Source organism: Actinomadura syzygii, assembly GCF_008085905.1.
Taxonomy (GTDB): Bacteria; Actinomycetota; Actinomycetes; order Streptosporangiales; family Streptosporangiaceae; genus Spirillospora; species Spirillospora syzygii.
The window spans coordinates 55,903-171,245 of sequence record NZ_VSFF01000008.1 but is presented as its reverse complement, the minus strand read 5'-3'; the positions used below and the strand labels follow the sequence as shown (position 1 = coordinate 171,245).

Annotated in this window: 98 protein-coding genes and 1 pseudogene (1 of these 99 running past the window's edge); 52 read left to right on the top strand and 47 right to left on the bottom strand. The window is 72.7% G+C overall.

All coding sequences use genetic code 11. From position 1 onward, the window contains the following. Positions 1-117, bottom strand: the start of a protein-coding gene (locus tag FXF65_RS21265; RefSeq protein ID WP_148351740.1) for a helix-turn-helix domain-containing protein. The gene continues 1,092 nt to the left of window position 1, outside the view; 117 of the gene's 1,209 nt are visible here — the first part of the coding sequence; it begins with the start codon at positions 115-117; the stop codon falls past the left edge of the window. A gap of 184 nt (positions 118-301) precedes the next feature. Here FXF65_RS21265 and cobF point away from each other — a divergent pair, with 184 nt between their 5' ends. After that, on the top strand, positions 302-1,042 hold the full coding sequence (cobF, locus tag FXF65_RS21260; protein ID WP_246198991.1) for a precorrin-6A synthase (deacetylating): 741 nt from the start codon (positions 302-304) through the stop codon (positions 1,040-1,042). Here cobF and FXF65_RS21255 read toward each other — a convergent pair. Together FXF65_RS21255 and FXF65_RS21250 are read right to left on the bottom strand one after the other, a co-directional pair. Next, complete coding sequence (locus tag FXF65_RS21255; RefSeq protein WP_148351739.1) at positions 1,015-3,645, bottom strand: ATP-binding protein; 2,631 nt, start codon at positions 3,643-3,645, stop codon at positions 1,015-1,017. The genes cobF and FXF65_RS21255 overlap by 28 nt on opposite strands. A 221-nt stretch (positions 3,646-3,866) precedes the next feature. Continuing rightward, positions 3,867-5,105, bottom strand: a complete 1,239-nt coding sequence (locus tag FXF65_RS21250) for an MFS transporter (RefSeq protein ID WP_222868656.1) — start codon at positions 5,103-5,105, stop codon at positions 3,867-3,869. 57 nt (positions 5,106-5,162) lie between these two features. Between FXF65_RS21250 and FXF65_RS21245 the strand changes: the two genes are divergently transcribed. After that, complete coding sequence (locus FXF65_RS21245; RefSeq protein ID WP_148351738.1) at positions 5,163-5,714, top strand: CGNR zinc finger domain-containing protein; 552 nt, start codon at positions 5,163-5,165, stop codon at positions 5,712-5,714. A gap of 9 nt (positions 5,715-5,723) precedes the next feature. Here the strand turns inward: FXF65_RS21245 and FXF65_RS21240 are convergent, their stop codons facing one another. After that, positions 5,724-6,596 carry an SAM-dependent methyltransferase gene (locus FXF65_RS21240; protein WP_148351737.1) on the bottom strand — a complete coding sequence of 291 codons (873 nt, stop codon included), beginning with the start codon at positions 6,594-6,596 and terminating at the stop codon, positions 5,724-5,726. Between the two features lie 38 nt (positions 6,597-6,634). Beyond that, a complete protein-coding gene (locus FXF65_RS21235) occupies positions 6,635-7,438 on the bottom strand; it encodes an SAM-dependent methyltransferase (RefSeq protein ID WP_246198990.1) in 804 nt (267 codons plus the stop codon). 72 nt (positions 7,439-7,510) lie between these two features. Here FXF65_RS21235 and FXF65_RS21230 point away from each other — a divergent pair, with 72 nt between their 5' ends. From FXF65_RS21230 to FXF65_RS21220, 3 genes are read left to right on the top strand one after another with little or no spacing between them, the layout of a single operon-like run. Then, positions 7,511-7,891, top strand: a complete 381-nt coding sequence (locus FXF65_RS21230; RefSeq protein WP_148351735.1) for a YchJ family protein — start codon at positions 7,511-7,513, stop codon at positions 7,889-7,891. Further along, positions 7,861-8,742, top strand: a complete 882-nt coding sequence (gene sigJ / locus FXF65_RS21225) for an RNA polymerase sigma factor SigJ (protein WP_246198989.1) — start codon at positions 7,861-7,863, stop codon at positions 8,740-8,742. The genes FXF65_RS21230 and sigJ overlap by 31 nt, the downstream gene beginning before the upstream one ends. A gap of 50 nt (positions 8,743-8,792) precedes the next feature. Further along, positions 8,793-9,908: an NAD(P)/FAD-dependent oxidoreductase gene (locus FXF65_RS21220; protein WP_148351734.1), complete on the top strand. Its 1,116-nt coding sequence runs from the start codon at positions 8,793-8,795 to the stop codon at positions 9,906-9,908. On the opposite strand, the gene FXF65_RS21215 is transcribed toward FXF65_RS21220, so the two are convergent. Then, positions 9,886-10,599 (bottom strand): MFS transporter, encoded by a 714-nt coding sequence (locus FXF65_RS21215; protein ID WP_148351733.1) that lies wholly within the window; start codon positions 10,597-10,599, stop codon positions 9,886-9,888. The genes FXF65_RS21220 and FXF65_RS21215 overlap by 23 nt on opposite strands. A gap of 7 nt (positions 10,600-10,606) precedes the next feature. On the opposite strand from FXF65_RS21215, the gene FXF65_RS21210 reads away from it, so the two are divergent. Together FXF65_RS21210 and FXF65_RS21205 are read left to right on the top strand one after the other, a co-directional pair. Beyond that, positions 10,607-11,071: a hypothetical protein gene (locus tag FXF65_RS21210; RefSeq protein WP_148351732.1), complete on the top strand. Its 465-nt coding sequence runs from the start codon at positions 10,607-10,609 to the stop codon at positions 11,069-11,071. Positions 11,072-11,094: 23 nt separating this feature from the next. Beyond that, entirely contained in the window at positions 11,095-12,291 is a 1,197-nt protein-coding gene (locus FXF65_RS21205; RefSeq protein WP_148351731.1) for an ROK family protein, read from the top strand. A gap of 4 nt (positions 12,292-12,295) precedes the next feature. Here the strand turns inward: FXF65_RS21205 and FXF65_RS21200 are convergent, their stop codons facing one another. From FXF65_RS21200 to FXF65_RS21165, 8 genes are all read right to left on the bottom strand, one after another. Further along, positions 12,296-12,703, bottom strand: a complete 408-nt coding sequence (locus tag FXF65_RS21200; RefSeq protein ID WP_148351730.1) for a cupin domain-containing protein — start codon at positions 12,701-12,703, stop codon at positions 12,296-12,298. Beyond that, positions 12,703-13,524: a phosphoenolpyruvate hydrolase family protein gene (locus FXF65_RS21195; RefSeq protein ID WP_148351729.1), complete on the bottom strand. Its 822-nt coding sequence runs from the start codon at positions 13,522-13,524 to the stop codon at positions 12,703-12,705. The genes FXF65_RS21200 and FXF65_RS21195 overlap by 1 nt, the downstream gene beginning before the upstream one ends. Before the next feature lie 22 nt (positions 13,525-13,546). Beyond that, positions 13,547-14,743: a Tm-1-like ATP-binding domain-containing protein gene (locus FXF65_RS21190; protein ID WP_148351728.1), complete on the bottom strand. Its 1,197-nt coding sequence runs from the start codon at positions 14,741-14,743 to the stop codon at positions 13,547-13,549. 92 nt (positions 14,744-14,835) lie between these two features. Further along, entirely contained in the window at positions 14,836-15,528 is a 693-nt protein-coding gene (locus FXF65_RS21185; protein WP_148351727.1) for an ABC transporter ATP-binding protein, read from the bottom strand. Continuing rightward, on the bottom strand, positions 15,525-16,463 hold the full coding sequence (locus tag FXF65_RS21180) for an ABC transporter ATP-binding protein (RefSeq protein WP_148351726.1): 939 nt from the start codon (positions 16,461-16,463) through the stop codon (positions 15,525-15,527). Before FXF65_RS21180 ends, FXF65_RS21185 begins: the two co-directional genes overlap by 4 nt. Further along, on the bottom strand, positions 16,460-19,018 hold the full coding sequence (gene cas5, locus FXF65_RS21175) for a CRISPR-associated protein Cas5 (RefSeq protein WP_148351725.1): 2,559 nt from the start codon (positions 19,016-19,018) through the stop codon (positions 16,460-16,462). The genes FXF65_RS21180 and cas5 overlap by 4 nt, the downstream gene beginning before the upstream one ends. After that, entirely contained in the window at positions 19,015-22,287 is a 3,273-nt protein-coding gene (locus FXF65_RS21170) for an FtsX-like permease family protein (protein WP_148351724.1), read from the bottom strand. Before FXF65_RS21170 ends, cas5 begins: the two co-directional genes overlap by 4 nt. Positions 22,288-22,414: 127 nt before the next feature. Continuing rightward, positions 22,415-24,991: an FtsX-like permease family protein gene (locus FXF65_RS21165; RefSeq protein WP_148351723.1), complete on the bottom strand. Its 2,577-nt coding sequence runs from the start codon at positions 24,989-24,991 to the stop codon at positions 22,415-22,417. Positions 24,992-25,222: 231 nt separating this feature from the next. Between FXF65_RS21165 and FXF65_RS21160 the strand changes: the two genes are divergently transcribed. Then, complete coding sequence (locus tag FXF65_RS21160) at positions 25,223-25,789, top strand: dihydrofolate reductase family protein (protein ID WP_148351722.1); 567 nt, start codon at positions 25,223-25,225, stop codon at positions 25,787-25,789. On the opposite strand, the gene FXF65_RS21155 is transcribed toward FXF65_RS21160, so the two are convergent. Together FXF65_RS21155 and FXF65_RS21150 are read right to left on the bottom strand one after the other, a co-directional pair. After that, the gene (locus FXF65_RS21155) at positions 25,786-26,697 is read right to left on the bottom strand and encodes a helix-turn-helix domain-containing protein (protein WP_148352070.1); all 912 of its coding nucleotides are present in this window, start codon (positions 26,695-26,697) and stop codon (positions 25,786-25,788) included. The two genes, FXF65_RS21160 and FXF65_RS21155, sit on opposite strands and share 4 nt — an antisense overlap. 5 nt (positions 26,698-26,702) lie before the next feature. Next, complete coding sequence (locus FXF65_RS21150) at positions 26,703-27,536, bottom strand: SAM-dependent methyltransferase (RefSeq protein WP_148351721.1); 834 nt, start codon at positions 27,534-27,536, stop codon at positions 26,703-26,705. Between the two features lie 266 nt (positions 27,537-27,802). Between FXF65_RS21150 and FXF65_RS21145 the strand changes: the two genes are divergently transcribed. From FXF65_RS21145 to FXF65_RS21135, 3 genes are all read left to right on the top strand, one after another. After that, the gene (locus FXF65_RS21145) at positions 27,803-28,156 is read left to right on the top strand and encodes a YciI family protein (protein ID WP_148351720.1); all 354 of its coding nucleotides are present in this window, start codon (positions 27,803-27,805) and stop codon (positions 28,154-28,156) included. A gap of 299 nt (positions 28,157-28,455) precedes the next feature. Next, a complete protein-coding gene (locus FXF65_RS21140) occupies positions 28,456-29,628 on the top strand; it encodes an RNA polymerase sigma factor (RefSeq protein WP_246199013.1) in 1,173 nt (390 codons plus the stop codon). 97 nt (positions 29,629-29,725) lie between these two features. Beyond that, the gene (locus tag FXF65_RS21135) at positions 29,726-30,667 is read left to right on the top strand and encodes a threonine/serine dehydratase (protein ID WP_148351718.1); all 942 of its coding nucleotides are present in this window, start codon (positions 29,726-29,728) and stop codon (positions 30,665-30,667) included. A gap of 203 nt (positions 30,668-30,870) precedes the next feature. Here the strand turns inward: FXF65_RS21135 and FXF65_RS21130 are convergent, their stop codons facing one another. The 3 genes and pseudogenes from FXF65_RS21130 to FXF65_RS21120 all read right to left on the bottom strand — a co-directional run. Continuing rightward, positions 30,871-33,408, bottom strand: coding sequence for a DUF7824 domain-containing protein (locus tag FXF65_RS21130; RefSeq protein ID WP_148351717.1), 2,538 nt, complete (start codon positions 33,406-33,408; stop codon positions 30,871-30,873). Positions 33,409-33,487: 79 nt separating this feature from the next. Further along, the gene (locus FXF65_RS21125) at positions 33,488-34,765 is read right to left on the bottom strand and encodes a serine hydrolase domain-containing protein (RefSeq protein WP_246198988.1); all 1,278 of its coding nucleotides are present in this window, start codon (positions 34,763-34,765) and stop codon (positions 33,488-33,490) included. Positions 34,766-34,945: 180 nt separating this feature from the next. Continuing rightward, a pseudogene (locus FXF65_RS21120) lies at positions 34,946-35,848 on the bottom strand (RNA polymerase sigma factor); the annotation flags it as partial. Positions 35,849-36,046: 198 nt separating this feature from the next. Here FXF65_RS21120 and FXF65_RS21115 point away from each other — a divergent pair. Beyond that, positions 36,047-36,679, top strand: a complete 633-nt coding sequence (locus tag FXF65_RS21115; RefSeq protein ID WP_148351716.1) for a TetR/AcrR family transcriptional regulator — start codon at positions 36,047-36,049, stop codon at positions 36,677-36,679. A 44-nt stretch (positions 36,680-36,723) separates the two neighbouring features. Here FXF65_RS21115 and FXF65_RS21110 read toward each other — a convergent pair whose 3' ends face one another. The 3 genes from FXF65_RS21110 to FXF65_RS21100 all read right to left on the bottom strand — a co-directional run bounded on the left by FXF65_RS21110 (position 36,724) and on the right by FXF65_RS21100 (position 41,415). Further along, positions 36,724-40,095 carry a pyruvate carboxylase gene (locus FXF65_RS21110; protein ID WP_148351715.1) on the bottom strand — a complete coding sequence of 1,124 codons (3,372 nt, stop codon included), beginning with the start codon at positions 40,093-40,095 and terminating at the stop codon, positions 36,724-36,726. A gap of 244 nt (positions 40,096-40,339) precedes the next feature. Then, on the bottom strand, positions 40,340-41,080 hold the full coding sequence (locus tag FXF65_RS21105) for a hypothetical protein (protein ID WP_148351714.1): 741 nt from the start codon (positions 41,078-41,080) through the stop codon (positions 40,340-40,342). Then, positions 41,077-41,415, bottom strand: coding sequence for a PadR family transcriptional regulator (locus FXF65_RS21100; protein ID WP_148351713.1), 339 nt, complete (start codon positions 41,413-41,415; stop codon positions 41,077-41,079). Before FXF65_RS21100 ends, FXF65_RS21105 begins: the two co-directional genes overlap by 4 nt. Positions 41,416-41,637: 222 nt before the next feature. Between FXF65_RS21100 and FXF65_RS21095 the strand changes: the two genes are divergently transcribed. After that, on the top strand, positions 41,638-41,820 hold the full coding sequence (locus tag FXF65_RS21095) for a hypothetical protein (RefSeq protein WP_148351712.1): 183 nt from the start codon (positions 41,638-41,640) through the stop codon (positions 41,818-41,820). Between the two features lie 12 nt (positions 41,821-41,832). Here FXF65_RS21095 and FXF65_RS21090 read toward each other — a convergent pair whose 3' ends face one another. Then, positions 41,833-42,477: a TetR/AcrR family transcriptional regulator gene (locus tag FXF65_RS21090; RefSeq protein WP_246198987.1), complete on the bottom strand. Its 645-nt coding sequence runs from the start codon at positions 42,475-42,477 to the stop codon at positions 41,833-41,835. A gap of 170 nt (positions 42,478-42,647) precedes the next feature. Between FXF65_RS21090 and FXF65_RS21085 the strand changes: the two genes are divergently transcribed. Continuing rightward, positions 42,648-44,426, top strand: a complete 1,779-nt coding sequence (locus FXF65_RS21085) for a serine/threonine protein kinase (protein ID WP_148351711.1) — start codon at positions 42,648-42,650, stop codon at positions 44,424-44,426. Positions 44,427-44,604: 178 nt separating this feature from the next. On the opposite strand, the gene FXF65_RS21080 is transcribed toward FXF65_RS21085, so the two are convergent. After that, positions 44,605-44,859, bottom strand: a complete 255-nt coding sequence (locus FXF65_RS21080; RefSeq protein WP_378234580.1) for a DUF397 domain-containing protein — start codon at positions 44,857-44,859, stop codon at positions 44,605-44,607. Beyond that, complete coding sequence (locus FXF65_RS21075) at positions 44,856-45,677, bottom strand: helix-turn-helix domain-containing protein (protein ID WP_083981040.1); 822 nt, start codon at positions 45,675-45,677, stop codon at positions 44,856-44,858. Before FXF65_RS21075 ends, FXF65_RS21080 begins: the two co-directional genes overlap by 4 nt. Before the next feature lie 271 nt (positions 45,678-45,948). On the opposite strand from FXF65_RS21075, the gene FXF65_RS21070 reads away from it, so the two are divergent. From FXF65_RS21070 to FXF65_RS21045, 6 genes are all read left to right on the top strand, one after another. After that, on the top strand, positions 45,949-46,566 hold the full coding sequence (locus FXF65_RS21070; RefSeq protein WP_246198986.1) for an ATP-binding protein: 618 nt from the start codon (positions 45,949-45,951) through the stop codon (positions 46,564-46,566). A 177-nt stretch (positions 46,567-46,743) separates the two neighbouring features. Beyond that, positions 46,744-47,097, top strand: a complete 354-nt coding sequence (locus tag FXF65_RS21065) for an STAS domain-containing protein (protein WP_148351710.1) — start codon at positions 46,744-46,746, stop codon at positions 47,095-47,097. 213 nt (positions 47,098-47,310) lie between these two features. Next, the gene (locus FXF65_RS21060; RefSeq protein WP_148351709.1) at positions 47,311-48,567 is read left to right on the top strand and encodes a M16 family metallopeptidase; all 1,257 of its coding nucleotides are present in this window, start codon (positions 47,311-47,313) and stop codon (positions 48,565-48,567) included. Further along, positions 48,564-49,925, top strand: coding sequence for a M16 family metallopeptidase (locus tag FXF65_RS21055; protein ID WP_148351708.1), 1,362 nt, complete (start codon positions 48,564-48,566; stop codon positions 49,923-49,925). The genes FXF65_RS21060 and FXF65_RS21055 overlap by 4 nt, the downstream gene beginning before the upstream one ends. 210 nt (positions 49,926-50,135) lie before the next feature. Continuing rightward, a complete protein-coding gene (locus FXF65_RS21050; RefSeq protein WP_148351707.1) occupies positions 50,136-52,247 on the top strand; it encodes a sporulation protein in 2,112 nt (703 codons plus the stop codon). A 703-nt stretch (positions 52,248-52,950) separates the two neighbouring features. Next, positions 52,951-53,838 carry a hypothetical protein gene (locus FXF65_RS21045; protein WP_148351706.1) on the top strand — a complete coding sequence of 296 codons (888 nt, stop codon included), beginning with the start codon at positions 52,951-52,953 and terminating at the stop codon, positions 53,836-53,838. Here the strand turns inward: FXF65_RS21045 and FXF65_RS21040 are convergent, their stop codons facing one another. From FXF65_RS21040 to FXF65_RS21030, 3 genes are all read right to left on the bottom strand, one after another. Further along, complete coding sequence (locus tag FXF65_RS21040; protein WP_148351705.1) at positions 53,839-54,924, bottom strand: hypothetical protein; 1,086 nt, start codon at positions 54,922-54,924, stop codon at positions 53,839-53,841. An 850-nt stretch (positions 54,925-55,774) separates the two neighbouring features. After that, positions 55,775-56,722 (bottom strand): hypothetical protein, encoded by a 948-nt coding sequence (locus FXF65_RS21035; RefSeq protein ID WP_187412431.1) that lies wholly within the window; start codon positions 56,720-56,722, stop codon positions 55,775-55,777. A 143-nt stretch (positions 56,723-56,865) separates the two neighbouring features. Beyond that, positions 56,866-59,436 (bottom strand): ATP-binding SpoIIE family protein phosphatase, encoded by a 2,571-nt coding sequence (locus FXF65_RS21030; protein WP_148351704.1) that lies wholly within the window; start codon positions 59,434-59,436, stop codon positions 56,866-56,868. A gap of 205 nt (positions 59,437-59,641) precedes the next feature. Here FXF65_RS21030 and FXF65_RS21025 point away from each other — a divergent pair, with 205 nt between their 5' ends. The 7 genes from FXF65_RS21025 (at position 59,642) to FXF65_RS20995 (ending at position 69,254) form a co-directional block, all read left to right on the top strand. Beyond that, on the top strand, positions 59,642-60,430 hold the full coding sequence (locus tag FXF65_RS21025; protein WP_148351703.1) for a TetR/AcrR family transcriptional regulator: 789 nt from the start codon (positions 59,642-59,644) through the stop codon (positions 60,428-60,430). 165 nt (positions 60,431-60,595) lie between these two features. Further along, a complete protein-coding gene (locus FXF65_RS21020; protein ID WP_148351702.1) occupies positions 60,596-63,742 on the top strand; it encodes a M14 family metallopeptidase in 3,147 nt (1,048 codons plus the stop codon). Positions 63,743-64,147: 405 nt separating this feature from the next. Continuing rightward, positions 64,148-64,747, top strand: coding sequence for a sigma-70 family RNA polymerase sigma factor (locus FXF65_RS21015; protein WP_148351701.1), 600 nt, complete (start codon positions 64,148-64,150; stop codon positions 64,745-64,747). Between the two features lie 354 nt (positions 64,748-65,101). After that, positions 65,102-65,524 (top strand): CBS domain-containing protein, encoded by a 423-nt coding sequence (locus tag FXF65_RS21010; RefSeq protein WP_148351700.1) that lies wholly within the window; start codon positions 65,102-65,104, stop codon positions 65,522-65,524. A gap of 140 nt (positions 65,525-65,664) precedes the next feature. Beyond that, positions 65,665-66,483, top strand: a complete 819-nt coding sequence (locus FXF65_RS21005; RefSeq protein ID WP_246198985.1) for an ANTAR domain-containing response regulator — start codon at positions 65,665-65,667, stop codon at positions 66,481-66,483. A 163-nt stretch (positions 66,484-66,646) separates the two neighbouring features. Then, positions 66,647-68,668 carry a SpoIIE family protein phosphatase gene (locus tag FXF65_RS21000; RefSeq protein WP_148351698.1) on the top strand — a complete coding sequence of 674 codons (2,022 nt, stop codon included), beginning with the start codon at positions 66,647-66,649 and terminating at the stop codon, positions 68,666-68,668. Positions 68,669-68,741: 73 nt separating this feature from the next. Then, entirely contained in the window at positions 68,742-69,254 is a 513-nt protein-coding gene (locus FXF65_RS20995) for a DUF6328 family protein (RefSeq protein ID WP_148351697.1), read from the top strand. Between the two features lie 40 nt (positions 69,255-69,294). On the opposite strand, the gene proS is transcribed toward FXF65_RS20995, so the two are convergent. Then, positions 69,295-70,743 (bottom strand): proline--tRNA ligase, encoded by a 1,449-nt coding sequence (gene proS, locus FXF65_RS20990; protein WP_246198984.1) that lies wholly within the window; start codon positions 70,741-70,743, stop codon positions 69,295-69,297. Between the two features lie 102 nt (positions 70,744-70,845). On the opposite strand from proS, the gene FXF65_RS20985 reads away from it, so the two are divergent. From FXF65_RS20985 to FXF65_RS20945, 9 genes are all read left to right on the top strand, one after another. Then, positions 70,846-72,540, top strand: a complete 1,695-nt coding sequence (locus FXF65_RS20985; protein ID WP_148351696.1) for a proline--tRNA ligase — start codon at positions 70,846-70,848, stop codon at positions 72,538-72,540. Positions 72,541-72,583: 43 nt separating this feature from the next. After that, a complete protein-coding gene (locus FXF65_RS20980) occupies positions 72,584-74,227 on the top strand; it encodes an ABC-F family ATP-binding cassette domain-containing protein (protein WP_148351695.1) in 1,644 nt (547 codons plus the stop codon). 76 nt (positions 74,228-74,303) lie between these two features. After that, a complete protein-coding gene (locus tag FXF65_RS20975; RefSeq protein ID WP_148351694.1) occupies positions 74,304-74,768 on the top strand; it encodes a MarR family winged helix-turn-helix transcriptional regulator in 465 nt (154 codons plus the stop codon). A 53-nt stretch (positions 74,769-74,821) separates the two neighbouring features. After that, positions 74,822-75,817: an NAD-dependent epimerase/dehydratase family protein gene (locus FXF65_RS20970; protein WP_246198983.1), complete on the top strand. Its 996-nt coding sequence runs from the start codon at positions 74,822-74,824 to the stop codon at positions 75,815-75,817. After that, positions 75,814-77,007, top strand: a complete 1,194-nt coding sequence (locus FXF65_RS20965; RefSeq protein WP_246198982.1) for a glycosyltransferase family 4 protein — start codon at positions 75,814-75,816, stop codon at positions 77,005-77,007. The genes FXF65_RS20970 and FXF65_RS20965 overlap by 4 nt, the downstream gene beginning before the upstream one ends. Before the next feature lie 10 nt (positions 77,008-77,017). Then, complete coding sequence (locus FXF65_RS20960; protein WP_148351693.1) at positions 77,018-77,743, top strand: hypothetical protein; 726 nt, start codon at positions 77,018-77,020, stop codon at positions 77,741-77,743. Further along, complete coding sequence (locus tag FXF65_RS20955) at positions 77,740-78,093, top strand: hypothetical protein (RefSeq protein WP_148351692.1); 354 nt, start codon at positions 77,740-77,742, stop codon at positions 78,091-78,093. The genes FXF65_RS20960 and FXF65_RS20955 overlap by 4 nt, the downstream gene beginning before the upstream one ends. Continuing rightward, positions 78,093-79,223: a glycosyltransferase family 4 protein gene (locus tag FXF65_RS20950; RefSeq protein ID WP_148351691.1), complete on the top strand. Its 1,131-nt coding sequence runs from the start codon at positions 78,093-78,095 to the stop codon at positions 79,221-79,223. Before FXF65_RS20955 ends, FXF65_RS20950 begins: the two co-directional genes overlap by 1 nt. Before the next feature lie 11 nt (positions 79,224-79,234). After that, the gene (locus FXF65_RS20945; protein ID WP_246198981.1) at positions 79,235-79,990 is read left to right on the top strand and encodes a hypothetical protein; all 756 of its coding nucleotides are present in this window, start codon (positions 79,235-79,237) and stop codon (positions 79,988-79,990) included. On the opposite strand, the gene FXF65_RS20940 is transcribed toward FXF65_RS20945, so the two are convergent. The 4 genes from FXF65_RS20940 to FXF65_RS20925 form a co-directional block, all read right to left on the bottom strand. Beyond that, positions 79,987-80,526 (bottom strand): YceI family protein, encoded by a 540-nt coding sequence (locus FXF65_RS20940; RefSeq protein WP_148351689.1) that lies wholly within the window; start codon positions 80,524-80,526, stop codon positions 79,987-79,989. The two genes, FXF65_RS20945 and FXF65_RS20940, sit on opposite strands and share 4 nt — an antisense overlap. A gap of 35 nt (positions 80,527-80,561) precedes the next feature. Then, positions 80,562-81,470 (bottom strand): VanW family protein, encoded by a 909-nt coding sequence (locus FXF65_RS20935; RefSeq protein ID WP_148351688.1) that lies wholly within the window; start codon positions 81,468-81,470, stop codon positions 80,562-80,564. A gap of 116 nt (positions 81,471-81,586) precedes the next feature. After that, entirely contained in the window at positions 81,587-81,823 is a 237-nt protein-coding gene (locus FXF65_RS20930; protein WP_148351687.1) for a DUF6158 family protein, read from the bottom strand. Positions 81,824-81,855: 32 nt separating this feature from the next. Next, positions 81,856-83,478, bottom strand: coding sequence for a bifunctional phosphatase PAP2/diacylglycerol kinase family protein (locus tag FXF65_RS20925; RefSeq protein ID WP_246198980.1), 1,623 nt, complete (start codon positions 83,476-83,478; stop codon positions 81,856-81,858). Between the two features lie 110 nt (positions 83,479-83,588). Between FXF65_RS20925 and FXF65_RS20920 the strand changes: the two genes are divergently transcribed. The 7 genes from FXF65_RS20920 (at position 83,589) to FXF65_RS20890 (ending at position 90,529) form a co-directional block, all read left to right on the top strand. Continuing rightward, the gene (locus FXF65_RS20920; RefSeq protein ID WP_148351686.1) at positions 83,589-84,575 is read left to right on the top strand and encodes an ABC transporter permease; all 987 of its coding nucleotides are present in this window, start codon (positions 83,589-83,591) and stop codon (positions 84,573-84,575) included. After that, the gene (locus FXF65_RS20915) at positions 84,568-85,368 is read left to right on the top strand and encodes an ABC transporter ATP-binding protein (RefSeq protein WP_246198979.1); all 801 of its coding nucleotides are present in this window, start codon (positions 84,568-84,570) and stop codon (positions 85,366-85,368) included. The genes FXF65_RS20920 and FXF65_RS20915 overlap by 8 nt, the downstream gene beginning before the upstream one ends. A gap of 152 nt (positions 85,369-85,520) precedes the next feature. Beyond that, on the top strand, positions 85,521-87,035 hold the full coding sequence (locus tag FXF65_RS20910) for an ABC transporter substrate-binding protein (RefSeq protein WP_148351684.1): 1,515 nt from the start codon (positions 85,521-85,523) through the stop codon (positions 87,033-87,035). Between the two features lie 28 nt (positions 87,036-87,063). After that, positions 87,064-88,122, top strand: coding sequence for an ABC transporter ATP-binding protein (locus tag FXF65_RS20905; protein ID WP_222868655.1), 1,059 nt, complete (start codon positions 87,064-87,066; stop codon positions 88,120-88,122). Beyond that, positions 88,119-89,063, top strand: coding sequence for a carbohydrate ABC transporter permease (locus FXF65_RS20900; protein WP_222868654.1), 945 nt, complete (start codon positions 88,119-88,121; stop codon positions 89,061-89,063). Before FXF65_RS20905 ends, FXF65_RS20900 begins: the two co-directional genes overlap by 4 nt. Then, the gene (locus tag FXF65_RS20895) at positions 89,060-89,932 is read left to right on the top strand and encodes a carbohydrate ABC transporter permease (RefSeq protein ID WP_148351682.1); all 873 of its coding nucleotides are present in this window, start codon (positions 89,060-89,062) and stop codon (positions 89,930-89,932) included. Before FXF65_RS20900 ends, FXF65_RS20895 begins: the two co-directional genes overlap by 4 nt. A gap of 75 nt (positions 89,933-90,007) precedes the next feature. Beyond that, positions 90,008-90,529, top strand: coding sequence for a YbhB/YbcL family Raf kinase inhibitor-like protein (locus FXF65_RS20890; protein ID WP_148351681.1), 522 nt, complete (start codon positions 90,008-90,010; stop codon positions 90,527-90,529). 43 nt (positions 90,530-90,572) lie between these two features. Here FXF65_RS20890 and FXF65_RS20885 read toward each other — a convergent pair whose 3' ends face one another. Then, on the bottom strand, positions 90,573-91,553 hold the full coding sequence (locus tag FXF65_RS20885; protein WP_148351680.1) for an ArsR/SmtB family transcription factor: 981 nt from the start codon (positions 91,551-91,553) through the stop codon (positions 90,573-90,575). 59 nt (positions 91,554-91,612) lie between these two features. On the opposite strand from FXF65_RS20885, the gene FXF65_RS20880 reads away from it, so the two are divergent. Further along, complete coding sequence (locus tag FXF65_RS20880; RefSeq protein ID WP_148351679.1) at positions 91,613-92,818, top strand: MFS transporter; 1,206 nt, start codon at positions 91,613-91,615, stop codon at positions 92,816-92,818. Positions 92,819-92,887: 69 nt separating this feature from the next. Here FXF65_RS20880 and FXF65_RS20875 read toward each other — a convergent pair whose 3' ends face one another. After that, positions 92,888-94,204 carry a KamA family radical SAM protein gene (locus FXF65_RS20875; RefSeq protein WP_148351678.1) on the bottom strand — a complete coding sequence of 439 codons (1,317 nt, stop codon included), beginning with the start codon at positions 94,202-94,204 and terminating at the stop codon, positions 92,888-92,890. 407 nt (positions 94,205-94,611) lie between these two features. Here FXF65_RS20875 and FXF65_RS20870 point away from each other — a divergent pair, with 407 nt between their 5' ends. The 6 genes from FXF65_RS20870 to argS all read left to right on the top strand — a co-directional run bounded on the left by FXF65_RS20870 (position 94,612) and on the right by argS (position 100,227). Beyond that, positions 94,612-95,337, top strand: a complete 726-nt coding sequence (locus tag FXF65_RS20870; protein WP_148351677.1) for a DUF998 domain-containing protein — start codon at positions 94,612-94,614, stop codon at positions 95,335-95,337. Further along, positions 95,334-96,191, top strand: a complete 858-nt coding sequence (locus FXF65_RS20865; RefSeq protein ID WP_148351676.1) for an alpha/beta fold hydrolase — start codon at positions 95,334-95,336, stop codon at positions 96,189-96,191. Before FXF65_RS20870 ends, FXF65_RS20865 begins: the two co-directional genes overlap by 4 nt. A gap of 62 nt (positions 96,192-96,253) precedes the next feature. Beyond that, positions 96,254-96,547 (top strand): hypothetical protein, encoded by a 294-nt coding sequence (locus tag FXF65_RS20860; protein ID WP_246198978.1) that lies wholly within the window; start codon positions 96,254-96,256, stop codon positions 96,545-96,547. 117 nt (positions 96,548-96,664) lie between these two features. Further along, a complete protein-coding gene (locus FXF65_RS20855; protein WP_246198977.1) occupies positions 96,665-97,111 on the top strand; it encodes a hypothetical protein in 447 nt (148 codons plus the stop codon). 120 nt (positions 97,112-97,231) lie between these two features. Beyond that, on the top strand, positions 97,232-98,428 hold the full coding sequence (gene plsX, locus FXF65_RS20850) for a phosphate acyltransferase PlsX (RefSeq protein WP_187412429.1): 1,197 nt from the start codon (positions 97,232-97,234) through the stop codon (positions 98,426-98,428). Between the two features lie 53 nt (positions 98,429-98,481). Further along, a complete protein-coding gene (argS, locus tag FXF65_RS20845; RefSeq protein ID WP_148351674.1) occupies positions 98,482-100,227 on the top strand; it encodes an arginine--tRNA ligase in 1,746 nt (581 codons plus the stop codon). A gap of 3 nt (positions 100,228-100,230) precedes the next feature. Here argS and FXF65_RS20840 read toward each other — a convergent pair whose 3' ends face one another. The 7 genes from FXF65_RS20840 to FXF65_RS20810 all read right to left on the bottom strand — a co-directional run bounded on the left by FXF65_RS20840 (position 100,231) and on the right by FXF65_RS20810 (position 106,401). Beyond that, positions 100,231-101,154 (bottom strand): LLM class flavin-dependent oxidoreductase, encoded by a 924-nt coding sequence (locus FXF65_RS20840; RefSeq protein ID WP_246198976.1) that lies wholly within the window; start codon positions 101,152-101,154, stop codon positions 100,231-100,233. Next, entirely contained in the window at positions 101,151-101,396 is a 246-nt protein-coding gene (locus tag FXF65_RS20835) for a DUF2630 family protein (RefSeq protein ID WP_148351673.1), read from the bottom strand. Before FXF65_RS20835 ends, FXF65_RS20840 begins: the two co-directional genes overlap by 4 nt. 12 nt (positions 101,397-101,408) lie before the next feature. Next, complete coding sequence (locus tag FXF65_RS20830) at positions 101,409-102,302, bottom strand: hypothetical protein (RefSeq protein ID WP_148351672.1); 894 nt, start codon at positions 102,300-102,302, stop codon at positions 101,409-101,411. A gap of 82 nt (positions 102,303-102,384) precedes the next feature. Further along, entirely contained in the window at positions 102,385-103,239 is an 855-nt protein-coding gene (locus FXF65_RS20825) for an aldehyde dehydrogenase family protein (RefSeq protein ID WP_148351671.1), read from the bottom strand. Continuing rightward, the gene (locus FXF65_RS20820) at positions 103,232-104,662 is read right to left on the bottom strand and encodes an aldehyde dehydrogenase family protein (protein WP_148351670.1); all 1,431 of its coding nucleotides are present in this window, start codon (positions 104,660-104,662) and stop codon (positions 103,232-103,234) included. Before FXF65_RS20820 ends, FXF65_RS20825 begins: the two co-directional genes overlap by 8 nt. Positions 104,663-104,664: 2 nt before the next feature. Next, positions 104,665-105,588 (bottom strand): deoxyribose-phosphate aldolase, encoded by a 924-nt coding sequence (deoC, locus tag FXF65_RS20815; RefSeq protein WP_148351669.1) that lies wholly within the window; start codon positions 105,586-105,588, stop codon positions 104,665-104,667. A gap of 60 nt (positions 105,589-105,648) precedes the next feature. Then, positions 105,649-106,401 (bottom strand): IclR family transcriptional regulator, encoded by a 753-nt coding sequence (locus tag FXF65_RS20810; protein WP_148351668.1) that lies wholly within the window; start codon positions 106,399-106,401, stop codon positions 105,649-105,651. A 126-nt stretch (positions 106,402-106,527) separates the two neighbouring features. On the opposite strand from FXF65_RS20810, the gene FXF65_RS20805 reads away from it, so the two are divergent. Continuing rightward, positions 106,528-108,504 carry an acyl-CoA dehydrogenase family protein gene (locus FXF65_RS20805; protein WP_148351667.1) on the top strand — a complete coding sequence of 659 codons (1,977 nt, stop codon included), beginning with the start codon at positions 106,528-106,530 and terminating at the stop codon, positions 108,502-108,504. Between the two features lie 159 nt (positions 108,505-108,663). Then, complete coding sequence (locus tag FXF65_RS20800; RefSeq protein ID WP_148351666.1) at positions 108,664-109,479, top strand: class I SAM-dependent methyltransferase; 816 nt, start codon at positions 108,664-108,666, stop codon at positions 109,477-109,479. A 354-nt stretch (positions 109,480-109,833) separates the two neighbouring features. Here the strand turns inward: FXF65_RS20800 and FXF65_RS45910 are convergent, their stop codons facing one another. The 5 genes from FXF65_RS45910 to FXF65_RS20775 all read right to left on the bottom strand — a co-directional run bounded on the left by FXF65_RS45910 (position 109,834) and on the right by FXF65_RS20775 (position 115,335). Beyond that, positions 109,834-112,845: a helix-turn-helix transcriptional regulator gene (locus FXF65_RS45910; RefSeq protein WP_281288925.1), complete on the bottom strand. Its 3,012-nt coding sequence runs from the start codon at positions 112,843-112,845 to the stop codon at positions 109,834-109,836. A 156-nt stretch (positions 112,846-113,001) separates the two neighbouring features. Further along, the gene (locus tag FXF65_RS20790; RefSeq protein ID WP_148351665.1) at positions 113,002-113,490 is read right to left on the bottom strand and encodes a hypothetical protein; all 489 of its coding nucleotides are present in this window, start codon (positions 113,488-113,490) and stop codon (positions 113,002-113,004) included. A 233-nt stretch (positions 113,491-113,723) separates the two neighbouring features. Further along, positions 113,724-113,930 (bottom strand): hypothetical protein, encoded by a 207-nt coding sequence (locus tag FXF65_RS20785; protein WP_148351664.1) that lies wholly within the window; start codon positions 113,928-113,930, stop codon positions 113,724-113,726. A gap of 242 nt (positions 113,931-114,172) precedes the next feature. Further along, a complete protein-coding gene (locus tag FXF65_RS20780; RefSeq protein WP_148351663.1) occupies positions 114,173-114,586 on the bottom strand; it encodes a hypothetical protein in 414 nt (137 codons plus the stop codon). 11 nt (positions 114,587-114,597) lie between these two features. Beyond that, a complete protein-coding gene (locus tag FXF65_RS20775) occupies positions 114,598-115,335 on the bottom strand; it encodes a hypothetical protein (RefSeq protein WP_148351662.1) in 738 nt (245 codons plus the stop codon). Between the last annotated feature and the right edge of the window lie 8 nt (positions 115,336-115,343).

Here is a 115,343-nt window from a genome sequence, read left to right as displayed (position 1 = left end):
GGCCATGGACAGGAAGCTCTTGGACAGCCCGGCCAGTCCGGCGAGCTCCTCAAGGGTCAGTCCCCTCCAGCGGCGCACGGCCCGTAGGCGGGCCCCGATGGTGATCTCGTCGCGCATCGGCCTCGCACCTCCTGGGCGTCTCGACAAACTCAGGCTACGGCGCGAGGACGAATCGCGTCAGCGGTCTCGCGCGCGCCTTTCGCTACGACGGGCCCGCCCGCGCCACCCGGCGATTCGTCACCGCGCCGCTGGGCCGACCGGGCCACGCTGCGGAATGGGTGGTTCTGGCAGACTTGTCCGGGTGAAGCGGCTCCTGATCATTGGCATCGGTGCGGGGGATCCCGACCATCTGACGTTGCAGGGGGCCAAGGCCATCGGTGCGGCGGACGCCTTTCTTCTCGTTGGGAAGGGTGAGGCCAAGGACGATCTCACCGGGCTGCGCCGCGACCTCATCTCCGCTCATGGCCGCGAGCCGTATCGGGTCGTTGAGGCTCGCGACCCCGAACGCGATCGCACCGCGTCCGCTTACACCGCCGCCGTTGAGGATTGGCGGTCGCGTCGGGCTGAGATCTACGAGTCGTTCGTCCGAGATGAGCTGGCCGAGGGTGAGACCGGCGCGCTTCTCGTTTGGGGTGATCCCGGCGTCTACGACAGCACGCTCGCCGCTCTGGACGAGATCGACGCCGAGTTCGACTACGAGGTCATTCCGGGGATCAGCAGCATTTCGGCGCTCACCGCTCGGCATCGCGTCGGGCTGACGAGGGTCGGACGTCCAGTGCACGTTACGACCGGCCGCCGCCTCGCCACTGAGGGGACGACGGCCGACGACGTCCTCGTCATGCTGGATGCCGCCTGCGCCTTCGCCGAGGTCGGCGACGGTTTCCACATCTACTGGGGCGCCTACCTGGGCACGCCGGACGAGATCCTGATCGAGGGTCCGGTCGCGGAGGTCGCCGACCAGATCCGCGCGACCCGTGCGGAGGCCCGCGCCCGCAAGGGCTGGATCATGGACACCTACCTCCTCCGCCGCTCCTTGTCCTGACCGGCGCCCGGTTGCCAGAGTGCGTATCGGAAGTCGAGGAACACGACCCCGTCCAGGACGCGGTGGTCCCCGCGCAGAACAGAGTCGGGCAGTTCGTCGAGCCAGGAAAGGTGGAGTCCCGTCTTCCCGCCGAGGCAGCCGGGAATGTGCTCCGGGCCCTCGTCCGGGCGGGTGAGCTGCTCCGCGACCTTTTCGGCTTGCTCGGACGCGCCGAGCGCCTCGAACGCGGCGCGCGCCCGTTCCAGTGTGCGGCGTCCGGCGGCCGGGTCGCCGACGGCCCGTTGGGCCTGGCCGAGGTTCCGCCAGGCATTGGCGAGGCCGTGCCGGTCGTCGTGCCGCTCATAGCGATCGGCCGCGCGGGTCGCGCAGTTCAGGGCGGCGCGGCCGTGGCAGGCCGGGCACGCCTCAAGGTAGGCGGCTGCCAGGTTCAAGAAGACGATCGCCTCGGCGTGCTGGTGGTCCAGTTCCCGCGCGAGTCGCAGGGCGTGGCACAGGTGCCAGATGCCGCAGCTTCCGTACTGTCCGGGGTGCCATCCCAGGAGGGTGAGAGCGAGATTTGTCCGCGCCCGGATTTCGCCCTCGGGATGGCTGAGCCGGGAGAACATTAGAACAGCGCGCAAGAGTGTGTCGGCTGCGGCCTCATGTTCGCCCCGCATTCGCAAGGCGTCGCCCAGTGCCGTGAGTGCTTCGCCCGAACCGTACACATCCCCGGATTCCCAGCAGATCTCCACGTCGATCCGGTGACACGCCTCCGCCTCGACATAGTCGCCCAGGCAGACATGGACGAGGCCGAGGTTGTGGCGGGCCCGTCCCATTGCCGGGCGATCTGGTGCCAGCTCCAGGGAACGGCGCAGATGCGGCATCGCCTCGTCGTATCGGCGCGCCACCCGGTAGGCGTTGCCGAGCATTCCCGACGCCCTGTGGACCTTTTCGGGCCCCAGATGCTCGGCGGCGTCCAGGACGAGCGTGCCGACGCCTATCCATTCGCGTACGTGCCGCCGGAATTCCCAATAGTGGACGAGTTCCGCCGCCATCGCGCACGTCTGTTCCCAGCGCCCGTCGTCGTGGGCGGCGGTCACCGAGGCGGCGAGGTTACGGCTTTCGTCGTCCAGCCAGCGGAGCGCCTCGCTCCTGTCCGGGAAACGCTCGCTGCGCGGACTGGCATGCGGGCCCAGCCAACAGGTCGCCAACCCGAGGACCCGTTGATAGTGCTCCAGCAGCCGGTCAAGGGGCGCACCATTCTCATCGTCATCGTGGCGGGCGAGTTCGGCGGCGTAAAGGCGGATCAGGTCGTGCATGTCCCAGCGCTTGCCCCCGTTCCGGCGCAGCAGGTGCAGCCGGGTCAGGTCGGCGAGCAGGCGGCCCGTGTCGGCGCGGTCGATGACGGCGGACGCGGTCTCCAAGTCGGTGTCCGTACCGGGCATCGCGCCGAGCAGGCGGAAGGCCCGTGCCTGCGCGGCGTCGAGCCGCCGGTACGACAGGTCGAACGCGGCGCGGACGGCCAGCGGACGTCCCTGCTCGTCGGCGTCGTCGTAGCGCAGCCGGTCGAGCCGGTCGTGGGCCTCGGTCAGCTCGTCCGCCTGCGCGGCGAGCGGAGTGTCCGGGTCGTCCCGGAGGAGGGCGGCGACGATGTGCAGCGCCAGCGGCAGGTGCCCGCACAGGTCGGCCAGGCGGCGGGCGTCGTCCGGCCGCGCGGCGACGCGCTCATCCTCGGGGTTCGTGCGGCGGAGCGCCCGGTCGAGAAGCAACGTCGCCCCTTCTGCGTCGAAAGGGGCTAGGTCGACGCGGCGGCCGGGAAGGGCGGAGAGGGTATTGCGCGAGGTGACCAGCAGGCGGTGCGGCGGATCGGGAATCAGCGCGGAGATCTGCCCGGCGGTCGCCGCATTGTCGAGGACGACGAGTAGCGGCGTTTCCAGCCGGGACAGTGTCGTCCTCCACAGGCCCACCGCCTCTTCCGGTGTGGCCAGGGCCTCCGTTTTTCCGAGCGCGCGGAGCAGATGTTCGGCGGTCGCACCGGCCTCCCAGGGAGTTTCGGGGCTGTAGCCGCGTAAGTCCGCGAACAGGACTCCGCCCGGAAATCGGTGCCGGACGCGGTGCGCCGCGTGCACGGCCAGCGCCGTCTTTCCGGCTCCGCCCATTCCGCTGACCACGGAGACCGTCCCCTCGCCGCCGGGTTCGAGCCAGGACGTCAATTCGCGGACGGCGTCGTCGCGCCCGGTGAAGTCGGGCACGTCGGCGGGAAGCATCATCGGCCCCCGGCGCGTTTCCTTCGCGCGGGGCGGACGCCCGCCCCGATTCTCTGCCCGCTGCTCGCGCGCCTTTCCCAGAAGGCCCTGCCACCACCCGTCGGGACGCTTCACGAACCCGGCGGTCCGTTGCAGCGCCATCGCCTCCAGGATCTTCACGACCTCCAAGCAGGCCCGCTGCGACCTCCGGGACGGGACGCTCGCCCCCTTCAACCAATCGTTGACCGTCGAATCGCTGACCGCGATCCCCCGATCCCGACATCGGCGCACCAGATAATCCAGCGTGGGACGTCCCGCCGCGTCGTTGACGGCCGACAGTTCGGCGAAGAAACGGCCTGCGTGGTCCACTGCGCCCATCGATCCCGTCCGAACCCGCGTCGACTCCGGAAAACCCGCCAAAGCGGGACTGAACAGCGTATCCACCGTCCGGCAAGCGCCGGAACGGTCGCCGGAAACCCTCCGGAAATGCGACACCTGACCTCCCGGAACGACAGCAGGAGGCCCAGTGCACGCCATCGTCCAGCACCTGTATTCGGCCCTCGGCGCGGCCGGCGCGCTCTACGCCGCGACCGTCGCCGTCACCGCCCTGACCTCGATCGCGGCCCGCTCCCCCGAACGCCGCCGCGACGCCCGCCAGACCCTGAAACTCCTCCTCCCCGCACAGCGCTCCCAGGGGTGAGGCAGTGATACGCAACAAAAGCAACCACCTGGACTCCGGCGGCCGTGAGGAGGGCGGCGGGCAGCGTGCGGTCGGCGAGCGGGCCCGCGGCGGCCGCGCCGAGCGCGAAGGCCGTGATCTTCAGGCTGGCGCCGGTGGTGAAGATCTGCCCGCGCAGCCGCTCGGGCGCCTCCCGGTGCCGGACCGCGAACAGCGCGGTGAGCTGCGGACCCTCGGCGAGCCCCGCGAGCACCGCCGCCGCGACGAGCGCGATCGGGTGGCGGGACGCGGCCAGCACGAGCGCCCCCGCGAGGACGACCGTGCTGCCCGCGATCACCGTATCCGGCCGCCACCGGGCGGGGCGCCGGGCCAGCACCGCGTTGGCGGCGAGCGCGGCGGCGGCGAGGACGGCGAGCAGCAGCGTCCCGCGGTCCGCCGCGCCGAAGGCCCTCAGCCCGAGCGGCGGAACGCACGCAACCAGCATCCCCTGCCCCGCGCAGGACACCACCGAGACGACGGTCGCTCTGGTCAGCGCCGGTGTGCGGACGATCGCGCGGAACCCGGCCACGAGCGCCGCGCCGATCGGCTCCACCGCCCGCGCGCCGCCCGAGGCCGGCGGCACCGCGGGCAGCGCGAGGACGATCAGCGCGGCGGACACCGCCACCGCGCCGGACGCACCCGCCATCGCGGCGACCACCCCGGCCAGCGCGGGCCCCACCAGCCCGGCCACGTTGTAGGTCATCGCGTCGAAGGCGTTGGCGCGGGCCAGCCCGTCCGGCGGGACGACGCGGGGCAACTGCGACGTCCACCCGCCGGACAGCGCGGGCCCGAGCAGCCCCGCCCCCGCCGCGACCGCAACCGGGACGGCGAGCGGCGCCCGCCCCACGCACAGCAGCACCACGACCAGCGCCGCCGCGTACCCGGCCAGCGCCCGGCCGAGGACCCGGCCCGGCCGGGGCGAGCGGTCGAGGACGGCGCCGAGCAGCGGCCCGCCCGCCGCCGCGGTGATCGTGACGCCCGCGAGCAGGAACGACCCGGCGGCGGCCGAGCCGGTGGCGGCAAGCCCGGCGAGCATCAGCGCGGGCCCGGACATCTCGTCGCCGGTCCGGGCCGCCGCCGCGCCCGCCGTGTAGAGCCCGAGGGCATAACGGTTTCGCACCGTCGTCACGTTACGCAGGTAACGCAAACCTTGTCGAGAAGCGTTACACTCGACGGCATGCGACCGCCCTCCGACTGGTCGTCGCGGCATTCCGTGGCGGCCACCGCACGCAGGACGTCCGCGCTGGTCAACGTCCTTTTCGAGGACGATCCGGAGCCCGGCGCGGTGGCCGACGTCCTGCGCGCCCACGGCGAGGACGACCCCTTGGACCTCACCGCACAGGATGTCCAAGAGATGCGTGCCGTGGCCGTCCTGCTGCGCGAGGTCTTCGCGGCCGAGGACGTCGACCACGCCGCGACGACGCTCAACGACCTGCTCCAGCGCAGCGCCGGACGGCTCCGCCTCACCTCGCACGCCGGGCGCACCCCCTGGCACCCCCACCTGGACGGTCACGACGACGCGCCCTGGGCGGAGTGGTTCCTCGCCTCGTCCTGCCTGGCGCTCACCGTCCTGGTGTGGGACGGGCAGCGCGCGCCCGGCGGCGTCTGCGCGTCGCCGACCTGCGCGAACGTCTTCCTCACCCAGGGCAGCGGCCCGCCCCGCCGGTACTGCTCCCGCCGCTGCGCGACGCGGGAACGCGTCGCCGCGCACCGGAACCGCGCGCGCTGACGGAGATCGTCAGGGTTTGCGGGCGACCGCGCCATAGCCGTGGACGTGCTCGGGCCCGTCGTGCTCCGGATCCCGGCGCCATTGCGCGATGGACACCATGCCCGGATCGACTTTCTCCAGGCCGTCGAAAAGGGCGTCGAGCTCTTCGACGCTGCGCAGCAGATAGGGCAGCGTCCCCGACTCGGCGTATTTCTTGGTGCCGCGCATCGCGTCCTCGGAAGTGTCCGTGCAGTCCCACAGCACCAGGAAACTGCCGGACGGCACGCCCGCCATCGTCTCCGCCACGATCCGCTTGAGGGTCCTGTACTCCTGGCAGAATCCCAGCACGCCCATGAACATCACCGCGATCGGCCGGCTGAAGTTCAGCACGTTCGCCGCCTCAGCCAGAATCTGCCGCGTGTCGTGGTAATCGGCGTCGATGTAGTCGGTGACGCCTTCGGGAGTCGTCCCGCGCATCAGAGCACGCGCGTGCGCGAGCACCATTGGATCGTTGTCGACGTAGACCACACGCGAATCGGGCGCGGTCCGCTGCGCGATCTGGTGGGTGTTCGACTCGGTCGGCAACCCGGCCCCGATGTCGAGGAAGTTGCGGACGTTCTCCTCCGCGGCCAGGTAGCGCACGACGCGGATGAGGAACTGCCGGGACTCGCGCGCCAGCGGGACGAGTTCCGGGTTCAGCGCGGCGGTCGCGTCCCCGATCTGCCGGTCGATCAGGTAGTTGTCCTTGCCGCCCAGCCAGTAGTTCCAGGTCCGCGCGGGCGAGGGGACATCGGTGCGGAACCGTCCCTGCGCGTCCGCGACCAGGCGCGGCGGATACTCCCCATTCGGGTCGCCGTCCGGGTCAAGGAGAGGGTCACCGGGAGTAACACCGGAAGGGGGCATCGTCGGCTCCTCGAATGGTCCTGACCGATCCGGGAATCCTATGAGACTTTGCGGGCCAGGGCGCAGGCCGCGTCGACTTCGGGCGGCGGGCCGAACGGCGTCGCCTCCGGCCGCCATCGCGACGTCGACACGATCCCCGGTTCCAGCAGTTCGAGGCCGGTGAAATAGCGGGCGATCTCCTCCGGAGTGCGGGCCACATACGGGCTGGAGCCCTGTTCCACCGCGAGCCGGATCGCCTCTTCCCGCCCTTCCCGGTCGAGGACGCCGGTCCCGTCGTTGAACGCCACGAAACTGCCCGGCGGCAGCGCCTCCACGAGCCGCCGGACGATGGCCTGCGATTCGTCGTCGTCGATGACGTTGCCCATGATTCCGAACAGGATCAGCCCGATCGGACGGTCGAAGTCGAGCGTCCGCGCGGATTCGGCGAGAATGCGGCCGGGGTCGCGGACGTCGCACTCGATGTAGTCGGTCCGGCCTTCCGCACGCCCGGCGAGAAGGGCCCGGGCGTGCACAAGGACGAGCGGGTCGTTGTCCACGTAGACGACGCGGCATTCAGGCGCGATGCGCTGCGCGACCTCGTGGGTATTGTCGTGGGTCGGAAGTCCGGTGCCGATGTCGATGAACTGCCGGACGCCCTCCTCCGCGACCAGATGCCGCACCATCCGGCCGAGGCAGACCCGGGAATGGCGGGCGATGTCGCCGACGCCGGGGAACGCCGCCGCGATCTGCTCGCCGACCTCCTGGTCGATCGGGTAGTAGTCCTTGCCGCCGATCCAGTAGTTCCACATCCGCGCGGGATGCGGGCGCGAGCTGTCGATTTCCGGGTGGTCGCTGGACGCCATGGCGATCATCGTTCCCGCCCGTCCGCCGCCCGGCAAGCGCCGTACCCCGCCCGGCAGGGCAGAATCGGGGACGTGGCGAGGAAGTGTCCGTGCGGGGTCGGCACGCGGTACCGGGAGTGTTGCGGACGGTTGCACCGGGGCGAGGCGCAGGCGCGGACCGCGGCCGAACTGATGCGGTCGCGGTTCAGCGCGTTCGCCGAGCGCGACGAGGCGTACCTGCTGGCGAGCTGGCACCCGGCGACGCGCCCCGAGCGGGTCGGGTTCGACGACGGGCTGCGCTGGGTGCGGCTGGAGATCGTCCGCGAGGAGGACGGCGGGCCCGACGACGACAAGGGCGTCGTGGAGTTCCGCGCCCACTACCTGGACGGCGCCACACGCGGCGAGTTGCACGAGGTGAGCCGATTCGTCCGCCATGACGGCGCGTGGGTGTACGTCCGGGGCAGGACGTCCTGAGCGTGGACGATCTCGACTGGGAGGAGCACCGTCCCGCCGTCTTCGGCGCGGCGTACCGGCTGCTCGGCAGCGTCGCGGAGGCGGAGGACGTCGTCCAGGACGTGTGGCTGCGCGCCGAGGCCGCCGACCGGTCGGACGTCGCCGACCAGCGCGCCTGGCTCGTGACGATCGCGGCGCGGCTGGCGTACAACGTGCTGAGGTCGGCGCGGGTCCGGCGCGAGGCGTACCCCGGCCCGTGGCTCCCCGCCCCGCTCCCCACCGGCGGCGACATGGCCGAGCGGATCGTCGTGGACGACTCCGTCAGCACGGCGATGCTGCTGGTGATGGACGAGCTGTCCCCGCCGGAGCGGGTGGCGTTCGTCCTGCACGACGTGTTCGACGTGCCGTTCGACCAGGTCGCGGACGTGCTGGGCAAGTCGGCGGCGGCGTCCCGCAAGCTCGCGTCGCGGGCCCGCAGGCGGGTGTCGGACGCCCGCGAGCAGCGGCCGAAGGCGAGCCGGGCGGAGCGGGAGCGGGTGCTCGCGGCGTTCCGCGCGGCGGCGGAGGACGGCGACTTCGCGCGCCTCGTCAAGCTCCTGCATCCGGACGCGGTGTACGTCGCGGACGGCGGCGGCAAGGTCGTCGCGTCCCGGCGTCCGGTGGCGGGCGCGGAGCGGATCGCGCGGCTGCTGGCCCGGATCACCGAGCACTACGGGGTGGAGCGCGTCGCGCCCGTCGAGGTCGGCGGCGAACCGGCGCTCGCCACCTACCGGGACGGCCGCGTCGTCTGGGTCGACACCGTCGAGATCGAGGACGGGCGGATCACCACGATCCGCCGGGTCGCGAATCCGGAGAAGATCGGTCACATCTGAGCGCCCTGCCGTGTCTACCTCCCGCCAACGGACCCGAAGGGGAGATGGACATGTCGCATGTGGTGATCGTCGGCGGCGGTTTCGCCGGGGTGTGGAGCGCGGCCGCGGCGGCGCGGGTGCGCGGGGACGGCGACCTGCGCGTGACGCTGGTCGCGCCCGGCGACGACCTCGTCCTGCGGCCGCGCCTGTACGAGCCGGAGCCGGACCTCGCGACGGTGCCGCTGAAGCGGGTGCTGGAGCCGGTCGGGGTGCGGCACGTCCGCGCGTCGGTGCAGGACATCGACGTGGACGAGCACGTCGTGGTCGCGGACGGCCGTCCGATCGGCTACGACCGGCTGGTGCTCGCGGCGGGCAGCCGCCTCGTCCGGCCGGACCTGCCGGGCGCGGAGCGCCTGTTCGACGTCGACACCCTGGACGGCGCCCGCCGCCTGCGCGGCCACCTGCGCGACCGCGCCGGGTACACGGTCGTGGTCGTCGGCGCGGGCTTCGCGGGGCTGGAGATCGCGACCGAGCTGGCCGGACGGGGCCGGGTGGTGCTCGTCGAGAAGGCGGACGAGGTCGCGCCCGACCTGGGCTTCGGCCCGCGTCCGGCGATCGAGACGGCCCTCGACGAGCTGGGCGTCGAGCGGCGGCTCGGCACGACGGTGACCGAGGTGACGGACGGCGGGGTCGTCCTCGCCGACGGGTCGCGGGTCCCGGCGGACGCGGTCGTGTGGACCGCGGGCATGGAGGCGAGCCCGCTCACCGCCCGCGTCCCCGGCGACCGCGACCGGCTCGGCCGCCTCACGGTCGACGCGCACCTGCGGGCGTCGGGCGACGTGTTCGCCGCCGGGGACGTCGCCGCCGCCCGCATGGACGGCGGCCACTGGACGGTGCAGAGCTGCCAGCACGCCGTCCCGATGGGCAAGACGGCGGGGCACAACGCGGCGGCGGACCTGCTCGGCGTCCCGCTGATCGACTTCGCGCCCGCCCCCTACGTCACCGACGTGGACCTCGGCGCGGCGGGCGCCGTCTACACGCGCGGCTGGGACCGGATCATCGCGCTGTCCGGCAGGGAGGGCAAGTGGGTGAAGCGCTGGCTGATGAGCGTGATCCACCCGCCGGTGGACGACGCCGGGACGATCCTCGCGCATGCGGGCATCGTCACGATGCCGGTGCCGTTCTGAGCCGCCATCCGCACCGCAGGAGCAGGACGGCGAGCAGGGCGGGCGCGACGAACACGGCGGCGCGCAGCGTGGTGAGGTCGGCGAGCGTCCCGAGCAGCAGCGGGGCGGCGCCGATCGCCACGCCGGACGCGAGCGCGCAGCGCGCCGCCGCCCGGACGGGCTGGGACGGCCACGCGCCGAGCGCCTGCCCGAGGATCACGGGGTAGAGCAGCGCGACGCCGAGGCCGACGACGAGCAGCCCACCGACCGCGAGCGGCGCGGGCGACGCCCACAGCACGGCGAACCCGGCGACGCCGAGGAGGGCCGCCCCGGCGAGCAGCCGGTCGGGGCGGCCCGCCGCGCGGACCAGCGGGCCCGCCGCCGCCCGTCCGGCCGCCATGCCGACCACGAACGCGGCGGAGAACGTCGTCGCCGTGCCGGAGCCGAGGTGCTTCACCGAGCGCAGGAAGTCCGCCGCCCAGAACACCATGCAGAACTCGACGCCGACCGCGAGGACGAGGTCGGTCCACCGGCTGCGGAAGAGGCGCGGCGCCCGTCCGGCCCCGGTGGGCTCGCTCTCGTCGGGCGCCGGGGCGGTGGCCCGCCGGGTGAGGAGCAGGACGGCGGCGAGCGCGAGCGGCGGCCCGGCGAACGCGACCCGCCAGCCGAGGCCGAGCGCGAGGGCCGCGCCGATCAGCAGGGGCGACAGCACGGAAGCCGTGCTCCCGACCGCGTTCGCCTCGCCGATGGGGATCGTCCCGTCCCCGCCGTGGATCGCGCGCAGCCCCGCCGGAACGAGCTGGACGAGCCCCGCCGAGCCCGAGCACCAGCGCGCCGAGCCCGGCGCCGAGCCGCCCGCCGCCGACCGTCATGATCGCGGCGCCGCCGACCAGCGCGATCAGCGCGACCGGCAGCGCGGCGGCCCCGAGCCGCGCCGCCGCGCGGTGCCCGACCAGCCCGACGATCACCAGCCCGAGCGCGAACGCCGAGGGGTAGAGGGCGACCTCGCCGCGCGGCAGCCCGCGCTCCTCGCGCAGCTCGGGGAGGATCGCGCCGAGCGCGGTGAGCAGGTAGCCGAGGCAGGCGAGCGTCGCGTAGAGCCCGTAGGTGCCGGACGTCCGGCGCAGCGTCGCGGTGTCGTCCATGGGCGCCTCCGGAGGATTATGCTCGTGACACGAGGATAATTCGGGCGGGCCAGGATGTCACCATGCAGCCGACGACTCAGCCGACGACTCAGCCGACGACGACCGCGCATTCGGCACGGGCCCTGCGGAGTCAGGGCGCGCTCGCCGTGCTGCGGCACGCGCACGCGCACCCGTCCGCGACCAGGGCGGACGCGGCCCGCGCGCTCGGGCTGAGCAGCGGGTCCGCCGCCGAGATCACGGCGCGGCTCAAGGCGGCCCGGCTGATCGAGGAGGACGCGCCGCCCCGCACCGGCGGGCGCGGCCGACCGTCGCCCTCGCTCGTCCCCCACCCGGAGGGCCCGCTCGTCTGCGTGGTCGACATCAGCCACGAGGGGTGGCGGGTCGCGTGCGTCGAACTCGGCGGACGGGTCGTCAGCGAGGACGCGGGCCGCCACTCCGGCACGCCCGCCGTCCTCGACGACCTCGCCGAGCGGGTCGCGGACCGCCGCGCCCTTCACGGGCGGCGGCTGCGCGCCGTGTCGGCCTGCGTCGCGGCGGCGGTCAGCGGGACGACGGTCGTCCAGGCGTCCGGGCTGGGCTGGGACGACGTCGGGCTCGAACCGCTGCGGCCGCCGGGCGTCCCGCTCCTCGTCGGCAACGACGCCTCCCTCGCCGGGCTCGCCGAGGCGCGGCGCGGCGCGGGCGCTGGGGCGCCGGTCGTCCTGCACCTGACGGTCGAGGTCGGGGTCGGCGGCGTCCTCGTCGTGGACGGACGTCCCATCGACGGCGCGACCGGCGCGGGCGGCGAGTTCGGCCACCTGCCGTTCGGCGACCCGGCGCTGCGCTGCCCGTGCGGCGCGTCCGGCTGCTGGGACCTCCAGGTCGACGGCCGCGCCATGGCCCGGACGCTCGGCCGCCCGGCCCCCCGCGATCCGCGCACGGAGGCCGAGCGGATCATCGCCGCCGCCTCCTCCGACCCGGCCGCCTCGGATGCCGTCGCGCAGGCCGCGCACGCGCTGGGACGCGGCATGGGCGGCCTCGTCAACGCGCTCGACCCGGAGGTCGTCACGCTCTCCGGCCTAGCCACCGACCTCGCCGCGACCGCGCCCGCAGCCTTGGACGACGGCTACACCGCCGCCCTGATGCGCTACCGGCGGGCCGCGCCGCCGCCCGTCCGTCCGTCCACCCTCGGCCCGCGAGGCCCGCTGACCGGCGCCGCCGACGCCGCCTTCGACACCCTCCTCACCGAAGCGGGCCTCGATTCATGGAATGCGAACTGACCGCCTAGTCCTGCCGCCATTCCGGCACGGCGCCGGTTTCCAATCGCCGGAAATCAGGTGCGCCTTCGAGGGCCTTCTCCTCGCCGCCCGGCGTGTACGTCACGATCAGCCTGAGCGGGCGCCACGTCGTGTTGTAGGTGGAATGCCACACGCCCTTCGGGATGTGGACGGCGTCGCCCTCCCGGATCGTGAACGGCTCCTTGTCGTCCACCATCTGGGTCGCCTCGCCGGAGATCACGTAGATGACCTCCTCCGCGCCCGGATGGTTGTGCCGCGCGTGCCCGCGCCCCGGGTTGACGATCACCTCGCCGAGCGTGCTCTGCGCGCCAGGCACGCCGGACGGCGTGACGAGCCATTTGATCGAGCCCCAGTCGAAGGTCATCGTCGGGACGGCACCGGGATTGCGCAGCATCAGATCTCCAGGTTCTTGAATGCGGCCACCTGCTCGGTGATGGCGCGCTCGGTCGGCAGCCGCTCGACCGACGACGCGCCGAAGAAGCCGACGACCCCCTCGGCGCGGGACAGGACGTAGGCGGCGTCGTCCGGCTCGGCGATGGGGCCGCCGTGGCACAGCACGAGGACGTCCGGCCGGACCTCCGCCGCCGCGACCTGCATCGCCTGCACGCGGGCGACGGCCTCGTCCAGCGTCAGGGCCGTGCCCGCGCCGATGCTGCCCTTGGTGGTGAGCCCGACGTGCGGGACGAGGACGTCCGCGCCCGCCTCCGCCATCGCCCGCGCCTGGGCCTCGTCGAACACGTAGGGAGCGGTGACGAGGTCGCGCTCGTGCGCGAGCCGCACCATCTCGACCTCCAGGTCGAACCCCATGCCGGTCTCTTCGATGTTCTGCCGGAACACCCCGTCGTACAGCCCGACCGTGGGGAAGTTCTGCACGCCCGCGAACCCCATGGCCTTGAGCTGGTCGAGGAAGACGGGCATCAGCCGGAACGGGTCGGTGCCGCACACTCCGGCGAGCACCGGCGTGTCCTTGACGACGGGCAGCACCTCGGACGCCATGTCGACCACGATCTGGTTGGCGTCCCCGAACGGGAGCAGGCCCGCGAGCGAACCGCGTCCCGCCATCCGGTAGCGGCCCGAGTTGTAGATGATGATCAGATCGACGCCGCCCGCCTCCGCGCACTTGGCGGACAGCCCCGTGCCCGCCCCCGCCCCGACGATCGGCCACCCGGACGCGACCACCGCCCGCAGCCGCTCCAACACCTCTTCCCGTTCCACTACGCCCTCCCCCTGGCCGCGGTCAGCGGCCCTCGCTGATCATCCGGTGCAGCCGGTCCGCCATGGCGCGGCCGAACGCCGGGTCGTTGATGTTCATGTCCAGCTTCTCCGTCTCCACGGCGCCCTCCAGCTCGGCGAAGCACGCCGCGTCCGCCGCCGGATCGTGGAACGGCATCCCCGGCGCGTCCAGCGCCGACACACCCGCGAGCGGGACGAACAGCGCGGTCGGCCCTTTCGCCTCGCGCAGCTTCGCCGCGACGCGCCGTCCCAACTCGGCCATCTCCTCCGGCGTCGTCCGCATCAGCGTGACGGTCGGGTTGTGGACGTAGAGGTTGCGCGCCCTGAACAGGTCCGGGACGGTCTCGCGCGGCCCGAAGTTGACCATGTCCAGCGCGCCGGGCGCCACGACCTGCGGAACCCCGTGCCGCCCGGCCGCCGTGAGCCGCTCGGGCCCCGCCGACAGGACACCGCCGACGAGATCGTCCGCCAGCTCCGTCGTGGTCAGGTCGAGCACTCCCGCGAGCAGCCCGCTCTCCGCGAGCCCCTCCAGAGCGCGTCCTCCGGCCCCCGTCGCATGGAAGACGAGCACCTCGTAACCCAGCTCATCGAGCCGCTCCCTGGCCGCGTCCACCGCAGGAGTCGTCACCCCGAACATCGACGCCGCGACCAACGGACGCTCGTCCGCCTCCGGCGCGTATGCCGCGTACGCCTTCGCCATCCCGGCCGCCGCTGCCGCCGCGTTCCCGAGGATCAGCCGCGACACCCGGTTCAGCCCCGCGATGTCCACGACGCTGTACATCATCGTGACGTCCTTGGCGCCCACGTACGGGGTCACGTCGCCAGACGCCATCGTGGACACGATCAGCTTCGGCAACCCGATGGGCAGATCCCGAACGGCCCGAGCCGCGATGGAAGACCCACCACTCCCACCCACGGCGAGCACGGCGTCCACCTGCTCCAAATCACCGAGCACAGCCGCCGCCCCGACACCCATCACAGTGACGGCGGCCCCACGATCCTGGGCATCTCGAAGCGCATCAATCGAAGCGCCCCCAGCCCGCGCAACCTGCCCCGCAGGAACATCAGCGTCGACCTCAGAAGCCTCAACCCCGGCGTCCACGAGCACGACCTCGCACCCGAGCGCCCACAGCCGCTCCCGAAGCCAGACGTACTCGTCCCCCTTGGTATCAAGCGTCCCCACCAACACCACAGTCGCCATGACCGGTCACTTCCCACCGACCCCGTCCGGCAACCGAGAACCCCCACTCCGCGGTCCGCTACAAACTCGCGTGCACGATCCCCGTCGAGTGATCAGGCGGGGATCGGGGACTCGGTGATTGTGCCGTCTTGGAGGTCTAGGACTCGGTCGGCTTGGGCTAGGAGGGTGTTGTCGTGGGTGGCGACGATGATTGTTACGCCTTCGCCTGCTACTACGGCGCGGAGGAGTGGCATTATCGCGGCGGCCGTTTCGGAGTCGAGTTGGCCGGTGGGCTCGTCGGCGAGGAGTAGGCGCGGGCGGTTCGCCAGGGCGCGGGCGATGGCCACGCGCTGGCGCTGGCCGCCGGACAGTTCGTAGGGGCGTTGGAGCGCGTGGTCGGCCAGGCCGACCAGGGCTAGGAGGACGCGGACGCGTTCGTCGCGTTCTGCGGGTGGGGTACGGGCGAGGCGGAGCGGCACCTCGACGTTCTCCGCCGCCGACAGCACCGGGATCAGGCCGTGCGACTGGAAGATGTAGCCGATGTGGTCGCGGCGGAGGGCGAGCAGGTCGTTCTCGCTGAGCGCGCCGACGTCGCGGCCGTCCACCCGGATGGTGCCGCCGTCCGGGGAGTCGAGGCCGCCGAGCAGGTTGAGCAGGGTGGTCTTGCCGGAGCCGGACCGGCCCTTGATCGCGACGATCTCGCCGGGCGCGACGGTGAAGGACGCGCCGCGCAGCGCCGGGACCTCGATCTTGCCGCTCTTGTAGACGCGGGTCAGCGCCTCGACGGCGACCATGGGCTCGGTCATTCGGTCTCCTCGCGGTCCGGCCAGACGCCGACGTGGTCGGTCTCCAGGTCGAGGCGGACGCGGTCGCGCATGTCGAGCGCCTCGGTGAACGGCTTCGGGAGCTGGACGCGCCCGGCCCGGTCCAGGACGGCGTACTCGGCGACGTGCCGGGTGCCGTCCTCGGCGGAGCGGCGGCGGACCTCGCTGCTCGTCCGGCCGTCGCGGATGCCGATGGTCCGGTCGACGCGTTCGGCGACCTGCGCGTCGTGGGTGACGACGACGGTGGTCGTGCCGAACTCCTCGTTGACCTGGCGGAGCGCGCCGAACACCTCGGCGGCGGTGGCGGTGTCCAGCTCGCCGGTCGGCTCGTCGGCGAGGACGACCTTCGGCTCGTTGGCGACCGCGACGGCGACCGCGATCCGCTGCTGCTGCCCGCCGGACAGCTCCTCGGGACGCCGCCCCGCGCAGTCCCCGACGCCGAGCATGCCGAGAAGTTCGGCGGCGCGGGTGGCGCGGCTGCGGCGGGACCGTCCGGCGAACCGCATCGGCAGCTCGACGTTCTGCGCGGCCGTCAGGTACGGGAGCAGGTTCCGGGACGTCTGCTGCCAGATGAACCCGACCCGGTGGCGGCGGAAGTTCAGCCGTTCCTTGGCCGCCATCGTCAGCAGGTCCGACCCGGCGACGCGGGCGACCCCGGCCGTGGGGACGTCCAGTCCGGACAGGATGTTCAGCAGCGTCGACTTCCCCGACCCGGACGCGCCCACGATCGCGACCAGCTCGCCCGGGTCGACGAGCAGGTCGAGTCCCTGCAGCGCGACGACCTCGACGCCGTCGGTCTTGTAGATGCGGACGAGGTTGTCGCACACGATGTGGGCGCCCTCGCCGTAAGCGGGCCCGCGTTCGGTGGCGCGCCGTTCCAGCTCGGCGAGGTCGGGCGCCTTGGTCGTATCGGTCATGAGTCCCCCGTTCTCAGGACGGTTCCGGGGCTTGCGTCGAAGATACGGTCGACGGCGAGCGCCGCCGCGGCGGCGAGCAGCAGCGCGCCGATCAGCCCGAGCAGCGCCGGGACGCCCGGAACGTGCGCCGTCACGGCGTAGCCGCCCGTATAGGGGCGCAGGTCGACGACCGGCCCGGTGATCTCGGGAAGGAGCAGGCCGAGCACCCATCCGCCGGCCGTCGCGCAGAGCAGCACGGGCGCGATCTCGACCAGCGCGAGCGCGCGGCTCTGCCGCCGGCTCAGCCCGAGGGCGCGCAGGTGGGCGATCGTGCGGGCGCGGGTGCGGGCGCCGACGACGAGGACGAACACCACGACGAGCAGCCCGAACGCGCCGCCGATGAGCGCGCCGTCCCGGAACGTGTCGTGCACGACGGACACGAGCGGCAGCCGCGTCATGTCGCGCAGGACGTCCTCCCGCACCGTGACGGCGTGGCCGGACGCGGCGGCGCGCAGCGCTTTGGCGTCCAGGTCGCGGCCGCCGACGAAGACCTGGGACGGGAAGCCCGTCGACTTGGCGACCATCGAGTAAGGGACGATCACGAACGCGCTGCCCGTGTCCTGCCCCGGGAACCGGTCGACCTCGGCCGCCACCCTGACCTGGATCGGGTCCATCCCGGCCCGGCTGATCGTCACGGTGCCGGTGCCGATCGTGTCGGCGGCGAGCGGCGAGGCCAGCACCCCGGACGTGCCGGGAATGTCCGGCACCTTGGGGGCGAGCCGCCGGTAGGCGTCGAGGTCCAGGCCGACGACGGTCATCGGCGCCGGGTCGTCGGTGATCCCGGCCCGGCTGATCATCCGGACCCGGACCACGCCCGTCACGCCCGGCACCGCGCGGATCCTCCGCAGGCCCGCGTCGTCCAGCGGCCCGGCCTCGACCCGCGCGTCCGCGCCGACCTCGGCCCAGGACGCGCGGACCTGGCCCGTCTTCAGCGCGTTGTCCACGGTGGCGGTGAACCCGGCGACGGCGGCGGCCAGCAGCAGCACGGCGACCGGCAGCGCCCCGACGAGGTTCTGCCGGGCGGCGCGGGCGAGCCCGATGAACGCGACGGCGCCGCTGCGCCGCCGCAGCACCGGCCCGGCGGCGCGCAGCAGGTACGGGTAGACGCGCAGCACCAGCACGCCGAGCGCCGCGCCGAGCAGCACCGGGACGGCCGCAACCAGCGGGTCGGTCCCGGCGTCCGGGCCGCGCTCGCGCAGCAGCACGACGCCGACCACGGCGAGCACCACGAGCAGCAGGTCGACGGCGCGCCGCCAGCGGGACGGGCGGGCGGCGCCGAGGTCGTCGCGCCGGTCGGTGACCGAGCCGAGCCCGCCGCTCCGCTCCCGCGCCACGATCGTCGCGGACACCAGCAGCACGGCCGCGACCAGCAGGCCGATCGCGAAGATCGAGCCGGTCTGCGGCGGGCCCGCGTCGAGGAGCCGTCCGGCCGCGTAGCCGAGCGCGGCCGACGGGACGACCGCGAGCGCGACCAGCCCGCAGGACGGCCCGGTGAGCTGGCGCAGCGACGCGCCGCGCGCCCGCATCAGCCCGAGCAGCGGCCGCAGCCGCACCCCGAGCAGCCCGGCGGCGAGCAGCAGCACCCCGGCGGCGACCGCGACGAGCCCGCCGAACGCCAGCCCGAGCACGGACTGCGCGGTGTGCAGCCGCGCCGCGAACTCCTTGAGCGTGACGTCCAGCCCGGTGCGGATCTCGCAGGGGAACATGTCGGAGCGTCCCGCGACGGCCGAGCGGTATGCGTCCAGGTCGTCGGCCATGCCCTCGGCGTCCCCGGCGTGGACGGCGTCCTTGCGGACCGGGAACCGCCAGCTGAACAGCAGCTTTCGCGCCGGGTCGGTGGTGAGCCGGGAGTACGCGTTCTGGTCGATCAGCGCCGTGCCCGCGTCCGCCTCGATCCCGGTGGACGGCATGTTCTCGATGACCGGGTGCAGCATCCGGGCGCGCGGCAGCCAGAACTCGTCGGCGGGGTTCAGCGGCTCGAACAGCCCGCTGACCCGGGCGTTGAGGTCGCCGAGCGGGAGCCGGTCGCCGACCTTGTAGCCCATCTGGTCCGCGTACCGCTTGGCGAGGACGACCTTCACGTCGCCGCTGTCCGCGCCGGGCGGGTTGATCGGCGGAATGCCGGAGACGAGCCGGACGCGCTCCGACGCGCGCGGGTCCCAGCCGAGGTAGAGCAGGCGCGGCCGGGCGAACTCGCCGTCGATGACGAAGGCGTCCGAGGTGACGGACGGCTCCGGCTCGCCGGTGACGTCCTTCAGCGACTTCGGCAGCATCTGCTGCCAGGTCAGCGACTTGGCGCCGAGGGCCGCGTCGCTCGGGACGGCGTTGAACGCCGCCTCGCCCGCCGCCCGGCCCTGCACCCGGACGTCGGCGCCCGCCCCGATCGCGGCGACGGCGGCGCGGTCGTACCCGGCGGCCGTCCGGGCGGGGACGGCGACGGCGAGCAGCGCCGCCGCGAACGTCAGCGCGGCGAGCGCGGCCAGCGGCACCCACTGCGCCCGAACGAGCCGAGTCACCGCTCCTCCCCCACCCTCAGCCCGGCGCCGAGTTCGCGGCGGCCGAGCAGGCGGATCACGGCGGCGAGGACGAGGCCGAGGACCGCCGCCACGCCGGCGAGCACGGCCGCCACCACCGGCCACTGGACGACCAGGTCGGCGGGCGGGTACGGCTGCGCGGCCTGCACGCTGAGCACGACGTGCGGGACGACGAGCCGCGCCACCACGAGGCCGAGGACGGTCCCGCCGAGCAGCCCGAGCGCGACCAGGTACGCCTGTTCGACGGCGAGCACCCCGGCGACCTGCCGGGGCCCGACGCCGATCGCGCGCAGCACCGCGAACTCGCGGGCCCGCTCCCCGGCGGTCACCGCCGCGTTCACCACGAACGCGATGAGGGCGAACGCGAGCGCCGCGCCGAAGCCGAGCACGAGCGCGCCCTGCAGCGCCGCGCCGAGCGGGGCGTCGCGGAGCCGGGAGTGCAGCTCGGCGCGGTCCGCGACGACCTCGCCCCAGGACGGGTCGCGGGTGAGCGCCCGGACGGCGGGCCCGGTGCGGCCGTCGCGCACCGCCGCCCACCATTCGCGCGGCACGGTGTTCGGCCCGGCGTCGCCGTCCTGGGCGAGCCTGCGCTGGGTGAGCGTCGGCAGGTCGACGAGGACGCCCGGCCGGTCCGGCGGGACGCTCGGCAGCGCGGGCGCGATCGCGACGACCTTGACCGGCTGGTCGCCGTCGACCGTGCTGACCGTGACGGTGCCGCCGACGCCGACCTTGGCGCGGCGCGCCGTCTCCGCGGTGACCACGCCCGGCAGGAGCGGCTGGAGGTTGGCGTTCTGCCTGGTGTGGGACGGCGGGTCGCCCGCGCCGAGCATCGCGTGGACGGTGCCCGCGAGCTCGAACGAGTAGCCGGGGTCCACGATCGGCGTGGCGGGGACCTGGAGCGTGGCGAGCCCGTCCGCCTTGTTCTTCATGGACGTCTTGAGCGGGTCGCCCTTGTCGGTCGCCGCGTCGGTGAAGGCGTCCCAGACGCCGTTCGCGGGCCGTGGGGCGTCCCCGGCGCCCTCCCCGGCGACCCGTCCCAGCCGCAGCTCGAACGTTCCCTCGGGCGCGTTGTCGTCGAAGGAGTAGTGCAGGCCGCGCACCGACAGCGGGTAGGACAGGACGCCGCCCGGCCCGGCCAGCTCGGCGGTGTCGAGCGCGAGGGTGTGGTCCCTGCCGTCCGGGACGAGCCCGGTCAGCTTCGCCTCGCGGGTCAGGCCGCGGGCGTCGGCGACCGTGACGCCGATCGTGTGCCGGACGCCCTGCAACGCGACGGGCGGCTTCCCGGTGCGGGTCATCCGGAGGTCGAACAGCAGCATCTTCGGCTTCCCCGGGACCGTCAGAGCGGCGGTCGCGGGACGCTGCCCGGCCAGCTCGTCCAGGCGCAGATCGTCCTTCAGCCCCGGCAGGACGCGCAGCAGCGGGCCGAGCGCCCGCGTGTCGGCGGCGAGCAGCGTCGTCGGCTCGTTGCCGAGGTCGGCGTCGACGCGCAGCACCGGCGTCGTCGCGGTGACGCCGGGGACCGCGGCGAACCGCCCGGTCTGGCCGAGCGCGGTCGGGGCGACGCCGCCGGTCGGCACGCCGAGCCGCAGGTCCGCGCCCGCCTGGAAGTCGGCCTGGTCGGTCTGCGACCGGCGCCAGGTCGCCATCGTCGTCACCGACAGGATCCCGACGGCCATCGCCATGACCAGCAGCAGGACGGGCCCCGCGTAGCGGAGCCTGCGCCGTCCGACCTGCCGGGTGCCGAGCGCGGTCACGAGGCCGCTGCCGCGGGTGGCGAGCCGCTCGGCGGCGCGGGAGGCGAACGGGACGGTCCGCAGCAGCAGCACCCCGCCCGCGAGCAGCGCCAGCGCCGGGCCGGACACGATGAACGGGTCGATCCCGGCCGTGCCGCCGCCCACGCCGTCCGCCCCGTACCGGGTGAGCTGCCAGATCGCGAGCCCGGCGACGAGCAGCAGCGCGAGGTCGGTGCCCGCGCCGCGCAGCCCGCCGTGGCCGGGCCGGCCGATCCCGGCCTGGGTCTCGACGAACGTCCGGTTCGCGCCGCGCAGCGTCGGGACCGTCAGGGCGACCGCGCAGGCGAGCGCCAGCGCGATCGACACGATCCAGAGCGGCGCGGCGGGCCCGGCGTCCAGCCGCAGCCCGGACGCCCGGACGGCGGGCGCGTGCCCGGCGAGCCGCAGCAGCGGCCCGGCGAGCAGCGGCCCGAGCAGCGCGCCGGGCAAGACGATCAGCAGCCCCTCGCCGAGGCCGAGCGCGGCGAGCTGCCGCATGCCCATGCCGCGGGTGCGCAGCAGCGCGACCTCGCCGCGCCGGTGGTCGGCGAGCAGCCGGGCGACGAGCAGCCACGCGCAGCCCGCGAGCAGGACGAGCTGGATCACCGGGATCAGCATCGTGGAACGCGCCACCTGGAGCGCGACCCGCAACTGCCCGGTCAGCTCGGGGAGTTTCGTCACGACGGAGAACTGCGCGCCGCCGCCCGCCCGCTTGAACGTCTCGGGCCCGGCGGCGACCCGGTCGCCGAGCGGGCCGAGGTCGCCGGAGCGGACGTCGCGCAGGTCCGGCATGACGGTGAAGCGGGCGTCGGCGCCGGTCCCGGTGAACCGCTCCGCGAACACCTCCGGACGGACGACGAGCGGACCGTAGGTCGTGTAGTCGAGCCGTTCCATGCCCGTGGTGATGAGCTTGTCGCCCTGCCAGAAGTAGCTTTCCGGGTCCGGGACGTCGAACAGCCCGACGACGCGGACCTTCACGACCGACTTCTTGTCGACGCGCCCGCGCAGGGTGAGGACGTCGCCGACGCCGACGCGCATGGCGCGGGCGGCCGGGCCGGGCAGCGCGGCCTCGGTCTCGGCGGTTCCGGCGGTGGGGGCGGGCCAGCGTCCCGTGCTGAGGCGGGTGTGCTTCTCGATCCCGGTGTAGGTCTCGAACGCGGTGAGGTCGGGGTGGTCGCTCTTCTCCTGGCCGGGGAGGGTGTAGGAGTCGCTGCGGACGCTCATCGAGATGGTGAGCGGCACGTCGCCGTAGATCTGGTCGAGCGCCGTCCGGATCCGTTTCTGGACCTCGCCGAGGCCGTCCGGGGGCACGTTGGTGCCGATCGTCGTGCCGACCGAGGCGAACGTCGCGTCCGCGAGCGTGCGCCGCAGTCCCTCGCGGGTGACCGACCCGGTGTAGCCGACCAGCGCGGCGAGGACGGTCGTCGCGAACAGGGCCGTCGCGCACGCGGCCAGTACGAGCGCGCGGTCGCCGGCCATCCGCCTGAGTGCAAGCCCCCGTCGTCCCACGGCCGCTCATGATCATTGAAAGGTGACGGGTACCACAAGGGGCCGTGATGATTCTTTGACTATTCGAAACATTCTCGCAACAAGGACAAATCACCCTTTAAGTGCCGGTTCGCAGCACCGTTCCGGGGTCGGCGTCGAAGGCGCGGTCGACCGCGACGGTCGCGGCGGCGGCCAGCAGCAGCGCCCCGGCGAGGCCGAGCAGCGCGGGCGTGTCCGGGACGTAGGCGATGACGGAATGGCCGCCCGTGTAGGGGCGCAGGTCCACCGCCGGGCCGGTGATCTGCGGCAGCAGGAGGCCGAGCACCCAGCCCGCGCCCACCGCGCACAGCAGCACCGGCGCGATCTCCACCAGCGCGAGGACGCGGCTCTGCCGCCCGCTCAGCCCGAGCATGCGCAGGGTGGCGGTCACCCGGCCCCGGGCCTGCGCGCCCGCGACCAGCACGAGCAGCACCGCGAGCAGGCCGAACGCGCCGGCGATGAGCGCGCCGTCCCGGAACGTGCCGTGCACGACGCCGACCATGGGGCCGGTCGTGAGGGCGCGCAGGTCGTCCTGCCGCATGCGGACGTCGCGTCCCGGGACGGCCGCGCGCAGCGCCTCGGCGTCGATGCGCTCCCCGGCCACGAAGACCTCGCGCGGGAAGCCGTGCTCCTCCGCGACCAGCCGGTACGGGACGATCACGAACGCGGTGCCCGCGTCCTGCCCGGGGAAGCGGTCGACGGTCCCGGACGGCGTGACGCGCAGCGGGTCCAGCCCGGGACGGCTGAGCACCACCGAGCCCGACCTGATCGTCTGGGCGGCGAGCGGCGACATGACGACGCCGGAGCGCGGCACGTCCGGGACGCCGGGCGCGAGCTTGCGGTAGACGCCGAGGTCCACGCCGATCACGGTCATCGGCGCGGGGTCCGTCGCGATGGACACGTTCTCGATGACCCGGGCCGTGACCACGCCCGTCACGCCCGGCACGGCGCGGATGCGGCGGAGCGTGGCGTCGTCCAGCGGCCCGGCGGCGACGCGGGCGTCCGCGCCGGTCCGCGCCCAGGACGCGCGCGCCTGCCCGGCCCGCAGCTCGGCGTTCACCGTCGCGGCGAATCCGGCGACGGCGGCGGCCAGCAGCAGGACGGCGAGCGGCAGCGCCCCGACCGGGTTCTGCCGTCCGGCGCGGGCGAGGCCGAGGAAGGCGACCGGCCCGCGGCGGCGGCGCAGCGCCGGACCGGCGGCGCGCAGCAGGTACGGGTAGCCGCGCAGCACGAGCACCCCGGCCGCCGCGCCGAGCAGCACCGGGACGGCCGCGACCAGCGGATCCGCGCCGGCGCCCGCGCCGCGGCGGCGCAGCAGCACGACGCCGGTCGCGGCGAGCGCGATCAGCAGCACCTCCACGACCCGGCGCCGCCGGGACGGGCGGGCGGCGGCCACGTCGTCCCGCCGGTCCGCGCCGGTCGAGGCCCGCCGGGCGCCGAGCACTGCGCCGACCGCCGCCACCGCGAGGACGGCGACCGCCAGCGCGCCGACCGCGTAGGCCGAGGACGGCTGCGGCGGACCGGCGTCGAGCAGCCGTCCGGCCAGGTAGCCGAGCGCGGCGGACGGCACGACCGCCGCCGCCGTGAGCCCGCCGCCGAGCGGCGCGAGCTGCCGCGCCGCTGCGCCGCGCGCCCGCATCAGCCCGAGCGCCGGACGCAGCCGCTCGCCGAACAGCCCGGCGGCGAGCAGCAGCACCCCGGCGGCGACGCCCGCGAGCCCGCCGAAGGCGAGGGCGAGGACGGACTGGGCCGCGTGCAGGCGGCCCAGGTACCCGTCCAGCCGCGTGTCGAGGACGGTGCTCACGGTGCAGGGGAAGATGTCCGCGCGGCCGGAGACGGCGGAGCGGTAGGCGTCCAGGGCGGCGGCGACCGAGTCCGCGTTGCGCGCGTCGACCTCGTCGGCGCGCACCGGGAACCGCCAGGTGAAGTTGAGCTGGCGGGTCGAGGTCCGGGTGATGGTGCTGTAGCCGTCGCCGTCCATCAGCGCGGTGCCCAGCTCGGCCTTCGTCCCCTCGCTGTCGATCGTGACCTTCTGGGGCTGGAGCATGCTCGGGTGCGGCGCCCAGTACGGGTCGGCGGCGTTCAGCGGGGCGTACACCCCGGCGACGCGGGTCCGGATCGTCCCCGGCTCCTTCCGCTCGAACAGCTCGATCCGGTCGCCGGGACGGTAGCCGAGCAGGTCGGCGTAGGTCTTGGGGATCAGGACGCCGATCTCGCCGGGTCGCGCGGCGCCCCACGGCAGGGACGGCGCGCCCGCCACGATCCGGATCCGCCGGGACGCGTCCGGCGCGAAGTTCAGCGTGAGCATGCGCGGCTGCTTGAACCTCCCGATCGCGTTCAGGTCGGCCGTGGCGATCGACGGCTCGGGGTCGCCGGTCACGCGGGCCAGGGACGGCGGCAGCAGCGACCGCCAGCCGACCGCCGCCGACGCCATCGCCTCGCCGGACGAGATCCGCCCGAACGCGGCCGCGCCGCCCGCCTTGCCCCGCACCTGCACGTCGGTGCCCGCCACCGCGTCGGCCGCGGCGCGGTCGTAGGCGTCGGCCGTCCGGGCCGGGACGAGCACGGCGAGCAGCGCCGCGACGAACGCCAGCAGGGCGATGCCCGCGAGAGGCGTCCAGTGCGCGCGGGCCAGCCGCAGGGCGGGTGCGGTCACCGTTCGTCCCCCATTCGCAGGCGCGCGGCGGGGAGGACCCGTCCGGTCATCGGCCGGCCGGCCGGGCGCGGGCCCCCACGGCCGCACGTTCGCCGATGATCATTCAGCGTGGCGCGGGCCACAAGACGCCGTGACGAGTCCTTGACCGTTCGCAGACCTCCCCGAGACAAGGACGCTCCGCCGAATCGGCCCGTCCGAACCTAGGCTGGCCCGGCGCGCCTCGGGAGGATCATGCGGAAGATCATCAGCTCGACCTACGTGTCGCTGGACGGCGTGGTCCAGCGGCCGCACGACTGGACCGCGCCCTACTTCCAGGACGAGGCCGCCGCCTACGCCCGGGACCTGCTGTTCTCCTGCGGCGCGCTGCTCATGGGCCGCCGGACGTTCGACGGCTTCTCGCAGGCGTGGCCCGCGATGGGGGACGCGGCCGGGGACTTCGGCGTCCGGATGAACACGCTCCCGCACTACGTAGTGTCCGACTCGCTGCGGAAGCCCGGCTGGGGCGACACGACCGCGATCCCGCGCGACGAGGCCGTCGCGGAGATCACCAAGCTCAAGGAGCAGGACGGCCTCGACATCCTCCAGTACGGTTTCGGCCCGGTCTCCCGCACGCTCGTGCGGCACGGCCTGCTGGACGAGCTGCGCCTGTGGATCCATCCCGTCCTCGTCGGCACCGACCGGCCGGGCGAGTCGCTCAACCACGCGGGCTTCACGGCCGCGTTCGAGCTCGCGGACACGGCGCCGCTCACGACCGGCGTGATCATCGCCACCTACCGCCCGCGTCCGCACGGCCGCTAGACGAGCTGGTGCAGGACGTCCCGCAGGATGCTCTGCGTCTCGACGGGCGGCTCCGCCTGCACCCCGAGCCGGTTCAGGACGTCCCGGTACCGGGTGATGTCGGCCGTGCGGTCCGGGTAGACCGCGCCGGTGAGCTGCTCCATGTAGACGACGTCGGGCAGCTCGGGCTCGGCGAACCGCAGCAGCGTCAGCGGCCCGCCCTCCGCCGCGTGCCCGCCGCACGCGAACGGCAGCACCTGGACGGTGACGTTCGGCAGCCGCGCCATGTCGGCCAGGAACCTGATCTGGTCGCGCATCGTCTCGGGCCCGCCGACCGTGCGGCGCAGCGCCGCCTCGTCGACGACCGCCCACAGCTTCAGCGGGTCGGGGCGCTCGAACACGCGGCGGCGGCGCATCCGCATCTCGACCCGGCGCTCGACCTCGTCCGCGGACGCGTCCGGATGCCTCGCCGTGACCAGCGCGCGGGCGTAGTCGCGGGTCTGGAGCAGCTCCGGGACGTCCTGCACCGCGTACACGCGGGCCACCACGGCGCCCTGCTCCAGCCCGAGGTACGGCTCGAACCAGGTCGGCACGACGTCGCCGTACTCCTGCCACCAGCCCGGCCGGTTCGCGTGGTCGGCGAGGTCGAGCAGCGGTTCGCGGCGGCCCTCGTCGGTCACGCCGTAGAGGGTCAGCAGGTCGGCGACGTCGCGTTCCTTGAACCCGACGCGGCCGAGCTCCATCCGGCTGATCTTGGAGTGCGAGCCGCGGATCTCGTAGCCCGCCTTCTCGACGGAGATCCCGGCGGCCTCGCGGTAGCGGCGCAGTTGCGCGCCGACCAGCATGCGGAGCACGGTCGGACCCGCCGTCCGCGGCCCCTGCGGCGGGATCAGCGGGGCCGCCCCGTCCCAGGGGTCGCCGGTGCTCATCTCGCTCACGCCGGGCCGCCGGGTTTGCGGCCCACGGCGCAGAACTCGTCCACCTCGGCGGGCTGCCCGAACGGGCCCGGCTCGGCGCGCCACCGCGACACCGACACGACGCCCGGCTCCAGGATCTCCAGGCCGTCGAAGTATCCGCCGATCAGCTCCGGAGTGCGCAGGTGGTAGGGGGTCTCGCTCGCGTCGTTCCACATGTCGATCGCGGACCGGAACGCCTCGCCGGTGAGGACGTCCGTGCCGTCGGCGACGGCGAGGTGGCTGCCCGGTGGGAGCGCGCCCATCAGCTCCGCGACGATCGAGCGGGCGTCGTCGTACTCGGGGACGTGCCCGAGGATGTTCAGCAGCATCAGCGCGACGGGACGGTCGAGGTCGAGCGTCCTCGATGCCTCCTCCAGGATCCGGCGCGGGTCGCGGAGGTCGGCGTCGATGTAGTCGGTGACGCCCTGCGCGCTGCTGGTCAGCAGCGCGCGGGCGTGCGCGAGGACGAGCGGGTCGTTGTCGACGTACACGATGCGCGCGTCGGGCGCGACGCGCTGCGCGACCTCGTGGGTGTTGTCGACGGTGGGCAGCCCGGTGCCGATGTCGAGGAACTGCCTGATCCCGACCTCGGCGGCCAGGTACCGGACGGCGCGGCTCAGGAACGCCCTGGAGTGCCGGGCGACGTCCACGATCTGCGGGTAGACGCCGACGAACTGGTCGCCCGCGGCGCGGTCGACGGGGTAGTTGTCCTTGCCGCCGAGCCAGTAGTTCCAGATGCGCGCGGACTGCGGGACGGTGCTGTCGATCCGGGGCTCGTTCTGCGCACCGTCACCCGGTGCCGGGTCTCCCACGGGAGGGCCTCCTCGGACGAAAGAACCTTACTACCGGACGAAGTTACTCGTTAATCGCTGACTTGCCCACCGGAAGATTGTCCTACTTCGTATCCATCTCGGTGGTTCTGCACGGGGATCGTCCGTGCATCGCCTGTGACCTGGAACGATACGGGTTCGAGGAAAATTCTGAAAGAAGTCCGGCTGACATGTCGATCCGGGGCCGACCCGTTCGACGCGCCAGTGAAGGCCCGGGAGGGACCCGGTCCCCGAGAGAGGAGCCCGCGATGCGGTTCTTGCTGATGACCACGGACGACAACTCCGACGCCGCGCCGCCGGACGAGGCGATGATGGCGGAGATGGGCAAGTTCATCGAGGAGACCTCCAAGGCGGGCGTGCTCCTCGCCACCGGCGGCCTGGAGCCCGGCGGCACCCGGATCGCCTCCTCCGGCGGCAAGATCACCGTCACCGACGGCCCGTTCGCCGAGGCCAAGGAGGCCGTCGTCGGCTTCGCCCTCATCGAGGTCCGCAGCCGCGAAGAGGCGATCGAACTCTCCAAGCGCTTCTACTCCATCGTCGGCGACGGCGAAGGCATCATCCAGCAGGTCTTCGGCCCCGAAGACCCTTTCCCGGGCGCCTGACCCCACACGCCCGCACCGGCCCGCCGGGCAAGCCCCCACCCCCTTGCCCGGCGAGCCACCCCCCTCAACCACCGCCCCAGGCTCACACGGTGAGTTGCTGCTGAGCATGCGTGGTCGGCCCCGGCCAGGCTCACATGGTGGGCGAGCCGGCGCTCAGCTTGCGTGGGGGGTGGCGGGGGTGCTGTCATCGCGGCGTGACGACTTCCGACGGCGTGCCCGCGCGGGGATCCGGGGTGCACGCGAGCATCGACGCCGTGTGGCGGCTGGAGGCCGCCCGCATCATCGCCGGACTCGCCCGGATGGTGAACGACATCGGGCTCGCCGAGGAACTCGCGCAGGACGCGCTGGTCGCCGCACTCGAACAGTGGCCGGAGTCAGGCGTCCCGGACAACCCGGGGGCCTGGCTCATGGCCGTCGGCAAGCGCCGCGCCATCGACCGGATCCGCCGCCACCAGCGCTTGGAGACCAAGCTCGCCGAGATCGGACGCGACCTGGAGACCCAGGCGCCGCCGGAGGTCGACGTCCCCGACGACGAGCACATCGAGGACGACGTGCTCCGCCTCGTCTTCACCGCGTGCCATCCCGTCCTGTCCACGCAGGCGCGGGTCGCGCTGACGCTGCGCATGCTCGGCGGCCTGACCACGGACGAGATCGCGCGGGCGTTCCTCGTGTCCGAGGCGACGGTGGCGCAGCGGATCGTCCGGGCGAAGCGGACCCTGTCCGACGCGGGCGTCCCGTTCGAGGTGCCCGAGGGCCCCGACCGGGCGGCGCGGCTGTCGTCCGTCCTGGAGGTCATCTACCTGGTCTTCAACGAGGGCTACACGGCCACCGCCGGGGACGACTGGCTGCGGGCCGACCTGTGCCGGGAGGCGCTGCGGCTCGGCCGCGTCCTCGCCGAGCTGGCCCCCGGCGAGCCCGAGGTGCACGGGCTCGTCGCGCTGATGGAGATCCAGGCGTCCCGGACGCGGGCCCGCACCGGGCCGGACGGCGAGCCCGTCCCCCTGCTGGAGCAGGACCGCGGCCGCTGGGACCGCCTCCTCATCCACCGCGGCTTCGCCGCCCTGCTCCGCGCGAAGAAGATCGGCGAGCCGCCGGGGCCGTACGTCCTGCAAGGCGCGATCGCCGCCTGCCACGCCCAGGCCCTCGCGCCGGAGGACACCGACTGGGCGCAGATCGCGTCCCTGTACGGGATCCTCGCGAGCGTCGCCCCGTCCCCCGTCGTGGAGCTGAACCGCGCGGTGGCGGTCGGCATCGCGGACGGCCCCGAAAAGGGCCTTGAGATCGTGGACGCGCTGCTGGACGAGCCGTCCCTGCGCGACTACCACCTGCTGCCGAGCGTCCGCGGCGACCTCCTGGCCCGCCTGGACCGCACGGCCGAGGCCCGCGCGGAATTCGAGCGCGCCGCCGCCCTGACCCGCAACGCCCCCGAACGCAAGGCCCTCCTCCACCGAGCCACCACCCTCCCTCACTGACCCTCGCCCTGGCGGGGGTGGCGGATAGGGGTGGCCTGGGCGGGGGTGTCATGTGCCAAGGTTGGTTCGGTACTGATATCGGCCGGAGGGAATCCCAGTGATCGCTCAGTCGGACGTCGACGCCGCGACCGCCCGCGTCGCGGGTGAGATCCGCCGCACCCCGGTCATCGAGGTCGATCCCACGCCGCTCGCACCCGCCGCGCGGATGTGGCTGAAGCTGGAGCTGGCCCAGCACACCGGGTCGTTCAAGGCGCGCGGCGCGTTCAACCACGTCCTGGCCGCGCGGGACGAGGGGCGCCTCCCCGAGAGCGGCGTCGTCGCGGCGTCCGGCGGCAACGCGGGGCTCGCGTTCGCGTACGCGGCGGCGCGGGCGGGCGTCCCGGCCGAGGTGTTCGTGCCGGAGACCGCGCCCGCGGTGAAGGTCGCGCGGCTCCGCGCGCTCGGCGCGACCGTCGTGCAGGTCGGCACCCGGTACGCCGAGGCGCAGGACGCCGCGACCAAGCGCGCCGCCGACACCGGCGCCCTGTTCTGCCACGCCTACGACCTCCCCGAGGTCTGCGCGGGCCAGGGCACGCTCGGTGTCGAGATCCTGGAGCAGACCGGCGGCGAGGTGGACACCGTCCTCCTCGCGGTCGGCGGCGGCGGCCTGATGGCGGGCGTCGCCACCGCCCTCCACGGCCACGCCCGCGTCGTCGGCGTCGAGCCGGAGCGCATCCCGACCCTCGAACGCGCCCTCGCCGCCGGACGCCCCGTCGACGTGGACGTCTCCGGCATCGCCGCCGACTCCCTCGGCGCCACCCGGCTCGGCGAGATCGCCTTCACGGTCGCGACGCGGACGGAGGTGCTCCCCGTCCTGGTGACGGAGGAGGCCATCGTCGAGGCCCGCCGCTTCCTCTGGGACGAGTACCGCCTGGCCGTCGAACACGGCACCGCCACCGCCGTCGCCGCCCTCCGCACCGGCGCCTACCGCCCGTCCCCCGACGAACGGGTCATGGTCGTCCTCTGCGGCGCCAACACCGACCCCTCCGACCTCCACTGACGGCCGCCAACCCAGCAGTTCGGACGCCCAACGTACGAACTCCGCGGACCACCCAGGCCAACCCGCTCGTCCCCGGCTGTTCGCCCGGCCTCTGGCCGGGCGCGCCACCAGGACGCACATTCCGCGTAACCGGCCAGGTGCCCGGCCGGGGCGCGCTTCGCGGGCCGCGTTGGCGGTTCGGCCCAGTCGCATTGGTCCGCCGCCTATCCGGCCAGGTGGGTGGAGAGGGCGCGGGCTTCGCGGGCCACGTTGGTGGAGCCCTTGCGGGCGGCGAGTGCGTCCAGTTCGGGGATGCGGGTGCGGGCGTTCGACCAGCGGGCGGTGCGGAGGCCGAGGGCGATCAGCCGGTCGAGGCCGTGCACCGGGCGCTTCCCCGGCTCGGGGCAGAGCACGGGCAGGGCGGCGGCGATCGTCTGCCAGACGGCGGCGTACGCGCCGACGTCCACCGCGCGTTCGAGCGCGTCGATGATCCGGACGAGCCGGACGTCGCCGTCGAGGACGAGCCGTCCGATATGGCGGCCGAACGCCCCGGCGGGCAGGTCGCCCCGGACGGCCATCGTGTGCAGCGCCAGGTCGGCCCGCCCGCTTCGGCGCGCGGTGAGCTGCCGCGCGAGGAAATGCCCGACGGCCTCGGCGAACGGCCCGTCGCCGGGGACGAGCTCGATCACCTCCTCGACCGGCGCCCCGACCTCGAAGACGTACCGGCCCTCCACGAGGAGCGGCAGGACGTGCGCCGCGACGACCTCCGGATGGGACGGCAGCAGCCGCGGCCAGGTCGCCCGGAACCAGCCGTGGTCGTCGCCGCCGTGCTTCGGCGGGGCGGTGAACACGGCGTCGACCAGCGGCAGCCCGGTCGGCGGCACGTTGATCACCGGCTCGGGGGCGCCCCGCTCGAACGGCCGCATCGACACCTCGGGGACGGGCAGCCCGCCGTCCGCGAGGAGGCGCGCGACGGCGCGTCCGGCGGACGAGGTCAACGCGGACGCCCGCTTCACCGCGTCCGGGTCGATCTCGCGCGGCAGCCGCAGCAGGGCCTGCTGGAGATCGGCCGGACCGGGGTCGGCGCCCGCCTCCTGGAGCCGCTCCAGGCGTTCCACCAGCGCCAGCGGGTCGAGGTGCCCGGTCGGCTCGGTGGGGGCGGCGAGGAGCAGCGGGGGCAGCGTCCCGTCCTCGACGGCGGCGTACAGTTCCGCGCACCGGCTCAGATAGAGCAGGTTCGGGCCGCCTAGGACGCGGGCGGGCGGGAGCCGGCGCCGCCAGCCCTCGGACAGCGGGCCGGAGCCGGTCAGCAGGAGCCCGGTCGCCATCATCCACTCGCGGGGGCCGCGCCACCGCTGGTCGGACTCCAGCCCCGGATAGAAGGCGGACTGCAGGACGGGTTTCAGCGCCGCCTTCACGGCGTCCGCGTCGTCCCACGTCAGCTGGACGAACCCGGCCATCATCCGCTCGGCGTCCGCCCAGCCGACCGGGAAGGCGTCGACGGCCTCGGCCAGCTCCGCGACGGTGGTGATCGGCGATGGAAGCGGAGGCAGCGGCTCGCGCGGCGGAGCCGGGACGAACGCGGGCGGCGGCGGCACGTCGCCACCCGCGCCGGGGTCGGCGACGTCGCCGCTGAACCGGGCCGCGACCTGCGCGCCGAGGTCGGCGGGCAGCAGGGGGACCGCGTCGGCGAGCGCCCGCCCGTCGACCCCGTCCGGGAGCCTGAGCGCGATGCGGACGGCCCGCTGCTGCACCGCGTACGACTCGTGCCCGAACGCGCGGGCGAGCGCGGGCGCGCAGCTCGCGGCGAGGCCCGGCCGCCGCTGGACGGTCCGCTCCAGCCATGAAAGACCCGACCTCACGAGCCCGGCCTCCGGCCGGAACAGCACGCCGTCCAGGGCCTCGACGACCAGCTCGGACGGCAGCGCGGGCACCTCCCTGAGCAGCCCGAGCGCGAGGTCGGCGACAGTGCCCGGCCCGGTCGGGAGCAACCGCGCGTAGTCGCGGGCGTGGGCGCTGATCTCGCGTTCCCGCGCGGCCGGGTCGTCCGGCATGAGGAGGCCGTGCAGGCATACGAAGAAGCGCAGGTCGAGGGCCGTACCGCCGCGCAGGAACCGGCGGACGCAGCCGTCCAGCAGCAGGCGCCGGTCGACGTCGCCCCGGGCGGCGAGCGTGGCCAGCGTCCGCGGCCAGGACGAGCGGTCGCGCAGCTCGCGCCCGACGCCGTCCGCCTCGAAGACGCGCGGGAGCAGGAACGGGAGCAGCGGGTCCTTCGCGCGGGGCGGCGCGGACGCCACCCAGCCGACGACGAGCGGGTCGTGCTCGGGCGGCTCGATCCCGGTGTCGGCGAGCAGCGCGAGGACGAGGTCGAGCCCGACGTGCCGCGGGCCGCGCAGCCGGAGCGTGAGCCGCCGCGCGAGGTCGGCGAGCCAGGCGTCGTCACGGTCGTCCCAGAGGCCGAGCAGGAGGTCGGTGTCGCCGTGGTCGCCGGACCAGCGGGTGCTGAACTCGCGCCGGTTGAGCCAGGCCGCGACCGCCGTCGCGCCGGTCATCGTGCCCGCGCCCGCCGCGCGGAAGGCGGGCGCGTGGCCGAGGATGTCGTCCCAGGGTTCGTACCGCGACCGCACCTCTTTGAGGTGGCCGGGCAGCGCCCTGGCGACCGCGCGGCGGTCGGCCGCGTCCAGGTCGCGGACGGCCCCGGCCACCGCGAGGGCGTCGCACTCGTCGATGAGGGCCGCGATTCGCTTCGTTGCGCTCGGCATGCCGAAGACGCTAGGACCCGCCACTGACAGTTCTCCGGACCCGCAGGTCAGCCCGCAGAAAAGGGCGTTGACCTGAAGATCAGCGCCCGGCGCGCACCAGTTGCAGCGGCAGCAGTTGGACGGGCCGCTGCGGCGCTTCGGGCCGCGCGGTGGGACGGCTGCCGCACAGCGCCTCCACGACGTGCGCCGCGAGCGCGCTGTCGATCGGATGCGGAACGGGCATCCCGTTCGCGTCGAGCTCCTGGTACATCGTCAGGTTGAACGCGACCGACACCTGGCGCTCCCCGCCCGCGGACGACAGCGACTGGGTGCCCCCGCCGAAGACGATGCCGTCGTGGCCCCAGAACGTCCCGCAGGGGAGGTCGAGCGAGTAGAGGCCGAGACCGTAGTTCATGAGGAGGTTGCCGTCCGCGTCCTTCGCCGGGACGGTCCGCTGCATCTCCCCCAGCGCGGCCTTGCCTATGAGCCCTCCGGTGAGGAGCTTGCGGTAGAAGCGGTTGAGGTCGTTCGTGGTGGAGACCAGCGCGCCCGCCGTCCACCCCCAGCTCATGTTGAAGGCGCTGTAGTCGCGGGGCGGTTTGATGTGCTGGTAGAGCGACAGGTACATGCGCGGATGCGGCCCGGCTATCCGCGGCCCGGACGGGAAGTACGTCTCCTTCAACCCGGCCTTGGCGATGACGTGCCGGTTGATGTACTCCTCGGCGGGCGTCCCGGTCACCTTCTCCAGGAGCCGTCCGGCGATGATGTAGTTCGTGTTGGAGTACGACCACCGTTCACCTGGCTCACCCGTGCGCGGTGCTTGCAGGCCCCACTCGATGAGCTGCTCCGGCGGAATGTAGCGGAAGCGGTTCTCGTCCAGGCTCTCGGAAGACAGCGCCTTCAATGAAGGAAAAGCAGTGAGGACGTAGTCGGCGATACCGCTGGTGTGATTGAGAAGCATCCGCACGGTGACCTGTTTCCCGGGACGCTCCGGGAAAAGGTTCGGCAAGTACCGGCCGACCGGGGCGTCGAGGTCGATGCGACCCTTCTCGACCTGCTGGAGGATCGCGGTCGCCATGAACGACTTGCTGATGCTGCCGATCCGCTGCCTCATATCGGGGGTGACGGGACGACCCGTCCGGACGTCCGCGACCCCGGACGCGCCGTTCCACACGGTGCCGCCGTCCTGCGCCGCGGAGAACAGCCCGTACATCCCCGCGTCGCGCGTGGCGTCGAGGGTCGCGCGCAGCTTCGCGGGGTCGAACGGCCCGGTCGGCGGCTGCACCACCGCGGGTGCGGACGCCACCGCCGTGGGGGCGGCGACCGCACCGCCGGACGCCTCCGCCAAGGCGGTGGACTGCATCAGCGAAAACGCCACGGCGACACTCACCGTGGCGCGCGTGACCCGCCCTCGCCGTCCGAACCGCCTCGCCATCGTTCCCGTCTTTCAGCCGCCGTGCACGTCCACGAGAAGTGTCCTCGGAGATCATCTCCGCTGCCACCCACCGCGGGACGAGTTCCGTGTCACACCGGCGTCCGGCGACTGTTCCCGCTCGACCTATCCAAGCAGGTCGGCGAGGGTTTCGCGGCGAGACGGATGGCGCAGTTTATGCATGCCCTTTGACTCGATTTGCCGGATTCGCTCCCGAGTAACCCCATATACGCGCCCGACCTCTTCCAGGGTTTTGGGCTCGCCGCCGGACAGTCCGAACCGGAGGGAGATCACGCCCGCCTCCCGCTCGGTCAGTGTCTCCAGGACGGCGTCGAGCCGCCCGCGCAGCATCGAGGACGCGACGACGTCGGCGGGGTCGCCGCCGTCCGGGTCCTCGATGACGTCGCCGAGCTCGCCGTCGCCGTCCTCGCCGAGGGGGGTGTGCAGGGACAGCGGCTCGCGCGCCTGCCTGCGCAGCCACTCGACCTTCTCCGCCGTGATGTCGAGCTCGACGGCCAGCTCCCGCGCGGTGGGCTCGCGGCCGAGGTCCTGCATCATCCGCCGCCGGACGCGCGTCATGCGGTTCAGCACCTCGACGACGTGCACGGGGATGCGGATCGTGCGGCTCTGGTCGGCCAGCGCGCGGCTGATCGCCTGCTTGATCCACCAGACGGCGTAGGTGGAGAACTTGAGGCCGCGCCGGTACTCGAACTTCTCCACGGCGCGGATGAGCCCGAGGTTGCCTTCCTGGACGAGGTCGTTGAGCGGCAGGCCGTGGCCCATGTAGCGCTTGGCCAGCGAGACGACGAGACGGAGGTTGGCCTCCACCATGTGCTCTTTGGCGCGTGCCCCGTCGGTGGCTATCCACTCCAGGTCTTCCTTGTCCTGGAGGCTGAGGTCGTCGCCCAGGGTTTCGAGGCGCTCGCGGGCGAACAGTCCGGCCTCGATGCGCTTGGCGAGGTCGACTTCCTGCTCGGCAGTGAGGAGCGCGGTGCGGCCGATGCGGGAGAGGTAGTCCTTCATCGGATCGACCAGGTTCACGTTCACGGTCGCACGGGGGGTCGCGCTGGGCGCGTGGCTGGCGTTCAGGGCGGTGTCCTTTGCTCGGCCTGCCGGGCGGGAACGGGTCACCCGGTCTCGGTACCCGATAGCCTCGCGACCTAAACTTTGAACGAGCCTATAAATATACTTATTACAAATTTAGGTCGCCCATGGAACAATGTCCTGATGGGACTCCGGGAGATGAAGAAGCAGCAGACGCGGCAGAACATCTCGAACCAGGCGACGCGCCTGTTCCTGCGGCACGGCTTCGACCGGGTCACGATCGCCGACGTCGCCGCGGCGGCGCAGGTGGCGAAGATGACCGTCACCAACTACTTCCCCCGCAAAGAGGACCTGGCCCTCGACCTGCGCGACGCCTTCGTCGGACGGCTCGCCCTGACCGTCGCCGAGCGGCCCGCCGGCGAGCCCGCGCTCGCCGCGCTGCGCCGGGAGTTCCAGCGGGCCGTCGACCGGCGCGACCCGGTGATCGGCTTCTCCGGCCGCGACTTCGCGCGCATGCTGGTCCAGAGCCCGGCGCTGGTGGCGCGGCTCCGCGAGTTCCACGAGGAGCGCGAGGCCGCGCTGGCCGCCGTCCTCGCCGAGGAGACGGGGGCGGGCCCGGACGACCCGCTCCCCCGACTCGTGGCCGCGCAGCTCGGCGGCGTCCACCGCGTCCTGTTCCAGGAGACCCTCCGCCGCACCCTGGACGGTGAGAGCGACGACGAGATCGCCGCCGCCCTCACCGCGTCCGCGCGGACGGCGTTCGACCTGCTCGAACCGTCCCTCGCCGACTACGCCGCGGCGCACTCCCCGAACTGACCCGCGCCGCACTGACCCGCGCCGGACTGACACGCGCGCTCCGCTCAGGCGATCACCAGCAGCAGGTCGCCCGCCTGGACGGGCGTGGCCCCCTTGACGGCCAGCCGGCCGACGGCGCCCGCGACGGGCGCGGTGATCGCGGCCTCCATCTTCATCGCCTCGATCGTGGCGACCACGTCGCCCGCCGCGACCTCGTCGCCCTTCGCCACGCGGAGCGTCACCGATCCGTCGAACGGCGCGGCGACGTGGCCGGGCTCGTCCGGGTCGGCGCGTTCGACCGGCGGCGCGTCCGACGCAACGGACTTGTCCCGGACGGACAGGGTGCGGAGTTGCCCGTTCACCGTGCAGATCACCTGCCGGACGCCCGCCTCGTCCACATCGCCCACTGCCTCCAGAGCAGCGAGCACCCGCACACCCGGTTCGAGGTCGAACGCGACCTCGTGTCCTGTGCGCAGGCCGTAGAGGAAGGGACCGGTCGGCAGTACCGAAAGGTCGCCGTAGGCCGCGCGTGCCTCGCGGTAGTCCTTCGCTGGGCCGGGGAAGAGGAGACGGTCGAGAGTGCCGCGTACCTCTGAACCGGCCAGGGCCTTCTCTTCCGTGCTAGAGAGTTCGGCACGGGCGGGCGTGTATTGGCGTCCTGCGAGGGCCTTGGTGCGGAACGGTTCGGGCCATCCGCCTGGCGGGTCGCCCAGTTCCCCGTTCAGGAAACCGATGACGCTGTCGGGGATGTCGTACCGGTCAGGGTTCTCGGCGAAGTCGTCTGGGTCGGCACCTGCCGCGACCAGGTGCAGCGCCAGGTCACCGACTACCTTGCTGGACGGGGTGACCTTTACGAGCCGTCCTAGGATCGCGTCCGCCGCCGCGTACAGCCGCTCGATCTCTTCGAAGCGGTCACCGAGTCCGAGCGCGACGGCCTGCTGACGCAGGTTCGACAACTGGCCGCCAGGAATCTCGTGCCGGTACACCCGTCCGGTGGGCGAGGGCAGGCCCATCTCGAACGGCGCGTACAGCTTCCGGACGGCCTCCCAGTACGGCTCCATGGAGGTCAGCGCAGCCAGGTCGATGCCGGTCGCGTGCTCGGTGAAATCGGTCGCGGCGACGATCGCCTGGAGCGGTGGCTGGCTCGTAGTCCCCGAAAGGGGCGCGGCGGCGCCGTCGACTGCGTCGACCCCCGCTTGAATGGCCGCGATGTAGGTGCCGATCTGCCCGCCCGCCGTGTCGTGGGTATGCAGATGGACGGGCAGGTCGAATCGTTCACGCAATGCCTTGACGAGTGTGTACGCGGCGGGCGCGCGGAGCAGACCGGCCATGTCCTTGATGCACAGGATGTGGACGCCCGCGTCGACGAGTTCCTCCGCCAGACGCAGGTAATAGTCGAGGGTGTAGAGCCGCTCGTTCGGGGACGACAGGTCGCCCGTGTAGCAGAGGGTCCCTTCCACCAAGGCGTGGGTCTGGAGAACCGCTTCGATGGCCGGACGCATCCGTTCCACGTCATTCAGCGCATCGAACACGCGGAAGATGTCGACTCCCGTACTGGCCGCTTCCTTCACGAATGCCCGCGCCACCGAGTCCGGGTAGGGCGTGTAACCGACGGTGTTGCGGCCCCGCAGGAGCATCTGAATGCAGAGGTTCGGTGCGGCTTCACGGATCGCGGCGAGCCTGTCCCAGGGCGACTCTCCGAGGAAGCGAAGCGCGACGTCGTACGTTGCCCCGCCCCACGCCTCGATGGACAGGAGCTGAGGCGTCATTCGGGCGAGGTAGGGGGCGGCGGCGAGCAGGTCATAGGTGCGTACTCGCGTCGCGAGAAGCGACTGGTGCGCGTCCCTGAACGTCGTGTCCGTGACGGCCAGAGCACTCTGCGACCGGAGCTGCTCAGCGAATGCCTTCGGGCCGAGCGACAAAAGCCGGTCGCGCGAACCCTCCGGGAACGGGCCGTCCATGGAGAGGGCCGGGAGCTTCGTCGCCGGGTCCAGGTCGGTGGGCGCCTCACCGTGCGGCCTGTTGACGGTCACGTCGGCCAGATACCGGACGAGCCGCGTAGCGCGGTCACCACTCGACCGTGCCGTGAGCAGTTCGGGATGGTCGCCGATGTAGGACGTCGTCACGCCGCCCGCGCGGAAGTCCTGTTCATCTAGCAGCGCCTGCAAGAACGGGATGTTGGACGCCACTCCCCGGATGCGGAATTCAGCGACCGCTCTGCGCGCGCGCCGCACGGCGTCCTCGAACGTCCGTCCGCGACAGGTCAGCTTGACCAGCAGGGAGTCGAAATGCGGGCTGATGATCGCGCCGCCATAAGCGGTACCGGTGTCGAGACGCACACCCGCACCGCCCGGCGACCGGTACGCCGAGATCTTCCCCGTATCCGGACGGAATCCGTTCGCCGGGTCTTCCGTGGTGATCCGGCACTGGACGGCGTAACCGCTCACGGTCACTTCGTCCTGCGCGATACCGAGGTCGGCGAGCGTCTCGCCGCCCGCAATGCGCAACTGGCTCTGCACCAAGTCGACACCGGTGACTTCTTCGGTCACGGTGTGCTCGACCTGGATACGCGGATTCATCTCGATGAAGACGTGCTGGCCGCGATCGTCCACGAGGAATTCCACGGTGCCCGCGTTCTCGTAGCCGATTTCCTTGGCGAAACGCACGGCGTCGTCACAAAGCCGCTGCGCCACCTCTGGGTCGAGCCTGGGCGCGGGCGCGATTTCCACCACCTTCTGATGGCGTCGCTGCACCGAACAGTCACGCTCACGCAGATGGACCACGTGCCCGGCGCTGTCCGCGAGGACCTGCACCTCAATGTGGCGGGGACGATCCACCGCCTGCTCAAGGAACACCGTGGCGTCGCCGAAGGCGCTCTCCGCCTCCCTACGGGCGGTGTCCACGGCGGCCTGCAAATCCTCACGGTTGTCGACGCGGCGCAGCCCGCGTCCGCCGCCACCGGCCGCGGCCTTCACGAACAGCGGGAAACCGACCTCGTCGGCCGCATCCAGCTCCCGTCCGGCCTCCGGCGTCGTCGACCGCAGCACCGGCAGCCCCGCCCGCCGCGCCGCCGCGACCGCCTCGATCTTGTTCCCGGCCAGGCTCAGCGCCGCCGACGGCGGCCCCACGAACTTGATGCCGTTGCGTTCGCACGCCTTCGCCAGTTCGGGGCTCTCCGAGAGGAACCCGTAGCCCGGATACACGGCGTCGGCGCCCACCCGTAGCGCCGTCTCAACGATCCCGTCCACGTCCAGGTAGGCCCGGACGGGATGCCCGTGCTCGCCGATCTCGTACGCCTCGTCCGCCTTCTGGCGGTGCAGCGACAACCTGTCCTCGTGCGCGTACACGGCGACACTGGCTATACCGAGCTCATATGCCGCGCGGAAGGCGCGCACGGCGATCTCGCCCCGGTTGGCGACGAGCAGCTTTCTGATCACGTATCTCTCCTACGAGACGGCTTCAGCGCGTCCGCCCGCAAGGACTCCACGCTGAGCCGCTCAAGGCACCGGCGGGCGAACCGGTCCTGCAATACGTACCCAGTCCAGCCCGCCGGGGAGCATCCCGTCCCCACCCCTCCCGTGTGAACAACCCCCCGGATCCCACCAGCCGCAAAAACTCCACTTCTTCCCACCACACCTGCTTCTCAGACGGGGAAATGGTCGAGCGGAACGCTGACTTCCGTCAGGAGGATTTGCGGCGACGGGCGAGCCAGGTGCGGACGACGACCGAGATGGCCAAGGCGCTGAGAGCGCCCACCACCATGCCGGTGAGGGAACCACCGAAATCGCTGTAGGCGAGGTTCGACACGAGCGTGACACCCGCGATGCAGAGGACGACAGTGACGATGGTCATGGCAGCGATGAGATCCCTGAAATGTCCGCTCCAGAACGCCGATACGGCTGGAGTTCTGGGAACGCTCCGCAGAGCTGCCTCAGGCCCGATGGTGGCGGCCTTGGGGCGCTTGAAGTACTCGAAGCAGACCCAGGTACCGCAGGGTTCCCAGCCGTCCGGAGCCAAACGGTCGATGACGGCTTGGCCGCGCCCCGGCAGGACGGTCTCGCGGTGGTACTCCCAGCGCTGCGGGTTCTCCAGGTCGCGGTGGCTGACGAAGCGGCCCGCGCCGTCGACCTGCTCCACCTCCCAGCCCTCGTCGCCGTAGCGGTTGAGGACGTCGCGTTCGTGGAAGGCGTCCGCCCTCCAGGTCCAGGTCTCCGCAGCGGACGGAGGGATGATGTCGTCGTGCTCCCTGGACGGTGCCACCTGGGAGGCGAACTCCTCTGGCGTGCCGAATTCCTGTACCGGGTCGGTTCCGGATTCGGTCACGTATGCGGCGAGGTCGTCGACGGTCAGCGCCACCTGGTCCGCAGGGAGCCCGCGGGCGTATAGCCGCTGCGCCAGTTCCTCGAAGTAGGGGCTCGTCATCGTTCCGCTCCTTGGGTGAGCATCGTCCGCACGGATTCGTCGAAGGCGAGCCACAGCGCGCTCTGCTCGGCGAGCGTCGCGCGGCCCTCGTCGGTGAGGTGGTAGTAGCGGCGGCCCGGGCCGCGTTCGGCTACTCGGAACTCCGCGGAGACCAGACCGGCCTCCTCCAGGCGGTTGAGGACCGGGTAGAGGGTCCCGCCCTTGATCTGCCCCAGGCCCGCGTCGGCGAGCGTCTTGGCGATCTCGTACCCGTAGCTCTCGCCCCGGGTCAGGCTCGCGAGCACCAGCAGGTCGAGGACGCCCTTGAGCCAGCTGGCCCGGCGGTCGGGTGCCATGGCCGCCCTCCTCGTATCGGTTTCCTAGCTAGACCGTAGCGCCAGCTAGTTAGGAATACAACCTAGATAGTCAACACGAGGCCGGATCCGGACGGCGGCCCGAGACGGCGGCCTAAACGGAACGATCACTCGGAATAGCCCGAAAGATCTTGCGGTTGCAACTACTGTGCGAACGCCCGCGAGCCGGGTAGCACCCATGTCCGCGATCCATGGAGGTGAACCGTGCCGAGCAGCATCCCGAGGACCCGCTCCAACAGGGAACACGAACACGTGAAGACCACGTCGCTGCGCGCACTCGTGGTCGCCGCGCGCCTGGAACGCAATCACGCCCCGGAGGGTCCACCGGGCAAGGAAGAGGGCCGGGCGGAGCGGCGCACCAAGCGGCGCAGCCCCGACCCGGCCTGACCCGACTTTTCGCTAGGAATCCCCTGGCCAGACACCAGTCGCGCCGAAGAGGGCGTGGACGGCGGTACGCGCGCGTACCGCCCCCACGCTCTCGACCATCGCGGTGAGGTGCTCCGCACCGAGGGCGGCCAGAAGCGCGTGCGCCAGCCCGTCCCCGTCGGGGACCGACTGGTCGAGCAGGATCGTCAGGTGCCGATGCCAGAAGCCGTACGCGCCGATGCGGTACCGAGCGCCCGGCGAGGCGGTCTCGGACATGCGCACCAGGGCCAGATGGTCGAGGACGTAGTCCAGGTAGGCATCGGCGAAGGCGAGTAGCCGTTCGGACGGCGGAACGACGGCATCCGCCCCACCCGGGCCCAGTGGAGCCGGTCCGGACAGGATCGCGTCCTGAAGGTGGCGTTCCCGTTCGTCCAGGAGGGCGACGGCGAGCCCCGCCTTGTCGCCGAACCGGCGGAAGAGCGTCCCCTTGCCGACCCCGGCCGCAGAGGCGACCGCGTCCATCGAGACGGACTCGACGCCATGCTCGGCGAACAGGCGGGCGGCGGCCTCCAGCACCTTGGCTCGGTTGCGCGCCGCGTCCGCGCGCTCCTTGGGCGGCGGCGTCCGCATCAGCTCAAGGTCGACGCTCCGGCCGCCGACCGGGCCGCGCTCTGTCACCGGCCTCTCCCCTCGCACGAATCGGACTGTAGTCCATTTAACGTCCCGGCGCCATTCACTAGATCAACCGCCCGCGGAAGCGCCTATCATCCTCTGCCTCTAGGCTGGTGCGCGGTCCAGGTCGGCGAGCCCGAAGTGACCGAGCCGGAGATTGACGGGGAGCGAGTGGTGTGACGGACAGGACGATGCCGGACGCCCTGCCGCTGCGGTCGGGCGACCCGATCGAGCTGGGCGGGTACGAGATCGTGGGGCGCCTCGGCGAGGGCGGGCAGGGATCGGTGTTCCTGGGGCGGCGGGTCGGCGCCGGTGGGGACGTCCCCGCCATGGACCACGTCGCCATCAAGCTCCTCCACGGCGGCCTGGCCGGAGACGACTCCGCCCGCGCGCGCTTCGTCCGCGAACTGGAGGTCGCCAAGCGCGTGGCACGGTTCTGCACCGCGCAGGTACTCGACGCCGATGTCGCGGGTGACCAGCCCTACATCGTCAGTGAGTACGTTCCCGGGCTGTCCCTTCACCACGTGGTGCGCACAGACGGACCACGCACCGGCGGTGCGTTGGAACGGCTCGCCATCAGCACCCTCACCGCGCTGACCGCGATCCACCAGGCGGGGATCGTCCACCGTGACTTCAAGCCCCACAACGTGATGATGGGACCGGACGGCCCCCGCGTCATCGACTTCGGAGTGGCGCGCGCGCTGGGCGCGGCCGGTGAGACACAGAACGTCGGCACGCCCGCCTACATGGCGCCCGAACATTTCACCGGCGCGGAGGTCAGCACCGCCTCGGACATGTTCGCCTGGGGCACGACCATGGTGTTCGCCGCCACGGGACGTCCCGCCTTCGGCAATGACGAGATGGCCTCGGTCATGCACCGCATCCTGACCGGCGAGCCCGATCTCGGCGTCCTGCCCAGCCCGATGCGCGAACTCGTGTCGGCGTGCCTGGTCAAGGAGCCCGCGCAGCGTCCCACCGCGCGGCAGGCGCAGGAACGCCTGGTCGGCGCGGCGAGCGGCACGTCGTCGGCTGAGATGCCCGTCCAGCCGCTGCCCGCGTTCCCGGCCGAGATGAACAGCGCTGCCGGGGATCGGGGCTATGGCTCGACGGATCCGCACGCGGCGCCGTCCGAGATGGCCGGGGCGCTCCTGCCACCGGACCAGGTCACCGATCCCTCCTCCCCCAGGAACAGGACTGCGCCCCAGCCCCCGTCTTACTTCGCGGCGGGTCATGGTGGAGTGCCCCCAGCGTCCCCCTCCGGCTCGTCCAGCGGCCAGGGGGCGGACGGCAGGAAGCGTGGTCGGCTCGTCGTCCCCATCGCGGCTGCGGCGGCAGTGGCGGCCGTCATCGCTGGCGGTTCCGTATGGGCCGCGACAAGGTCGGGTGGCGACAAGGGCAACGACCACCAGGTCGCGGCGTCCGACCAGAACGGCGCGCAGGACGGCCAGGGAACGGTGGCCGGAGGCGACGCCCGGAACCCGACGAAGCCCAAGCCGGGTCAGCCCCAGGGGAAGCAGAGCCCGACCCCCGCCGGGCCCAACTCGTCCCAGCAGCCCGGGACACCGCAGCAGCCCGGCTCTACGCCGACCAAGGGCGGAGGGGGCGGAGCCTCCACTCCCACCAAGGAACCGGCCAACAAGTACACGCCGCAGGCCGCGTGCAACAGCGGCGGCCATGGGGGCGGCTATTACGTACAACGGTCCATGGGCGTTTCCGGCGGCACCGCTTACCAGCTCTACAACAGCTCCGGGTACAACTGCGCCGTCACGATGAAAACGCAGCACGTGGGGACTAAGTCCCCAGTCTCGGTGTGGATCCAGAAGCAGGGCGGTTCCCAGGTCGTCGACAGCGGGTCGTTCGCCTGGTATGCGGGTCCGGTGTACGTGAAGGCTCCCGGCGCGTGCGTCCGGTTCGGCGGCAACGGCCGTACCGCGGCCTACGCCAACTGCGGCTGAGATGCACGCCCGTACCAACACGCACCAAAGCGAAAGGCCACCCTCGCGCCAATGGGGTGGCCTCTGCGTGGTGGCGGACGGGTCGACGTTGGGTGACCGGTGTCGACCCGTCGCCTTTCGGCATGCCGCCTAGAACGGGAGTCAGGCGGCGGTTGGTTGGCGGGTTTTCTGGTGAGTGTCAGTTACGGGAGACGATGAGATGGTCGAAGTCGCCGTCCTTGGCTCCAAGGATGAGCGCTTCGATCTCGTGACGGGTGTAGATGAGGGCCGGGCCCTCGGGATGACGGGAGTTGCGCATCGCGACCTGCCCGCCGGGCAGCTCGGCGATTTCCACACAGTTCCCCTGGGAATTGCTTCGCCGGGACTTCAGCCACCGAGCCCCGCGAAGGTCGGTGGCGGGCATCCCGTTGTCGTAGTCGGTCTGGAGCATCATGTCTCTCTGAGAAGATCACCAAGAAGCTCGACGGTGCGCTCCGGGGTCGCGCTGTCGACGCACAGGCGTTCCATCGCCTGGAGGTACGTGTCGACGTCGTCGCGCTTGTCCAGGTACATGGCGCCGGTGAGGTTCTCGACGTAAACCACGTCCGGCAGGTCCTGCTCGGGAAAGCGCAGGATCGTGAACGCGCCTCCCTCGGCCGCGTGGCCACCGAACCTGAACGGCATGATCTGGATGGTGACGTTGGGCAGTTTCGACATCTCGATGAGATGCTCGAACTGGCCTCTCATCACCTCCGGACCGCCGATGGGACGCTTCAGCGCCCCCTCGTCCACGACCGCCCACAGGCGCGGAGCTTCCGGTCCCGTGAGGCGTTCCTGGCGTTGCAGGCGCAGTTCCACGCGCTGGTCGATTTCGTGTTCGGCGGCACCTGCGTTGCCGAGGCGGATCACCGCTCGCGCATACCCCTCCGACTGCAGCAGTCCCGGAACGAACTGCAGTTCATATGTGCGGATCAACGCCGCCGACTCCTCCAGGCCCACATAGGTCTGGAACCAGCCGGGCAACACGTCGTTGTACCGGTGCCACCAACCGGGAGTGTTGGCCTCCCGCGCAAGCTGCAGCAGCGCCTCGCGCTCTGTCTTGTCGCTGACGCCGTACAGCGAGAGCAGGTCGTCCACGTCTCGCTCTTTGAAGCTGACTCGCCCTAGCTCGAGGCGGCTTATCTTTGACTCCGACGCGCGGATGACGTAGCCGGCGTCCTGACGGGTCACGCCCTTCTGCTCACGCAGACGGCGCAGCTGCGACCCGAGCAGGATCCGGCGAACGGTCGACCCGCTTCCCGGCGTCTCTGGAGTCACGCCCAACCTCCGGCTATTCGGCGGACAGCGAACCTAGTGTGCCACTGGCCTCGGTATCCTGCGGTTACCTCCGATCACTTGCGTGCCGTCCGCGCCGCCCCACACCCTCACCACGCGGATGCACGTGCATTGGGCCTTGCATTCGCACGCTACGATGCGCAGGATAACGCACGAGACTTCCGATCCACGGCGGCACAACAAGATCACTCTGCGGGGTCCGGTTGGAATGACGTCACGCCACGCGCACGACGACACGCGATGGAAGCTGGGTCCCGTCGTGGGGCCGGCCGGCTCGCACGACCATGCCGCGCAGTCCACACCCGTCCCGGAGTCCTCTGACCTGCCACATCCCCTGGACACGGCCCTGACGGCACTGACCGCGATGCAGGGGCACACCGTCTCGTTCACCGTCGCACCCGACCCGGAGTCGGTCACCGAGGCACGGCATTTCGCGGTGTCCCGCCTCACCGAATGGGGCGTCACCGAACTCACCGACGACGTGGGGCTCGTCGTCTCCGAACTCGTCACGAACGCACTGCGGCACAGCGGGGGGGCGTTTCGCGGCCGGACGGGCCACGACGTGCACCGCAAGGGCGTCTACGAAGACCCGGCCGACCCGCTCGGCTCCGCGCCGTCCGCGATAAGGCTCCGGCTCGGCCACCAGCCGCCCTGGCTGCTCTGCGGGATCATCGACGCCAGCCGGGCCGCGCCCCGGCGCAAAGAGCCCGACTACATCGCCGAGACGGGGCGCGGCCTGCACCTGGTCGAGTCGTTCAGCGTCCGTTGGGGTTGGCGTTCGCTGCCGCACGGCAAAGTGGTGTGGGCCCTGTTTCGCACCGCTTGAGGCCCGTCGTGGACGTACGGCGTGAGACCGGTGCGCTTGGTGGGGTCGAAGTGCGACATCCCGTTGGCGGGGCGTAACGGCGCGTCACACGGGTAGCAAGACAGTCCCCACTCGGGTCCGGTCCCCCGGAACCCCGGCTCCCGGCCCCCGAGGCGACATCGGCAGAAAGGAGCGGCGGTGGACTTCGCCGTCGAGCACCGCGTCGAACAGGGCCTCACGGTGGTGAAGATCAGCGGCGAGATCGACGTCTTCACCAGCCCCCGGCTCCGGGAGGCGCTCCTGGACATCATCGACAACGGCGGAACGCACCTCGTCATCGACCTAGGCGAGGTCACGTTCCTCGACTCCACGGGCCTCGGCGTGCTGGTCGGCATCTACCACCGGCTGCGGGCGCGCGACGGCACGATGGCGTTCATGGGCGTCAACGACCGGGTCCGCCGGGTCTTCCACGTCACCCAGCTCACCAAGATCTTCGTCCTGCACCACTCCCTCGAGGACGCCATCGCGGCGCACGAGTCCGCGTCGTCCTGATCTTCGCGCCTCCCCGGCCTCCCGCCGTTCAGCCTTCCGACTCCCCGCTCCGGCTTCGTTCCCCGGGTTATCCACAGGTTCGCGCGAGCGCTCCCGAGGCCGTGCGCACCCGGTACGGTGAAGACCGAGATCAAGCCCGCCGCCTGGGCACGTCCCGCCGACGCGCGCGGTGCTGTCCGCCAGCCGAACCCATCGAACGGACGGGAGCGCTCCGTGGCAGAACAGCCTCTGCATGAGCACACGCTCGGCAATGGCCTGCGCGTGGTGGTCTGCGAGGACCATGTCGTACCACTGGCCGCCGTGAACATCTGGTACGGGGTGGGCTCACGCCACGAAAGGGCCGGGCGCACCGGCCTCGCCCACCTCTTCGAGCACCTGATGTTCCAGGGCTCGGCGAACGTCGCCGAGGGCGAGCACGCCGCGCTGCTGGAGAGCGCGGGCGCCGCCTTCAACGCCAGCACGTCGTTCGAGCGCACGAACTACTACGAGACGGTGCCGGTCAGCCATCTGGAGCTCGCGCTCTGGCTGGAGGCCGACCGGATGGGCACGCTGCCCGCCGCGCTCACCCAGGCCAACCTCGGCAACCAGCGCGACGTGGTGAAGAACGAGCGCCGCCAGCGCTACGACAACCAGCCCTACGGGACGGCCTTCGAACGGCTCTGCGACCTGACGTTCCCCTCGGGCCACCCTTACGCGCACACCCCGATCGGCTCCATGGAAGACCTGGACGCCACCACCCTCGAAGACTGCGCCGACTTCTTCGCCACCTGGTACGCGCCGGGCAACGCCGTCCTGTCCGTGGTGGGCGACGTCGACCCGGCGAAGACCATCGAGGCGGTCGAACGCTATTTCGGCGGCCTGCCGACGGGCCCGGCGAAGCCGCCGACGCGGCCCGGCGAGCTCGGTCCGCTGAGCGGCGTGCGGGAGGAGGCGCTCGACGAGGAGGTCCCCTCCCCCGCCTACTTCGCGATGTTCACGCTGCCCACCGACGGCGGCGACGACGTCGAGGCCGCCGAGCTGGCGGTCGAGATCCTCGGCGGCGGCTCCGGGTCCCGCCTCTACGACCGGATGGTGCGGCGCGACGAGATCGCCACCGAGGTGTGGGCGGGCGTGACGCGGCTGGCGTCCGGCCCGTCCCTGGCGATCGTGGACGCGATCGGGCCGGAACCGGACAAGATCGCCGCCGTGCTCGACGAGGAGCTCGAACGGTTCGCCGCCCACGGCCCGGACGCCGACGAGACAGCCCGCGCCACCGCCCAGGCCGAGCGCGGCTTCCTGGAGCAGACCGAGACCGTCACCGGCCTCGCCAACGCCCTCTCGCAGAACGCCACCCAGTTCGACGACCCGGCCCGGGTCTTCACCGCCCCCGGCCGCGCCGCCGCCGTCACCGGGGACGCGATCAAGGAGATGGCGGGCCGCTGGCTCGCGCCCGGCGGCCGCACCGCCCTGACCTACGGAGGCAACTCGTGACCAGCGGCCTGGACCTGCAGCCCCGTCCCGTCCCGGGGCCCGTCCCGGCGTGGGCGTTCCCGGCCGCGAGCGCGGGCCGCGTCCCGGCCGGTCCGGCGACGCTGCGCTGCGACCTGCCCGGGCGCAAGCTCGCCGCGGTCCGGCTCGTGCTGCACGCGGGCGCCGGACGGGAGCCCGAAGGCCGCGACGGCGTCGCCACACTGGCCGCGCGGGCGCTGCTGGAGGGCACCGAGCCGGGCGGCGGCACCGCACTGACCGCCGCGTTCGAGCGGCTCGGCGCCAGCCTGTACGCCGCCGCCGACCTGACGGCGCTGCGCATCGCGCTGGACGTCCCGGTCACCCGGCTCGGCGCGGCGCTGGAGCTGTTCTCGTCGGTGGTGCGGCGTCCCGCGCTGGACGACTCCGACGTGCGGCGCCTCGTCCGCGAACGGCTGGAGGAGATCGCCCAGGAGGACGCCGACCCGGGGTCGCGCGCGATGCGCGAGCTGCGCGCGGTGATGTTCCCAGCGGACGCGCGGGCGGCCCGTCCGACGGGCGGCGGCCGCACCCGCGTCGAGGCGCTCGGCGGGGCGGACGTGCGCGCCTTCTACGGTTCGGTGGTGCCCGCGGAGGCCACGGCCGTCGTCGCCGGTGACCTGTCCGGGGCCGACGCCGACACGGCGCTGAGCGCCGCGCTGGAGGATTGGGCTCCCTCGGGCCCGACGCTGCCGACCGCCGACCGTGTCATGCCGGAGTCGGCCGCGCGGATCGTCGTCGTCGACCGTCCCGGCTCGGTGCAGACCTACCTCGGGTTCGGGCACGGGGTGCCCGACCGTTCCCACCACGACTGGCCGTCGCTGATGGTCGCGTCGCACGTGCTGGGCGGCGGGCTCACGTCCCGGCTCAACGCGGTGCTCCGCGAGGAGAAGGGCTACACGTACGGGATGCGGGCCGGGCTGCTGCGGATGCGGCACTGCGGGCTGTTCATCGCGCAGGGCGCCGTGCACACCGAGGTCACGGCCGACGCCGTGGCGGACGCGCTGACGGAGCTGCGCGGCATCGTGTCCCGGGGGATCGACGCGGACGAGCACGGCTCGTCCGTCCGCGCGCTGGCCGACCGGGCGCCCGCCGAGTACGAGACGGCCCGCTCCGTGGCCGCCGAGCTGGCCGACGTGTCGGCGAACGGGCTGGGCACCGACTACCCGAGCGCCTACCTCGCCGCCGTCCGGGCGTCCACTCCCGACGGTGTGGCCCGCGCGTACCGCAAGCACATCGACCCGGAGGCGCTCACCGTGATCGCCGTCGGCGACGCCGCCCAGATCCGCGAACCATTGGAGAAACTCGGCTACGCGACCGTCACCGTCACCACAAAGGAATAGCGCGTCACAGCGGCGATCGGGGCATTTCCCAGGACGCCGGACGAGTTGGTTCCGTTGTCCGTTTCGTGGCGTGAACCGATGGCATGCTGGACTGGTCTAACGCGTGACGGCCCTGCCCCGCGGATTCTTCGCGGACGTTCGGCGGGGCCGGTTCGCGCGGGCTGACATGCGCGGGGAAGCGTCCCCGCGGTCGGGAGAGGGGAACGGCCGGTGTCGTACGGGCAGATGGCAGGCGGCGGTCCGTCGGTCGACACGATCCTGTCGGAGCCGAACTGCAAGCCCGGCGGGGTCGTGGCGGGCAAGGTGCACCTGCGCGGCGGCTCCGGTCCCGTGGAGATCCGGCACGTCACGCTCGCGCTCATGCCGCGCATGCAGGACGGCTACGGCGGCGAGACGGCCGGCCCCGAGGTGTACCGGGGCGCCCTCACCCGCGGGTTCCGGCTGGACGCGGCGCAGCAGCGCGACCTCTCGTTCTCCATTCCGCTGCCGTACGAGCTGCCGTTCACCACCGTCCTCGGACACGAGCTGCCCGGCTTCACGATCGGCATGTGCACCGAGGTCGACGCGAAGGGGCAGCCCGACCCGGGCGACGTCGACCCGATCTCGGTCGAGCCGCTGGAGTCCCAGCAGTGGGTGCTCGCCGCGATCGCCCAGCTCGGCTTCCAGATCACGAACGTGACGTTCGAGTCGTCGAAGCTGCGGGGCGTGCCCCAGCAGTTGCCGTTCCACCAGGAGATCCACCTCAACCCGCCGACGTCGTTCCAGGGGCGGATCGACAAGGTCGGGCTGAGCTTCGTCGCCAGCCCGCGCAGCATGGCGTTCGTCCTCCGCGCCGAAGACCGCGACACCCCGACGGACGAGTCGTTCGGCGTCTTCCAGGTGCCGCACGCGGAGGCCGCCGAGACCGACTGGAACGCCAAGATCACCCAGTGGCTGGAGGCCGCGACGGCGCTGCCCCGCTCGGCGTCCGGCCCCGGCGCCGCGCACGGCAACCCCACGCCGCCCCCGGGCCAGGCACCCCTGCCACCGCCCGGCGGCCCGTCGGCGTTCCCGCCGCCCCCACCGCCGCCGGGCGGATCACCCGCCCAGCCCGCCGCCGCGTCCTACGGCGGGCCGGGTGAATATGGCGAGTACGGCGGGCCGGGGAATGTCCAGTTCCCGCCACCCGCACCCGCGCCGGGCGAGGCACCCGCACCAATGCACACCCCAGGCCACACCCCGCCCCCACCGGGCGGCCCGGCGTATCCCCCGCCCGGCCCGGCCCACCACCCTGGCGGCGCCACCCCAGGCTTTCCCCCTCCGCCCCCGGGCGCACCCATGCCCGGCCACGGCGGCCCGCCCTCCCCCGGCAGCCCGCCCGCACACTCACCAATGCCTGGCCACGGCAACTCACCGTTCCCAGGAGGCCCGGCTGCACACGCCCCCATGCCCGGCCAAAGCGGCTCACCGTCCCCCCTCCCAGGTAGCCCGGCCGCACACGCACCTATGCCTGGCCAAAGCGGCCCGCCATCTCCCCTCCCAGGTAGCCCGGCTGCACACGCACCTATGCCCGGCCAAAGCGGCTCACCGTCTCCGCTCCCAGGTAGCCCGGCCGCACAGTCGCCGATGCCCGCGCCGGGTGGCTTTCCGCCTCCGCCCCCCGGCGGTCCTGGGGCGTATGGACCAGCGCCCGGCCACGGCGGTCCTCCGTCCCCGCTTCCGGGCAGTCCGGCCGCACACGCACCCATGCCGGGACACGGCGGCCCGCCGCTGCCGCCTTCGGGCCACGCCCCGCACAGCGCTCCACCCGGTGGGCCGTACGGAGGGCCGCCGCCGGTGGGCGCGGCGCCCGTCGGCCCGCCGCCACCCGCTCCTGGAGGCCCAGCACCGTACGGGCCGCCGGGACACAACGGCCCGCCGCCACCGGCGCCGCCGGGCCCAGGGCCCTATCCGCCTGCGGCCCATGGCCATCCGGCGCCGCCGCCCATGCACGTTCATCACAGTCCGCCGGGGCACTACCACGGTCATCGCGGGCACCACGGCATCGCGGCGGCGGGCCTGGTCGGCGGCGCGGCCGCGGCCGGAATCGCGGGCGGCATGGCCATCGGCGCGGTCGGAGGAGACGTCGCCGGATACGCGCAGAACGTGGCGGGCTACGTCGGCGGCGTCCCCGTCGACGCCTTCGGCAACGCCGTCGCCGGATACGCGGGCCAAGTGGCGGGCAACGTGATCGCCGACGCGGCAGGCGGAATAGCAGGCGACATCGCCGGAGACGTAGCCGGAGAAATCGCAGGCGGCGCAGCCGAAATCCTCGGCGGCCTCCTAGGCGGCCTCTTCGGCTGACCCACCACACCCCAAAACCACAACCCGCGTCGTCAGCCCCTCGGCGCACCAGCCGACGATGCCCAGGCACTCGCAGCCCTGCACGACCAGGCCCGACAGACCGCAGGCCAGGTAATCCACGGGCGAAACAGGCCCAAGACGAAACAGGCCCTAGGCCGAGCAAGGCACACGCCCAGCAAGGCACACGCCGACCGGAATGCTGCCTGAGCAGCAACGAGGCCGAGCAGGGCGCAGGCTGGGCGGGCGCAGGTTAGACGGCGGAGCGCGGGTCAAGTTCGTACGCCGACGCCATTGGCTCGGAGTGGGTGTGGGCCGCGGCGGTGGGCGGGGTGGTGTTCTGGGGGACGTCCGTCCGTGGGGCCGGTTGTGGTCGTTTTTCTGGCGTCGACAGTGGGACGCGAGGCGGGCGGTCGTATGCCTGGTGGGCTTTCTCAGGCCAGGGACCGGGTCTTACGTACAACAGGTGGCTTTTGAGGCTTGTGGGCGTGCCGTCTCATGGAGGTGTCGGCTGAGGCGTGGGGGGCGGCGCCGGTGTTTAGGGGGCCTCGGGGCGGGGGTGGGCGGTTCACCTGCGGGGTTGGTGGGGTGGTGAAGGGCTCGGGCGGTTGGGCGGGGTGTAGGGGCGGGGGTAAATGACGGGCCAATCGGACGAGATCTGTTGCGAGATCGGCGGGCGGGGCCGTGGGTGGTTATCGTCGGGACCATGACCACCGTGATCCTCGTTCTGCTGTGTCTGGCGATCGGAGGGCGCGAGCTCTATCTGGCGTCCGACAAGCGGCTCCCCCGCGCGCAGGCTGAGCTGCGTGAACTGCGCAACCAGGTGGCCGAGCTCGCGCGGCGCCACGACGCGCTCAAGGCGGTGGTGGACGAGGCGACCGAGCCCGCCGGCATCCCGATCCCGCAGTCCCCGCCGCAGGCGGAGGCCCCGCCCAGCGAGGTCGTCGACCGGCTCGACTCCGTCGGCGGGCGGGTCGATCGGCTGGAGAAGCAGCTCGGCGACATCTCCGACGATCTGGCGGGCCTCGATCTCGACCGCGACGCGCAGCACGCCCTGGCCAGGTCGCTGGACGCGGTGGAGCAGGACGTCCAGGAACTGCACCGCGAGATGCTCGACCGCCTGGACCGGGAGGAGGGCGTCGTCACCGGTGTCCTGCTGAGCGAGGAGGGCGAGGCGGAGGCCCTGCTCGCGGAGGCGTACGAGCGGTGCGCCGCCGAGTACGGGCTGCGGGTCCGGGTGCGCGACAAGCGGTCCGGGCAGGCGACGGGGACCTACTGGGGGACGGTCTACCAGCTCTCCGGCCGCCGCCCCGAGGTGCTCGCCGAGGATCTGTTCTCCTACGTCCGGGGGCTGTACGACCCGCGCGACTCGTCGGCGCTGAACGCGCTGCTCACCGAGTTGGCGGCGCTGCGCGGCGGCGGGGTCGCGCAGTTCGGGCCGTTCACGGCGGTCAGCACGCAGAGCGCGCTCGTCTGCGGCGTCCTCCCCGACCAGGACGCGCCGCCCGCCGAGCCGTGGCAGCTCGTGGACCATCTCCGCGAGCTTCCGGCCGACCGGCGGAGCGACCTGTCCTGGTTGCGCACCGACGACTGATCAGACCCGGACGAACCGGGGCGCGCCGCCGCCCGCCCGGTCCACGCCGAACGCCAGCAGGCACCGGGGGACGCGCGCCGCGTCGACCTGGAGGCAGAGGCCGAGGCCCAGGTCGGGGTCGACGAAGACCACGCGGCGCAGTGCCCGGAGCGCGCGCCGGGTCCGGGCGCGGGTGTCGGGACGCGCCGGTTCGTGCAGCGTCCCGGTGACGACCCGTCCCGCGTAGCGCCACAGGACCGCCGAGTCCAGGACCCGGACGCCGGCGGACGCCAGGTGCGCGACGATCACCACGCCGCTGTCGTCGTCCTCCGCCGCGTTCGGGACGAGCCCCTCCCCCTCTCCAGGGAGCGGGCGGGGTGCTCGCGGCCCGCCGACCGCGCGGTGATATCGAAGCGGGTCGAGGGTGTCGACGACGAATGCCCCGGCATATGGGCGCGACGCTCGCGGTGGGCCGTTCGGTGAGGTGCGGGACGGGCGTGTGCCCAGGTGAGCGCTCAGGTCGAAAACCATTCCCGCGTCATCGAGCCATGCCGAAACGCCGATTCCGGCCGCGGACTTCCGGTCTAGCGCGTCCATCATCCGCCACAGTTCGTCGGTGCGGCCGGAAAGCGTCGCCGCCATTCCCAGCCCCGGGAATGCCCCTTCCAGGACGGCGAGCGTCGCCCGCCAGGTCGTGCTTCCGACGAATTCGGCGACGAAGGCGTCCGCCAATTCCATGCGGCGGCCGGGATCGGCCATCGGGCCGGGACGGACGGCCGCGTCCGCGGGCGCCCACTGCGGCGACGCCACGTCCGGCCTGGTCACCGAGGGCGGCTCGACGGACAGGCCCTTGCTGGGCAGGAACGGCTCGTCTTCGCGTGGTGCGTGCCGTCCGGCGGACGGCTCCTTCGAGAGCGGATCGGCGCCCGGCTCCCACGCGGGCCCGCCCGGATTCCCATAGGACGGCTCACCGCCCCGAGGCGCGGGGACGCCGGGCGCGCGGTCCGGTTGCGGCGACGAAGGCTCGTCGGCCGAGCCCTCCCAGGTCGACGGCTCACCGAAGGTCGTCTCGGACGTCTCGCGTCCCGTCCACGACGACGACGGCACGTCCGGCTCCCCGCCGGTGGGCACCCCGGCCTGCGGGGTGATCCGCGGATCGTGCGGCTGCCACGACGGCGACGACCCGGCCGGAGCGGACCCGCCGGAGAGCGAATCATCCTGCGGGACGGAACCCGGATCGTGAGGCTCCCACGCGCCGCCATCGCTCTGAAGTGGATCCCGCGGCGTAGGGGACGCCGGTTCGAAAGTCGGCGGCGGGGTCACGCCCGGCGCATGCGGCTCCCAACCGGAGGAGGACGGCGACTCGGCAGCCGGAAGACCGCCCGCGCCCCCGCCGCCACCCTGCTGAGCCTCCGAGTCGAAAGGCGTCGCCTCGGGTTGGGACCAGGTCGGCTGGGGTTGGCCCGGGGCGCCGCCGCGCTGAGGCTCCGGTGCTGGGGGCATCCCGGCGGGCATCGCCTCGCCTTGGTACCACGGCTGGGTCTGCCCGGGCGCACTGCCGCCTTGCGTTTGGGGGCCGCCTTGGGACCACGGCTGGGGCTCGCCTGACGTGCCGCCGCCTTGCTGGGCCTCTGGGGCGGCCGGGGCCGAGCCGGGTTGTGACCAGGGCTGCGGGGGGTGAGCCGAGGCGCCGTCGGTTTGGGGCTCCGGGGGCGCGGGGGGTTGGACGGGGATCCAGTCGGAGGGTGGTGCGGAGTCCTGGGGGGAGGTGCTGCGGCCTGCGACGTGGACGTCCCCGGGGTAAGGGCCGGGACGCCGGCCGGGGGCCGTGTCGCCCGAGGCGGGCGGGTCCGTGGGGCCGGGGTCTGAGGGGCCGGGGTCATCGGGGCTGGGACGGTCACTCGGGCCGTATCTCACGATGTCGATCCTGCGCTCACTTCAAGATCATCGGCAAGTTTCAACGGCGGCCTTCGGGGGTGCCGAAGAGGGCGGTGCACAGGGCCTCCAGGCTGTCGGGGGCGGTCTCTTGCGGTGAGGCGTCCGAGGGGACGGTCCGCTTTCCTCCATTCCTCTGACGCTCCCTTCCCCCCGCCGGATCGTCACCGGCGGGCAGGACGGTCAAAGCGTTCTTGTCCAGGCGCAGCCGGACGGACACCTCGCCGTGCTCAGGGTCGTCCGTCCCCTGGGCGGCGGCGATGTCCCGGCGGCCGACGGAGATGACCTCCGGGACGTCCACCACCAGGGCGCCGGCGTGCAGCGCGCTCAGCCACAGGTCGAGGACGCGGTGGGCGAGGCCGTTGAGCAGCCGCCCCCACGGTTCGACCAGGTCGGCGGGGACGTCCTCCGTCTGCAGTTCGGGAAGCCCGTACCGGCCGAGGCCCTTGGTGGTGAAGAAGAACCCGCGCGGGCCCGCCGTGTGCGGGAGGAGCATCCAGTCGGTGAGCCGGACGGCGCCGTCCGGGCCGGGCAGGGAGCGGCGGAGGTGGTCCCGGCCGAGGATCTGCGGGGTGAAGGCGTCGATCACGGGGGCGTCCACGGCGGCGCCGAGGGCGCCCGCGACGGCCCGGGCCGCCCACTCGTGTGCGGGTGGACGGCCCGGGCGGAAGGCGGCGCGGACGGCGAGGAGGTGGGCGGCGTCGTCCACCGCCGCGAGGTCGGAAGCGGCGGCGCCGTAGGCGGCGAGCAGGTCGCGGGGCAGCGGCGGGAACCCGGACGCCGGACGCTGGTCGATGGTCAGCATCGGGCTGTCGAGCATCCCGAGGACGAGTTCGCGCAACGGCGGCCCGGTGTGCCGCGTCACCTCGTCCCTGGCCCGCACCGCGGGGTCGGAGATCGGCGCGGGCAGCGCCAGCGCGTAGGTGGCGTAGAGCGTCTCCGGCACGGGCAGCGTCAGACTGGAACCCAACCTCGTTCCCCCGTCGGCCTCGATGAGCGTCCGTCACCTTCGATCTGAGCGGACGAGACCGTTGGAAACTAACTGTCGCCGCCGGGACATTTACCTCACATAACCGCGAGCCGGGCAACAAACGCAACTCGGACGACGACCGCTCAGCCGGGCAGCCGGTGCTCGAACCACACCACCTTCCCGCGTTCCGCGCGGTGCGTCCCCCAGCGTTCGGACAGGAAGCTGACGAGCTGGAGCCCGCGTCCCGACTCGTCGGTGGCGTCGGCGTGCCGCAGCCGGGGCAGGTCGGCGCCGTCGTCGTAGACCTCGCAGAGCAGCGTCATGCCCCTGATCAGGCGGAGCCCGATGGACCCGGCGCCGTGCACGAGCGCGTTCGTGACCAGCTCGCTGACCAGCAGTTGGACGGTCTCGATCAGCGGTTCGAGGCCCCATTCGGCGAGCTTCGCCCCGGCCTGCGCGCGGACCCACGGGACGGTGCTCGGCACGGGTTCGAGCTCCCAGGCGCCGACGTCGTCCTTCGGGATGCCGTCGAAGCCGACCGCGACGATGGCGATGTCGTCGGCGGGGGTGGCCGCGGCGAGCGTGTCGAGCAGGGAGTCGCAGGTGAGGTCGAGGTCGGAGGTCGCCCCGGTGAGGCGGCCGCGGAGCTCGTCGAGGCCCTGCTCGATGTCGCGGTCGCGGCGTTCGAGCAGGCCGTCGGTGCAGAGGACGAGCTGCGACCCGTCCTCGACCTCGATCTCCATCGCCTCGAACGGCTCGCCGCCGACCCCGATCGGCACCCCGGGCGGGACGGACAGCACGCGGCTGTCGCCGATCGCCGACACCAGCACCGGCGGGACGTGCCCGGCGTTGGCGAACGTGCACACTCGCTCGACCGGGTCGTACACCGCGTAGAGGCAGGTGGCGAGGTAGTCCTCGCCGAGGCGGCGGGCGAGGCCGTCGAGCTGGCGGAGCAGCCGGGCGGGCCGCATGTCCTCCCCGGCGAGGGCGCGCACGGCGGTGCGGAACTGGCCCATGATCGCGGCGGAGGTGAGGCCGTGCCCCATCACGTCCCCGACGACGATGCCGAGGCGGCAGCCGGGCAGCGGGATCGCGTCGAACCAGTCGCCGCCGACCTGGGCGGCCTGCTCGGCGGGACGGTACCGGTACCGGACCCGCGCGCCCGCGACGTCCGGCGGGTCGTCGGGCAGCATGCTGCGCTGCAACTCCTCGGCGACCTGGACCTCCCGCCGGTACAGCCGCCCGTTGTCGATGCAGAGCGCGGCGCGGCGGGCCAGCTCGTCCACCATGGCGAGGTCGAACTCCTCGAACGCGGGCCGGTCGGGCTTGCGGACCAGCTCGAACGTGCCGAGCACCCGGCCCCGCGCGATCAGCGGGACGATCAGCAGCGCCCGCCCGGTCAGCAGCGGCCCGAGGTCGCGGCCGCCGAACGACGCGGCGAGGACCTCGGCGCGGCCGGCCCCGACGCGCGGGATGTGCACGGGGCGTCCGGTGCGCATGGCCTGGACGAACGGCGTCCCCGGCGGGAGGAGCAGCGCCTCGTCCTCGGGGACGACGGCGTCCCAGCGGCCGGGCTCGTCGTTGTGGACGACCGCGACGCGGCGCATCTGCGTAGTCTCGTCGACCTCGTCGACCGGCGGCGCCGAGTCGGCGACGACTCGCTCCAGCAGCTCGACGGCGGCGAAGTCGGCGAGCCGCGGCACCAGCACCTCCGCCAGCGCGCGGGCGGCCTGCAAGTGGTCGAGCGAGCTGCCGATCTGCTGTCCGGCCTCGCCGAGGTAGGTCAGGGGTTCCCTCACGGCCTTCGTCTCCAATCCCTTTTCAGGGCGCGGAATCGGGGCGGGGGGCGGATGCGGCGCATCCGGGCATGGACTACGGGGCGGGCGTGCTGGTCGGGGCCGCCGCGTCGCGCGCCGGGGCGGGGCGGCGACGGGCCGGGGCTCGGCCGGGGCGGGGCCGGGCTCCGAAAGCCGTTCGGGTGAAGTCGGCGGGGCGGACGGCTCTCCCCCGCCGCACGGGACGATCGGCAACCGGATGGTCAGCCCGAGGGACAGGGCCGGGCGGCCGAGCCCGACGACCCGCGTCGCGATCCGCTCGGACGCGGCCGGGCCCATCGCGGCCAGCATCTCCGCCAGCCGGACGGCGAACGGCACGGCGTCCCCGTCGTCACCGGCCCTGTCGTCACCGGCCCCGTCGCCGCCGGTCCCGTCGTCACCGGCCCCGTCGCCGCCGCGCGGGGCCTGGCCCGGCGGCGCGAGCGCGGGCTCGACGCGCAGCAACCGCGCCCCGGCCTCCCGCCTGACGGCGCCGTCCGGCGGCTCGATGGGCAGGTCGCCAGTGGTGACCCAGGGGCCGTCCCGGCGGAGTCGGCGCAGGTCGGTGGCCAGCGCGAGGACGCTGACGTCCGTTCCGCCGGGTTCGGCCGGACCGCCGTCGATCGGGTACACCCACCAGCCGACCTCGGCGCGCTCCCCGGTGTCGACCCGCGGGACGGCGCAGGCGCCGCACCACACGTGGCCGAAGATCCCGGGTTCGAAGGCGCCCCGGTTCTCCGGCGGGAGCCGCAGGAGCGACGCGGGCGAGCGTCCGACGGCCTGGAGGCGGTCGACGCCGAACAGCTCGGCGGCGACGTCGTCCCAGTGGTTGATGCGTCCGCGCCCGTTCAGCGTGAGGGCGGCCATCCGCGCCACACCCAACAGGTCGGTGATGACCATGCGATCCCCCTTTCCGGGAGCGCAGCTGATGCAGACGCTCCCGGCAACTCGCAGTAAAGGAGACGTTACCTCGTGTAAGAATTCCGCGCTGAAGGTCGGCGGAACTCTTCCCGAGTGAGCGCTCACTCACCATCGCGCGACGTGCTAACGTCCAGAGCAGGCGGCCTGTGCGCAACGGCCGAGGAGACGAACGACGGGAGACGGGGTGGCGGCGGGCTCGACGGCGAGGGCGGCGGCCGGGTCGATGCGGGACCGGATCCTGGCGGCGGCGGTCGAGGTGATCCGCGCCCGCGGGATCGTCGCGGCGACGACCAAGGAGATCGCACGCAGCGCGGGCGTCTCCGAGGGCAGCCTCTACAACCACTTCGCCAACAAGACCGCCCTGTTCGCGGCGGCGCTCGGCGAGGTCACCGGGACGGCCCGCGCCGCGATGGCGGCGCTGCTCGCGTCCGCCGGGCAGGGCACGGTGGAGGAGAACCTCGTCCGGCTGGCGTCCGACATGGTGCGCTTCTACGGCGAGCTGCTGCCGATGACCGGCCCCGTGCTGGCCGACCCCGAGCTGATCGCCTGGCTGCGCGACGACGGCCCCGCCAGGGCGCGGGCCCGCGCGGCCCACCCGGCCCCACCGCGATCCGGGCAAGCACAGACGGACGCGGCGGCCAAGACGCGCGCGGGGGCCGAGAGTGGCCAGGACGGCGCGAGCCCGCCGCACGGCGCCCCCGGCGGCCCTCCCGGCGGTCCGACGGCCGGCCCGGTGATGGGCCACGCCGCGCTGATCGGGTACCTGGAGGCGGAGCAGCGGGCGGGCCGCCTGTCCCCGGACGCCGCCCCGCCGTTCCTCGCCGCGGCCCTGCTCGGCGGCTGCCAGCAGCACGCCTTCCTCACCCGCCTGGCGGGCGCGGACGCGGTGGCGGCGGGCGCCCGGCTGCCCGCGGCGCCGGAGGAGTTCGCGGCGCGGCTCGTCCGGACGGTCCTGGCGGGCCACCTCCGCTAGGCCCCGGGCGAGCGGCCCCGCGACCGCTCCCGGACACCGCCGCTCACCGCGCGCGACGCCCGGATGACCGAATGCGGCTTAGTACGCCAAAGGCCCATTGACACCTTTCCTCCCCCGGCAGAAGATCACGCAGCCCCCACGTCGATCTCCTGCAAGGGAGGCGCGATGTCGCGCACTGTGTTCCGGCGCCGAAGACTGACCCCGGTCCTCGCCGCCGCCGCGCTCCTGATCGGAGCGTTCAACGCGGCCCCCGCCGCGGCCGCACCGAAGCCGTCCCCGGCGTCCGGCGCGGCCGTGGACGTCTACGCCGCCGAGCTGACCTCCACCCAGGTCGGCACGCTGGACCGCCTCGGCCTCGACCGCGAGGACGTCAAACTCTCCAAGGGCGCCAAGAAGGACACCGTCCACGTCGAGGCCGTGCTGAGCCAGGCCCAGGCCACCGCTCTCAACCGGCAGGGCCTCGGCCTGACGGTGAAGAGGGTCGGCGGCAAGGACGCGCGGCAGCGCGCGCTGGCCGCCCCCGCCCCGAAGGTATTCCGCCCCTACTCGGGCGCCGGGAACATCCACGACGAGCTGGTCAAGGTCGCCGCCGACCACCCGTCCATCGCCACCGCGGTCGACATCGGGACGTCCCTCCAGGGCAAGCCGATCACCGCCGTCAAGGTCACCAAGGACGTCCGCGGCAACCGCAAGCGCCCGGTCGTCGTCTACCAGGCCGCCCAGCACGCCCGCGAGTGGATCACTCCGGAGATGGTGCGGCGCCTGCTCCACTACTACGTCGAGGGGTACGGCACGAACCCCGAGACGACGAAGATCGTCGACACGACCGAGCTGTGGTTCGTCCCCGTCGTCAACGTCGACGGCTACGACCTGACCTTCCAGGACGGCTTCCGCCTCTGGCGCAAGAACGCCCGCGACAACAACGGCGACGGCCAGATCACCGGAGCGGACGGCGTCGACCTCAACCGCAACTTCCCCTACAGGTGGGGCTACGACAACGAGGGCTCGTCCGACCAGCCCGCCAACCAGACCTACCGGGGCAAGGGGGCGGGCTCCGAGCCCGAGACGCAAGCGCAGGTGGGGCTCTACAAGAAGCTCCGCCCGTCCTACCTGGTCAACTACCACTCGGCGGCCGAGCTGCTGCTGCACGGCGTCGGCTGGCAGGCCCTGACCCGCAGCCCGGACGACGTGATCCACGACGCGCTGCTCGGCGACATCGACCACGCGGCCGTCCCCGGCTACACGCCCGAGCTGGGCGCGCAGCTCTACACGACCAACGGCGACACCGACGGCCTGGCCGACAACGTCTACGGCGCCCTGTCGATCACGCCGGAGATGGCGACGTGCGCGACCGCCGCCCGCTCCGACCCGAACGACCAGTGGGAGCCCGGCGACTGCGCCAGCGACTTCGAGTTCCCGGACGACGAGACGCTGATCTCGAAGGAGTTCCAGAAGAACCTGCCGTTCGCGCTGTCGGTCGGGAAGTCGGCGCAGAAGCCGGACGAGCCCGTCTCCGCCGTCGGACGCACCGCCCCCGACTTCGAGACGGACGGTTTCACCACGTCCTACGGCTCGTCGCAGCAGGTCGCCTCGGTGATCCGCCGTTCGCTCGGCGACAAGGAGCTGAAGTACCGGGTCAACGGCGGCCGTACGCGCACCGAAGACGTCCGCGAATGGCGCGGCGGCGAGCGCTTCGGCGACGAGAACAACGTCTACTACGCCGAGTACCGCGGCAGGATCGAGCGGCAGAAGCCCGGCGACAAGGTCGAAGTGTGGTTCACCGGCGAGAAGGGCCACAAGAACGTCGAGAGCAAGCACTTCACCTACACGGTCCGCGATCAGAACAAGGCAGACGTCCTGGTGATCGCCGACGAGGACTACACCGGCGTCAACCCGACCTATCCGCCCGGGACGAACCAGCCCCGCTACGCGCAGCAGTACGCCGACCTGGTCAAGGCCGCCAAGCACCGTCCGCTGGTCTGGGACATCGACAAGGACGGCGTCCCGCACGACCTCGGCGTCCTGAAGCACTTCAAGGCCGTCGTCTGGTACCTGGGCGACAACCGCCTCACCCAGGACGCCGCCGACGACCCGGTCAAGACCTACCTGGGCAACCAGCCCGACTCACAGGTGGCGGACCGGGAGAAGGACCTGCTGCTGTCCGTCCGGTCGTACCTGAACGAAGGCGGCAAACTCCTCCACGCGGGCGAGACGACCGGGTATTACGGCCCCGTCAGCCGCCTGAACGGAGGGGGCATCTACTACGGCCTCAAGGGGCACCCTGAGAAGCCGTGCGTCGTCAAGGGCAACTTCCGCGACGACTGCGAACTCCTGTCGGACGACTTCTTCCAGTACTACCTGGGCGCGTACGACAGGCAGCGCGTGGGCGCGCCGACGGCGTTCACCGGGGACAAGGCGCCGTTCGACGGCGTCACGGCCAAGCTCACCGGGACGCCGAGCAACCCGGTGAACGAGGCGGGCGGGTTCCAGGTGACCTCGACCGTCCTGCCCAAGGCCCAGTTCCCGCAGTTCACCAGCTGGAAGGCGGGCGACTACGCGGGCGCGGCGGCGCCCACCGAGCCCGTCGAGGGCCAGTACTACGTCGCGGGCCCGCACCAGGACGGCCTCTACCGCCGCCTGACAAGGACGATCGACCTGTCCTCGATCACGGCCGCGCAGGCGCCGACCCTCCAGGCCCAGCTCTCCTACAGCACGGAGACGGGCTTCGACAACGTCATCCTCGAAGCACACACCGCCGGCTCCGAGGACTGGACGACGCTGCCCGACAAGAACGGGAGGACGAGCACGGCCGTCCCGGAACAGTGCGAGCAGGGCTACCTCCTCGACATGCATCCGTTCCTCGGCCACTACCTCACCAGGGGCAACCCCTGCGGCAACACCGGATCGTCCGGCCAGTGGAACGCCATCACCGGCAACTCCAACGGCTGGGTCCCGGTCGCGTACGACCTGTCCGCGTACGCGGGCAAGAAGGTCGAGGTCTCCATCGCCTACGTGAGCGACCCCGGCAGCGGCGGAACCGGCCTGTTCATCGACGACACCAAGGTCACCACGACCTCCGGGACCGTCGACGCCGAGGGCTTCGAAAGCGGCCTCGGCCCCTGGACGGTCCAGCCCGCGCCGCCCGGCAGCCCCGGTAACCCCACCGAGTTCGCCCGCTCCCAGGCGCTGATCGACTCCGTCTCGTCGGTCGCGACCGAGAACACCGTCCTGCTCGGCTTCGGCATAGAGCAGGCGGCGCCCGCCGACCAGCGGACGCTGGTGGCGAGGGCGCTGGGGCACCTGATCGACTGACCGACCGGTCCCCGGGAGCCGGCGGGGCTCCCGGGGGCCCCCTATATCGCCGGTTCAGCACCGGTACGAGCAAAACGCGACCGGATGTGATGGACGACACGTGACCGCGCGCAACCTTTCGGCCCCTCCCGTGCGTCTTACCTGACGAAGACCACCGACGGGTGGAAGCGATCCGATCGCGCAAGGCCCGCGACGTCCCGTGAACCGGGGTCGCCCTGGCGAAAGCCGATCCACGCGGACTCCCGGCCGCCCCTCCGCACGAGGCCAGCGGCCCATCCGAACCCGTCGGGAACGGTGGCACGTACCACATTACGGAGGGCGGTTCGCCCGCCCGGTCCGCGCGTGCCCCCGAACACGCGCCAGCAACCGGCCCGCCACCAGGGCCTCTACCTACGGGGAGCGACGATGACCGCTGTGAACACGCCCGTCCGCCGGGCGAAGGCCCCCGCGACCGTCGACAGCGCGCGGCGCTACGAGCGCGACGTCCTGCCGCTCGCGGACCCGCTGTACGCCAGCGCCGTCCGGATGACCCGCAACTCCGCCGACGCCGAGGACCTCGTCCAGGAGACCCTGGCCAAGGCCTACGTGAACTTCCACCAGTTCCAGGAGGGCACGAACCTCAAGGCGTGGCTGCACCGCATCCTCACCAACAACTTCATCAACACCTACCGCAAGAAGCAGCGCGAGCCCCAGCGCGCGGGCTCGGAGGAGCTCGAGGAGTGGCAGATCGCGCAGGCCGAGGCGCACTCGTCCGGCTTCCGCTCCGCCGAGTCCGAGGCCCTGGACCGCATCCCCGACTCCGAGGTCGTCAGCGCCCTGCGCGCCCTCCCGAAGGACTTCCGCGACGCCGTCTACCTGGCCGACGTGGAGGGCTACCCGTACAAGGAGATCGCGGAAATGATGGGCACCCCCATAGGCACCGTGATGTCCCGCCTGCACCGAGGCCGCAAGCAGCTACGCGAGTCCCTGGCCGCCCACCGAGCAGCCCACGTCCTAGCCGCGTAACTCCCCGCCAGCCGAAAGATCCCGCAGTCACCCCGCGCTGCGGGATCTTTCATTTCCCCAACAAGCCGCAGCCGCGCAACTACCGTCAGTAAGACAACGATCCGCAACAACCTCAGCCACCACAGCACCCCGCAACAGCCGAAATCGTCGCGATCGCGTCCGAAGGCAGGTTCGAGCGAAGCGAGAACCTGATCGCGAAGCGAGCCGCAAGGCGAGCCGAAGCGATGCAGCGATCGCACGCCTTGCACGACGATGGAGGGCCCCCGGGCCCGAAGGAGGAGTGCAAGGCAATAAATAGGGTAGAGCGGACACGGGCGAACGCGAGCAGCCGGGAACTGGAAGGATGTGCGCGCGATGCCACCTAGGGTCAGCGACGTGATGACGGCGCAGCCGCTGACACTGCCGCTCGACGCGACTCTCTACGAGGCCGCCCGGATGATGCGGGACGAGGGCATCGGCGATGTCCTGGTGACGTTCGCGGGGCGGTTGTGCGGCGTGGTCACCGATCGCGACATCGTGGTCCGCGGGGTCGCGGAGAGCCGCGACGCTTCGCGAACGCCCCTCGGGGACGTGTGCACGGCGGATCTGACCATCCTCCATCCGGACGACGACACGGGGACCGCGGCGCGGTTGATGGCCGAGCAGGCCGTCCGGCGGCTGCCGGTCGTGGACGCCGAGCACCGCCCGATCGGGATCCTGTGCATCGGCGACCTGGCGGTCGTGGACGGGCAGCGCGGCCCGCTGTCGGCCATCAGCAAGGCCCCGCCGAACAACTAGCCGAAAACGATGGTGCCGAACCACGGGGCGGCGGTGTGGATCAGGGCGATATGAACCAGCGTGACCAGCGGCACCACGGACGGGGCGACGGCCAGGCGCCGCCGGTCCCGCAGCCCGCCGGGGAGGCTAATCTCAGAGGGGTGAAGTCCAGCGAAGTCGTCCTGACCGACCAGCTCGCGCTGGAGATCGCGCGGCTCGGAATGGTCGGGGAGTCGTCCGACGTCGGCACCCTGCACCGGGTGACGGAGCTGGCGGCGCGGGTGGTGCCGGGGTGCGCGGGCGCGGCGAGCGTGCGGTGGGCGCTGCCGGAGCTGCCGGGCCTGCCGACCGATCCGGCGCACGACGTGCCGCACGTCCCGCCGCAGAGCGCGACGCCGGACTCGGCGTCCCCGGCGGCGGGGGCGGTGGAGATCAGGCCGGAGCCGCTCGCGGCGGCGGCGAGCCATCCGGATCTGGCGGAGGTGACCGACCGGCAGCTGGCCCGCGGCCGCGGGCCGGTCTTCGACGTGGTGCTCGACCGGCGTCCGCTGTCGTCCGACGACATCCTCGGCGAGACGCGCTGGCCGGACGCGATGGCGGACATGCTGCGCCGCGGGGTGCGCTGTTTCACGACGTCCCCGCACCTGAACCCGCCGGTCCTCGTCACGCTGACGCTGTACGGGGTGACGCCGAAGTCGCTCGGCGACGGGCGGCACGCGCTGGCGTCGCTGCTGCTCGCGCAGGGCAGCGCGGCGGTGTCGAACACCCAGCAGTACGACGACGTGCACCGGACGGCGATGCAGCTCCAGGAGGCGGTGGAGGCGCGGGCCGTCGTCGACCAGGCGAAGGGCATCCTGATGCACGCGCTCGGATGCGACGCCGACGAGGCGTTCGCCGAGATGCGCCGCATCTCACAGACACGTCATGTGAAGCTCACCGCGCTCGCCCAGCGTATCGTCGGCGATCAGGGCCTTCCCTAGATCATGAAGCTAGGCGCATGCCGACGCTGCGCATAAGCTGCGAACCAGAACGCGTGGAGCGGCTCCGACGGTCGTGGTTCCGACGATCGTGGCCCCGTCCGGCCGGGCCCGGACGAGGGGCCGCCCTGGTTCCATCATGCGGCGCGGACGAGAGGGAGACCGGATGCGCGATCAGCCCGACCAGCTCGAACCCGAGACCCTGCTGCGGGAGATCTCGGATCTCGAAGGCCGCATCGGCGAGCTGCGCCAGGCCGCCGGGGTGCCGGAGCCCGACCTGCGCGCCACGCTGGACGCGGCCCTGGTCGAGCTCGAGCTGGCGCTGACCGTGCTGCGGACGATGGGCTCCGAGCACGCCGGCGAGCAGGGCGGGTCGGCCGCGGCGGAGACCGAGCGGCGGGTGCTGCGGACCGTCTTCCAGGACGCTCCCGTCCCGCTGTTCCTGCTGGACCGGAGCACCAGCGTGCGGCGGGCGAACCGGCAGGCCGCGTCGCTGCTCGGCACGTCCGCCGGGTACGTGTCGGGCAAGCAGTTCACGGCGTTCTGCGACATGGCGACCCGCGCGGCGGTGCGGTCGCAGCTGGCGGCGGTGGTCCGGACGGGGCGCCGCCGCCGCGTCCAGGTCCGCTTCCTCGGCCGCGACCGGCCGGTGGACGCGGTCGTGACGCTGGCCCGGGTGTGGATCCGCGGCGAGCCCGACCCGATGGTCGTCGTGGCGGCCGGGCCGCTGAACCCCACGCCGGACGAGCCGCCGACGGGGCCGGTCACGGTGAAGCAGGCGAAGGGCCGTCCGGCGGCGGCGTCGGCGCGGGCGGAGGCCGCGCGGGCGGAGGCGGCGCCGGGCAAGGCCGCCCCGGCCGCGGCGCCGCCGGACGACGAGGCGGTCGCGACGATCGTCCACCGGATGGACGTCCTCGCCACCGCCAGCGAGCTGCTCCTCGACGAGCCGGTCTTCAACGAGACGGTGGCGGTGCGGCGCTGCGCGCGGCTGCTCGCCGCGGAGCTGGCCGACTGGGCGTTCATCGACCTGACCGGCCCGAACGGCGGCCCGTCGGCGTCCGGCCCCGGCGCGGGCGGGACGCCCGCGCTGCGCCGCCAGGTCGTGATGGGCCCGGAGGACGAGCACTCGGTGGAGGCGGCGCGGATGCTGGAGGAGGTCCAGCCCGCCGAGAACACGCTGCCGCACACCGTGTACGCCACCCGGCAGAGCGCGCTGCGCCCGCACCTGGAGAACCTCGACGTGCTCGGCGTGTGCCCGGACGGCCAGCCCATCTGCGGGAAGATCGGCGTGACGTCGGTGCTGAGCGTCCCGATCGAGGACGGCGACCGCTCCCTCGGCACGATCACGCTGGCGGCGAGCGGCGAGTACGGCCCGTTCGACCTCATGGACCTCGGCGTCGTGCAGCGGCTCGGCCGGTACCTGGCGCTCGTGATCCGGGCGGCGCGGCTGTACCGGCGGCGCGCCGAGGTGGCCGAGACGCTGCAGGCGGGGCTGCTGCCGAAGTCGCTGCCGGTGATCCCGGGCGTGCGGGTCGCCGCGAAGTACCTGACGGCGACGCACGGCTCGGAGGTCGGCGGCGACTTCTACGACGTGTTCCGCACCGAGGACGGCTGGGGCCTGATCCTCGGCGACGTGTGCGGCAAGGGCGAGGACGCGGCGGCCGTGACGTCGACGGCGCGGCACTGCGCCCGGCTCGCGTCCCGGTGGAGGTCGCGTCCGGCGGAGGTCCTCGGCATGGTGAACGAGGCCCTCCTCGACGAGGACCGGTTCGTCACCGCCGTGATGGCCGGGCTGTCGCTGGAGCCGGACCGGGTGGTCGTCTCGCTGGGCACGGCGGGCCATCCCCCGGCGGTCGTGGTCCGCGCGGACGGGATGATCAGGTCCGCGTCGCGCGGCGGCGTCCCGCTCGGCCTGTTCGAGGACTTCGAGCCCGGCGTCGACACGGTCGAGCTGAGTCCGGGCGACACGCTCGTCCTGCATTCGGACGGCGTCCTGGAAGCGTGCGACATGCTGCGGCAGGAGTTCGGCCAGGAGCGGCTGCTGGAGGCCCTCGCCGCGCACGCGGGCGACACGCCGGAGGGGATGCTCGCCGGGGTGGAGCAGGCGCTGCTCGACTTCTGCGACGGCGACCTGCGCGACGACGTGTCGATGCTCGCGCTGCGCGTGGAGGCCCCGTCGCTCACCTGAGACGGCCGTCCAATTGAGTTGGACATCACTGACATAGCGGACTGTCGCCCGCTGTGCGGGGTAGATCGCGTCCATGAGCGCCGATTCCGCCGACAAGCCTCGCAACGAGACCGAGCACGAGCGTCTCGACCGGCAGCTGATGGAGCTTCTGCAGGGGTTCCGCGTCGCGGTCACCGGTGTGCAGGTGCTGTTCGCGTTCCTGCTGACCGTGCCGTTCTCCGCCAGTTTCTCCAAGGTCGACTCCACCGGCCGCCCGATGTTCTACGTCGCGCTGTTCGGCGCGGCGGTCGCGTCGATCTGCTTCATCGCGCCCGTGTTCCAGCACCGGATCCTGTTCCGGCTCGGGCAGAAGGCGCTGCTGATCAAGCGCGCGAACCGGTTCGGGATCGTCGGCGCGTTCGCGCTCACCGTGTCGATCACCGCGGCGACGACGCTGATCGTCGAGTCGCTGGAGGACGAGGCGGCCTGGACGGCCCTCACGGCGGCGGCCGTTCTGGCGCTGTGCGGGTGGACGTGGTTCGTCCAGCCGTACCTGACGCGGCTGAGGGCGCACCGCCGCCGCACCGCCGACGGGCAGAGCCCCTGACCGTCCGGTCAGGGGCCCTTGGGCCGGGCCCGGGTGAAGCTCAGTAGGCGCGGCCGAAGATGACGCGCTTGCCGTAGGCGGACGGGCGGCCGCACTTCACGCACACGCCCGTCTCCTCCGGCGCGTCGGCCGGGATGACCCGGGGCGTCGCGGCGGTCTCGGCCTTGATGTCGTCCTCGCAGGCCGTCTCGCCGCAGTGGAGCGCGCGCGCCCAGCCGGACGCGACCTGCGCGACGAACTCGTCCCAGCCCGCCACGGCCGCGGTGTGCTCCTCGCGGAACGCCTCGGCCCTGGCCAGCAGGAACGACTGGAAGTCGGCGAGGATGCCGGGCAGCAGCTCGGGCAGCTTCTCCAGCGGGACCTGCTCCTTGCCCTGCCCCTCGACCGTCGGCAGCCGCCGCACGAGCGTGCCGACCCCGGCCTCGATGTCGCGCTTGCCCAGCTCGATCCGGACGGGGACGCCGCGCATCTCCCACTCGTTGAACTTGAACCCCGGGGAGAGCTGCGGGCGGTTGTCGTCGACGTGGACGCGGATGCCCATCGACTTGATCGCCGCGCCGAGCTTGCGGGCCTCGGCGGCGGCCTGCTCGCCCTGCTCCTTGCGCCCGATCGGGACGATCACGACCTGGTAGGGCGCGAGCCGCGGCGGCAGGACGAGCCCCTTGTCGTCGCCGTGCGTCATGATCACGGCGCCGATCATGCGGGTGGTCATGCCCCAGGACGTGGTGTGCGCGAGCGTCAGCTTGCCCGCCTCGTCCTGGTACTGGATCTCGAACGCCTTGGCGAAGTTGGTGCCGAGGTAGTGCGATGTGCCGTTCTGGAGGGCGCGGCCGTCCCGCATCATGCCCTCGATCGTGTACGTGCGGACGGCGCCCGCGAACCGCTCGCCGGGCGTCTTCTCCCCCGCGACGACGGGGATGGCGGCGAGTTCGCGCGACACGCCCGCGTAGGCGTCCAGGGCCCACATCGTCTCGCGCATCGCGTCGTCCTCGTCGGCGTGCGCGGTGTGGCCCTCCTGCCAGAGGAACTCCGTCGTCCGCAGGAAGAGGCGGGGCCGCATCTCCCAGCGGATCACGTTCGCCCACTGGTTCAGCAGCAGCGGCAGGTCGCGGTGCGAGTCGATCCACTTGGCCATGTACTCGCCGATGATCGTCTCGGACGTCGGCCGCACGACCAGCGGCTCCTCGAGCTCCTTGCCGCCCGCGTGCGTCACGACGGCGAGCTCCGGGGAGAAGCCCTCGACGTGCTCGGCCTCGCGCTTGAGGTAGGACTCCGGGATCAGCAGCGGGAAGGAGGCGTTGTCGTGCCCCGCGTCCTTGATCCGCCGGTCCAGGTCGGCCTGGAGCAGCTCCCACACCCGGTAGCCGTACGGGCGGATGACCATCGTGCCGCGCACCGGGCCGCGGTCGACGAGCTGCGCCTGCACGACCAGCTCGTTGTACCAGGCTGAGAAATCCTCGCTCTGCGGCGTCACACCTTCTCGACTCACGGCAAACAAGGGTACTGACCGGCGGCACCTGGTCATCACGCTTTCCCTGACGGGTCGCGTTCTCTGACGGATCGCTGGTCGGCGCTTCGCTACCCTCTCGGGATGCGCTGGTCCCAGATGTTCGCGCCCACGCTCCGCGACGACCCGGCGGAGGCGGACGCGCCGAGCCACCGGCTGCTGCTCCGCGCCGGGTACGTGAGGCAGCTCACCGCCGGGCACTACTCCCTGCTGCCGCTGGCGGTGCGGGTCCGGGCGAAGATCATCCAGATCGTCCGGGAGGAGATGGACGCGATCGGCGCGCAGGAGATGCTGCTGCCCGCCATGCACCCGGCGGAGCCGTGGCGGCGGTCCGGCCGCTGGGACCTGATGGGCCAGGAGATGTTCCGGCTCAAGGACCGGCGCGGCGCCGACCACGCGCTCGGCATGACGCACGAGGAGATCTTCGCGACGGTCGCCCGCGAGCTGAGCTCCTACCGGCGGCTCCCGCAGCAGTGGTACCAGTTCCAGACGAAGTTCCGGGACGAGCCGCGCCCCAAGGGCGGCCTCATGCGCACCCGCGAGTTCACGATGAAGGACGCCTACAGCTTCGACCTCGACCGTCCCGGGCTGGACGCCTCGTTCGACGCCTACCACGGCGCCTACACGCGGATCTTCGAGCGGCTCGGGGTCCCGGCGCTGCCGTGCGACGCTTCCAGCGGGACGATGGGCGGCTCCGGCTCGACCGAGTTCATGTGCCCGTCCGAGGTCGGGGAGGACTTCGTCGTCCACTGCCCGAACTGCGGTTACGCGGCGAACATCGAGCGGGCGACCTCGGTGCTGCCCGCCGCGTCCGATGGGCCCGGCCTGCCCGCGCCCGAGCGTTTCGACACGCCCGGCGTGCGCACCATCGAAGATCTGCTGGCCTACGACGCTCCGGGCGACCGGCAGGTCAAGACGCTCGTCTACGTGCTGGACGGGGCGCTCACGCTCGTCCTGCTGCGCGGCGACCACCCGCTCAACGAGCAGAAGCTCGTGGACGCGACCGGCACCGCCGAGATCCGCGCCGCCGAGCCGGACGAGATCCAGGCCGCGCTGGGCGCGCTGCCCGGCAGCCTGGGTGCGGTCGGGGTGTCCCTCCCGGTGATCGCGGACGAGGCGCTGCGCGGCCGCCGCGACATGTTCACCGGCGCGAACGCCGACGACACGCACCTGCGCGGCGTGGACGTCGAACGCGACATCGAGGTGGGCCGCTGGGCGGACCTGCGCGAGGTCGCGTCCGGCGAGCGGTGCGTGCGGTGCGGTGAGCGGCTGGAGATCCAGCGGGCCATCGAGGTCGGGCACATCTTCAAGCTCGGCGACAGGTACGCCCGCGCGCTCGGCGTGGAGGTGCTCGACCCGGACGGCCGCCGCGTCCCGGTGATCATGGGCAGCTACGGGATCGGGATCGAGCGGGCGATGGCCGCGATCGTCGAGACCCACAACGACGAGCGCGGCATCGTGTGGCCGCTGTCGGTGGCGCCGTTCCAGGTCGCGGTGGTGGTCGCGCAGTCCGACGACGCGGAGGTCACCGAGGCGGCCGAGGACGTCTACGCGGGCCTCCGGGCGGCGGGCGTCGAGACGGTGATCGACGACCGGGCCGAGCGCGCCGGGGTGAAGTTCCGCGACGTGGAGCTGACCGGCATCCCGTTCCGCGTCACGATCGGGCGGCGCGGGCTGGCGGAGGGGGTCGCGGAGGTCACGACCCGCGCCACGGGCGACACCGAGAAGATCGCCCTGGACGCCGTCGTGGGGCGCGTGCGGGCGCTGGCCGCCCCGTAATTGGTTTGACGCGGCCGGTTCGCCTTTCCGAGACTCGACGACCATGGGACACGTCGAGGTCGGGCACGTCCGCCACACGCTGCCGGACGGCCGCGTCCTGCTGGACGACGTGTCGTTCCGCGTCGGGGACGGTCTGGTGGCAGCGCTGGTCGGCCCCAACGGAGCTGGAAAGACGACTCTGCTGCGCCTGATCGCCGGGGATGCGCCGCCGCAGGAGGGGACCGTCGCGCACAGCGGCGGCCTCGGTGTGATGCGGCAGTTCATCGGCGGGATGCGGGACGACTCGTCCGTCCACGACCTGCTGCTGTCGGTCGCGCCGCCGAGGGTGCGGGAGGCGGCGGCCGCCGTCGAGGCCGCCGAGCTGGTCATGATGGAGCGCGACGACGAGCCCGCCCAGATGCGCTACGCGACGGCCCTCGCGGGCTGGGGCGACGCCGGCGGCTACGAGATCGAGGTGCTCTGGGACGCCTGCTGCGTCGCGGCGCTCGGCGTCCCGTACGAGTCGTGCCGGTGGCGCGAGGTGCGCACCCTGTCCGGCGGCGAGCAGAAGCGGCTCGCGCTGGAGGCGCTGCTTCGCGGCCCCGACGAGGTCCTTCTGCTGGACGAGCCCGACAACTATCTCGACGTCCCCGGAAAGCGGTGGCTCGAAGACCGGCTGCGGGAAACGTCCAAGACCGTTCTGCTGGTGTCGCACGACCGGGAACTGCTCGACCGGTCGGCGGAGCGCATCGTCACGGTCGAGGCGGGGCACGTGTGGATTCACGGCGGCGGTTTCTCCACCTATGCCGCCGCGCGCCGCGACCGGAACGAGCGCCTCGAAGAACTGCGCCGCCGCTGGGACGAGGAACACGCGAAACTCAAGGAACTCGTCAACATGCTCCGCACCAAGGCGACGGTCAACGACGGTTTCGCCTCCCGGTACCGCGCGGCTCAGACGCGGCTGCGCAAGTTCGAGGAGGCGGGGCCGCCGGAGGTCCCGCCGCGCGACCAGAACCTCAAGCTGCGGCTGCGCGGCGGACGCACCGGGAAACGGTCGGTGATCTGCGAGAACCTCGAACTGACGGGGCTGATGAAGCCGTTCGACGCCGAGGTCTGGTTCGGCGAGCGGGTCGCGGTGCTCGGCTCGAACGGGTCGGGGAAATCGCATTTCCTGCGCCTTCTCACGGCCATCGCGGAAACGCTGCCGAGGGGCGCGGCACCCGCGTCCCCGGTCGCGTTCACGGGCACGGCCCGGCTCGGCGCGCGGGTCGTCCCCGGCCTTTTCGCGCAGACCCACGCGCGTCCCGACCTCGCCGGGCGGACGCCCTGCGAAATCGTCATGACCGAGCACGCCCGGCTCCGCAACGACGCGATGAACGCGCTCGCCCGCTACGAAATGCAGCATTGCGCCGAGCAGCCGTTCGAGACGCTTTCGGGCGGGCAGCAGGCGCGCCTCCAGATCCTTCTCCTGGAATTGGGCGGCGCCACCCTCCTGCTCCTCGACGAGCCGACCGACAACCTCGACCTCGCCAGCGCCGAGGCCCTTCAGGAAGGGCTGGAGTCGTACGAGGGGACGGTCCTCGCGGTGACCCACGACCGCTGGTTCGCCCGCGCCTTCGACCGCTGCCTGGTCTTCGGCTCGGACGGCTCCGTCTACGAGTCGGCGGAGCCCGTCTGGGACGAGACCCGCGTAGTCCGCCCCCGCTGAGCCGGTGCCGAGCGGCCTCCCGGTATGGTCATGAAGTTAGAAAGTCAATAACTCTGACCAATACCGGGAGGCCGCCATGGCCGACGCCGAACAGGAACCGGACCTCGGACTGCTGATCGGACGGCTGGGACGCGCCCTCCAGGACGAGCTGTTCACCCGCCTCGCCGAGCAGGGCCACCCCGACGTGCGCCCGCGGCACGGCACGGTGCTCGCCATCCTGCCGCCGACCGGCGCGCGGGCGACCGAGCTGGCGCGGCGCTCCGGGCAGCACAAGCAGATCGTGACCGTCATCGTGGACGAGCTCGAACGGCTCGGCTACGTCCGGCGCGAGGCTGACCCGAAGGACCGGCGCGCCAAGCTCGTCGTCCCGACCGACGACGGCCTGGACGAGATCGGCAAGGCCCGCGCCATCCTCGCCGGGATCGAGGACCGCCACCGCGACGACCTCGGCGACGACGTCTTCCGGACGTTCAAGGCCGCCCTGGCGCACGTCACGCGGTCCCAGCGCGACTGGGACGCGACGGAGCCGCATACCGGCTGATCAGGGACTCGTGTCCCTGTCCAGGATGTGCCGATCCGGATAAGGTGCCCCGGGTGCGGGTGGTTGTTACTGGGGCGGCGGGGTTCATCGGAAGCCATGTGGTCGACGCGCTGTCGGGCGCGGGGCACGAGGTGCTCGCCGTCGACGCGCCGGAACGGTCCCTCGCGCCGGAGACGGCGCGGCGGACGTGGGCCGGGACGGCGTCGCGGCCCGGCGTCGCCGCCGCCGAACTCGACCTGGCGACAGACGACCTGGACGCCGTCGCCGCCGCCGACGTCGTCGTCCACCTCGCCGGACGTCCCGGTGTGCGCTGCTCGTGGGGCGAGGGCCGGGCGGCGGCCTGGCGGGACAACGTCGTCGCGACCCGGCGGCTCCTCGCGGCGTGCGCGGACCGCCCGGCGGGGCTCCGGCCGAAGGTGGTCGTCGCGTCCAGCTCGTCGGTCTACGGGTCGGCGGGCGGGCGGCCGAACCGCGAGGACGACCCCCTCGATCCGGCGAGCCCGTACGCGGCCAGCAAGGTCGAGGTGGAGCGCCTCGCCCGGGACGCCGCGCGGGACGGGCTCCGGACCGTCCTGCTCAGATACTTCTCCGTCTACGGCCCCCGGCAGCGGCCCGACATGGCGTTCCACCGGTTCGCGGAGGCAGCGCTCGACGGCCGTCCGCTGCCGGTGTTCGGCGACGGCCGCAGCTCGCGGGCGTTCACGCACGTCGGCGACGTCGTGTCCGCGACGCTCCTCGCGGCGGCCGCGGACCTGCCGCCCGGCGTCGCGGTCAACGTCGGCCACCACGAGCCGGTCACGCTCCGCGCCGCCATCGGGACGCTCACCGGCCTGCTCGGCGTCCGCGCCGAGATTCGGCGGGAGACCCCGGTCGCCGGGGACGCCGCCCGCACCTGGGCCGACACCGGACGCGCCCGCCGCCTCCTCGGCTGGACGGCCGCCACCGGCCTCGCGGACGGCCTCGCCGACCAGATCGCCTGGCACCGCGCGCTCAGCAGCGGCCGTCCTCCACGGGTGGACAGCGCCGACGAGGGGGTGCGGGTCGGATGATGCGGCATCGCGCCGCCTACGTCGCGTTCGACCGGTTCCCGTCCAGCAAGGGGTCGGCGGTCCACATCGCGCAGATGGCGGACGAGCTCTTCGCCCGCTTCGACGGCGGGCTGCTCTGCGCGATCGGCGGCGGCGACCTGCCCCGCTACCAGCGCGAGGGGACGCGCGAGATCGCCCGCTTCGACGAGCCGGTGCCGAACCTGATCGACCGGGCCGAGGCGTTCTCCGCGTGGGTCGCGGGCCATCTGGAGCCGCATCTCGACACGCTGGAGGTCTGCCACGTCCGCGACCCGTGGAGCGCGCTGCCCGCCGTCGCGGACGGCCCCCGCCGCAGGCGCCGCCACAAGGTCGTCTACGAGGTCAACGGGCTGCCGTCGATCGAGATGGCGCACACCTGGCCGTGGGCGGCGCCGTCCACGCTCGCCAAGGTCCGCGAGCTGGAGCGGCACTGCCTGGAGCGCAGCGACGCGGTCGTCGTCCCGTCGCGGGTGATCGGCGCGGCGGTCCGCGGCCTCGGGGTGCCGGACGCGAAGGTCCACCTCGTCCCGAACGGGGCGGACGTCCCGCAGCCGTCGCAGCGCCCGCCGGACGCGCCCGAGCGCTACCTCGTCTACGTCGGCGCGCTCCAGCCCTGGCAGGGCCTCGACGTCCTGCTGCGCGCGTTCGCGCGGCTCGCCGACCTGCCGGACCTGCGGCTCGTCGTGTGCGCGTCGGTCCCGGAGCGGCGGGCGAAGCCGCTGCGCCGCGCGGCCGAGCGGATCGGGGTCGCCGACCGGGTCGACTGGCGGTTCACGCTGCCGCACCACGAGGTCGCCGCGTGGCTCGCGCACGCCGAGGTGTCGGTGGCGCCGCTGACCGGCTGCGCCCGCAACCTCGACCAGGGCTGCGCGCCGCTGAAGGTCATCGAGTCGATGGCCGCCGGGGTGCCGGTCGTGGCGTCCGACCTTCCGGCGGTCCGCGAGCTGATGGCGGACGGGGAGCACGGGCGGCTCGTCCCGGCCGACCGCCCGGCGGAGCTGGCGCGGGCCGTCCGCGTCCTGCTGGAGTACCCGGCCGAGGCCGCCGCGATGGGACGGCGCGGCCGGGCGCACATCGCGGCGGACCTGACCTGGGCGCGGTCGCGCGCCGAGCTGGCCGCGGTCTACGACACGGTGCACGACACGAGCACGCCTCCGGACCGAGAGCGATAGGTGGTTCGTCATGTTCTGGCGTAAGCAGAAGGCCGCCATCCAGCGGTTCCATCCGCTGCACCGGGCGCTCACCCTGGAGAAGGGCTTCACGGTCTCGCTGCGGCGGGACGACTGGGAGCCGGTGATCCAGAGCCTCGCCCGGCACACGACCGAGATCCGGCGGCGCAAGTGGCGGCTGGACGAGCGCGTCCCGGGCGCGCTGGTGCCGATGCTGCGGATCCTCGCGTCCGACATGCCGCCGGACGGGGTGCTGTCCGTCGCGGCGGACATGCGCGGCGCCGAGCTGCCGGAGAAGAAGGGGCCGGAGGTCGAGATGCCCGTCCGGCCGCCGGTCCTCGGGATGCACCAGTGGTACGCGCTGGACCCGTGGCTCCGGATGCGGGCCGAACTGCGGGACGGCAGCGTGCTCGAACTCGCGGTCACCGACCGGGTGCGGTTCCGCAGGCGGCGCCAGCGCGGCTCCAGCGGCAAGGTCAAGATCAAGACGAAGCGGAAGACCGTGCAGCTCGTCCAGGTGACGCGGCGGTTCGCCAAGGACGCGGCCGTCCGGCGTCCCGGGACGCCGCCGCCCGCCTCGGTCCGGGTGCAGGTCAAGCAGGGCGGCCGGCTGGTCGTCCGGGCCAGCGGCAAGTTCCGCGAGCCGCTCGTCGACCGGGCGATCGACCGCATCCTGCAGGTGTCGACGGAGCCGTTCCGGTGGACGCCGCCGGGCACGGCCGCGAGGAGGACCACGTGAACCGCTGCACCGTGACCACCGGCTTCTTCGTCCTCGGACGCTGCGGACGGCAGGCCGCCGCCTCCTGCGGGCAGTGCGGGCGGCCCGTCTGCGCCGAGCACGCCGCGCCGTCCGGCGTCTGCCCGGAGTGCCTGGCCGCGCAGGGCTACGGCTCGCAGGACCCGCACGACCCGGCCTGGGCGCGCGGCCGGCGGCGGCACTACTACCAGAGCAGCTCGCACGCCTACCAGGACGCCGCCTGGTACTCGTCGTTCGACCAGTACGACCGGGGCGCGTTCAACCCCGGCGACGACTACGCGCAGGGCGGCGACTGGGGATCGGACGACGACACCGGCTTCGTGGACAGCTGATGCACCGGGTCCTGTGGATCACCGGGCACTACCCGCCGAGCCGGGGCGGCATGGCGCAGTCCTGCGACCGGATCGTGCGGGGCCTGCGCGGCGCCGGGGTCGAGGTCGACGTCGCGCACCTGACCCGCCGCGCCCGCCCGTGGGGCGTCACCCGCGAGCACGGCGGACGGCTGGTCACCGCCCCGCTCGGCGACGACTCCGAGCACGCCCTGCGCCGCCTCTGGACGACGATCACCGCCGAGAACCTCACCGGCTACACCCATGTCGTCGCGTTCGGCGGCGTGTACGCGACGCTCGCCGCGCCCGTCCTCGCCGCGCTGCTGGACGCGCCGCTCGTGACGCTGCTACGAGGCAACGACATCGACGTCGGCGCCTTCTCGATGCGGCGGCGCGGGGTGCTGGCGGACGCGCTGCGCGCCTCGTCGCGGGTGTGCGTCGTCGCCCGCTCGCACGCGCCGCTGGTCGCCGCGCTCGCTCCGGGCGTCCCGGTCGCGTTCGTCGCGAACAGCGTGGACACGGCGCAGTGGCAGGTCCTGCCGTCCGAGCGTGAGCGCGCCCGCGCGTGGCGGGACGAGCACGTCCGCGAGGGCCGCCGCACGATCGGGATCATCGGGCAGCTCAAGGTGAAGAAGGGCGTCGGCTTCCTCCTGGACGCGCTCGCCGCGTCCCGCCGCGCGGACGACTTCCACCTGCTGCTCGTCGGCGAGGTCGAGGAGCAGGTGACGGAGTGGCTCGCCGCGCGCGGCGCCGACGTCCCGCACTCGTTCCTGCCGTTCCTGGACCGCTACGACCTCCCCGCCGTCTACGCGAGCTGCGACCTGGTCGCGCTGCCGTCCTTCTACGACGGGATGCCGAACGTCGCGCTGGAGGCGGCGGCGCTCGGCGTCCCGCTGCTCGCCTCGGACGCGGGCGGGCTCGCCGACCTCGCCGACGACGACATCGGCTTCACGTTCCCCGCCGGGGACGCGCACGCCTGCCGGGCCGCGATCGACCGCGCCGCCCGCGCGGACGCCGCCGAGCTGGCGAAGCTCGGCACGGCGGGCGCGGAACGGATCCGCCGCGACTTCACCCCGGCCGCCGAGACCGCCGGGTACCTCGGCGTCCTCGATGCCCTCGACGCGGCGCGGTGATCGTCTGCCATGTGTCCGGCGACGGCCTCGGGCATCTGACCCGGCTCCGGGCGGCGCTGCGCACGCTCCGGCTGGACGGCCCCGTCACCGCCGTGACGGACTCGCCGTTCGCGGCCGACCCGCGCGTCACCGGCGGCTGGCGGGTCGTGCGCCCCGGCGCCGACCTGCCCGGCGACGTCCGCGAGGTGATCGTCGACGCCTTCCCGGCCGGGTTGAAGGGCGGGCTGGACGCCGCGGCCCCGCCCAGCGCGCGGGTCACGCATCTGGCGCGGCTGCTGCGCTGGGACGCCTACGCGCCGCTGCTGCCCGCCGTCCCGCCGCGCTTCGACCGGACGTTCGTCCTGGAGGAGCTGGACCCCGCCCATGACGCCTACCTGCGCCGCGTCTCGGCGGAGGTCACGCCGCTGACTCTGGCCGATCCCCCGGCGGAGCCGGTCGACGTCGCCGGGTGGCTCATCGTGCACAGCGGGCCCGACGCGGAGACGCGGGAACTCCTCGCCTACGCGCTGGACATGGCGTCCGCCGAACGGGTCCGGCCGCCGATGACGCTGGTGTCGCCGGTGCGGCCCGCCTGGCTTCCCGCCCGGATCGCGCACCTGGACGTGTATCCCGCGTGCGCGCCGGGGCCGAACGTGGAGCGCGTCGTCACGGCGGCGGGGTTCAACGCCGTCCGGCAGTTCGCGCCCTGGCGGGACATGCACCGCATGCTGCCCTTCCCGCGCAGCCTGGACGACCAGTTCACGCGCGCCGCCCGCGCCCGACGCTAGCCCGGAAGGCGGACGTCGAACTCGACCTCGACGTCGTCGGCCAGCCTGAGCGCGCCGAAGAACGCCGAGTACGGCTTGATCCCCCACCGCGACTGCTGGACGGCCACCCCGCCCCGCACCCGGTCATCACCCTCCAGGGCGGCGCTGACCTGCACGGGTTTCACCCGGCCCATGATCGTCAGGTCGCCCTCGATCCGCTCCCCGGCGTCGTCGATCCGGGTGGACGCGAACGTGATGCGCGGATACCGCCGGACGTCCAGCACCGAGCGGAGGTTCTTCCCGATCTCCGCGCGGTCCTGGTCGGTCAGCGGCTTCACGCCGCCGGACCCGTCCTTGACCTCCAGGCCGTCCACCTCGACGGTCACCGCGACCGACGACGCTGACAGGGGCTCGCGGGCCTCGACCTCCGCCGTCCAGCGGGTGGCCTCGATGGTGAGGTCGTGGCCCGCGCGGCGGCCGAGGCCGCTCCGGCCCGTCCTGATCAGCAGCCGCCCGTCGTCCGGCCCGAGTTCGTGTGTTCCCTCTCGTACCGCCATACCCTCACACTGCCACGCGCCTCCCGCCCGGCGGCTCAGCGGCACTCCACCTTCGCCTGCGGCCGGTACTCGGTGTGGAAGCGCTCGCGCTCGACCTCGCGGCCGCCCAGCAGGAGCGTCCGCCACACGTCGATCTCGAAGCCCGGACGGCCGGGCGTGGGCACGCACGAGCGGCCGCGGCCGCGCAGGACGCCCGTCCCCTGCGACACGAACTCGTACGGCTGCGAAACAGCCGAACTCACCTCGTACCGGCGTTCGCCCCACAGGCTGACCGTCAGCGACGAACCCGTGTGCGCCACCTGGACGCGCACCGGAAGGCGGGTGTCGTTCCGCCACGTGAAGTCGAGGTCCGGGTAGGAGACGGCGGCCTCCAACCCTTCCGGGTACTCCGGCATGTACATCGAGTGGGCGCGTGCCTTGCGGATGTCCAGCCCGGCGCTGAAGACGGCGTTGAACAGCGTCGTGGACACCTGGCAGATGCCGCCGCCCACGTCCGCGACCAGGCGCGGCCCGACGATCGCGGGCGCGGGGACGTACCCGCGGCTGCGCGTGCGCGGCCCGACGGCGTCGTTGAACGAGAACGTCGCGCCGGGCTGGACGACCTGCCCGTCCAGGATCCGCGCGGCCAGCTCGATGTTGCGCACCCGCGGCTCCCCCGGCGTGAACCGCGTCGTGTAGCTGCTCATCGGCCCGCCGGGAGCCTCCGCGTCGGCGCCGTCCGCGCCGTCCGGCAGCGGGCCGACCGGCTCTCCCCCGGCCGACAGCGGTGACGGAGCCGGGACGGGCGGAAACCAGAAGTAGGCGCCGAGCAGCAGCCCGGTCGTGGCCATCGTCCCCGCGACGAACGGCCACCACCGCCGGGCGCACTCGCGCAATCCCGGCTCGCGCCCGCGATCCCGCCGCCCCTGCCGCCGCCGTCTCCGGTCGGGCCGGGTCCCCGTCACGGAACACACCCCCGACGACGATCCTGCGACGGACCCGGCCCGGAAACCGGCGACGATGCCCGTACTTTTACCCGGACAAGACGAACTCCCGACCAACGGGAGCCGTCAGGGGCGGGTCAGCGGGCGCGGGCGCCTGCGCGCAGCCTCTCCGGGTCGATCTCGCGTCTCGGACGTCTGCGCAGGTACTCGGCTTCGAGCTGGTTCATGCGCCGCGTGTGCTCCCCGTACGCCTGGTCGGCGGCGTGCCTGAGCGCGTCGAGCCGCGTCTCGTACAGGTGGCCGAGCTCGCGGAACAGGTCGTCGTCGCTGAGTTCGCCGGGGTCGATCCCGATCTCGGTGCCGTCGCTCGTCATCTCCGGGCCCCTCCTCACGGCCGACCCGTCCCCTACCCCTGGCCGCCGGGGACGAACACGCGCAGCCCGCCCGTGTGCTTCCCGAACCGCACCGCCCTGGGCAGGGACGACACCTCGCCGTCCCGCGCCAGCCGCAGCCCGCCGGACGGCGCCACCACCTCGAGCCCCGTCGCCTGCCACGACCGGTATCCGGGGATGAGGGGGAGGTGCCCGGCCAGCACCGCGGCGACGGCCCGCACGCGCGGGACGCGCCGCCCGGTGGCGATCATCCGGATGTCGAGACGGCCGTCGTCCAGCCGGTCCCGCCAGGTCGGCGTCGCGCCGCGCGCCCCGTAGCCGCAGTTGCCGACGAAGCCCAGCCAGACGCGCCGGCGCCGCCCGTCCAGGACGAGGTCGAGGGGCTCGGAGCGGCGCAGCGTCCGGACGGCGGCGACCGCGAGCGCGGGCCACTTCCCGATCCGCTTCTCCAGCCGCTCCCGCCGGTCGACCAGCTCGGTGTACGCGCCGAAGCTCGCCGTGTTCAGGAACACCTGCTCGTCCGCGTCGTCGCGGTTGCCGTCCGCCGGGGCGACGTAGGACACGTCGACGCGGCCGAGGCGCCCGCTCCGGTAGGCGGCGACCGCGTCCGCCGGCGACTCCAGGCCGAGCGCGCGGGCGAAGTGGTCGAACGTGCCGCCGGGGACGACCAGCAGCGGCACGTCGTGCTCGAGCGCGGCCCGCGCGCCCGCGTTCACGGTCCCGTCGCCGCCGACGACGGCGAGGACGCAGGCGCGCTCGGCGGCCTCCGCGAGGGCCTTGTCGGCGTCCTCGTCCGGCGCCAGCCGGACGATCTCCGCCGCGGGCAGCTCCCGCTCGATCAGCTCGACGGCCAGGTCGGGGCGTCCCGGCAGGATCGCGGCGGTCGCCCCGCCGGAGCCGCCCGACACCGGGTTCACCACCGCGACGAGCCCCTCCCCGTCGGGCTTGACCAGGCCGTCGGCGGCCATGGTCACCGACACCCGCGCGACCGGCGGCCGGGCGGGCCAGACGAGCCGCGTCCCGCACGCGGCCAGCGCGCCGATCCCGAGCCCGGCGAGGACGTCGCCCGGATAGTGCGCGCCCGTGTAGACGCGGGCGAACGCGACCGCCGCCGCGGTCGCCGCGACGGGCGCGGCCACCCGGCCCGGCGCCTCCAGCGCGACCCCGGTCGCGAACGCGGCGGCCGACGCCGAGTGCCCGGACGGGAACGCGTGCGAGGTCGGCAGCTTCCACCGGATCCGGATCGGCGGGACGAGGTCGACGACGGGCCGCTTGCGGCGGAACGCCTGCTTCCCGAGGAGGTTCACGGCCGGGCTCGCCACCGCGATCGCGATCGAGCCGCGCAGCGCGGCCCGGCGCAGCCGGTGGCGCCCGGTGAGCCCCAGCACGCCCGCCGTCGTGAACCACAGCACCCCGTGGTCGGCGAACCGCGACAGCCGCGGCAGGACGTACTCCAGGCCGGGCAGCCGCGCCGCCGCCACCCGGTCGAACGCCCATCTGTCCGCCCGCCCGAGTCTCGCCAGCAGGGGGAACCGCGGTTCGGCCGTCCCCGGCCGCGGCCGCGTGTTCGGGACGGACCAGGGCATGACGATGGAGCGTGCGGGCGCGGCGATGCGCCGTGAATGGTTGACGCGCATCTCGGGGGTATCCCCTTGGACGGCGACATGATTCCGTAAAGATCTCAAATCGGGGGTCACATGCGGGCGAACGTCACTCTCGACTCACCGACTGCAATAGGCTTCGCGACATGAGTCACCCGGAACGGCTCGGTTCCCCGGGTGGCGAGTCGGTCGGCACGATCGCGGAGCCTCCTCACGTGAACGAGTCGCTGTCCGACTACGCCGCACGGTACGGGCTGAGGCAGAGCGCCGCGCGCCCCCCGCTGCGCAAGTACCTCCAGCAGGTGTGGGCACGGCGCAACTTCATCTGGGCGTTCGCCTCCGCCAAGAACATCTCGATGTACACCGATTCGAGACTCGGTCAGTTGTGGCAGCTCCTCACGCCATTGCTGAACGCGGCGGTGTACTACCTGATCTTCGGGTTGCTGCTGAACACCAGCCGCGGGATCAAGGACTTCATCCCGTTCCTGGTGACCGGCGTCTTCCTGTTCGGCTTCACGCAGCGGTCGGTGACGTCCGGGGCCAAGTCGGTCGGCGACAACCTGTCGCTGATCAGGGCCCTGCACTTCCCGCGGGCCACGCTTCCGCTCGCGATCGCGGTCGTCGAGCTCCAGCAGTTGCTGCTGTCCCTGGTCGTGCTGTTCGCGATCATCATGGCCTGGGGCGAGCCGATCACGTTCAACATGGTGCTGTTCATCCCGGTGGTGGCGCTCCAGCTGATGTTCAACGTGGGCATCAGCATGGTCATGGCGCGGCTGGGCGCGTTCAACCGCGACATCACCCAACTCCTGCCGTTCATCATGCGGACGTGGCTCTACATGTCCGGCGTGATCTTCAGCCTGCCCGTGATGATGAAGCCCGGCTCCAAGTTGGACCGCTATCCCGTCATCGCGAGGCTGCTCGAAGCCAACCCGGCGCACGTGTACGTCGAGCTGAGCCGGAACATGCTGCTGGGCGAGTACCGCGAGTCCATGCGCGAGCAGGTGGCGCTCCACAAGGCGACCACCATGCCGATGTCGCAACTCTGGTTGTACGCCATCGTGTGGGCCGTGGTGATGCTGGTCGGGGGATTCATGTTCTTCTACCGGGCGGAGGAGCGATATGGCCGTGGCTGACACGAGGCCCCGCAAGGCCCTCGACGCCGTCGAGCTCGACCCGCGGCGCGAGCCGATCGTCGTCGTGGACGACCTGCACATCGTCTACCGCGTCTACGGCGCGGGCGGGAAGGGCAACGCGGCATCCGCGTTCTCCCGCGTCCTGCGCCGCAAGCACCGTCCGACGATGACCGAGGTCCACGCGATCAAGGGCCTGTCCTTCGTCGCCTACCGCGGCGAGGCCGTCGGGATCATCGGCACCAACGGGTCCGGCAAGTCGACGCTGCTGAAGGCGATCGCCGGGCTGCTGCCGCCGCACCGCGGCGGCGTCTACACCGACGGCCAGCCGTCCCTGCTCGGCGTGAACGCGGCCCTCATGAAGGACCTCACCGGCGAGCGCAACATCGTCCTCGGCTGCCTCGCGATGGGCATGTCCCCCGCCGAGACCAGGGCGAAGTACAAGGAGATCGTCGACTTCGCCGGGCTCAAGGAGGGGTTCATCCAGTACCCGATGCGGACGTACTCGTCCGGCATGGGGGCCCGGCTCCGGTTCGCGATCGCGGCGGCCAAGACGCACGACGTGCTGCTCATCGACGAGGCCCTCGCCACCGGCGACGCCAAGTTCAAGGTCAAGAGCAAGCGCCGGATCGAGGAGCTGCGCAAGGAGGCCGGCGCGGTCTTCCTCGTCGCGCACCAGCTCGACGTGGTCAAGGAGACCTGCGACCGCGTCATCTGGATCGACGAGGGCCGCATGCACATGGACGGCGACCCCGAAGAGGTCATCGCCGCCTATGTCGAGACCACCGGCAAGTAACGGCGGACTATCGGGATGTAACGGGCTTCGGCCGTGTCACGCATGTGACTCGTTGAGACCAGAGTGACAGGGAGTTACCAGATCGTCTCTGGATGAGACGGCCTCGCCGATCTACCTTCGAGGGGAGACCTTCACGGCGAGGGAGTGCACCCATGGCCGATCGGCTCAACGTCCCCCCGGCGGGGACGGCCCCCGATACCCCCACCCCCGACTCCCACGGAACCAGCACGATTCGCGGGGGGACGTCTCCCCACTCCGACTCCCACGGAATCAGCAGGCGCGGCTTCCTGTCGTCTTCGGCGCTCACCGCCGGGGCGGCGGGGGCGGCCGGGTTATTGGCGGGATGCGCCAGCGAGTCCAGCGGCCCGCAGGCCAAGGGCACCGGCGACGCGCCCAAAGAGGTGTTCACCTCCCCCGCGAAGAAGCTGAGCGGCTCCCTCAGCATTCTGATGTGGAGCCATTTCGTCCCCCGGCACGACAAATGGTTCGACAAGTTCGTCGCCGACTGGGGCAAGAAGGTCGGCGTGGACGTCCGGGTCGACCACATCAACACCGTCGACGTCCCCCGCCGCGCCGCGTCCGAGATCCAGGCGGGACGCGGCCACGACCTCATCCAGCACATCGCGCCGTTCTCGCAGTACGAGCCGTCCGTCCTCGACATGACGGACGTCGTGCAGGAGGCGAACCGGCGGTGGGGGCAGCAGCTCGAACTGTGCCGCAGGTCGAGCTTCAACCCCAACACGAAGCGGTTCTACTGCTACTGCCCCGGCTGGTCCCCCGACCCGGGCGACTTCCGCAAGTCGATGTGGTCGAAGGTCGGCATGCCGAACGGCCCGGCGAGCTGGGAGGACCTGCTCCGCGGCGCCGCCGAGATCAAGAGGCGGACCGGCGTCCCGTGCGGGATCGGGCTGTCCCCGGAGTCCGACTCGAACATGGCGGCGCGGGCGCTGCTGTGGTCGTACGGCGGGGCCGTCCAGGACGAGAACGAGAAGGTCGTGCTGAACTCCGACGCGACCGTCGCGGCCGTCGAGTACATGACGCGGCTGTTCAAGGAGGCGGAGACCAGCGAGGTGTTCTCGTGGGTGCCGGCGTCCAACAACCAGGCGTTGATCGCCGGCAAGTCGTCCTACATCCTGAACTCGATCTCGGCGTGGCGCACCGCGATGGGCGCGAACCGGGCGATCGGCGACGACATCTTCTTCGTCCCGGCGCTGCGCGGGCCGAAGGCGTCGCTGGCCGCGCAGCACGTCATCCAGCAGTGGATCGTGCCGAAGCACGCGGGCAACCCGGACGCGGCGAAGGAGTTCCTGCTGCACTACACGGCGAACTTCCCGGCCGTGACGTACAACTCCGAGTTGTACGACCTGCCGGGGTGGCCGTCGCTCGTCCCGCAGCTCGACGGGTGGCTCGACCACGACCCGTGGGGCGCGAAGCCCGCGAACAAGCTGTCCCTGCTGAAGACGGCGACGTCGTGGACGGCGAACATCGGCTATCCGGGCCCGTCCAACCCGGCGATCGGGGAGATCTTCAACACGAACGTGCTGCCGACGATGTTCGGCCGCGCGGCGCGCGGCCAGGCGTCCCCGAAGCAGGCGGTGGCGGAGGCGGCGGGCCGCGCCGACGCGATCTTCAAGAACTGGCGGGGCCGCGGCCTCGTCGGCGGCTGAGGGGGCGGGGCAGATCAATACCGTTGAGGTGAAAGGGCTGGTCAAGACCTTCGACGGGCAGCTCAGGGCGCGCCGCGGCCGAGCCGACCAGGTGCGCGCGCTGGACGGCGTCGACCTGGCCGCCGAGCCCGGCGAGTACCTGGTGCTGCTCGGCCCGTCCGGGTGCGGCAAGACGACGCTGCTGCGCACGATCGCGGGCCTGGAGCAGCCGACCGAGGGCGAGGTGCTGATCGGCGGGAACGTCGTGAACGGGCTGCCGCCGCGCGTCCGGAAGATCGCGATGGTGTTCCAGTCGTACGCGCTGTACCCGCACAAGACCGTGTTCGACAACATCGTCTTCCCGCTGCGCGCGGAGGGGATGGCGCGGGAGGAGCGCGAGCGGAAGGCGGCGTGGGCCGCCGAGTTGCTGGAGATCGAGCCGCTGCTGCGCCGCAAGCCGCGCCAACTGTCCGGCGGGGAGCGGCAGCGGGTGGCGCTCGCGCGGGCGCTCGTCCGCGACCCGGCCGTGTTCCTGCTGGACGAGCCGCTGTCCAATCTCGACGCGAAGATGCGCGCGACGGCCCGCGACGAGTTGAAGCGCTTCCAGCAGCACGTCGGGACGACCACCGTCTACGTCACGCACGACCAGGCGGAGGCGATGGGCCTCGGCGACCGGATCGCGGTGCTGGAGAAGGGCCGCGTCCGGCAGGTCGGGACGCCGCGCGAGGTGTACGACGACCCGTCCGACACGTTCGTGGCGCGGTTCATCGGCTCGCCGCCGATGAACCTGGTCAGGCGGGACGACCGGCTGGTCGGGTTCCGTCCGGAGCATCTGCTGCCGGTGGAGAACGTCCCGGCCGAGTCGCGGGTGGCGATGCCGCTGCGCGTCGAGCGGATGGAGTACCTGTCGGGCGACCGGCACGTGTACGGGACGGTGACCGGCGTCGGCGAGGAGACGCGCGTCATCGCCCGCCTGCCGTCCACCGTCGTCACGCCGCTGGACGCCGGGGAGACGCACGAGTTCGCCGTGCCGGGCGAGCGGCTGCGGTTCTTCGACGCCGGGTCGGGCGCGCGGACGTCCGCCGTCCCGATCGGAGGGGCGCCGTGACGGACGCGCGGACCGAGACCGAGCCGGTCGCCGTGCCGGGCGAGGCGGCGCGGCCGAAGGTCGGTCTCGCCGACCGCGACGGCTTCCTCGCGTGGGCGATGCTGCTGCCGTCGGTCGTCTACATCGCGGCGCTGGTCGGCGTCCCGTTCCTGCTGGCGGTCGCGTTCGCGTTCTCGGACGTGACTACCGGCGACCCGTCGTTCGACTTCGTCGGGTTCCGGAACTTCACGGCGGTCTTCGACGACGGCGTGTTCTGGCGGGCGCTGCGGAACACCCTGGTGTTCACGCTGGCCAGCATGGCGCTGATCGTGGTGTTCGGGAAGATCCTGGCGAACATCCTGGTGGCGGAGTTCCGCGGGAAGTGGTTCGTCCGGTTCCTGGTGCTGCTGCCGTGGACGACGCCGGTGTCGCTGTCGACGATCTCGTGGCTGTGGTTCCTCGACTCGATCTACTCGCCGGTCGACTGGGTGCTGCGGCACCTCGGGCTGATCGACGGGAACGTCGTGTGGCTGGGGCGTCCCGGCACGGCGATGGCGTCGGTGATCGCGGTGCAGACGTGGCGGCTGACGCCGCTCGCGGCCGTGATCGTGATGGCCGGGCTGGTCGCGATCCCGCGCGACGTCGACGAGGCGGCGCGGATCGACGGCGCCGGGTTCTGGCGGCGGATGTTCGAGGTGACGATCCCGCTGACGCTGCCGGTCATCGCGGTCGCCGGGCTGTTCGGCGCGATCATGACGTTCACCGACATGACCGTCCCGTTCGTGCTGACGCGCGGCGGCCCGACGCATTCGACGGACGTCCTCGCGTCCTGGGCATACTTCCGCGGCATCGAGGGCGGCGACGTCGGCCAGGGCGCCGCCATAGCGCTCTTCCTGTTCCCCCTCCTCCTCGCGGGCGCGGTAGCGATCCTGCGGGCCGTCCGACGGTTGGAGGCGGGATGAGTGAGGTTGCGGCGCTTCGAAGGAAGTATGCGCGGCGGCATGTCGCGGCGCGGGTCGGCGTGTACGGGTCGGCGGTCCTGGCGGCGCTGGTGTGCGCGCTGCCGTTCCTGTGGAGCGCCGTCAGCGCGTTCAAGCAGAACCAGGACCTCTACAACCCGGAGAGCAACCCGTTCTACTTCAACAAACCCGCCACTCCCGACCATGTGAAGTTCCTGTTCAGGGATACGCCGTTCCTGACGTTCGTGGGGAACACCCTGATCGTCGGCGCGGCGGTCGTCGCGATCACGCTGGCGCTGGCGCTGCCCGCCGCGTACTCCCTCGCGCGCCTGGACCGGCCGTGGGGCACGCCGATGGGCATCGCGATCTTCATGGTGTACCTGGTGCCGCCGTCGCTGCTGTTCCTGTCGCTGACCCGCGTCGTCGTGTGGCTGCGCCTGGAGGACACGCTCTGGTCGATGATCGTCGTGTATCCGACGATCACGGTGCCGGTGTCGGTGTGGCTGCTGATCGGGTTCCTGAAGGCCGTCCCGAAGGACGTCGAGGAGCAGGCCATGGTGGACGGCCACAGCCGCCTCGGCGCCTTCTTCCGGGCCGTCCTGCCGCTGGTGTTCCCGGGGGTCGTCGCGGTGGTCGTGTTCAGCTTCACGCTCACGGCGAGCGAGTTCGTGTACGCGCTGGCGTTCGTGTCGGCGAGCCCGGAGATGGTGGTCAGCACGGGCGTCCCGACGCAGCTCGTGCGCGGGGACGTGTTCTTCTGGCAGTCGCTCCAGGCGGCCACGGTGGTCACGGCGGTGCCGATCGCGTTCCTGTTCAACCTGTTCCTCGACCGGTTCGTCACCGGGTTCACGATGGGAGCCGTGAAGACGTGACGACGTGAGGTCCCGCTGCGACGTCCCCTGATAGAGATGGAGGCGACAACCGGAAGTCCGAAATAGGAGGTCGCCATGTCCGGCAAGCCGCCGCTCCCCTACGAGTTCCTGCCCGAGGTCCCCTCGTTCACCGTCGAGAGCGACGACGTCGCGGACGGCGAGCGCCTCCCCGACCCGCACGTCTTCGACCAGGGCGGGTTCGGCGGCGGCAACGAGTCCCCGCACCTGCGCTGGTCCGGGTTCCCGGCGGGGACGCGGAGCTTCGCGGTGACCTGCTACGACCCGGACGCGCCGACCGGCAGCGGCTTCTGGCACTGGTCGCTGTTCGACGTCCCGGCGGACGTGACGGAGCTGCCGCGCGGCGCCGGGACGCCGGACGCGAAGGTCGGCGTGCAGGCCCGCAACGACTACGGGACGAAGGCGTTCGGCGGCGCGGCCCCGCCGCCCGGCGACCCGCACCGGTACGTGTTCGCCGTGCACGCCCTCGACGTGGACTCGCTCGGGATCGACTCGGACACGTCCCCGGCCGCGGTGGGCTTCAACGTCACCGCGCACACGCTGGCCCGCGCGGTGATCGTCCCGGTCTACGGCACCTGACATGCGGCGCGGGCCGTCCCGGGCAGGGACGGCCCCGCGCGGCTCAGGGCGCGTCGGCCAGGACGTCCCCGACGGCAGTCCGCCGGTACAGGACGGACCGTCCGCTGCGCTGCCGCGTGACGAGCCCGGCCGCCCGCAGCACCGCGAGGTGGTCGCCGACGCCGCCGACGCTGACCCGCAGCCGGGCGCTCAGCCAGGTCGTCGTCGCCGGGTCGGCGAGCAGCCGCAGCAGGTCGGCGCGGGTGCGGCCGATCAGCTTGGCGAGGGCGTCGTCCGGGCTCGGCTCGCGGCTCTCCCAGAGCGCCGCCACTCCCCTCGCCCGGTACATCAGCGTGTACGGCCAGCCGGGCTCGACGGCGAGGCCCAGCTCGGAGAAGACGACCGGCACGAACATCAGCCCGGCGCCGCCGAGCCGGTGCGCGGCGTCGCCGCCGCCGAGGATGTCCACCTCGATCGCGCCGTCGCGCCAGCGCACCCGGCGGGACAGGCCGTCCAGCGCCGCGGCCCAGCCGTAGGCGGCGAGCCGTCCGGCGCGGTGGACGATGTCGCGCTCCACGATCGACCGGACGACCGGCCAGTCCGGCTCCAGCAGCGTGTCCCAGGCGGTCTCCAGGGCGGTGGCGAGCCGTCCGACCATGTCCGGGGCGTCCAGCACGGACCGGACGACCGGGTCCGGCTCCGGCAGCCCCACCAGGTTGCGGGCGATCTCCCGCCTCGCCTGGTCGAGCGGCGTCGCCCGCGTGGTGGCGAGCTGCTCGGCGACCGTGAGGTTCGGACGGGCGGGCGGCGGGCTGATGAAGTCGGCCATGTAGCCGTGGCGGCGGCGCAGGAACACGAGCGCCCGGACGGCCGGGTCGTCGGCGATCGCCAGGTAGCGGGGCCGGGCGCGCTCGACCCACGGGCGCAGCGCGCCGGGCGGGACCCGCCCGGCGGCCAGGCCGAGCGCGTTCAGGGTCTCCAGCAGTGGGGCGAGCCCGAAGCGGCTGGCCGCGAGGTCCGCCGGGCCGACCTCGATCCGGTTCATGTTTCGTTCCTCCGCGAAACATTATCCCGGGACGGGTGCCGGGCCGCAGAGTCGCCCTCATGACCGCTTCCTCCCCCGCCTCCGCCCAGGACTCGTTCCGGTACCGGGACGTGTTCGCCGTCCCCGAGTTCCGGACGCTGTTCGCCCTGCAGACGCTGCTGGTGGGCGGCGACTCGGTCCGGATGCTGGCGCTGTCCGTCCAGGCGTTCGAGCGGACCGGCTCCACCGTCGCCGCCGCGCTGATCTTCGCGGCGGGCTTCCTCCCGTACGTGGTGGGCGGCGCGCTGCTGCTCTCGCTCGCGGACCGCGTCCCGGCGCGGCGCCTGCTCACCGCGTTCCACCTGCTGCGGCTCGCCGTCACGGTCGTCCTGGCGGTCGGCGGGCTGCCGGTGCCCGCGACGCTCGCGCTGCTCTTCGCGGTGGGGCTGTTCGCGCCGGTCGGCAGCGCGACCGTGCAGGCCAGGCTGCCCGAGCTGCTGCCCGGCGACGGGTACGTGCTCGGCCGCTCGCTGTTCACGATGACGAGCGCGGGCGCGCAGATCGCCGGGCAGGCGGCGGGCGGGCTGCTGCTCGCGGTGCTCGGCACGACCGGGACGCTCTGGCTCGCCGCCGGGAGCGCCGGGCTGGCCGCCGTCCTCGCCCGGTTCCGGATCCCGGACGTCCCGCCGCCCGCCCCCGCGGGCACGACCGGGACGGCGCGCGAGACATGGCGGGTGAACCGGCTGCTGCTCCGCGACCGCGGCGTCCGCGGCCTGCTCCTGTGCGCCTGGCTGCCGATCTCGCTGTCGGTCGGGTCGGAGGGGATGACCGTCCCCTACGCGGCGGACGTCGGCAGCGCGCAGGGGGCCGGGCTGCTGCTGTCCGCCGCCGCGGCCGGGATGTTCGCCGGGAACTTCGTCGTGGGCCGCCTGATCGGGCCGGACGTCCGGGAGCGGCTCACCCTCCCGCTCGCCGCGCTGACCGGGGCCCCGCTGCTGGCGTTCGCCTTCGCACCCGGGCTCGCGGTGGCCTGCGCGCTGATGGCGGCCGGGACGTTCGGCCTCGGCTACGAGCTGACCGTCCAGCGGCGGCTGGTGGACGCCGTCCCGGAGCGGGTCCGCGGGCAGGCGCTCGGCCTCTCCAACACCGGCCTGATGACGGGCCAGGCGGCGGGCATCGGCGCGGCCGGGGCGCTCGGCGAGTTCCTGGCCCCGTCCCACGTCATGGCGGTGTGCGGGGCGGCCACGCTGGCCGCCGTCCTCGCGCTGTGGCGGCACCTGCGCTGAGGGGCCTCTTGGCCGTGGCGTGCCCGCCCGCGCCCCCGGAGGGGCGGCGGGCACGCCACTGCACGCGGGTTACTTCTCCCAGGGGAAGCTCTCGGCGAAGGCCGGTTTGAGGTCGTCCAGCCAGACCGCTTCCGGGTCGTACTGCGCGTAGAACGGCTTCCCGACCAGCTCCGCGTCGCGGCACTGGATGAAGTGCAGCGCGAACGCCTTCTCCCCGAACAGGTCGACCACGCCGTCCACGCAGACCTTGCCCGGCGTGGCCGACATGGACGGACCCCGCACGGTCCGCGACAGGCCGGACACGTTCTTGTAGGCGTCCCGGTAGATCTCGTAGGCGCGGGCGAGCGGGACGGCGAAGTAGTCCTGCGGCCCCGTGTCGCGCTCGACGAACATGTAATACGGGACGAGCCCCATCCGGGTCTGGACGCGCCACATCGTCTCCCACGCCGCCGGATCGTCGTTGATCGTCCGGATCAGGGGGGCCTGGGTGCGGATGACCGCGCCGGTGTCGCGGATGCGCCGGCACGCCTCGGCCACCATGAGCGGCTCAAGCTCGCGCGGATGAGTGAAGTGCGCCATGAACGCCAGGTTCTTGCCCGACTCGACGACCTGCTCGAACAGCCGCAGCATGTCGTCGGCGTCCGGGTCGGTGACGAACTTCTGCGGCCAGTAGGCCAGCGACTTCGTCCCGATCCGGATGGATTCGAGCTGCTCCAGGTCGAGCAGGGGCTCGACGTAGCGGCGCAGCACCGACTCGCCCATGATCATGGCGTCGCCGCCGGTGAACAGGACGCTCGTCACCTCCGGGTGGGCGACCAGGTAGTCGCGCAGGGCGGTGACGTCGTCCCCGGCCATCTTGAGGTCGGCCTCGCCCACGAACTGGGCCCAGCGGAAGCAGTACGTGCAGTACGCGTGGCATGTCTGGCCCTGCTTCGGGAAGTACAGGACCGTCTCGTCGTACTTGTGCTGCATGCCGGGGATCTTGCCGTCGCCGAAGCTCGGCACGTTGAGTTCGAGCTGCCCCGCGGGGTGCGGGTTCAGCCGCATCCGGACCGCGTGCGCGGCCGCCTCGACCTCCGCCTTCGGCGCCTCGCGGCGCAGCAGGTCGGACAGGTGCGCGACGTCCGCCGCCGGAAGCATGTCCTCCTGCGGGAAGACCAGCCGGTAGATCGGGTCGTCGGGCGCGGCCTCCCAGTCGATCAGCTCGTCGATGACGTAGGCGTTCGTCCGGAAGGGCAGGACGGTGGCCACCGCGCGGGTCGCGAGGCGCTGCGCGGGCGAGAGGCCCGCGCGAGCGGTGAGCTCGTCGAGGTGCTTCGCCGTGAAGGCGCGGAACTTGCGCCCGGTGGATCGCACCGCGGGAGCCGCGTCGTTCACCAGTGTCACGTGTTGGTACTCCTTGCTGTCAACGGGGAGGCGGACCCCCGGTGCGGCGTCACGGACCGTGATCGGTACTGCGCAGTACACCCCCATTCAACCCGTTGGGATGGGTTCATTACGAATTGATGCCCCCTACCCGGCAAGAACAAAGCCGGTCAGGGACGATCCAGACAAATCGCCTCGACATCATCGTGGACGTCCCGCGGCCAGTACAACGACCGCGGGAGCCTGACTTCTCCGCCCTCCGGCCGCGCGTTCGCCCGCGCGCACGGCGGTGCGGGCCCCGGCGACACCCGCGGTACGGTCCGACCAGCGGATACACGGGGAACCTTCACCCCGTGTCACCTGCTGACAAGATCTTGGGAAATACTGGGCGAGGGCGCGGCAAGGGCAGGGCGGCGTGAGGGGGCTCGGTGGACTCCGACGAGCGTGACGGGCCGGGTGTCGTTCCCGCGCGGGTGATCGTCCTGGCCGCCGTCGCGGGCGTCAGCTACGCGACCTTCCTGCTGGAGAACCTCCTCAGCCCGAAGCTCGACTTCCTGAACGGCTACGTCAGCGAACTCTCGGCCGTCGACCAGCCGTTCCACGCCGTCTACAGCGCGGGCGACTTCGTCACCGGCGTGCTGTCGATCCTCGTGGCGCTGGAGACCCTGCGCAGGCTGAGCCGCAGGCCCCTCGCCACCGCCGGGTGGGCGTTCCTCGGCCTGTTCGGCGTGTGCGCCATCGGCGACGCCTCCTTCCCGCTCGACTGCGCGCCCAGCCTGGAGACGTGGTGCGCGCTGCGCGAGCGGTCCGGGAACGTGTCGTTCTCCCACGAGTTCCACTCGGTGACGAGCAGCGCCGTGATCGTCTGCGGGGTGGCCGCGCTCCTGCTGCTGTCGCTCGCCGCCCGCCGGTACGGGTGGTGGCCCGCGCTCGCCCGCTGGGGCTGGCTGCTCGCGCTGGCCGAGTCGGTGCTCGCCCTCGGCACGCTCGTCGCGATGTACATGGGGCAGTGGCTCGGGATCGTCCAGCGGGCGCAGATCAGCGTCCTCTGCCTGGGCCTCCTGGTGATCGCGTGGGCGCTGTACGCCGACTGGCGGGACACGGTCCGCGCCCGCCGGGCCGCCCCCGGGGTGATGGAGGAGGCGAGCCGGTGACGGAGATCGTGAGCGCCGGGGGCGAACGGGTCCACGTCGTCGAGTCCGGGCCCGCGGACGGCGTCCCGCTGCTGCTCGGCTCCGGGCTCGGCGGGGCCTGGTTCGACTGGACGCCGTCGGTCGAGCTGCTCCGGGACGAGTTCCGGGTGACCGCTTACGACCGTCCGGGGCTCGGGCTCAGCCCGGCCGCCGCCCGGCGCCCCACGCTGGACCGCGACGCCAGGATCATGGCGGCGCTGGCGGAGCGGGCCGGGCGGCCGGTGATCGTCCTCGCGCACTCGATGGCGGCGTTCGCGGCGGAGGCCCTCGCGCGGACGTCGCCGGAGCACGTCCTCGGCATGGTGCTGGTCGATCCGAGCTACGAGCACGCCCCGCGCGCCCCGCTCCCGCTCGGCGCCGCGCTGACGCCGGTCTGCGGCGCGGCGGGCGCGGTCCTCGACGCGACGCGGCTCGCCCGGGTCGCCGGGCCGCTCGGACGCCGGGTCGCCCTGCGCCACACGAGCCGCCGCGGGGAGGCCGTCCCGGACGGCGTCGTCCGCTCCGTCTACGGCCGCGGGACCGTCCTCGGCACCGTCCTCGCCGAGGAGGTCGCCTACCGGGAGATGGCGGTCGCGCTGGCCCGGCTGCGCTCGCGGACGCCGTTCCCGGCCGTCCCGCTGGTCGTCCTGACCGCGCTCGCCGACGCGGGCCGTCCCGCCAGGCAGCGCGAATGGGCCGATGGCCACGAGCGGCTCACGAAGCTGAGCCCGCGCGGCAGCCGCGTCGAACTCCCCGACGCCCGCCACATGATCGCCCTCGACCACCCCGACGTCATCGTCGGCGCGGTGGCCAGGGTCGCGCAGGAGGCGCCGTGACCGCGGTTCGGATTGTCGTTTCGGTCGTTGTGCTCGCGTTGGCGTTGTCGGGGTGCAAGGTCATGCAGCGGATCTCCGAGGGCGCTTATCGCAACGCCGTCAGCGACGGGGTCGTGGACGACCTGAAGGCGCAGGGCATCGAGCTGCGCAAGCGTCCCGAATGCACGTCGCCCAAGCGCGAGACCGAGGCGACGGTCCAGGTGACCTGCACCGCGCGGACGCGGGCGGGCGAGCCGGTCCTCGTCAGCGGCGTCGCCTACGACGCCGACACCGACCGTCCGCGCGAGAGCTACGTCGTCACCATCGCCGGACGCGAGGTCCTCCGGCAGAACTGCCTGGGCATCGGCTGCGGCTGACCGCGCGGCCGACCGCACGGCTGGTCGCACCGCGGTTCTGGCAAGGAATCCGCATACGGAACGGAAAATGCGACCACGCTGCGCATACAAGGCCGTACCCTCGGTGAGATTGTCGACGTGGATATACGTCGCAAGGCCGTGGAGTTGAGCCGCCGGGTCGTCGGCGCGAACCGCAGGCGGGCCCTGATCCTGGGCTCGGCCGGGGTGCTCGTGCTCGCGCTGGTGGGCGGCGGTGTCGCGTTCCTGCTGGCGACCCGCGGGGAGTTGCAGTACAAGACGCAGTCGGCGCTGCGCAAGGCGCTGCCGGTGACGGCGGCGGCCGAGCTGGAGAAGCGCGGCGTGTCGCTGTCGTCCCCGCTGAAGTGCAAGGACCTGCCGGGCTGGACGAAGTCGAAGCTGCGGGTGTCCTGCACGGGGACGACAACGGACCAGAAGTCCGTCGAGGTCCTCGGCACCGGCGAGGAGAAGACGCACAAGAGCTACTACACGATCCTCGTGGACGGCCGTCCGGTCGTGGAGAACGCGCACTGCCTGGGCGCCGACTGTAAGGGCCGGCAGGGGTAGACAAGCGCGGGGTGATGATCGCCACTCCGGCCGGGCGCGGCCAAGACGGGTGGAAGAACGTCCTACGATGCGATGAGCTGCACTATCGCAGCGTTTCCCTTTCACCCTCCTGGAGCGGCCATGACCGGCACCGGCGAGCCGTCGCGTCCCGCGGCGCCTCGTCGCGGGGCGCCGGCGCGGCCGCTGCCCGTCGCGGTGGACACGATGGGCGGCGACCACGCCCCCGAGGAGATCGTCGCGGGCGCGGTCGACGCGGTGGAGGAGCACGGCGTCCGCGTGGTGCTCGTCGGGCAGGCCACCCGGATCCGCCGCGAGCTGGACCGGCACGGCGCGATCGGCAAGATCCCCATCGTGCACGCCGACGAGGCCCTCGACATGGGCGAGGGCGCGCTCGCGAGCTGGCGCAAGCCCCGCTCGTCCATCGCGATCGCGTGCCATCTGATCAGGCAGGGCCGGGCGTCGGCGCTCGTGTCGGCGGGCAGCACCGCCGGGGTCGTCGCGACGTCGCGGCTCCGGTTGAAGGGCCAGCAGGGCGTGCTGCGCCCGGCGATCGCGGTGACGCTGCCGACCCGCCCGCGGCCGACGATCCTGCTGGACGCGGGCGCCACCGCGGACGTCAAGCCGGAGGGGCTCGTCCAGTTCGCGGCGCTCGGCACCGCCTACGCGCAGATCCTGCTGGGGCTGGAGCGTCCGACGGTCGGGCTGCTCAACATCGGCGCCGAGCCCGGCAAGGGCGACAAGGTCGCCAAGCGGGCGCACGAGCTGCTCGCGGGCGGCGGCCACGGCCTGGAGTTCGCCGGGAACGTCGAGGGCCACGACCTGCTCACCGGCAAGGTGGACGTGATCGTCGCGGACGGCTTCACCGGCAACGTCGCGCTGAAGACCATGGAGGGCACGATCCGGACCGCGTTCGCCGAGGTCCGGGACGCGATGACGGCCGGGCGCGCCGCCCGGATGGGCGCGCTGCTCCAGCGCCGCCGCCTCCAGGACCTGCGCGACCGCCTCGACCCCGACACCTACGGCGGCGGCGTCCTGCTCGGCCTGAACGGGACGGTCGTCATCGCGCACGGCGCGTCGAGGGCACGCGCGATCACGTCCGCGTGCGAGCTGGCGCACCGGCTCGCCGCCGGGCGGATCGTCGAGCGGATCCGCGAGCAGGTCGCGCTGACCCGGACGTCCAGGTTCGGCCGCTGGACGCACGGCGAACGCGACGGCACGGGCGGCGGACCGGCCGAGCCCGGGGAGCGTCCGCCGGATCCCCTATCGACCGCCGACCAGCCCGAACCCGACCACGGCGAGCCGCCCACCGCGCCCTGACCGGCTCGCGAAACCTGTTCGGTGGGCGGCGGGACGCCCGATAGCCTTGGGACATGTCCGATCCGCAACTCGTGCTCGCCGCCCGGGTCCAGGCCGCGCTCAGCGCCGCCTTCGGACCGTCGTACGCGGACGCCGACCCGGTCATCCGGCCGTCGTCGTTCGCCGACCTCCAGGCCAACGTGGCGCTGCCGCTGGCCAAGAAGCTGGGCCGCAAGCCGCGAGACGTCGCCGACGAGATCGTCGCGCACCTCGACACCGCCGACGTCGTGGCGGACGTGCAGGTCAGCGGGCCGGGCTTCATCAACCTGACGCTCAGCGACGGCTGGATCGCCGCCGCCGCGCAGCGCGTCCTGGAGGACGAGCGGCTCGACGTCCCGCGCGTCGACAAGCCGCACAAGGTCGTCGTCGAGTACTCCTCGCCCAACGTGGCGAAGGAGATGCACGTCGGCCACCTGCGGACCACGATCGTCGGCGACGCGCTCGCCCGGATCCTCGGCTTCGTCGGCCACGAGGTGATCCGCGACAACCACGTCGGCGACTGGGGCACCCCGTTCGGCATGCTCATCGAGCACCTGCTCGACCTCGGCGAGGACGCCGCCGCGCGGGGCGACTCGTCCGTCAGCGACCTGACCGAGTTCTACCAGGCGGCGCGGCGCAAGTTCGACGGCGACGAGGCGTTCGCCGACCGGTCGCGGCGGCGGGTCGTCGCGCTCCAGGCGGGCGACGCCGAGACGCTGCGGCTCTGGAACGTCCTCGTGGACGTGTCCAAGCGCTACTTCAACGCCGTCTACGGGCAGCTCGGCGTCACCCTGTCTGACGCCGACATCAGGGGCGAGAGCTTCTACAACGACCTGCTCGAACCGACCGTCCGGGAGCTGGAGGAGAAGGGCATCGCGGTCGTCAGCGAGGGCGCGCTGTGCGCGTTCCCGCCCGGCTTCACCGGCCGCGAGGGCGAGCCCCTCCCGGTGATCATCCGGAAGAGCGACGGCGGCTACAACTACTCCACCACCGACCTCGCCACGATCCGGTACCGGGTCGACACCGAGCACGTCGACCGGATGGTCTACGTCGTCGGCACGACGCAGGCGCTGCACTTCCAGATGGTGTTCGCGGTCGCGCGGATGGCGGGCTGGCTGAACGACGACGTCCGGGCCGAGCACGCGCAGATCGGGAACGTCCTCGGCACCGACGGCAAGCTCCTGCGCACCCGGACGGGCGGCACCGTCAAGCTCTCCGAGCTGCTGGACGAGGCCGTCGAGCGGGCGGGCGCCGTGTTCGACGAGATCCAGCACGACCAGCCGTACGACGAGGCGACGCGGGCCGCGATCGTCCGGGACGTGGCGATGGGCGCGGTCAAGTACGCCGACCTGTCCGTCGCCCGCGACAGCGAGTACGTCTTCGACCTCGACCGGATGATCTCGTTCCACGGCAAGACCGGCCCGTACCTCCAGTACGCCGTGGCGCGGATCCGGTCGATCTTCCGCAAGGGCGGGCTCACGCCGGAGCAGGCGGCCGGGCCGATCGTCCTCGGCCATCCGGCCGAACGGGCGCTGGCGCTGGAGCTGCTCGGCTTCGGCGCGGTCGTCCAGCAGGCGGGCGAGACCACCGAGCCGCACCGGCTCGCGACCTACATCTACGCGGTCGCCGACGCCTACACGACGTTCCACGAGAACTGCCCGGTCCTGAAGGCCCCGGACGAGCAGACGAAGGCGTCCCGACTGGCCCTCTGCGCCGCCACCCTCCGCACCCTCGTGACCGGCCTGGACCTCCTCGGCGTCCCCACGCCGGAGCGCATGTAGGGCTCAGGTCTGGGCGAAGGCTTTCTCGCGGGCCACCTGTTCGCGGACGGCCGGGACTATCTCCATGGCGAAGACCGGGAGGTGCTCGGGGTCGCCGCCGTAGAGGAACGAGTCGACGCGGTGGCCGATGGCCAGCTCGGTCAGCTCGTAGATCCACTGGCGCGGCGGGCCGTGCAGGAAGCCGCGGGTTTCGCGCCCGTCGATCGCGCCCTCCAGGACGTAGACGCGCCGGAGCTCGCCCGGGTCGCGGCCCGCGGCGGCCGCGGCCTGGTCGAGGTGGCGCTGCCCGTCCGCGAGGCGTTTCGGCGGGACGAGCGACGACGGCGCGATCCAGCCGTCCGCCACCCGGCCCGCGAGCTCCAGTCCGCGCGGCCCGGTCACGCCGAGCCACACGCCGATCGGGTGCGCGGGCGAAGGGCCCGGCTGCGCGGCGGCGAACCGGTAGTGCTCGCCGCGGAACAGGAGCCCGTTCTGGTCGCTCCAGTGCAGCCGGATGACCTGCACGGCCTCCTCCAGCGCGCGGCGCGCCGCCGCGGCGCCGAGCCGCTCGCCGCCGTAGGCCTCGACGCCGTCCGGCGCCCGTCCCGCGCCGAGGCCGAGCTCGACGCGGCCGCCGCTCAGCAGGTCGAGCGTCGCGACGGTCTTCGCCAGCACGGCGGGCGGCCGCAGCGGCAGGCACGCCACGGCGGGCAGCACCCGGATCCGGGACGTGGCCGCCAGCGCGGTCGCCATCAGCGCGAGCGCGTCGGCGGTGCCGCGCCGGTACGGCTCGTCGCGGACGCCGAGCAGGTCGAGCCCGTACCGGTCCGCGTCCTGCGCGGCGCGGACCAGCGGGACGGACGCGTCCGGCGCGAGCGACACGCCGAACCGCAGCGTGTTGCGCGCGGCCCGGCCGCCCGGCCGCGGACGGGCGGTCTCCGCCGTCACTGCAGGTAGCCTTCGACCTCGTCCGGCGGCCTGACGTCCGCGTCGCCCGGGTCCTCGCCGGCCTCCAGCCGGGCCCGGCGGCGGCGGAGCAGGTCCCAGCACTGGTCGAGCGCGACCTCCAGCCGCTCCAGCCGCCGGTGCTCCTCCTCACGGCCGAGCTCGTCGCGCTGGTAGCGCTCGCGGAGCCGCTGCTCCTCCCCGACGTAGTCGCCGATGCGGGCCAGGATGTCCTTCTCGTCCACGGCCTGCGGCGTTCAGCGTCCGCGGCCGGAGTCGGTGAGCCCGCTGAGGAACCCGCCGTCCGTCCGCGTGGAGTGCTGGAGCCCGTTCTTCGTCTCGCCCATGGTCGAGGTCGCCGACGCCGCGGCCGAGCGCGCCGCGTCGACCGCGCGGCGCGCGGGCGACTTGCGGGCGGCCGTGGTCCGGGCGGTGGTCCGGGCGGCCGTCCGGGTGGTGCCCGATCTGGCCGACCCCTTAGACGTGCCGGACCTGGTGGACGCCGTCGTCCTGGACGAGGCCGGCTTGCGGGCCGCGCTCGTCCGCGACTTCGGCGCCGTCGTCGTCTTCTTCGCCGTGCTCGACTTGGCCGTGCTCGACGACGACCTCGACGCGGGCTTGCGGGCCGTGGACGTCCGGGCCGACGTGGTCGACCGCGAACGGCTCGACGCGGCGGACGTCCGGCGGGTCGTCCCGGCGCGGGACGCGGTGGTCCTGCGCGCCGTCGTGCCCCCGCTCGCGGGCGACTTGGCGGTCTTGGTGATGACCTTCGCGGCCGCGTCCATCGCCTTCGCGGCGTCGGTCATCGCCTTCGTCGCGCTGGTCATGGCCTTGGTCATCGCCGTCATGGCCTTGGCCGACGAGGACGCCTTGGTCGCCACCGACTTCATCTGCGTCGCGGCGGTCTTGGCCTGGCTCGCGGCCTTGGTCACCCGGCTGGCGGCGGCGGTCGACGTCCGGCTGGACGCCGCCGACGTGCGCCTGGTCGTGGTCCCGGTGGACCGGCTGGTCGACGTCGACCGCGCGGCCGACGTGCGCTTCGCCGCCGGCTTGCGGGCCGTCGTGGTCTTGCGGGTCGCTGATGTGCTCTTCGTCGTACGCCCGGCCGTAGTTCGGCTCGGCGTCGTACGCGATGCGGTCTTGGTAGGCACTGATCTCCCCCCAGTGATGATCAGTTACGGGGAGATCTATTCCACGCTTTGTGACCCTTTACACACGTGCCGTCATTTCAGATCAGACTCCCACCGGATGCCAGACGGTCTTGGTCTCCAGGAACGCCGTCATGCGTGCGGTTCCGGGATCGTCCGGCCAGGCGTCTTTTCCCGGACGGAGGACGCGCTTCAGGTTCCCGGCGGCCTCCTCCTCCAGCCCCCGGACGTGCTCGGCGGCGGCCCCGGTCAGGTCGATGCCGTTCACGTCCATGTGGGACGCGAGCCACGGCGCGATCTCGGCGCGCCGCCCGGTGAGCAGGTTCACGACCCCGCCGGGCAGGTCGGACGTCGCCAGCACCTCGGCCAGCGTGACGGCGGGCAGCGGCGCGGGCTCGGACGCGACCACGACGCACGTGTTCCCCGACACGATCACGGGCGCGACCACGGAGACGAGCCCGAGCAGCGGCGAGTCGGGCGCGACGACCGCGACGACCCCGGCCGGTTCGGGCGTGGAGAAGTTGAAGAACGGCCCGGACACCGGGTTCGACGCGCCCGCCACGGCGGACAGCTTGTCGGCCCACCCGGCGTACCAGACCCAGCGGTCGACGGCGGCGTCCACCTCGGCGGCGGCGGCCTGCTTGGACGCCCCGGCGCGGCGCAGCTCGTCCGCGAACTGGTCGCGGCGCCCCTCCAGCATCTCGGCGACGCGGTAGAGGATCTGGCCCCGGTTGTAGGCGGTGCGCCCGGACCAGCCGCCGAACGCCTTGCGGGCGGCGGACACGGCGTCGCGGGCGTCCTTGCGGGACGCCTGCGAGGCGTTGGCGACGAACCGTCCCTTGGCGTCGTGCACGGGATAGGACCTGCCGGACTCGGATCGGGGGAACGCGCCGCCGATGAACAGCTTGTACGTCTTGCGCACGGCCAGACGGTCAGACATTCAGGTACCCCTCCAGGCCGTGGCGTCCGCCTTCTCGGCCGAACCCCGATTCCTTGTAGCCGCCGAACGGGGAGGCCGGGTCGAACTTGTTGAACGTGTTGGCCCAGACGACCCCGGCGCGGAGGCGTTGGGCCGTCCAGAGGATCTGCGAGCCCTTCTCCGTCCAGATCCCGGCGGACAGCCCGTACGGGGTGTTGTTCGCCTTGGTGACGGCCTCGTCCGGCGTCCGGAACGTCAGCACCGAGAGCACCGGCCCGAAGATCTCCTCCCGCGCGATCCGGTGCGACTGCGCGACCCCGGTGAACACCGTCGGCGCGAACCAGAACCCCTGTGCGGGCAGCTCGCACGGCGGCGACCACGCGGTCGCGCCCTCCGCCTCCCCGGCCGCCGACAGTTCGCGGATCTTGGCGAGCTGCGCCGCCGAGTTGATGGCCCCGACATCGGTGTTCTTGTCCAGCGGGTCGCCGACGCGGAGCGTCGCCATGCGCGCCTTGAGCCGCTCCATGACCTCCTCGGCCACCGACTCCTGGACGAGCAGCCGCGACCCGGCGCAGCACACGTGCCCCTGGTTGAAGAAGATCCCGTTGACGATGCCCTCGACGGCCTGGTCGAGCGCGGCGTCCTCGTAGACGATGTTGGCGGCCTTGCCGCCGAGCTCCAGGGTGAGCTTCTTGTCCGTCCCGGCCAGGACGCGGGCGATCTGCCGTCCGACCTCCGTCGAGCCGGTGAAGGCGACCTTGTCGATCCCGTCGTGGGCGACGAGCGCGCGGCCCGTCTCCCCCGCGCCGGTGACGATGTTGACGACGCCCGGCGGCAGCTCGGCCTGGCGGCAGATGTCGGCGAACAGCAGCGCGGTCAGCGGCGTCGTCTCCGCGGGCTTGAGCACGACGGTGTTCCCGCAGGCCAGCGCGGGCGCGATCTTCCAGGCGAGCATGAGCAGCGGGAAGTTCCACGGGATGACCTGGCCCGCGACCCCGACCGGCTTCGGGTCGGGCCCGAACCCGGCGTAGGGGAGCTTGTCGGCCCAGCCCGCGTAGTAGAAGAACCAGGCCGCGACCAGCGGCACGTCCACGTCGCGGGACTCGCGGATCGGCTTGCCGTTGTCGATCGACTCCAGCACCGCCAGTTCCCTGGCCCGCTCCTGGACGAGCCGCGCGATCCGGTACAGGTACTTGGCGCGTTCCCGTCCGGGCATGGGGCCCCAGACCTTCTCGTACGCCTTCCGCGCCGCCGCGACCGCCCGATCGACGTCGGACTCGTCGGCGCACGCGATATCGGCGAGGACGCTCTCGTCGGCCGGGTTCACCGACTTGAACGGCTCGCCGTGCCCGTCCGCGAACTCCCCGTCGATGAACAGGCCGTAGGAGCCGCGGATGTCGACGATCGCCCGCGACTCGGGCGCGGGCGCGTACTCGAAAACCATGATCAGTCCAACGTGAAGTAGTCGGGACCGGAATAGACGCCCGTCGCGAGCTTGCGGCGCTGCATCAGCAGGTCGTTCAGCAGGCTGGACGCGCCGAGCCTGAACCATTCGGGCGACAGCCAGTCCGGCCCGGCGGTCTCGTTCACGAGCACCAGGTACCGGATGGCGTCCTTGGTCGTCCGGATCCCGCCCGCGGGCTTGACGCCCACCTGCCGATCGGTGGCGGCCCGGTAGTCGCGGACGGCCTCTAGCATCACGAGCGTCACCGGCAGCGTCGCGGCGGGCGACACCTTCCCGGTCGAGGTCTTGATGAAGTCGGCCCCGGCGCGCATCGCGAGCCACGACGCCCGCCGGACGTTGTCCAGCGTGACCAGCTCGCCCGTCTCCAGGATCACCTTGAGGTGCGCCTCGCCGCACGCCTCCTTGACCGCCGTGATCTCCTCGAACACCTTCGAGTAGTCGCCCGCGAGGAACGCGCCCCGGTCGATCACCATGTCGATCTCCGCCGCCCCGGCCGCGACCGCCGCGCGCGTGTCGACGAGCTTGGCCTCCAGCGGCGCCCGCCCGGACGGGAACGCCGTCGCGACGCTCGCCACCTTGACGTCCGTCCCGGCGAGGGAGCGGACGGCGACGTCCACCATGTCCGAGTACACGCACACCGCCGCCACCCGCGGAACCGCCGCGTCCGCCGGATCGGGATGCGCGGCCTTGGCGCACAGCGCCCGCACCTTGCCCGCCGTGTCCGCCCCTTCGAGGGTGGTGAGGTCCACCATCGAGATGGCGAGGTCGATCGCCTCGGCCTTCGCCGTCGTCTTGACGGACCGGGTCGCGAGCCGCGCGGCCCGCTCCTCGGCCCCCACCTGGTCCACCCCGGGCAGCCCGCGCAGAAACGCGCGCAACCCGCCGGCGCCGTTCAGAGTCTCCATTGACACTCCCCCAGCATCGCCGAACCCCACCCCCGACACAAAACGGTCACCCGCGGGAAGTCAGAGGGAGAGGGCGCGTTGGAGTCGGTTGGCCGTCGCGCGGAGTAGGTGTACCGATTTTTCGATCTTGGGGAGGCGGCGCGGGGGGCAGGAGACCGCCAGGGCGCCCACGGCGGTGCCCGTCTCGTCGGTGACCGGGACGGCGGCGCAGCCCGTGCCCAATGCGTACTCCTCGCGGTCCACCACCAGGCCGTTCGACGTGTCGAGGGCGCGGAACAGGCGGCCGGGCTCGGTGATCGTGTTCGGGGTGAGGTCGACGAGCGGGTGCCGGGACAGGTAGTCGCGGCGGCGGTCGTCGTCGAGCTGGCCGAGGACGCACTTGCCGACGGCGGTGGCGTGCGCGGCGTCCTGGAAGCCGACCCACTGGTCGACGCGCGGGGCGCGCGGGCCGTCGACGACGTCGATGAGGCGGATCTCGTCGTCCACGTGCATGCCGAAGTAGGCGGCGGCGCCCAGTTCGTCGCGCAGCGCGCTGAGCGTCGGGCGGACGCGGGCGAGGAGCTGCTGCGCCCGGCTCCGCCCGTGCAGGGTGTCGACGCGGTCGCCGAGCACCCAGACGCCGTCCGACAGCCGGGTCGCGTAGCCCTCGTGGGCGAGGGTGCGCAGCAGGTGGTAGGTGGTGCCGAGGGGCAGCCGCGCCTCGCGCGCGAGCTGTTTGGCGGGGGCGCCGTTCGGATGCGCGGCGACGGCCTCCATGAGTCGCAGAGCACGCTGCACCGAGGCGATGAGAGTGGGCTTGCGTGGCTCTTCCATCACGCAATGCGAACCCCTCTGACCTGGCTGGGTCAAGGTCTTCAGGTGACAGTCCAGCCGATTGGATCAGCCGTGCTGTCCGGACGGGCAGGGTTTCCCGGTCCGACCACGGGAAACAGCCTTGCCATGCACGCAGACACCGAGCGCGGCCACGTCGACGAGCGGACGGCCCGGAAGGTCGCCGAGGAGGCGCGGGAGACCGAATGGCGGCTCCCGAGCTTCGGCAAGCAGCTCTTCCTCGGCGACTTCCGCCTCGATCTCGTCCATCCGCATCCCCGTCCCTCGGACGAGGCGCGGCGCAAGGGCGAGGAGTTCCTCGCGCGGCTCACCGAGTTCTGCGCGTCCAAGATCGACCCGGCGGAGATCGAGCGGGAGTCGCGCATCCCGGACGAGGTGATCATCGGGCTGCGCGATCTCGGCGCGCTCGGCATGAAGGTCCCGGAGCGGCACGGCGGGCTCGGCCTCGGCCAGCTCTACTACGGCCGCGCGCTGATGGTCGTCGGGTCGGTGAGCCCGGCGCTCGCCGCGCTGCTGTCGGCGCACCAGTCGATCGGCGTCCCGCAGCCGGTCAAGCTGTTCGGCACGCCCGAGCAGCAGGACGAGTGGCTGCCGCGCTGCGCCCGCGAGGTCAGCGCGTTCCTGCTCACCGAGCCGGACGTCGGCTCCGACCCGGCCCGGCTGCGCGCCACCGCCGTCCCGGACGGCGACGACTACGTCCTCAACGGCGTCAAGCTGTGGACGACGAACGGCGTCGTCGCCGACCTCGTCGTCGTGATGGCGCGCGTCCCGGAGTCGGACGGCCGCCGCGGCGGCATATCCGCCTTCGTCGTCGACATGGCGACGCCCGGCATCACCGTCGAGAACCGCAACGCCTTCATGGGGCTGCGCGGCATCGAGAACGGCGTGACGCGGTTCCACGACGTCCGCGTCCCGAAGGCGAACCTGATCGGCAGGGAGGGCGCGGGCCTGAAGATCGCGCTCACCACCCTGAACACCGGACGGCTCTCGCTGCCCGCCGGCTGCGCGGCGGCCGGCAAGTGGGCCACCATGATCGCGCGGGAGTGGTCGCGGGAGCGGGTGCAGTGGGGCCGCCCGGTCGGCGAGCACGAGGCCGTGTCGCGCAAGATCGCGTTCATCGCGGCGACCACGTACGCGATGGAGGCGATGCACGACCTGTCCGCCCAGCTCGCGGACGCCGGGCGCGGCGACATCCGGATCGAGGCGGCGCTCGCGAAGCTGTGGTCGTCGGAGATGGCCTACCGCGTGGCGGACGAACTGGTCCAGATCCGCGGCGGGCGCGGCTACGAGACCGCCGAGTCGCTGGCGGCGCGCGGCGAGCGCGGCGTCCCGGTCGAGCAGTTCGTGCGCGACCTGCGGATCAACCGGATCTTCGAGGGGTCCACCGAGATCATGCACCTGCTGATCGCCCGGGAGGCGGTGGACGCGCACCTCGCCGCGGCGGGCGGCGTCATCGACCCGGACGCGTCCGCCGGGCAGAAGGCGCGGGCGGCGGCGAAGGCGGGCGGGTTCTACGCCCGCTGGCTGCCGACGCTCGTCACCGGGGCCGGGCAGCGGCCGAGCTCCTACGCCGAGTTCGGGCCGCTGGCGCGGCACCTGCGGTACGTGGAGCGCGCGTCCCGCAAGCTCGCCCGGTCGATCTTCTACGCGGCCGGACGCTGGCAGGGCCGCCTCGAATACAAGCAGGGCTTCCTCGGACGGATGGTCGACATCGGCGCGGAGCTGTTCGCGATGAGCGCGGTGTGCGTCCGCGCCCACGCCGACGCCCGCGCCGACGCCCGCGCCGACTCCGGCGCCGACTCCGGCGCCGAGGGGCTCGGGATGGACGGCGCGGCGCCGGGGGCGTCCGCCGTGAAGCTCGCGGACGTGTTCTGCCGGCAGGCGCGCGTCCGCGTCGAGGAGCTGTTCGAGGGGCTGTGGCGGAACACGGACGCGCTGGACGTGAAGGTCGCGAAGGCCGTCCTCGCAGGTGAGTTCACCTGGGTGGAGCAGGGCGTGCTCGACCCGTCCATCCCCGGGCCGTGGATCGCTCCAAGCGAGCCGGGGCCGAGCGAGAGGGACAACGTGCACCGCGTTATCGGCTGACCCGTATCGGGCGTGCCGCCGTCCAACCCGGACGACGGAGATCAAGGCGACTGTAGACTGAGCGGCCTTCGCGCCAGAGATCGGACCGGTTCAAGCGGATCAGGTCAGCGATCCGGCGAAAAAAGAAGCCAACGCCCACGCACCCAGCGAGCGGGAAGTATGCAGTCATCTGGTCAGAAGAAGTCCATCGCAGGCACTCTCCTCAACCTCGTCGGCAGCCGTCAGAAACGGCCCGCGCCGGGGCCCGCCCCGGACGGGGACGTCGTCCAGCCCGCCGCGGGTGAGGGGGCCCTGGAGAACCATCTCGGCGGGGACGAGGCCCGCAACTACCGCAAGTACGAGTACGACACGGTCGCGCCGCACGTCGGCCGGTCGATGCTGGAGGTCGGCTCCGGGCTCGGGCACTTCTCCGAGCAGTTCGCCGGACGGCTCGACTACCTCGTCGTCAGCGACAACGACCCGTACTGCGTCGGCGAGCTGCGCAAGCGCCACGACGGCAACGAGGACGTCGAGGTCATCGACCTCGCCCTGCCCGCCGAGATCAAGATCCGGCGCAAGGTCGACACCGTCGTGATGATGAACGTCCTGGAGCACATCAAGGACGACGTCCAGGCGCTGCGCGACCTCGCCGCCGTCACCGAGCCGGGCGGCCGGATCGTCATCTGGGTCCCCGGCTACATGCAGCTCTACGGCGACTTCGACCGGAAGGTCGGGCACGTCACCCGGTACACGCCCGCGACGCTGGAGGCGTCCGTCCGGGAGGCGGGGCTCGTCCCGGAGGTGCTGAAGCCGATCAACTTCCTCGGCGGGATCGCCTGGTGGTTCGCGGTCCGCCGCGGCGGCGCGGGCTACCCCGACCCGAAGCTCGTCAAGATCTACGACCGGACGGTGGTGCCGCTGACGCGCGGCATCGAGCGGTTCGTCCGCCCGCCGTTCGGCCAGACCGTCTTCTGCGTGGCCCGCGTGCCGCGCTGACCTCACGGGCCTCGCGGGTCTGACGGACGCCGCGAGGGCAGTCTCCCAGCCGAATCTTCGGGCGACGGGAACGGGTCACGAAACACGGCCCGTTCCCGTCGCCTTTTTTCGTCCGCCCCGATCGGTATGTCGACCGATGACCGGAGGGCCTCCGACCTGGAGACTGGGCAGTGGCCGGAACGGTCCCCGGGTCGCCTCTCCGGGCGGAGAAGCACCGCCTGCTTCCGCGGGCCGCGACCGTGACGGCCGGCCACGTTGGTTCCCGTGTGGTCCGACGGTTCGGCGGCGGGGATCCCGGGAGGGGAGATCCCCGCCCCCGGATCAGACCGGCCCCGGATCAGACCGGCCTCCGGATCAGGCTCGCATCTGGTCGGCCCGCACCCGCCGCCCGTTCGCCGCACCGGCGCCCCGCCCGTGGCCGTTCCCGTTCCCGCTGCCAGTCCCAGTCCCAGTCCCGTTGCCGGTGCCGTTGGCGTCGCCGGTGCCGTTTCCAAGGGAGAACAGGCCGAGGCGGTGGGCGGTGGCGGCGGCCTCGCCGCGGCTCGTCACGTCCAGCTTGCCGAGGATGTTCGAGACGTGGACGCTCGCCGTCTTCACCGAGATGAACAGCGCCCCGGCGATGTCGCGGTTGCTGCGTCCCTGCGCGACGAGGCGGAGCACCTCGAACTCGCGCGGCGTGAGGCCGAGCGGCGCGGACGGGTCGCCGCGCCGCGACGTCCGGGTGCGGCGCAGCAGGTCGGCGACCAGTTCGCCGAGCGGGGCGGCGCCGAGCCCGGCGGCGAGCTCCGCCGCCGTCTCCAGCCGGACGGTCGCCGCGTCGTGGTCGCCGCCCGCGGCGGCGGCCTCCGCCGCGCGGAACAGCGCGCGGGCCCGGTGGTAGGGGTTGCCGACCGCCTCGAAGGCGGCGGCGGCCGCGTCCCAGGCGGCGCGGTCGAGGACGCCGCGGACGCGGGTCAGCTCGGCGGCGAACATGAGCTTGTGCGCCCGCTGGAGCGGGCCGCGGGACGCGAGCCCGGCCGCGCGCTCCTCCACCCGGCGCAGGTCGTCGGCGGCGGCGTCGCCGAGGTCGGCGCAGGCCGCGACGGCGACGGCCAGCGTCGGCCAGGCGTAGCGGGCGTCGTCCGGCAGGCCGGAGTGGTCGAGGACGGGACGCACCGCGTCCAGCGCGGCGCGGGCGTCGCCCTCGGCGAGCAGGATGTTCGCCTCCAGCCAGAGCATGGTGAAGTAGTCCTGCGTCTTCATCCACTTCATCTTGAGGTTCATGATCTCGCTGGACAGGACGAGCCGGGCCCGCGCCGTCCCGATGTCGCCGCGCGCCAGCGACACCCAGCCGGACAGGACGAGCAGCGACGTCCGCGTGGTGACGGCCGGGTCCTGCTCCATGGCGTGGTTGAGGACGGCGAGCGCCTCGTCCCAGCGGCCGAGCGACACGAGCGGCTCGGCCTGGTTGATGGACAGGAAGGTGCCCTGCGTCCGCTCGACCCCGTACTCGCGGGCCAGCTCCTTGCCGCGCGCCGCGACGGCGGCGGCCTCCTCGTGCCGTCCCGCGCCCTCCAGGAAGTGCGACTTGATCACGTAGTGGCGGAGCAGCACCCGGTGGGCCCCGGCGTTCTCCGCGGCCTCCTCCAGCTCCAGCAGCCCGGTGTCGGACTCGTAGTCGATGTCGGCGCAGAAGCGGGTGATCAGCGCCTCGGCGATGGTGACGGGGTCGCCGAGCGCGCGGGCGATGGAGAGCGCCTCCTCCGCCGTCTGGCGGGCCTTGGCGATGTCGGTGGTGATGCGGACGTATTTCCCGAGCGTCGACAGGGCGCGGGCGCGCAGGGCGCTCGGCGGGTCGACGGGCAGCGCGTCCACGGCGGCGCTCAGGTCTTCGACGAAGCCGGGAAGGGCCATCTGGTAGCGCATCCGGCCGCGCAGCTCCAGCAGTCCGGCGCGCAGCTCGGGCTCGTCGCCGCGGGACTCCAGCTCGCGGAGCGCGGCGTTGACGAGCTTGATCCCGCGGTCGAACTCGCCCGCCTGGTCGGCGGCGGTCGCGGCGTCCTGGAGGACCTTGATCTGGTCGGCGCCGATGCGCTCGGCGGCGTCGGGAACCTGGTCCCACAGGCCGAGGACGCGGGACAGCATGGTCAGGCACTCGGCGTAGGCGAGCGACTTGCGGGCCTCGGCGGCGGCGCGCCAGGACGCGACCAGCGCCCAGGTGCTGTTGTGGGCCCGTTCCCAGTGGAAGCTCAGCTCGACCCAGAGGCGTCCGGGCGGGACGAGGTTCGGGTCGTTCTCCATGGCCTCGGCGTAGCGCTTGTGCAGCCGCGTGTACTCGCCGGGCAGCAGGTCGTCGCTGACGGCCTCGCGGATCAGGGCGTGCCGGAAGGCGTAGCCGTCGCCGTCCACGACCAGGACGTTCGCGGCCACGGCGGGGCGCAGCACGCGGGTCAGCTCGGCGTCGTCCAGGCCGGTGACGGCGGTGAGCAGGGCGTGGTCGATGCGGGTGCCGCCGCCGCTCGCGTCGCGCAGCGCCTCCTGCGTCTCCTCGGGCAGCCGCTGGACGCCCGCGAGCAGCAGGTCGCGCAGCGACTCGGGCAGCAGGCAGGGCATCGTCCCGTCGTCGTCGAGCAGGGCCTCGATGAACAGCGGGTTTCCCTCGCTGCGGGCGGTGACGCGGTCGACGAGCCCGGCGGGCGGGGTGTCGTCGAGGAGTTGGGCGACGAGGGACGCGACGTCGGAGCGGGTCAGCCGTCCGATCTCCATCCGGCGGACGCGCTCGGCCCGCTCCAGCCCGGCGAGCAGCGGGCGCAGCGGATGGGCGCGGTGCAGCTCGTCCGACCGGAACGTCACGACGATCAGGACGGGCGCGTCGGCGACGTTGCGGATCAGGAAGGACAGCAGGTCGCGGGTGGAGCGGTCGGCCCAGTGGGCGTCCTCGATAACGAGCATGACCGGGCCGCTCTCGGCGAGCCGCTCCAGCAGCGTCAGCATGACCTCGAAGAGGCGGGCGCGCTCCTCGTCGGAGGCGGCGTCGGACTCCGGCTCGCCGAACTCGGGCAGCAGCCGGGCGAGGCAGCTCGTGTCGCCGCGCGGGACGAGCCCGGCGATCCCGTCGATGCCGACGTCCCGGACGAGGCCGCGCAGCACGGTCGTGAACGGCGCGAACGGCAGTCCGTTGGAGCCGAGCTCCAGGCAGCCGCCGCTGAGGACGCGGGCGCGGCGGCCGTCCACGGCGGTGGCGAACTCGCGGATCAGACGCGTCTTGCCGAGCCCGGCCTCACCGCCGACGAGCACGGCCCCGGGCGCGGCGGCGAGGGCGTCGTCCAACCGCCCCAACTCGACCGATCTGCCGACGAGGACGGGACTCATCGCGTGTGCGCTCACGCCACAAGCATGCCAAACGGATCGGACAATCCCACCTGAATATCACTGCGTGAGATCGCACCGGCCCCGCCCTCGGCGCTCGCCCAGGTCGGCGGCCCGCCCGCGCTCCCGCCGATCTCAGCTGGTCGAGCGCTCGGTGGCCGGACGGTCGTCGGCCTACGCCACCGTGACGAATGAGTTCGAGCCATCACCGACCACGAGGACGACGCCCTTGACGGTTGCCAACCGTCCCAGGTCCGTCGAAACGTACGGGCCACCTCGATGGAGCGAGTCCACATATGCGTATGAAGGGTGATCAGCATTGGCGATGTGAAAACTCCAGCCATCGAGATCCTGCTCCGAAGAGTCACCTTCATCGGGAAGCCAGACCGCCATCTCCTTGTCACCCTGCAAGGCAGGGGCTCCGGCCCTGGTTCTTGCGTAGGCCATGAACTCGAAGGGGTCCGTCGACCGACGCTTCTCGCGATGGGTCTGCAAGGGCTTCAGCAGGATCCAGCCGCTCAGGGTATTCCGGGAGCCAGCTCGCGAGAGCGCCACGTAGACGTCCTCATCGCTCTCGTTCCTGATTCCAAAATGATATTCCTTGCCGTGGTTCGCACGGTCGAGCAGCTCGCCCGCCACGAATTTCGCCAAGCCGAGCAGCATGCGCGTCCCACCTTTTGATCATCGGCGATCGTGGCGTCGTCCCAGGGCCAAGTATCTTCGCGGCGAAGAGATCATCGTGGCTCTGACCGCACCCGGTCACGCCACCGGGTCACACCACCGGGGCACGCCACCTGAATCTCACTTCGCGAGATGGCGCCGAAGACGTGTACGGCAGGTGAGCGCGGGGCCGGATCACGTCGGCGCCGGGCCCGGCGCCGACCGGGATCGCCGGCTCAGAGGCTCAGGCAGCGGACGGGAGCCGTGACGAGAGGCACCAGGTTCGCGCTTCCGGAGTTCGACGCCGAGGAGAGCGTGCAGTTGATCACGCTCGCGGGGTCGGGCTTGGCGGCGGCGGGCTTGGCGCCGGCGGGCAGGGCCAGCGCGGCGACGGCGGCCGTGGCCAGCGCGGCCACGGTGACGCAGCGGGTGAGAGCACTCATGCGACTACCTCGCTTACTCACGGTCATTGAATTGACACGAAGAGTAGCAGCGTGAACGCGGAGAGCACGGGCGCCATGATCGGCGGGTCGTCGCCGGAAGGGGTTTGTGGTGGCCGTGGGTCCCCCGACGTCCACGGCCACCGAACAGTCAGACGTCCACGGCCCCCGGAGAGTTCGCGTTTCCCGTATACGATTTCTCGTTCCCTGGTCAGCCGCCTTCGACGTCGGCGCGGGACAGCACGTCAGCGGACATCAGCACCTGGATTTCGCGCCCGCGTCCCGTGAGGACTTCGGTGTACGGGCTCTCGACCTCCATCAAGCGTCGGCCAGTCCCGAAGCGTGATCACGGCAGCCGCGAAAACCCCGGCGAGCGCCGCCATGAACACCGTCTGGTGCGGTTTCCATTCACCCCGCCGGACGTGTTGGACGTGCCGGGCGAACGCGAGCGGCAGGACCACCGCCAGCAGCACGCCGGTCAGCGTCGCCGCGCCCAGGAACGTGCCGACCACCACGCCGATCACGTCGCCGAAGTTGACGGAACTCGCGAGCGAGAACGCGACGTGCCAGTTGTAGTGGGCCACGGCCAGCAGGCGCAGCAGCAGGAACAGGATTCCGCCGAGCCCCACCGCGTTCACGCCGGTCGCCTTCGACGCCACCGCCCGTCCCCCTACTTCGCCGAGGGGCGGCCCGCGACGAGGTCGCTCAGCCTGTCCCCGAGCCGCTGGAGGGGCTGCCGGTAGCGGCGTTCCCGCTTCTCGGCGCGGCGGGCCTTGCGGGAGCCCGGCGAGTACCGGCGGCGCGCCCACGGCGACCCGGGCCGGGCCAGCCGGACGGCCCCGACGATCGCGACGATGCCGATGAACACGCCGATCAGGCCCGTCCAGACCTTCCCCTTGGCCATGGCGACGACGGCGACGCACATGTCGAACAGGAGGACGAGCACGATGGCCCAGAAGCCGTCCCCGGCGGCGTCGTCCACGCCCAGCGGACGCAGGCCGAGCAGCATCAGCCCGCACAACGCGATCGTGATGAACACGACCTCCACCGAGAGGCGTCCCTGCTGGCTCCAGTAGACGTCCTCCAGGTGCAGGACGAGGGCGAACTCGTCCAGCACCAGGGCCGCGCCCACGCCGAAGACCGCCGCCGTCGCCGCCGCCCAGCCGGACGACCCGTCCTCGACGGCCAGCCCGCCCACGCCGCCGACGCACATGAAGACGAGGCCGAACACCACGTGATGGATGTGCTGCCCACCGGGCGTGACGTTCCCCGGCCACCAACGGACCTGCGCCCTGATCATCCGGACGCTGACCCGGATGAACAGGAAACCGGCGATGAACGCCACGAGGAAGCAGAACAGCCGCAGCCGCCCGGCGTCCGTGATTTCCCGTGTGAACCAGTTCCCCACGTCGCAGA

Bases quoted from the DNA above. Each gene is read 5' to 3' on its own strand.
- FXF65_RS20940 (WP_148351689.1), bottom strand. From the start codon at position 80,526: ATGGCGGTACGAGAGGGAACACACGAACTCGGGCCGGACGACGGGCGG.
- FXF65_RS20825 (WP_148351671.1), bottom strand. From the start codon at position 103,239: ATGTCTGACCGTCTGGCCGTGCGCAAGACGTACAAGCTGTTCATCGGC.
- FXF65_RS20885 (WP_148351680.1), bottom strand. From the start codon at position 91,553: ATGAACCGGATCGAGGTCGGCCCGGCGGACCTCGCGGCCAGCCGCTTC.
- FXF65_RS20790 (WP_148351665.1), bottom strand. From the start codon at position 113,490: ATGCTGCTCGGCTTGGCGAAATTCGTGGCGGGCGAGCTGCTCGACCGT.
- FXF65_RS21045 (WP_148351706.1), top strand. From the start codon at position 52,951: ATGACCACCGTGATCCTCGTTCTGCTGTGTCTGGCGATCGGAGGGCGC.
- FXF65_RS21200 (WP_148351730.1), bottom strand. From the start codon at position 12,703: ATGCTGCGCAATCCCGGTGCCGTCCCGACGATGACCTTCGACTGGGGC.
- FXF65_RS21000 (WP_148351698.1), top strand. From the start codon at position 66,647: ATGCGCGATCAGCCCGACCAGCTCGAACCCGAGACCCTGCTGCGGGAG.
- FXF65_RS21155 (WP_148352070.1), bottom strand. From the start codon at position 26,697: ATGAGCACCGGCGACCCCTGGGACGGGGCGGCCCCGCTGATCCCGCCG.
- FXF65_RS21240 (WP_148351737.1), bottom strand. From the start codon at position 6,596: ATGCCCCCTTCCGGTGTTACTCCCGGTGACCCTCTCCTTGACCCGGAC.
- FXF65_RS20810 (WP_148351668.1), bottom strand. From the start codon at position 106,401: ATGGAAGAGCCACGCAAGCCCACTCTCATCGCCTCGGTGCAGCGTGCT.
- FXF65_RS21105 (WP_148351714.1), bottom strand. From the start codon at position 41,080: ATGACGAGCCCCTACTTCGAGGAACTGGCGCAGCGGCTATACGCCCGC.
- FXF65_RS20980 (WP_148351695.1), top strand. From the start codon at position 72,584: ATGGGACACGTCGAGGTCGGGCACGTCCGCCACACGCTGCCGGACGGC.
- FXF65_RS21070 (WP_246198986.1), top strand. From the start codon at position 45,949: ATGACGTCACGCCACGCGCACGACGACACGCGATGGAAGCTGGGTCCC.
- FXF65_RS20920 (WP_148351686.1), top strand. From the start codon at position 83,589: ATGAGTCACCCGGAACGGCTCGGTTCCCCGGGTGGCGAGTCGGTCGGC.
- FXF65_RS21115 (WP_148351716.1), top strand. From the start codon at position 36,047: ATGGGACTCCGGGAGATGAAGAAGCAGCAGACGCGGCAGAACATCTCG.
- FXF65_RS20995 (WP_148351697.1), top strand. From the start codon at position 68,742: ATGAGCGCCGATTCCGCCGACAAGCCTCGCAACGAGACCGAGCACGAG.
- FXF65_RS20895 (WP_148351682.1), top strand. From the start codon at position 89,060: ATGAGTGAGGTTGCGGCGCTTCGAAGGAAGTATGCGCGGCGGCATGTC.
- FXF65_RS21130 (WP_148351717.1), bottom strand. From the start codon at position 33,408: ATGCCGAGCGCAACGAAGCGAATCGCGGCCCTCATCGACGAGTGCGAC.
- FXF65_RS20950 (WP_148351691.1), top strand. From the start codon at position 78,093: ATGCACCGGGTCCTGTGGATCACCGGGCACTACCCGCCGAGCCGGGGC.
- FXF65_RS21170 (WP_148351724.1), bottom strand. From the start codon at position 22,287: ATGGCCGGCGACCGCGCGCTCGTACTGGCCGCGTGCGCGACGGCCCTG.
- FXF65_RS20880 (WP_148351679.1), top strand. From the start codon at position 91,613: ATGACCGCTTCCTCCCCCGCCTCCGCCCAGGACTCGTTCCGGTACCGG.
- FXF65_RS20890 (WP_148351681.1), top strand. From the start codon at position 90,008: ATGTCCGGCAAGCCGCCGCTCCCCTACGAGTTCCTGCCCGAGGTCCCC.
- FXF65_RS21010 (WP_148351700.1), top strand. From the start codon at position 65,102: ATGCCACCTAGGGTCAGCGACGTGATGACGGCGCAGCCGCTGACACTG.
- plsX (WP_187412429.1), top strand. From the start codon at position 97,232: ATGACCGGCACCGGCGAGCCGTCGCGTCCCGCGGCGCCTCGTCGCGGG.
- FXF65_RS20960 (WP_148351693.1), top strand. From the start codon at position 77,018: ATGTTCTGGCGTAAGCAGAAGGCCGCCATCCAGCGGTTCCATCCGCTG.
- argS (WP_148351674.1), top strand. From the start codon at position 98,482: ATGTCCGATCCGCAACTCGTGCTCGCCGCCCGGGTCCAGGCCGCGCTC.
- deoC (WP_148351669.1), bottom strand. From the start codon at position 105,588: ATGGAGACTCTGAACGGCGCCGGCGGGTTGCGCGCGTTTCTGCGCGGG.
- FXF65_RS20820 (WP_148351670.1), bottom strand. From the start codon at position 104,662: ATGGTTTTCGAGTACGCGCCCGCGCCCGAGTCGCGGGCGATCGTCGAC.
- FXF65_RS21205 (WP_148351731.1), top strand. From the start codon at position 11,095: ATGCAGCCGACGACTCAGCCGACGACTCAGCCGACGACGACCGCGCAT.
- FXF65_RS21020 (WP_148351702.1), top strand. From the start codon at position 60,596: ATGTCGCGCACTGTGTTCCGGCGCCGAAGACTGACCCCGGTCCTCGCC.
- FXF65_RS21190 (WP_148351728.1), bottom strand. From the start codon at position 14,743: ATGGCGACTGTGGTGTTGGTGGGGACGCTTGATACCAAGGGGGACGAG.
- FXF65_RS20805 (WP_148351667.1), top strand. From the start codon at position 106,528: ATGCACGCAGACACCGAGCGCGGCCACGTCGACGAGCGGACGGCCCGG.
- FXF65_RS21180 (WP_148351726.1), bottom strand. From the start codon at position 16,463: ATGACCGATACGACCAAGGCGCCCGACCTCGCCGAGCTGGAACGGCGC.
- FXF65_RS20785 (WP_148351664.1), bottom strand. From the start codon at position 113,930: ATGAGTGCTCTCACCCGCTGCGTCACCGTGGCCGCGCTGGCCACGGCC.
- FXF65_RS21235 (WP_246198990.1), bottom strand. From the start codon at position 7,438: ATGGCGTCCAGCGACCACCCGGAAATCGACAGCTCGCGCCCGCATCCC.
- FXF65_RS20985 (WP_148351696.1), top strand. From the start codon at position 70,846: ATGCGCTGGTCCCAGATGTTCGCGCCCACGCTCCGCGACGACCCGGCG.
- FXF65_RS20925 (WP_246198980.1), bottom strand. From the start codon at position 83,478: ATGCGCGTCAACCATTCACGGCGCATCGCCGCGCCCGCACGCTCCATC.
- FXF65_RS21220 (WP_148351734.1), top strand. From the start codon at position 8,793: ATGTCGCATGTGGTGATCGTCGGCGGCGGTTTCGCCGGGGTGTGGAGC.
- FXF65_RS20860 (WP_246198978.1), top strand. From the start codon at position 96,254: ATGCAGCGGATCTCCGAGGGCGCTTATCGCAACGCCGTCAGCGACGGG.
- FXF65_RS20930 (WP_148351687.1), bottom strand. From the start codon at position 81,823: ATGACGAGCGACGGCACCGAGATCGGGATCGACCCCGGCGAACTCAGC.
- FXF65_RS21030 (WP_148351704.1), bottom strand. From the start codon at position 59,436: ATGGTCATCACCGACCTGTTGGGTGTGGCGCGGATGGCCGCCCTCACG.
- FXF65_RS21100 (WP_148351713.1), bottom strand. From the start codon at position 41,415: ATGGCACCCGACCGCCGGGCCAGCTGGCTCAAGGGCGTCCTCGACCTG.
- FXF65_RS20910 (WP_148351684.1), top strand. From the start codon at position 85,521: ATGGCCGATCGGCTCAACGTCCCCCCGGCGGGGACGGCCCCCGATACC.
- FXF65_RS20965 (WP_246198982.1), top strand. From the start codon at position 75,814: ATGATGCGGCATCGCGCCGCCTACGTCGCGTTCGACCGGTTCCCGTCC.
- FXF65_RS20975 (WP_148351694.1), top strand. From the start codon at position 74,304: ATGGCCGACGCCGAACAGGAACCGGACCTCGGACTGCTGATCGGACGG.
- FXF65_RS21015 (WP_148351701.1), top strand. From the start codon at position 64,148: ATGACCGCTGTGAACACGCCCGTCCGCCGGGCGAAGGCCCCCGCGACC.
- FXF65_RS21160 (WP_148351722.1), top strand. From the start codon at position 25,223: ATGCGGAAGATCATCAGCTCGACCTACGTGTCGCTGGACGGCGTGGTC.
- FXF65_RS21145 (WP_148351720.1), top strand. From the start codon at position 27,803: ATGCGGTTCTTGCTGATGACCACGGACGACAACTCCGACGCCGCGCCG.
- FXF65_RS21080 (WP_378234580.1), bottom strand. From the start codon at position 44,859: ATGATGCTCCAGACCGACTACGACAACGGGATGCCCGCCACCGACCTT.
- FXF65_RS21245 (WP_148351738.1), top strand. From the start codon at position 5,163: ATGCGACCGCCCTCCGACTGGTCGTCGCGGCATTCCGTGGCGGCCACC.
- FXF65_RS21185 (WP_148351727.1), bottom strand. From the start codon at position 15,528: ATGACCGAGCCCATGGTCGCCGTCGAGGCGCTGACCCGCGTCTACAAG.
- FXF65_RS21140 (WP_246199013.1), top strand. From the start codon at position 28,456: ATGGTGAACGACATCGGGCTCGCCGAGGAACTCGCGCAGGACGCGCTG.
- FXF65_RS21255 (WP_148351739.1), bottom strand. From the start codon at position 3,645: ATGGGCGCAGTGGACCACGCAGGCCGTTTCTTCGCCGAACTGTCGGCC.
- FXF65_RS20800 (WP_148351666.1), top strand. From the start codon at position 108,664: ATGCAGTCATCTGGTCAGAAGAAGTCCATCGCAGGCACTCTCCTCAAC.